The organism is Flavonifractor sp. An82 (assembly GCF_002159265.1).
GTDB lineage: Bacteria > Bacillota > Clostridia > Oscillospirales > Oscillospiraceae > Flavonifractor.
This window is the reverse complement of sequence record NZ_NFHG01000002.1, coordinates 1-111,110: the sequence shown is the minus strand read 5'-3', so window position 1 is coordinate 111,110 and position 111,110 is coordinate 1. Positions and strand designations below refer to the sequence as shown.

The following is a 111,110-nucleotide window of genomic DNA, read 5'->3' as shown; positions in this document are numbered from 1 at the left end:
ATGCCGCCTCAGTAAAATATTTCTTTTCAGAACTTTTATTTTTTACTTTTTTTCATCTGCTCCTTAAATGCCTTTTTCAGCATCTCTCGGCCTTCCTTTTTGGTCAAGGCATTTTGATCCAACTTTCCCATTTTTATTGCTTTGCAAACCTCAATATAGGCTTTGCCAAGGGCAAGCGTGATCACACCCGCTGTACCGGCAGACACAGCTCCGCCGGCTACTGAACCTGCGCCAGGAACCAGTTTCATCAGATTAGATGCTACAGTCTTACCAATCACAGTGGCTCCACTGACACCAAGAGCCGCAACCACCAGAGATTGGAGTGCATCGCGTTGGATATTAAATCCAAACACCTTATTAATGGCAATCATCATGGCTACTTGCTGGCCAACCAAAAGCGGAGCGTCGGCAAATGGAATCGGCACAGCGCCTGTAGCTGTAGTGCTTGCTACAAATCCCAGCACGATATTGTTTGCTTTCTCAAACATCTCCCTATATTTGTAGCCTTGAAGCTCTTCCAGCAGGTCATCCTCATAATCGCATTTATTGGTAGTTTCCATGGCGTTTTCCTCCTGATTTATGTTTAATTCAGAAAATACTGGTCAATATCCCGTTTGTTCCGCAGAACTTTTTTCGGAGTCACACCGACATAATCGGCCAATACGATAGAACCATCAAATGCAATGTTGACATCTGGGTCAAACGCAAGCTCCAACATAGATGAAAATCTTTCCATTTCTTTCTTTAACATTGCGAGGAGCTTGTAATACCGTTCATCCAGCGTTTGATTTAGTGCGGCAAAACTCTCCTGATAGGCTTGGATCAGTATTTGCTCTTTCTCGCTAAGATTGTCCTTGGCAATCTGATACATGAACATCCCGGCAACATTTCCAATCATGGCTCCCAGAACGGGAATTGGGATCGCCACCTGGCCCAGCATTGCAGAAACAGCACTAATTGACACATCCAGGCACAGGATTTCGGAATTTTCAACAAACTCCTCCGCCGAAATTTCGCCTCGGCGGAATTTGATTCCCTGACCCGTTACGCCGAAAGCTGCTGTGACAAATGCATTTGCAACCGCAGCCGGTGTAGCAGTGAAGTTTGTCATTGCGTAAACGGTTCCACCACGGATTGCACCTTGAACAGTTCCTTTTGTGGTGTCAATGCCGATCTCCTTCCAGTCCTCCGCAGTAAACTCCGAAAGGCGTTTGCCCTGTTTGTGTTTCTTCCATACGCCAAGGCAGAATGTCATACCGCCTTCCATCGCTGCAGAGATTCCAGCTGCCTTGACACCTTCCTGCAATGTGGGCTTGCTGGCCTCATATGCTTCATTACGACGACGCTGATCCTCCGCTTTAATGTTGTTTTCTTCTTGCTGAATGGTTTTGCCAATTTTTCCGGCCTGTACGGCTGAATAATCTAAAACCGCAGGTTCTAAATCACTTGGAGAAACTCCAGTTTCCTCAAAGAAGGTATGAATCCACTTCCACAATTGATATGTACTGGTAGATTCCTTCGCTGCTTCTTCCTGAGAAAGCGCCAAAATCCTTTGGAGGTCGTTATAGAAATCTTTCGGAATTTGATATTTTCCGCCATTTCGAATAAAATCAGGGTATTGCTCCAAATGGGCTTTGACAGCCTCAAGGCCGAAATGCCCCCCGGATCGCACAAACTTTTGCTGAATTTCTGTACCATTTCTGAGAATGTCTGCAGGGCCATTGTTATTGATCCACTCGCAGACCGCGTCTAATCCTTTTATCAGGTTACGTGCGTTTTCAATGCCAACCTCCGCAGTCTCTGCGATAAAGCCATGCATTCCTTTTGCGCCGCCCCGATTGTTTTCAATCAAGGCAGCAATATTGACCTTCATCTTCTGAAGTTCGGCCAACGCCTGCTCAAGATTCATATTTTGTGAGGTCAGCTTTGCCAGAAGTTCGTTCAACCGCAACTGATTTAGATAATCAACCCATGCAGCAACACCCTGTTCCTGCGTGCTTTTTACAATTTGCGCGACATCCATACTGAATCCTCCTAAATGGTCTTGTTCAGCATTTCAGCTAACGCCAGAGTACTGTTAACCATAGCACCAAGACGGTATTGCTCTTTCTCAGACAGTTCCAGATAATTTGCATCCCTTAAAAGTGTGTTTGCCCGAGACATATCTCGCAAATCATCCATCAACATAACCGTTTCATCTATAAGATGCTGAATTTTGGCGCTGGATTCGTTGACCTCTGCCCCAGCAATGGTAATTTTCTTCGCTTCAGCAATTGCCTCATCTGCAATCTTCTTGTTTTTATGCCCTAATGCAACTACAGATGCTGCCGTGGTTACCCCGGTTATTCCCCAGCCAATGGGCCCAGCTAAGGCTAAGAGAGCTTGGCCACCTGCAACTCCTGCTCCCCCGGCAGACAACGCCCCACCGCCCAACCATGCCAGCGCCGCTTTTGTTGCTGCTGCACCAGATAATGTGGAGATTGCAGTTCCAGTGGAGGCAGTTCCGAAGGTGGTGGCCACCCACATGGCGGCAGAAGGTGCCATACTCGCCACAGCGGCTCCGCCAGCCACTCCGGCGGCAACGCTAATACCAGATTTCACAGCGGCTTTCATTGCTTCTGCGGCATACTCTTCTGCATCTCGAAACTTCTTTTGTTCAGCCTGAATATCAGAAATTGTTTTTTCAAATTCCTTTGGCTTGTTTGCGATACTATTGAGTAAAAGCTCTATTTCTTGGATCAACTTTACACTATCTTGCCGTAAGGAATAGAGTCGGGACCCCGTTTCCTGCATAGTTTGGTATGTATTATTGTACTTTTCCACTGCGTGTTCATAAATTGAAAGAGCTTCCTTTTTGGCCTTCGTATAAAGCATACTATACCCACTCCTTAATAAATTAGATTGTTCTTCAAATAAGAATAATATAGTTTCCCTGGCTCCTCAGCCACATCTCAATGCCCTTGCCAAACACCTCAGCCTCCAAAGTCCAGCCCTCCTCGTCTTGCTCCACGATCTTCGACGTAGGCAGACGATCCAGCACGGCCTCAATGGATGGACCAGTATATTTAAACCGGATACGTTCCAGTTTGCCACCGTACATAAACTGCACCCGCTTACGGAACTCCCCCTCCTGAAAGCGATCCTTGTATGGAACTTGGAAGTGCTCATCCAGAACTATGAAAGACTTGATCCGGTCAATTCGATAAATGGTGGGAAACAAATCATCCGGGTTATCAAATGTGCTCTTATCTTCCAGAAATGCTGTCAGGTAGAAGTAGTATTCTGAGAACATGATACCCACCGGCAGCACTCGGCGGCGCACCAGCTTCGGCTCCTTCATGCGCTCGTACTCGATCTCCAGTACCCGGTGATCCTGTACCGCTTGGCCGATCTCCCACAGGCCAGGGAGAATGTGCTGACCATGATGCGGCTCAATATAATGGTGTTTCTCGTTGGCCAGCAGTTCTGCTACCGCACGCTTGCTCTGTTTCGGTACACAGCAGGAGATGAGCTTGTCCAGAATCGGCAGCATCTCATCCCGGCGCATGGAGCGGCTCTCAAGTAAGATCTTACATACCGCAAGGATCTCACTGTTATTGAGCAGCGGCAGAGCAGGCTGCTCCAGCCGGTAACCTCTTTCCTGCTTGTCGTAGACGATATCCTGCCGCAGCCCCTGTTCAGCAAAAAAACAGCGCAGCGATTCCATGTCACGCTGGATGCTTCTCTCCGTGACATGAAATTGCTGCGCTAATTCTTTTTTGGGGAGAACATCGCCGCTGACCAGCCTGGAATAAATCTGCAGCAGACGCTCCGACTTTACCAATGTGCCGTCCATACGATCCTCCATGAATAATCATGTGCTCACAAGCACATATTACTATCTAAAAAATATAATAATATATTTTATAGCTCATGTCAATTTCTGTCGTGATTCGCTACCATAGTTGCATATGGAGGAATCAACTATGAAATCCATCTACACTGAACAATACCGTCAGATCGGGTTAAAGATTGCCTACTACCGAAAGCTCCGGGGACTGACCCAGGAAGAACTGGCGGAGCAGGTCGGTCTTACCCCTGCTTATATCGGCCACCTGGAGGCACCTAACATCTCCAAAGCACTGTCTTTGGACACTTTGTTTGACATTGCTGCCGTACTGGATGTGGCACCGCAAAAATTTCTGACTTTTGAGGACTGATGTCAAGCTCATTATAGCATACGTCATGGACACTGGCTGTCACCCACTTCTCCTTTTTGAGTTTTTTATCAAAAAATGGTCATATTTTTTGGTACAGTACAATATCTGTTTTTAGCTGGATATTCTGCCGCTTTTGTGCTATGGTGTCTTGCTGACAGGAGGCAGGACATATGAACGACACCCTGAAACTATTGTATGATAGATTCTACACACCTTTGCCCATGGAGGAGGCCGAGCAGGAGATCGATGACTGCCACCGACAGCTCATCGAGCGGCTGGAAAAGCCAGAGAGAAAATTAGTATTGCGGATCATTGATACCCAAAATCTAATCGCGGAGGAACGATCCATAGACAGCTTTCTCTGCGGATTCAAATTGGCCTGGGAACTCTCAAATGAACTGAACCACTACAAAAGCAGACATCCGTCTCGGTGCGATAAGACCGAAATGGATGTCTGCTTTGATTGATTGTGCGAAAAACTCTATGTGAGAAGAAAAACCGGCAAAACACGCTACCTGACAGTATCCCTTTCTCTTACGCAATTTAGATCCGCTTTCAATTTCTCCAGGATCAGGTCTTTCTCCTCAAGTGTCCGTGATTTTTTATAGCTCTTCAGCGCCTGATCTTACAATCGCTCCGCGTTACGGATCCAGTTTTCGAACTCCGGCCTGCTCATGGTACCCTTGCGTGTGCGGGCAAAGTACATCTTTTCTACCAGTTCCGGTTGGTAACCTTCCGGCTCCAGTACGGCGTACTGAATGTTCGCCTGAGGAGCATCGATCTGGTTATCCTCCCCTAGGTCACATAGGTCTCGCAGGTTTTGGCATACGTGATGACGCCTGGTTTGAGGCGGATGGGTGGGTGTTCCGCTCGTCGGTATACTTGAGTGTGTGACCATTCTTTGTGTGGTGAGGTGACAAATCGTGCTCTGCCGCGCATGGCACCGCCGCCTCTGGCGGCGGTAAAACGCCTGCCCTGAAGGGCAGGCGTTTCACGCAAGCATAGCGCAAATGTACATTTTGCGCGCTTGCAGGGGAAACCCCTGTCCCCGATGCCGCCTTCGGGCGGAACTTTTCGGCAAGGTTGCCGGAAGGTCGTCTGAGCTTAGATCGGGTTTGGTGAAATCATCAAATCCGATCTCATTTGAATATTTGGCAATTCCGGCGGCAGTTCATTGCGCTGAAAATAGGGTCCGGCAACCTTGCCGGACCCTATTTTCACCTGCATCAGGATGTCGTTTTTTCACTAAACTGTCTACATGATTGGGTACATTATAATCCGTACAAGGGTGTCCATGTTAGCACCCTAGAGGTCAAGAAATCCAGGGCAGGGTGCATCATGAGACCCCCCATTTTTCTTTTTTAATGCGGACACAGACTGTCCGCATTATCTGTTAGGATGGGTGCGAGAACCGGGGATGGACCTGGAGCCGTCTCCCGAGAGGAGGAGCAACATGAACACACAAACACACCGCACCTGTATCCGGATGAGCCAGGAGGAATACGACCTGCTGAAAGAGAAAAGCAGGGCTGCCGGACTGTCCGCCAACGCCTGGCTGATGAGAGAGCTGGAGCGAAACCGCCCTATACTCTACCGGGAGAAAGAGACGAGAGCGGCCATCGCCTTTGCGGATGAGGCTGGCCGGGACATCAACGCCGTGGCCAGGGCATTCAACAGCGGCTGCGGCACCGCCCAGCAGCTGGGCTTTTCCGTCCGCCGCCTGGCCCAGGTGGTGGAGCAATTCCGGCAGGTGAGAAAGCTGGGGTACCCCTATGCGGTATAAACACAAGCCACGCCCACCTATGCGGGACAACAGCTGTTCTCTGTCCGTCCGCATGACGGAGGAGCAGTACCAGCGGCTGTGCCGCTATCTGGCCATCACCAGACTGCCGGTCACAACTTATTTCCGCAAGCTGATCAAGTAAACCACGATCCACGCCCGAATGCCTAGGCAGAAGATAGACCCGCATCCCGCCGTAAACCATATCTACTCCAACATCCGGCAGATCGCCCGCTGCCCAAAGGCCAGAGAACTCGCCCCGGAGCAGATTGCGCAGCTGGAGTTTCTGGCGGACAAGCTCTGTGAGGAGTACTTCCTTCTCTCCACCCAGCAATAGCCTCTGTAAGGCCACAGGAGGCCCCGTGTGGCCTCGCAGGCCCAGAGGGGGGATAGGTATGGCCCCAGAGAGAAACTGGGCGCTTTCAGCCGAATCGTCAGGAGCGTCACTTTTATGTCACAGGAGCAGAAAATTGCCTTTGACAATAGTGTCAAAGGCGATCCGCGGGAGGAGCGGAATATACCACAGAGCCGGGAGACCGCTTTTGATGAAATCACCAAAAGCGCTGCCCAGCAAGGTTTGGCAAAGTTGCCGAACCTTCCCGACCAGAGATGGAGGAAACGAAAATGTCAGAAGAAGCGAAAGATGATGTTCAACAGGTAAAAGCGGAACGCCTTCAGCGCTCCCATGGGCGGCTTATCCGTGTGGTGTCTGTGTTCCCGCAGCAAGGCAGCGCCACCCCGGAGGACAAGCTGAAAGCCCTCATCAACCTGGACGCGCAGCAGGGAAAGCTGTGTGCCTAAAGGGCTGGACATTGCCCAGGCTTTGGGGTATTGTGTAGGCGCGATGCGCTGAATCGGTTTGACGAGAAAAAAGGAGGGCTGTATGAAACAGTCAAACCAGAATGAGATCACCGCCCTGTATTGCCGTCTCAGCCAGGATGACGGGGCGGACGGAGAGTCCAACAGCATCCAGAACCAGCGAAATATCCTGGAGCGGTACGCACGGGAGCACCACTTCCCCAATCCCCGCTTTTATGTGGATGACGGCTATTCCGGGGGCAGCTTCAACCGCCCCGGCTTCCAGCAGATGATGACGGATATGGAAAGCGGGAAGATCCGCACCATCATCACCAAGGACCTGTCGCGGCTGGGACGCAACCAGCTCCACACGGGGCTTTACATCGAGGAGCGGTTCCCCATGTTCGGCGTGCGCTACATCGCCATCAACGACAATGTGGATACCGACCGGAGCGAGAGCACAGAGCTGATGCCCTTCAAGAACCTATTTAACGAGTGGTTCATCCGGGACACCAGCCGGAAGATCCGGGCGGTGCAGCGGGCCAAGGCGGAGCGCGGGGAGCGGCTGGGCACCAGAGCGCCCTACGGTTACCGCAAGGACGAGCAGGACCGCAAGAAGCTGGTGGTGGACGAGGAGGCCGCCGCCGTGGTGCGCCGTATTTTCGCCCTGTGCGCCGCTGGGCAAGGACCCAGCCAGATAGCCCGACTGCTGAAGCGGGAACAAGTGCTATGCCCTACGGCCTACGCTTACAAAACCTTTGGCGTTGCCCATAGCAGTCTGAATTTGAATGATCCCTATGGGTGGTCCGACAGTACGATTGCCAACATGCTGGAGAATGAGATTTACCTGGGCAACACCATCAATCTCCGGTACAGCACCCGTTCCTACAAGGACAAGCGGAAAGTGGAACATCCCAGGGAGGAATGCATGGTGCTGGAAAATACCCACCCCGCCCTGGTGAGCCGTGAGGTCTGGGATATCGTCCAGCGGGTACGCCAGCACAAACGGCGACCTACCAAGATGGACGAGCAGAACAAGTACTCCGGGCTGGTGGTGTGCGCCGACTGCGGAAGCACCATGGTGCTCCACCGCGCCCATACCATGAGCCGGTCCTACAACCACTTCACCTGCCGGACTTACAAGAAGGACGGCACCCTCTGCACCGCCCACTATATCCGGGAGTGTGTGCTGGATGACGTGGTTCTGGAGGATCTGCGGCGGGTGACAGCAATGGCCAGGGAGCACACCCAGGAGTTTGCCGCATACATCGGCAGCAGACAGTCTGCGGAGATCCGAAAAGAGATGCGTGGGCTGGAACGGGAATTGGCCGCTATGAAGAAGCGGAGTAAGGAGCTGAACAGCATCTTCAAGCGCCTTTATGAGGACAGCGTCCTGGGGCGGATCACAGCGGAGCAATTCCAGACGCTCTCCGGCAGCTACACCCAGGAGATGGAAGCGCTGAATAAGACCATCCCAGAAAAGGAAACTGCCATTCAGAGGCTGCGGGAGCAGGTGTCCGGCACAGACCACTTTATCTCCCTGGCAAAGCGATACACAGACATCCAGGAGCTGACACCGGAGCTGCTGCGGCTGTTCATCCGAAAGATCGTGATCCACGAAAAGGACGTGAAGTGGAGCAAGCACGCTCAGCAGACGGTGGAGATCCACTACAATGACATTGGCTGTGTGGAACTGCCACAGCCGAAAGGTCAGTCCACCGCCAAGGGTGCGTGAGACAAAAAGAAGTCCCCGGCAGATACTGCCGAAGCAATATCTGCCGGGGGTTCAGACACCTGCAAAGTTACCCCTGTCAGGGGGAACCAAAAGGGCGGCTCTTTTGTTGTTGTTCAGCGCTGATCCATAGGCACATAATCCGCATGGCTGCCCACATACTTATAGGCAGGACGGATAATTTTACCCATATTGATAAGCTCCTCGATGCGGTGGGCAGACCAGCCGGCGATACGGGCCATGGCAAAGATGGGGGTGTACAGCTCCAGAGGCAGGTCCAGCATGTGGTACACAAAGCCGGAATAGAAGTCCACGTTGGCGGACACGCCCTTGTACATCTTCCGCTCCCCGGCAATGACCTCGGGACCCAGCCGCTCCACCAGGGAGTAGAGCTCGTACTCCTCGTTGCGGCCCTTCTCCCGGGACAGCTTCTCCACAAAGGAGTGGAGCAGGTTGGCACGGGGGTCGGACAGGGAATAGACCGCGTGGCCCATGCCGTAGATCAGGCCCGCCTTGTCAAAGGCCTCCTTGTTGAGCAGGGCCTGGAGGTAGTGGCGCACCTCGTCCTCGTCCTTCCAGTCCCGGACGGTCTCCTTCATATCCTCAAACATCTGCACCACCTTGATATTGGCGCCGCCGTGCCGAGGACCCTTCAGGGAGGCCAGGGCGGCCGCCATGCAGGAGTAGGTATCGGTACCGGAGGAGGTGACCACATGGGTGGTGAAGGTGGAGTTGTTGCCGCCGCCGTGCTCGGCATGGAGGGTCAGACAGATATCCAGCACATGGGCCTCCCAGAAGGAATAGGAGGAGTCGGCCCGCAGCAGGGTGAGGATATTCTCCGCCGTGGACAGCTCAGGCCGGGGGGCGTGGATATACAGGCTGCTGCCGCTCTTGTAGTTCCAGGCCTGATAGCCGTAGACGCTGAGCATGGGGAACAGGGAGATGAGCTGGACGCACTGGCGCATCACATTGGGCAGGGAGATGTCGTCGGCCCGGTCGTCGTAGGAGGCCAGGTTTAGCACGCTGCGGGCCAGGGAGTTCATAATGTCGTGGCTGGGGGCCTTGAGGATGATATCCCGCACAAAGTTATTGGGCAGGGAGCGGTAGTAGGACAGCTGCTTGGTGAAGCCGTCCAGCTCCTCCTTGGTGGGCAGCTTGCCCAGCAACAGCAGGTAGGCGGTCTCCTCAAAGCCGAAGCGGCCCTCCTTCAGGGCGCCGGCCACCAGATCCTCCACATCTACGCCCCGGTAGTACAGCTTGCCCTCGCAGGGCAGCTCCTGGCCGTCCACTACCTTCTTGGCAACAATATCGGAGACCTCGGTGAGGCCGGCAAGCACGCCCTTGCCGTTCAGGTCACGCAGGCCCCGTTTCACATCATACTTTACGTAATCGCCCGGGTCGATCCGGCTGTTTTCCTTAGACATGCCCGCCAGGGCCTCGATCTCAGGCGTAATGTTGCAATAGTTGGGATTGCTTGCCATAAAAAACCTCCATTCTCTTCACTCACCGGGGAATCTGCCCCCTTGTCATTCGGTTCATTGCTAACCATTATGCCATGTAAATGTTACCACAATATGAATCCCCTCGGATTTTTCGTCTGAAAATTTTTGGAATGTAAAGTAATAAAGACCCGCTGCGGCAGTGCCGGGCAGCGGGTCTTTCGGTCAGAACAGATCTTTTTTCTTTAGGATGATGCCGGTCACCACGATCACACCCAGGGAGAGTACCAGCGGGAACCACCAAAACTGGTCCAGGGGCAGGTTGGCCACGTTCATACCGTAGAAGCTGAAGAAAATATTGGGGATGGTGAGCAGGATGGTGATGGAGGTCAGCACCTTCATGATCACGTTCAGGTTGTTGGAAATGACGGAAGCAAAGGCGTCCATCATGCCCGAAATAATGGAGGAGTAGATGTTGGCCATCTCGATGGCCTGGCGCACCTCGATAAGCACGTCCTCCAGCAGGTCATGGTCCTCCTCATAAAGGGTAATGATGCGGCCCCGAAGGATCTTCTCCAGGGTAACCTCATTGGCCTTCAGGGAGGTATTGAAGTAGACCAGCGACTTCTCCAGGTCCAGCAGCTGGATGAGCTCCTTATTCCGCTGGGACTTGTAGAGCTGGCGCTCCATATAGTTGTAGATCTTGTCGATCTGCTTCAGGTATTGCAGGAAGCGCTTGGCCACCTGGAGCAGCATATAGAGGATAAACTGGGTCCGCTTCTGGGTGTCGGCGTTGCGCACCAGACCGTCCTGGAAGTCCTTCAGGATGGAGGTCTCCTTCAGGCAGACGGTGATGATGTGCTTCTCCGTCACGATGATGCCCAGAGGCAGGGTAGAGTACACCACCGCGTCGTCCTTCTCCACCGAGGGGGCGTCGATGATGATGAGGGTCTGGCCCTCCTCGGTGTCGATACGGGAGGTCTCCTCCTCGTCCAGGGCGGCCCGCAGGAAGGTGGGCTCCACACCCAAGGTCACCGCCACGGTATTCAGTTCATCCTCGCTGGGATAGGTCAGGTTGACCCAGCAGCCGTCCTGGACGGAATCCAGCCGGGTCATCTTCCCATTGATGGTCTTATGGATCGAAAGCAATCATATCACGCCTTTCCGGGCGCAGGGGCCAAAAAGGCATAATAATCCCCGCACACCTATTGTCTCGTGGGTCCGCCCTTCCTATACAGGGGACCCAAAAAGGGCACAGGCGTGCGGGTGCTTACCGGCAGGGCCGGTCACACACGGAGCAGATACGCCGTGCCAGTTTCGCTGCATTCTCGACTCAGAGGGTCACCGCTCACGGCGCATATCACTCCCTTAAAATGTGGTTTATTTTGCCAAAATACCGGTTTTGCTCGCTTTCCGCTTATTTTGGCCGACCTTTATTATATGCCTTTTCCCGGCGGATTGCAAGCCCGGAGAGCAGCAAAAAAGGAGCCGCCGTAAAACGGCGGCTCCTGAGAACTTTCAAAAAAGTGGCAAAGCCACTTTTTTGAGACGGCTGCAGGCTGTCGCGCGCAGGCTCTGCCCGTCAAAGGCGGGCAAAACCCACACTAACAGCCTGAGAAGTATTTTCGGCCACGCACATGTCGCGGCCGAAAACAGATTTGGACTTGTTTCGCGCCTGCGGGCGCGAACTCTGCGAGGCTTTTCCACAAATAAAAGGAGCCGCCGTAAAACGGCGGCTCCTGAGGTATACTCAGCGATTGCGGTTAAAGATCTTGAAGATATCCTCAAAGGGATCGTCCTCAGCGGGAGCGGCAGGCTGAGCCTGGCCGTTGGCGGCAGGAGCCTGGGGCTGCTGAACGCCCGTCTTCTTCTCGGCGGCGGCAGTAAAGGGCTTGTTGGGCATGGCGCCCTCCAGCTCTTCAAAGCCAGTGGCAATGACGGTGACCCGGATCTCGTCCTCCAGGGTGTCGTCGAAGGCGGCACCGAAGATGATGAGGGCGTCGGGATGGGCGGCCTGCTGCACCAGGTTGGCAGCGGTCTCCACTTCCTCCAGGCCGATGTCCACGGAGCCGGTGACGTTGACCAGAACACCCTTGGCGCCGTTGATGGAGGTCTCCAGCAGGGGGCTGGAGATGGCCATCTTGGCGGCCTCCTCGGCCTTGTTCTTACCGGCGGCCCGGCCCACGCCCATGTGGGCCATGCCGGCATTCTGCATGACGGCGGTGACGTCGGCGAAGTCCAGGTTGATGAAGCCGGTATTCTTGATCAGGTCAGAGATGGACTGCACCGCCTGGCGCAGCACATCGTCGGCGATCTCGAATGCATTCTGGAAGGTGATCTTCTGATCGGTGGCAAACTTCAGACGTTCGTTGGGAATGATCACCAGGCTGTCCACCCGGGTACGCAGCTCCTCGATACCCTTCTCCGCCTGCATCATGCGCCGACGGCCCTCAAAGTTGAAGGGCTTGGTGACCACGCCCACGGTGAGGATGCCCATCTCCTTGGCGATATCGGCCACGATGGGGGCCGCGCCGGTGCCGGTGCCGCCGCCCATACCGGCGGTGATGAACACCATGTCGGCGTCCTCCAGGGCCTTGGAAACCGCGTTGCGGCTCTCCTCAGCGGACTTGCGGCCCACCTCGGGATCGCTGCCCGCGCCCTGGCCGCCGGTGAGCTTCTCACCGATCTGAATCTTAAAGGTCGCGCTGGAAACGGCAAGCGCCTGCTTGTCCGTATTCACAGCGATAAAATCAACACCCTTTGTACCGGTCTTCACCATCCGGTTGACAACATTGTTACCGCCGCCGCCAACGCCGATCACCTTAATGGTAACCACATTATCCGGCCCGGTGTCCAGTCCAAACGCCATAACTGCTCCTCCTATGTAGAACGTATTCGTAAAATAGCATGTAGAAAAGGAAGGCCCTCTTATCTTTGGTCCTCCTGCTGGGAAGATACTATATCTAGTTGATTTATTGTATCTCTCTTTTGCTTCGAGGTCAATAGTTCCCGCCGGATTTTAGCAAAGTTTTGGAACATGCGGGTGCCGAAAACCACCACTGCCGCAAGGTACAGGGGAATGCCCAATTTCTGGCCCAGCCAGGTGAGAAAAACGGCGATGGCTGCATTCCCGATGGTGCCCGACAGGAACACGGAGAAGTGAAACTCCCCCTTGATGCGGGCGCAGTAACCGCCCAGGGCGGAGTCCAGCGCCGCCAGCAATCCGGCGGCCACATAGAGAGAATACTGGCTGGGGATGGTCCAGGGCACCAGGATGCCCATCACCACACCCACCAGCAGGCCGATCAACTCCAGCATTTATTCTCCCCCCTCTTCCCGCTCCGCACTATCCGACGTCGCCGTATGGGCGTACTGATAGGTGATGGTGCCGTTATACTTGGGGATGAGCAGCAGATCGCTGGCCGTCACCTGCACGGAAATCCCCCACTGGCTCAGCACATCCACCACGCCGTTGCGCATGGTAAGGGCGCTGTACAGGGTGTCGGGGTCGCCGATGGCGAAGATCACATAGGGAGCGGCATACCGCCGGCCGTTCACCGTCACCACCGCGCCGGTACAGCGGATCTCGCTGTTTGCCAGCAGCCGCTCTCCATTGAGGGAGATGGCCTCCGCCCCGGCGGAGCGCAGTTCGTTGACTACCGACAGCAGGTCATTGTCGTGGATCAGGTAATCGGCCTCATCGCCGGTCACGTTGGTCTGGGAGGAATCCTGCAGGATCACCGTCACGCCGGGGCCCTCCACATCGGTGCGGCCGGCGGCGATCTCCAGCTGCTCCAGTTCCTGGCGCAGGGCCTCGCTGCCCTCCGTCCCCGAGGCGGCCTGGTCCCGGTAGATGCTCAGTTCATCCTGAAGCTGAGCCACCTGGTCCTCCAGGGCATCGTTCTGCTTGGACTGCTCATTATAGAGTTCCTGTAAAGTCTCAAGGCGGCTGGCGTTGGTGGCGTCCGCCGCGCCGGTAAGCTGCACACTGCGCAGCTGGGCCGCCAGCAGATAGCCCACGATGATGCATACCACCACCACCGCAAACTCGCCTCTTTTGCGTCGTTTCTTTTCTGCCATGAAATTCTCCTTGTTCTTACTCCGCCTGCTCCGGGGCCTGCTCGGGCACCGTGGGCGTATGGGAGGGGTCTGGCGAAGCCGGGCTCTGAGAGGTCTCCGGTGCCTCCCCGCCCTCATTGGGCTCCGTACCCTCCGCGCTCTCCGTCTCCCCGCCGGATGCCTCCGGCTGCTGGGTGGGCTCGGTGGGCTCAACGGGAGCCTCCACAGGGCTCCATCCCTCGGGCAGCCAGCGGTCGGGCAGCAGATGGACCTCCCGGCTCTCATAGTTCAGATCCAGCGTGCCGGTACGGGTGATCCCCCGCTCATCCATGGTCTCCAGGGTGCGCTTGAGCTCGTAGGTGGCGTCGTCAAAATCCCCGTTCATGGGAAACACCACCGTCAGGTTGGCGCCGTAGCCAAAGCGGAGCTCGTTGTCGGCGGTGAGGTCGATAAAGGCGCTGAGGCTGCCTGTCATGACCCGAGCCTGGATGGCCTTCAGGAAGGCCTGAAGCCGCTCCAGCTTGTTCTGCTGCTCGGGAGCCACGGTCAGGGTGTTGCCCACCGTGGGATTCTCCGGCGTGATGCCCAGCAGCTGGGGCTTGCCCTGGACCAGGGAAGCATCTCCCATCTCCAGCACCTTGCAGTTGCTGTTGATCAGCCAATAGGAGCCGCCGCTCTCCACCCAGGCCACACCGCTGCTCTCGGCCACCTCAAAGATCAGGGTGTCGGGCAGCTTGCGGCTGATGGTCACGTCGTCCACATAGGGCAGCTGGGTGAGAATACGGTCGGCGATCTGGTACTTGTTCAGGGTAAACAGGTTGTCCCCCTGCTCCACGCCGGCGGCGGCGATGATCTCCTCCTGGCTGTAGCGGGAGTTGCCCGTCACCACCATAGTATTTACCCGGAAGAAAATGATGCAGCCCATCAAAATGGCGGCAAAGATGAGCAGAATGGACAGCAGCTTATAGAGGCCGCCGAAGCGCCCTCTGTTTCGCCGCCGTCCTCTTCTGTTTCGTCTTGCCGCCATTGCGTCGATCTCCTGTCCTTTTTTCTCTATCCTCGCACGGAATGGTTGATTGTTTGCTAAGAAATTCTTACGATTTTCTCAAACTTGCCCTACACCCGCCGGATGCTGGCCCCCAGACATTGCAAATCATACTCCAGGGACTGGTAGCCCCGGTCGATGTGGTGCAGGCCGGTGACAGTGCTGCTTCCCTCGGCCCCCAAGGCGGCCACCACCAGGGCGGCTCCCCCCCGCAGGTCGGTGGCCATCACCGGAGCGCCGTGGAGCCGGGAGACGCCGTACACCACGGCCACCCGGCCTTCCACTCGGATATCCGCCCCCATGCGGATCAGCTCATCCACATGGCGGTAGCGGCTCTCAAACATATTTTCCACAAAGACGGTGCAGCCGGTGCCCCCCGCCAGGGCCGCCATCAGCGGGGCCTGGGCATCGGTAGGAAAACCGGGGTAGGGTGCGGTACGCACCGGGCGTACCCCCTTCAGGGGCCCCTCTGTCCTGAGAAAGATCCGGTCTGCGCCGCTGGTGACCTGACAACCGGCCTCCTTCAGTACCGCCGTCACCGTGGACAGGGTGCGCCAGTCCACACCGGTGACCTCCACACTGCCCCCAGCCGCCGCAACGGCAGTCAGGTAAGTAGCGGCCACGATCCGGTCCCCCATCACCCGGTAGGACCCGCCGTGGAGCGGGGTTCCCCCCTCCACGGTGATGACCGAGCTGCCCGCCCCCCGGACATTGGCTCCCAGGGCCTGCAAAAAGCCCTGGAGGTCCACGATCTCCGGCTCCCGGGCTGCGTTGGTGATGGTGGTGGTACCCTGGGCGCACACCGCCGCCAGCATGGCGTTCTCGGTGGCCCCCACGCTGGGCAGAGAGAGCACGATATCCGCACCCTGGAGCTGCCCCTGGCAGAACAGGCTCCCGCCCTGCTCCTCCACCGTGCCCCCCAGGGCACGAATGGCGGCCAGATGGAGGTCGATGGGCCGGGGCCCCAGCTCGCAGCCCCCGGGGGCGCACAGCCGTGCCTGTCCCATCCGCCCCAAAATGGCCCCCAGAAAGATGACGGAGGAGCGCATCTCCCGCATCAGCCGGTCGGGCACGTCAAAGCGAGTGGGCGCGGAGGCATCCACCACCACCGCCTCCCCCTGCCGCTCCGCGCGGCAGCCCAGGTGGCGCAAAATGGCCAAAGACGCCTCCACATCGGACAGGCGGGGACAATTTTGGATCACACAGGCCCCCGGGGCCAGCAGGCAGGCCGCCAGAATGGGCAGGACGCTGTTTTTGGCCCCATGGATCTGCACAGAGCCGTCCAGCGCCCGCCCACCCGCAATTACATATGCACTCATAGCTTCCATCCTCCGCATTCAGGATTTATGTACGCCATCCTATGCGTTTGATGGAAGGCCGGTTCATTTTGCCCGCTTTTCCAGCAATTCCTTCAGAGTCTGGTAAATTTTCTCCGCCGCGTCGGGAGACCCCATCTCCCGCAGGGCGCGGCCCATGCGCTCCCGGCGGTCAGGATCGTCCAGCAGCTGGCCCACCAGCGCATGGAGCTTCTCGCCGCTGGACTCGCTCTCGGGCAGCAGCACCGCGCCGCCGGCGTTGGCCAGCACCCGGGCGTTCTTGGTCTGGTGGTCAGCCACCACATTGGGGGAGGGCACCAGCACCGCCGGACGGGCAATGGCGGTGAGCTCCGCGATGGTGGAGGCTCCCGCCCGGCAGAGCACCAGGTCGGCTGCCGCCATCACCAGGGGCATATCATAGATATACTGCCGCACCTCCACGCCGGGATACTGGGCCAGGTCCACGCCCCCCTCCTTCAGGGAGGAGAGCACCTGCTCATAGTTGCGGCCCGCGCCGTGGATGTGCCGCCAGGGAGCGCCCGCCCGGCACTCCCGGATGATACAGTCGGTAATCTGCTCGTTCATCACCTTGGCGCCCAGGCTGCCCCACACCGACACCACCAGGGGCCGGTCATCGGTAAAGCCCAGCTTCTCCCGGGCCTCCTTCCGGTTGTAGCGGAAGAAGTCCTCCCGCACCGGAGTACCGGTGACCACCACCTTGGAGGGATCGTCGTAGTGGTTCCGGCTCTCCTCAAAGCCCACCATCACCACGTCCACCACCTTGGACAGGGTCTTGGTGGTGAGACCGGGGACGGCGTTGGACTCGTGGACGGCAGTGGGGATGCCCCGGGCGGCCGCCGCGTTGACCACGGGGTAGGAGGCATAGCCGCCGGTACCCACCACCAGGTCGGGCCGGAACCGGTCCAGAATGGCGTTGGCCTGCTTCTTGGATTTGTTCATGTTCAGCAGGGTTTTCACATTGTGGACGATGGCCGCCGGGGTGAGGGACCGCTGGAAGTTGGTGATGGTCACCGTCTGGATCTCATAGCCCTCCTTGGGCACCAGGCGGGTCTCCATGCCGCCGTCAGCGCCCACAAAGAGCACCTGGCAGCCCGGATTACGGGCCTGGAACATCTGGGCCAGAGCCACCGCCGGATTCACATGTCCCGCGGTACCGCCACAGGTAAAGAGTATCTTCATTTGCCCATTTCCCTCCTGCAATCGCACTATTCTTGTTTGGGCGCTGGGATCTGTCTTGAGACTGATAGTACCATTCCCATCTCGCCCAGCTGGATCATCAATGCCGTACCGCCGTAGCTGAAGAAGGGCAGAGAGATACCGGTGGAGGGGATCAGGTTGGTGACCACGGCGATGTTCAGGAAGACCTGCACCGCCGTCAGGGTGGTGATACCCACCACCAGCAGAGCGCCGAACCGGTCCCGGGCATGGACAGCAATCCAATAGCCCCGGATGATCAGCAGCACAAAGAGCAGGATGATGATGGCCGCCCCGATGAAGCCCAGCTCCTCGCAGACGATGGAAAAGATGTAGTCGTTCTCCGACTCGGGCAGGTAGAGGAATTTCTGGCGGCTCTTTCCCAGGCCCACGCCCAGCAGGCCGCCGGAGCCGATGGCGTACAGGGACTGAATGGTCTGGAAGCCGCTGCCCCGACCGTTCATACCGTCGTTCCAGGGATCCTTCCAGATGGCCAGACGGGTGGCCATGTAGCTGGTCTGGGTCATAATAAAAAACAGTCCGGCTGCGGCAGCGGTACCGCCGCCGATGAACCAGTACAATCGGATGCCGGCGGCAAAGAGCACCGACGCGCCCCCCATCAGCACCAGAATGGTACCCGACATATGGGGCTCCATCAGCATGAGAATAGCCACCAGACCCAGAACCACAAAGTAAGGGATGGGCTCCAGCACTCCCTTCTCATCCAGCCAGGCATAGAGGCCGCTGAGGGGATGGCGGGGGGGCAGGCGCTTGTGCTTTTCGGTGTTGCGCTTGGACAGGCGGGCGGCAAAATACATAATGACGCCCACCTTGGCAATCTCCGAGGGCTGGAAGCCGCCGATGATGGGCAGGCTGATCCACCGCTGGGCGCCCACGGTGCTCCGGCCGTAGCCGAAGGGGATAACCAGCACCAGCAGGATAATGGAGATGGCCAGCACAAAGACGGACAGGCCCCGGAAGGTCTGGTAGTTGATCTTGGAGATCAGATACATGGCCACCAGACCCACGCCGCCGAAGGTGGCCTGCTTGAAAAAGTAGTTGGTGGGGCTGAGCCCCTCGTTCATGGCAGTGGGATAGGAGGCAGAAAACACCATGATGACGCCGATGACGGTGAGAATCACCACCAGCATCAGAAAGGGAATATCAATGGGGCCCCGGGCCAGCTGCTGCATGACCGTCAGGTCCCGTCTGCGTTTTTTCATGGCAGCGTCACCTCCTTACCGGGTGGTACTTCGTCCTCAGCGGTACATGACCCCCCAGAACGCCAGCGCGCACATCACCAGGGTGATCCCGGTGAAGACGCAGAACAGCTTCACTTCGCTCCAGCCGCCCATCTCCAGGTGGTGATGCAGGGGGGCCATGCGGAAGATCCGCTTGCCGTGGGTGAGTTTGAAGTATCCAACCTGTATAATATCAGACAGAGTCTCCGCAATGTAGATGATTCCCACCAGGATGAGCACCAGGGGAATATCCAGGGCAAAGGCCAGGCCGCACACCGCGCCCCCCAGGAAGAGGGAGCCGGTATCACCCATAAACACCTTGGCCGGATGGAAGTTGTAGATCAAAAATCCGGCCAGGCCGCCCAGCAGGGCGGCGGAGAAGATGCCCAGCTCATAGTGTCCCCACCAGCAGGCCACAGCGGTAAAGAAGAGCATCACCGGCATGGTAACGCCGCTGGCCAGGCCGTCGATGCCGTCGGTGATGTTGACGGCATTGACGCAGCCCACCATAACGAAAGCGGCAAAGACCATGTACAGGGGCCAGGGCACCGACAGGGTCACATTGAAGAAGGGGATATACAGATCCGGGGTCAGGTAGCCGAAATTGCGCATAAGCACGGTGAACAGAATGGCCGCCGCCAGCTGAAGAATAAACTTCTGGGGGGCGGTCAGACCGGTATTCTCGTGCTTTTTCACCTTAAAATAGTCGTCAATGTAGCCGATAACACCGAACACCAGGGCAAACACCAGTACAAAGCCGCCGCCGAAGGTTCCGGCGGCAAAATCCTGCCAGCCCAGGGCGGCTACCGCCACGATGGCGGCAATGATGAACATGAGCCCGCCCATGGTGGGGGTGCCCTGTTTGGACATGTGCCAGGTGGGGCCGATCTCCTTGATGGACTGGCCGGCCTTCATGCTCCGCAGCACGGGGATCAGGATCCGCCCCGCCAGGGCGGCCACCACGAACCCGATCAGGCAGCTGATGACGATCCTCAACATCTCTTTTGAACCTCCAAAGCCTCTTACAGCTCGATTTTTGTCCGCATCAATGGACCAACGTGGTATTTTATCACAGACCGCCACGGGTTTCCACTCTAAAATGCAACAAACTTGCTCCCTGCTTTTGCAAAAAAGGCCGCCACTTCCTCCCGTTCGTCCAGATGGTGCTCCACACCGTTGATCTCCTGGTAGGTCTCGTGGCCCTTTCCTGCCAGCACCACCGTATCTCCCGTCCGGGCAAGGGAGAGGGCCAGGGAGATGGCCTTTCTGCGGTCAGGCTCCACATGTCGCTGGGCCTGAGTGCCCGCCATGCCGGCCAAGACATCCCGGATGATGGCCTCCGGCTCCTCTGTACGGGGGTTGTCAGAGGTCACCACCGCCACGTCGGCCAGCTGTCCGGCAATGGCTCCCATTTGGGGCCGCTTGGACCGGTCCCGGTCCCCGCCGCAGCCAAAGAGGCAGATCACCCGCCCCTTTGTAAAATCCCGGACCGTTGTGAGGATATTCTCCAGGGCATCCGGGGTGTGGGCGTAGTCGATGAGCACCGTGTAGTCTGCCGGGACAGGGACCACCTCAATGCGGCCCTTCACCCCCCTGGCGCGGGCCAAAGCAGCTGCGATCTGCCCCAGGGGCAGACCCAGAGTCAGGCCGCAGGAGATGACGCCCAGAGCGTTGTAGATGGTAAATCCGCCGGGAATGGGCAATTTGATCCGGGCAATGGCGTCCATGGTCACCGCCTCAAACTCCACCCGGTCGGGAAAGAGCCGCAGGTTCTTGGCGGTGAGGTCCGCCTCGTCCCGGCACTCGGAATAGGTAAAGGCTGGGCAGGGAACGGTATCGGCATAGTACCGACCCGCCTCATCGTCCAGGTTGAGCACCGCCCGGTCACACTGGCGGAACAGCAGTCCCTTGGCCTGACGGTAGGCCTCCATAGTGCGGTGGAAATCCAGATGATCCTGAGTCAGGTTGGTGAAGATGCCCGCCGCAAAACGGATGCCATCCAGGCGATGGAGAACCAGGGCGTGGGAGGATGCCTCCATCACCACATGGCTGCACCCGGCGTCCGCCATCTGCCGCAGCAGATGCTGTACCTCCCAGGACTCCGGGGTGGTACGGTGGGCGGGCAAAACCTGGTCGCCGATCATATTCTGATTGGTACCGATGAGCCCCACCTTGGCTCCCAGCACCCCCTCCAGCATGGCTTTAAGGAGGTAGGTGGTGGTGGTCTTGCCGTTGGTGCCGGTGACTGCCAGCACCGTCAGCTCCCTGGCCGGATGGTCAAACCAGTTGGCAGAAGCCATGGCCAGAGCCGCCCGGGGATCGGGAGTGGTCAGCCAGGGCCCCTCCCTCTCCGGGGGGCGGCGGCAGAGCACTGCCGCCGCCCCCCGTTCCAGAGCAGTTTGAATAAATTTATGTCCGTCGGTCTTGTAGCCCGGCAGCGCCACAAAGAGACAGCCGGGGCTCATGGTTCGGGTGTCGTAGCATACGCCGGTAATTTCCACATCCTGGATGTTCCCAGACGTGAGGGGCACGCCCGCCAGCACGTCATTCAGCTTCATGCACACACCCCGCTTTCTGCGTGTTACAGGCCTGCGCCGCTGGCCGTGGAGTCGGTGAAGCGCACCTCAATGGTGGTACCCCGGTCCACGCTGGTGCCGGCTGCGATGGATTGATCGTAGGCCACCAGGTTGGCGCCATACTCGGTGGCGCCGGTGGCTTTCAGGTAGAGGCCCAGGGCCGACAGCTTCTCCTTGGCCTGATCCATACTCAGGCCGTCCAGGTTGGGCACTGTGACCTGGTCGGTGGGCACTTCAGCCCCCATGTAGACCACCACTTCGCTGCCGCCGGGGATGGAGGCCCCGTTGGCGGGGATCTGGCCGGTGACGGTATCGCCGTCGCCCACCACCCGGATGGAGAGATTGTTCTTCTTCAGCGCGGAGGTGGCGTCCGCCAGATTGAGGCCGGTCAGGTTGGGCACCAGCACGTCTGCGGTGGCGGAGTAGCTCTTCTCCACGCCCAGATAGTCCAGGATCTTCTCCAACAGCTCGCCGGCCTTGATGGCCGCCATGTTGCCGCCGCTGATGTACCAGCCACCTGCGGTGGTATTGCCGCCGGGATAGGCGGGCTTGGGATTATCGTAGGCCAGCAGGATGACCACTTGGGGATCGTCCGCCGGGGCAAAGCCCAGGAAGGAGACGATGGTGCGGTCGTCCTCGGTGGTCTCGGAGGAGCCGGTCTTGCCGCCGATGCGGTAGCCCTCCACGGCGGCGTTCTTACCGGTGCCGCCGTCCACCACCTTCTCCAGAATGGCCCGACACCGCTCGCTGGTCTGCTCGCTGATGACCTGGCGCACCTCGGTGGGCTCGGTGTGCTGGAGCACATTGCCGTCGGCATCGGTGATCTGGCTCACTACGTAGGGCTGCATCAGGTGACCGCCGTTGACCACGGAGGAGGCGGCGGTGATGAGCTGCAGGGGGGTGACCTGGAAGCGCTGACCGAAGGAAGCAGTTGCCAGGTTCACGTTGGTGAAGGACTCCCGACTCCAGATGATCTGGCCGCCGCCGGTAGGCTCGCCCTGCATGTCGATGTTGGTGGGCTCCAGGAAGCCGAAGTCCTCCAGATAGTCATAGAATTTCTCCGCTCCCAGCTTCTGGCCGATGGCGATGAAGGCCGGGTTACAGGAGTTGGCCACAGCCTTGGCCAGATCCTGATCTCCGTGACCGTCCCGGTCGGAGCAGCGGATGGGAGGGCCGTTCCAGCCCTCCACCGCCACGCTGCCGGAGCAGTAGAAATGGTCGCTCTCGCTGACCACGCCCTCTTCCAGGGCGGCAGCCAGCACCATACACTTGAAGGTGGAGCCTGGCTCATAGGACAGGCGCACAGCACGGTTGGTCCACTGGGTGGTGAGAACCTCGGTCTCCGCCGCGCTCACCGCATCCTCGTAGGCCTCCTCGGTGGAGGCACCCTCCGCCAGAGCCTTCTGGTAGGCCTCCTCCTTGGTATATTCCCCGCTCTTGATGTCCTCCAGATACTGGAGGAGCACCGGGTCGCTGACGTCCCAGGGATCGTTGGGGTCAAAGCTGGGGGAGTTGGCCCAGCCTAGGATGGCACCGGTGTTGGGGTCCATGGCGATACAGAAGCCGCCATTCTGGACCTCAAACTGCTCCACGCCCTCCTGGAGGATGCTCTCACAGTAGGACTGGATGGTGGAATCAATGGTGAGGGTCAGGTTGCTGCCATCGGTGGCGTCGTAGTAGTCCTCAAACCGGTAGAGCAGCTCGGTACCCACGCCGTCCTTGGCGGTGACCACCCGGCCGGTCTGGCCGGAGAGGATACTCTCGAACTGGGCCTCCAGGCCGTAGGCGCCCTGATTATCCAGGTTGGGGTTGACCCAGCCCACCACCTGGGCGGCCAGACTGCCCTTGGGGTAGTACCGCTTGCTGGTGGGCATCAGATAGATGCCGTGGGACAGGTGGTTCTCGGTGATAAACTCCTGGACCGCCTCCGACTCCTCCGGCTCGATCTTCTTTTTGATGATCTCGTACTGGGAGTTTTTATTCTGCAGGTGGTCCAGCACGTCGTCCACCTCCAGGTCCAGAATAGCAGCCAGGTTCTCGGCAATAAACTGGTCGGTGGGCTCCGGGTAGTCTGGCAGCTTTCCGCCATCCTCCTGGGCCTTCTCCACTTTCTCCTGGTAGGTCTCCAGGGTCTCCTGCAGGTCCCGGGGGGAGAGCTGCACGTCATACACCGTGGCGCTCATGGCCAGCACTTCACCCTTGCTGTCGTAGATGGTGCCCCGGTTGGCGGTGACGGTGCTGTCCCGAGTCTGCTGCTTGACCGCCAGGTCCTGATAGTAGTCGTGCTGGCTGATCTGGATCTGCCAGAGCTTGACAAACAGCGGAATAAAGGCCAGCAGTCCAAAGATGGCCATCAAAAACAGGCTGCGGATCAAAATGGTACGGTTGGCGCGCCGGTCCGGCCGCTGCCGAACAATGCGGTTGCCTCTTTTTCTTTGTGCCATACGCGGCTCACCTCGCTTGGGAATCATAAAACGGTTCGGACCCGGAGATACCGGGCAATATCGCAGGAGGGCGTAAGAAAATCTCTTTTCTTACGCCCTCTCTTTACACTACTTGTTCCGGGGCAGCCGTATGGGGCAGCCCGTTTCTCTCTATTGTCTGCCGATGCAGTATATGGCGCGGCTCATCTGAAATATTCCACGATCTCCGTGATGATGGACCGGACGCCCTCCACAGCCCCCTCCAGGCCGGCGGCTGTGTTCTCCTCCTCAAAATAGGTCACGGTGTCCGGTTCGGACAGATCCACATAGATGACCTGACCGTTCTGGGGCTTGACCATACTGTTGTCGGCGGTCAGGGTGCTCTCGATGGTGTCCAGGTCGTAGGCCAGCTCGTACTGGGCCCGCAGCTTGGCCTCCTCGGTCTTGAGAGAGGTCAGATCGGACCGCAGGCTCACCACCTGCTCGGAGATCTCAGCCAGCTGCACATAGCTGAACAGCAGCAGGACCGCAAAGGCGGCCACCGCCAGGAAACCGACCACCGCAAAGGGGGAAACCGCTCCTGCCTCCCGCACCCGGACCTTGGGCCGGACCACCGCGCGCTCTCTGGGCCGGACCAGCGGTCGGGGCTGAAGGACCTCCTCCTGCTGGAGCTGCCGTGCCGCAGAGCCGTCATATACGTTGAAGGGGATGGTGTCGTACTTGGAATATCTTCTGCGCTTCACGGCAGTTGCCATGGCTGCTCCACTCCATTCTCATTCGTAAATCTGCCGTTATCTCTCTCTCAGCTTTTCCGCTACCCGCAGCTTGGCGCTGCGGGCCCGGGGATTCTCTTCCAGCTCTTGGGGACCGGAAACGATGGGTTTCCGGTTCACCAGCTTGATCTGGGGCTTTTTCCCGCACACACATACCGGGAAGTCCGGCGGGCAGGTACAGCCCTTGGCGTATTCCGCCAGTCCGTTTTTGACGATGCGGTCCTCCAGCGAGTGGAAGGAGATGATCGCCAGGCGTCCGCCGGGATTGAGACGGGGCACCGCGGAGCGCACCATTTTGTCCACCGAGCCCAGCTCATCATTCACCGCGATGCGGATAGCCTGGAAGGACCGCTTGGCCGGGTGCTGCTTCTCCCGCAGGGCAGCGGCCGGCATGGCGCTTTTGATGATGTCCACCAGCTCCAAGGTGGTCTCCACCGGCTTGTTCTCCCGCGCGCGGACAATGGCTCCAGCAATGGCGGAGGAGTACCGCTCCTCGCCGTACTGCCACAGAATGCGCCGCAGCTCCTCCTGGGGCCATTCGTTCACCACCGTCCGGGCGGTGAGGGCATCGGACTTGTCCATCCGCATGTCCAGCGGGGCGTCCGCCATGTAGGAAAAGCCTCTGGCGGCGTCGTCCAGCTGGGGGGAGGACACCCCCAGATCAAAGAGCATACCGTCCACACCGGACAGGCCCAGTCCGTCCAGAATGGCATCCAGCTCACAGAAATTGCTGTGGACCAGCGTGACCTTATCCATCCAGGGGGCCAGCCGCTCCTGGGCGGCATCCAGAGCCGCCTGGTCACGGTCCACGCAGATGAGCCGGCCGGTGGTCAGCTTCTTTGCGATCTCCCGGCTGTGGCCCGCCCGGCCCAGGGTACCATCCAGATAGACGCCGTCCGGCCGGATGTTCAGGGCCTCGATACATTCTGCCAGCAAAACCGGCTTGTGGGAAAAACCTGCTTCACTCATCTCAGAACCCCAACATCTCCATACAGGCGGACATTTTCTCCGGCGTCATCTCTTCCTCCTCCTGGGCCTGCCAGGCATCGGCACTCCAGATCTCAGCCCGGTCGTTGACGCCGATGATGACCACGTCCTTGTCCAGACCGGCGTACTTGCGCAGCTTCTGGGGCACCACGATGCGGCCCTGGCTGTCCAGCTCGCACTTGGCTGCGTTGGCGAAGAGGGGGCGCATGGCCTTGGACTGACTCATGGGGAGGGAGGCAAACTTTTCTGTAAACCGGTCCCAGGTGGATTGGGGATAGATGGCCAGGCATGCGTCCACACCCATGGCCAGATAGAAGGTAACCCCCAACTCCTCCCGGAGTTTTGCAGGAATGAACAGGCGTCCCTTGCCGTCGATGCTGTGCTCGTAGGTGCCGGTCACGCCCTTCACTCCCCTCCACTTTGGTGGATTTGAGCGGGGTTTTCCCCCATTTCGCTCCACCGTCTCCTTCAGTATAAATGTTCTGTAACGGAATTGCAATAGTTTTTTACTCTTTTTTAACCACAAAACTCCCGCATTTTCCTGCGAAACCCGTGCTTTTTTGCATCAAAAACAAATGTTCGAGTTCTTTTGGTTGTCGTTCCAAAGAAAAAAGCACCATACCTGGTGGTATGGTGCTGAAAAAGTCACAATTTTATTGTGTTATGTAAATATGTACCCCACTGGCCGAACGGAAAAAATCTCCCCACCGCAGCGCGGTGGGGAGACCTGATTTTCTATTCATCCGCCTCGGCGTCATAGGGCTGGCGGCTGTTCTGGGGCACACCGCCACCGCCGGCCACCGCACGGAACCGGGCCCGGGATTTCTTGATCTCGTCGTAAGCCTCGGCCACTGCCTCCTCGGTGCGGCGCAGGGCGTCTTCACAGTAGTCGTTGGCCGCCTTGCGCAGGTCGCGGCTGCGCTCCTCGGCGGTGCGCATCATCTCGTTGGCCTTCTGCTTGGTCTGGGCCAGCAGCTCGTTCTCCGACACCATCTGCCGGGCCTGCTCCTCCGCCTGCTTGCGGATGAGCTCGGCCTCCCGCTTGGCGGAATTGATATAGTCGGTACGGGCGGCAATCAGCTTCTTGGCCTCGTTGAGTTCCATGGGGAACTGGCCCCGCACCTCATCCAGCAGGTCCAGAGCCTTGTCCCGTTCCAGAATACATTTATCGCTGCTCAGCGGCATATTCTTTGCTTCTTCGATCATCTCATAGAGCATATCCAGCAGTTCTTCCACACCGGTAGCCATCAGCGATCCCTCCCGCTTTCGATTTTTTGCCGGACGTCCTCGATGATCTCGCGGGGCACAAAGTCCGACAGATCCGCCCCGTAACGGGCCATTTCCTTGACCACGCTGGAGCTGACATAGGTGTATTTGGCGCTGGAGGGCAAAAACATGGTCTCCAGCCTGGGATTGAGTTTCCGGTTGATGAGGGCCATCTGCAGCTCGTTCTCATAGTCGGACACGGCACGCAGGCCCTTCACCAGGGTACACGCCTTCTTCTGCCGGGCGTACTCCGCCAGCAGGGTGGAGGAACAGTCCACCTCCACATTGGGCAGCTTGGCCACTACCTTACGGATGAGCTCGGTGCGCTCCTCCGGCGTGAACAGGCCCCGGTTCACCTTCTCCGAGTTCACCAGCACGCAGACGATAAGCCGGTCAAAGCAGACCGCCGCCCGCTTGATGATATTCAGGTGCCCCAGCGTGATGGGGTCAAAACTGCCTGGGTAGATCGCAGTTTTCATAAAGGTCTCACATCCTGTTGCCGTTGGCGCGGTGGTAGAGGGTCAGCTTGATCTTGCCGTAGCGGTATTCCCGGCCCTTCTCATAGGGGGCCTCCAGCTCCGGCAGCACCGCTTCGGCAGCGCTTTCGCAGACTATTATACCATTCTCCGTCATAATGTCAATCTTGGCAATGGTCTCAAGGGCCTTTTCCAGCATGCCGGTGTTGTAGGGCGGGTCCAGGAAAACCAGATCAAATTTTTCCCGGCTGCCGGTGAGAAAGGCCATGTAATCCCCCTGGATTACACGGGCGTGCTCGGCCAGCTTGGTGTGGGCCAGATTCTCCCGCACCACCGCTGCGGCCTCCTTTCGCAGGTCCACGAAGGTGCAGAAGGCCGCCCCCCGGGACAGGGCCTCGATGCCCATCTGGCCGGTACCGGCAAACAGGTCCAGCACCTGCCGGCCCTCGATATCAAACTGAACGATGTTGAATACCGACTCCTTCACCTTGTCGGTGGTAGGCCGGGTCTCCAGACCGGGCAGCTCCTTCAGCTTCCGGCCCCGGGCGATTCCGGTGATCACTCTCATGTGGGCTGTTCCCCTTTCGGATGAAAATAGTCGTAGACCGCCTGGGCGGTATGTTTCGGGACCACCTCTGCCAGCTGGGCCTGGGTAGCCTCCCGGATCTTCTTGACGCTCTTGAAGTGTTTGAGCAGGTCGCTCCGCCGCTTCTCCCCCACACCGGGGATCTGGTCCAGCACGGAACCCTTCACCCGCTGGTTCTGCTGCTGGCGGTGGAATTCAATGGCAAAGCGGTGGGTCTCCTCCTGGATCTGGCCGATGAGGGAGAAAATGGCCTGGTTGCCCTGGATGCCGATCTCCTTCCCTTCGGGGGTGACCAGAGCACGGGTGCGGTGGCGGTCGTCCTTCACCATGCCGAAGACCGGGATGGCAAGATTCAGCTCCTCCAGCACCTTCACCGCCACATTGGCGTGGTTCACGCCGCCGTCGATGAGAAGCAGGTCGGGCTTGTCGGCAAACTTCTCGTCGCCATCCAGATAGCGCTTGAACCGCCGCGTCAGCACCTGCTCCATGGAGGCATAGTCGTCGGGGCCGTCCATGTCCTTCAGCTTGAAGTGGCGGTAATCCCGCTTCAGAGGCCGGGCGTTCACATACACCACCATGGAGGCCACGATGTCGTCCGCCCCCTGGTTGGAGATGTCGTAGGACTCGATACGCCGGGGCGGCTCCTCCAGGTCCAGCATACGGCCCAGCAGCTCCATCAGCTTGCTCTGCCGCTCTTCCCGGGTGGTCCAGCGCTCCACTTCCTCCACGGCGTTCTTGTTGGCCAGACGGATCAGGTCCATCTTGGCCCCCCGCTGGGGGGTCACCAGCTCCACCTTGCGGCCTGCCTCCTCAGAGAACATCCGCATCAGGGGCACCTCATCCTCCAGCTCGCAGGGCAGCAGGATCTGCCGGGGCAGGCTGCCCCGGCCGCCGTAATACTGGCGCACCAGGGCGGACAGGATATCCGCAGTTTCCTCCTCCATGGGGGTATCGATCAGGTCCCAGTCCTTGGCGGCCAGCTCCCCCTCCACAAAGTGAAGCACCACAAAGCAGCTCTTGGTGGCCTCCCCCTTGTGGAAGCCCACCACGTTGGTGTCGGCCAGGGAGCCCGCCACCACCTTCTGCCGCTTGCCCAGCAGCTCAATGGCCCGGTAGCGGTCCCGCAGCTCGGCAGCCTTCTCAAAGCGCAGCTCCTCGGCGGCCAGTTCCATCTCCGCCTTCAGTTCGTCCCCCACCTCCTGGAATTTGCCCTCCAGCAGGCGGACGGCCTGGTCGATGGCTTCCCGGTAGCGGCTCTGGTCCATCTCCTTCCGGCAGTATCCGTCGCACTGGCCCATGTGGTAGTTGAGGCAGGGCCGCTCCCTGCCGATGTCCCGGGGGAACTTTTTGCTGCAGGAGGGCAGCTTCAGGGCCAGGCGCAGCGCGTCGATGATATTCTGGGTATTGCCCCGGCTGCCATAGGGGCCGAAGTACCGGGCCCCGTCCTCCGCCGCCCTGTTGGCCAGGGAAAACCTGGGGTACTCCTCCTTCACCGTCAGACGAATGTAGGGGTAGCCCTTGTCATCCTTGAGCAGGATGTTGTACCGGGGCTGGTGGCGCTTGATGAGGGAGTTTTCCAGCACCAGGGCCTCAAACTCGGAATCGGCCACGATGACGTCAAAGTGGTCGATCTGGCTCACCATGGCCCGGGTCTTTTCGGTATGGGAGGCCAGGTTGGCAAAGTACTGGCTCACCCGGTTTTTCAGGGCCTTGGCCTTACCCACGTAGATGACCACGTTCTTGGCGTCCTGCATGATATACACGCCCGGCTTCAGCGGCAGGGCATGAGCTTTTTCTTTCAGTTCGTCGAAGGTCATAGAAGCGGAACACGCCCTCCTTTCTGCCGGGTTTCTTATGCCCTGCCGCCGGGAGCGCCAGCGACCCGGCGCTTTGCGCCGTCCGAGCGTTTGGCCAACGGTCAAACCTCGCCGCAGGGGCAATTCATTTGCCCCGAGGATGTCAAATCATCCCCTGGGGGTCCCCAAAAGCGCCCTGCGCTTTTGGGGGGATGGGGCATGGGCTTTTTCTTTCAGTTCGTCGAAGGTCATAGAGGTACGTCATGCCCTCCTTTCTGCCGGGAATCCAGCCTCCCTACTTGGAAACCGTGGTCTCCGGGGTATTGCCGGGCAGCATGGGGTCATACATCATCATGGCGTGATTTTCCACCACATATTCGTCTGCCAGCAGTTCCCCCTCCAGCGTAAAGCACCGGCGATACAGAGTGTTGTGCCGGGTAAAACCGCCCCAGTACTCCCCCTGGATATAGTGCTCCTTTTCGTACACCTCATACCTTCTGTCGCAGGGAACGCCGGCCCGCCACTCTCCCTCCAGATGTGTTTCGGTAAGGCGGAGGGTAAGACGCCAGGTATGCTCCGTGTCGTTGCGCACCATCAGGTCCATGTAGTTATAAAAGCAGGTGGCCCCGCTGCCGAAGGGCTGGGTACGACTGCAATCGGGAAAGACGTCATAGCCATGCCGCCACCGCTCGGTCACCGTCAGCGGGGTATGGAGGGTCATCCAGTAGAGCAGATTGGTCATCTGGCACATGCCGCCCCCCACGCCGGCGGTCACCTGGCCGTTGCGCAGAATCATCCCCTCCACATAGCCCTTCCGCCGGGTGGGTTTGCCCACCGCCCGCCAGAAGGACAGGGTCTCTCCCGGCAAAAGGGTGAGCCCGTCCAGCCGGGCCAGAGCCAGCCGGAGGTTGGTGAGTTTGTTGCGCTGCAGGGTCATCTCCTCCCCTCGCAGCGGACGGAACAGCGGGGTACGGTGCTCCGCCCACAGGTGGGGCAGTTCCAGTTCCGGCCTGGGCCGTGCGAAGCGGAGACCTCCGGTATACCAGAAGGCCCGCCGCCGCAGGCAGAACAGGATCGTGCCCAGGCGCATACGCAGTTCGCTTCGTCTCTGTGGCTTTGGCGTCACGGATGGTCTCACGATCCATACCCCCATTATCAAAAAAAGCGCCGCTGATGCGGCGCTTTTTTCTCTCGCGTTGGTCGCTTACTCGGAGAAGTTGGAAGAGATCAGCTCGATCAGAGCCTCAACGGCTTCCTTCTCATCGGGGCCGTCTGCAATGAGGTTGATGGAAGTCCCCTTGACGATCCCCAGAGAAAGCACACCCAGCAGGCTCTTGGCGTTGACTCTCCGCTCGTCCTTCTCCACCCAAATAGAGCTCTTGAACTCATTGGCTTTCTGAATAAAGAACGTAGCCGGTCTAGCGTGCAGGCCGACCTGGTTGTTCACAACTGCCTCTTTCATATACATAGCGTTTCCCCCCAAGATGCATTCGCATACTTCGTATTATAGGATAGCAAATTTATCCCAAACCGTCAATGACAAAATGCACAAAATCCGCGCAAGAATCTGTTTTGAATGACCAACAGCCTGTCTTTGCTTCCCTTCCCGAAGAAAAGGTCTATCAACGCAGCTCAGCAATGGTTACGCCGTCTTCTCCCTCGCCGTAACGGCCGGGGCGGAAGGACTTGACATAGCGGCTGCGCTTGAGGTGCTCCCGCACCGCCTTGCGCACCGCACCGGTGCCCTTGCCGTGGATAATGCGCACCTCGTTGAGCTTGCCCAGTACCGCGTTGTCCAGGAACAAATCCAGGGCCCCGATGGCCTCATCGGTCATCATACCCCGCAGGTCCACCTCGGGAGAGGCTCCCAGAGAGCGCAGCTTGTGCTCGGCCCGGGCCACCACCTTCTTGGCAGCCTTGATGCTCTCACCCTCCACCACCCGGACCTCATCCTGCTTGGCGGTGATCTTCAGGATACCGGCCTGAAGCTGGAGAGAGCCGTCCTTGTTGACGGAGAGCACCGTGGCCTGGGTGCCCATCTTCACCAGCTCCACCGTGTCCCCCTTCTGGGCGGGACGGGTGGGCGGGGGCACCGGGGCCTCGGGCCGCTGGCCCAGCTTGCCCTCCGCCTCGTTGAGGCGGTGACGCAGACCCGCCCGCTCGTCGTTGATGGTCTGCCAGTCCTCTTCCTTCCGCTGGCGGCGGCGCATCTCGTTGAGTTCTTTAAACACCTGGTCGGCGGTGTCTCTGGCCTCGTCCAGGATGGCCCGGGCCTCCGCCTGGGCCTTCTCCACCGCCTTCTGGCGCTGCTGGTCCATCTGGGCCTTGTACTCCCGGGAGGCTTTGGCGGTCTCCTCCATCTCCCGGCGCAGCCTGGCGGCAGCCTCCTTCTCCCGCTCCATCTCCTGGCGCTGCTCATCCAGCTGGGTGAGCACGTCCTCAAAGCGGACATTCTCCGCGTCGATGCGGGCGGCGGCCTTCTGGATAATAGCCTTGGGCAGGCCCAGCCGCTCGGAGATGGCGAAGGCGTTGGACTTGCCGGGGATGCCGATGAGCAGCCGGTAGGTGGGCGCCAGAGAGTCCACATTGAACTCACAGGATGCGTTCTCCACTCCCGGGGTGGTCATGGCGTACACCTTCAACTCGGCATAGTGGGTGGTGGCGGCCACCAGGGCCCCCATCTCCCGTGCGCTTTCAATAATGGCGGCGGCCAGGGCGGCGCCCTCGATGGGGTCGGTGCCCGCCCCCAGCTCGTCGAAGAGGATGAGGGTATGTTCGTCCGCCTCCTTCAAAATTCCCACAATATTCACCATGTGGGAAGAAAATGTGGACAAACTCTGGGCAATAGACTGCTCGTCGCCGATATCGGACAGCACCCGGTCAAAGACTTTCACACAGCTGTCGTCCCCCACGGGGATGTGGAGGCCGCACTGGGCCATCAGGGTCAAAAGGCCGATGGTCTTGAGGGTAACCGTCTTACCGCCGGTATTGGGGCCGGTGATCACCAGGGTATCGAAGTCCTCCCCCAGCATCAGGTCGTTGGCCACCGCCTTGTCCGGGTCCAGCAGAGGGTGGCGGGCTTTCCGCAGGTAGAGGCCCCGGTCGGACAGACGGGGGGCGGCAGCCCGCATACGGTAGGCCAGCCGGGCCCTTGCAAAAATCACGTCCAGGATGACCAGCAGGTCGTAGTCCTGGGCAATGTCCTCCCTGTACTGGGCGCACTGGGCGGACAGCTCCGCCAGGATGCGCTCGATCTCCTTTTCCTCCTTGGCCTGGAGCTCCCGCAGCTCATTGTTGGCCTTGACCACCCCCATGGGCTCGATGAAGAAGGTGGAGCCAGAGGAGGACACGTCATGGACCAGGCCGGGCACGTCGTTCTTGTGCTCCGACTTCACCGGCACCACATAGCGGTCATTGCGCTGGGTGATGATGGACTCCTGGAGGTACTTGGACTGGTTGGAGGAGATCAGCCGGTTCAGGATATCCCGCACCTTGGAGGCGGTGGCCCGGATATGCCGCCGGATGGAGGCCAGCTCGGGACTGGCGGCGTCAGCGATCTCATCCTCCCCTACAATGGCGCCGGTGATGCGCTCCTCCAGGAACCGGTTGGAGGTGAGGGCGCGGAACAAGTGGTCGATGCAGCTCTTGGACCGGTCTCCCTCTCCCTCGCCGTACTCCTTGGCGGAGCGGGCCGCCCGCAGGACGGCGGCGATGTCCAGCAGCTCCCGGGTGTTGAGGGCGCCCCCCATGTTGGCCCGCTGGAGGGAGGCCCCCACCGGCCGCACGCCGGAGAAGGAGGGAGAGCCCCGCAGGGTAGTCATATTTACCGCGGCGGTGGTCTCGTCCAGAGCCCGCTGCACGTCGTCCCGGTCCGTCATGGGCCGCAGGGCCAGGCAGCGCTCCTTGCCCTCCTCGGTCACCGCCTGGTCCGCCAGGCGCTCCAGTACCCGGGGCAGTTCCAGGGTCTGAATGGATTTTTCAAATAAATCGGTCATTTAGGTTCTCCAAATCGTATCATATGGACGGGGCCGGACATTTGGCCGGCCCCGTCCGTTTTATCCCATCAGTTCACATTTCAGGGTGATGAGGGCCCGGCCTCCCACCCGTACCTTCACACCACCGTTGTCCTCGGTGATGCGGCTCAAAATCTCGGAGGGCTTGCCCATCTTCTCTCCCTGGACGAAGCGGTTGTCCGCCCCGGCCCGGATCAGGCCCCGGCGGAAGAGGTAGTAGGTCAGGGCACCGTTGGAGGTACCGGTGGCCGCCTCCTCCGGGATGGCGTACAGAGGGGCGAAGTTGCGGCAGTGGGCGGCGGCGTCCGGGGTATGAGGGCAGAACATATGCACGCCCACCACGTTGTAGTGCTCCGACAAACGAGTGACCTCGGCCTCGTTCTGCACCGCCCGGTCCAGGGTCGCCTGATCCTTGACCGGCAGCAGGATGTCCATCAGGCCGGTACTCACCGCCTGGGGCTCCAGCCCCTCCGGCCGGTCGGCCAGAGACAGGCCATAGGCGGCATACAGGGCCTGCTGCTCCTCCTCCGAGAAGGTGGGGCCATCGGTGGGAGGCGCCATATCCATCCAGACGGCGTCGGCGCCCACCCCGATCTCCAGGTCCCCGGAGCGGGTGTGGAGGGCGTAGTCCCCGGGGGCAATGGCCCCGGTGTCCCGCAGGACGGTGAAGGCGGCGATGGTGGCGTGGCCGCACAGGTCCACCTCCTCCGCCGGGGTAAAATAGCGGATATGGAAGGATTTTTCCCCGGTCTTCCGGACAAAAGCAGTCTCAGAGTGCTTCAGCTCTCCGGCCAGAGCCCGCATCAGAGATTCTTCCGGGAAATCTCCCTCACCCAGAAGGGCCACACCGGCCTGGTTGCCGGAAAAGCGCACGGTGGTGAAGGCGTCTGCCACATACAGTTCCATGTTACATCCCCGCTTTCAGTTCATGATAAAAATCCAGGGTGCGGAACCCCCGGTCCAGCTGGGTGCGCAAAAATCCCTCGCACACCTTGGCCAGGCAGTCCAGCCCCGTCTGATCCAGTTGGAAGGAAAAGAGGCGCTTGGGGTCGCCGTAGAGGATATGGCGCAGAGCGGCCAGGGCCCCCTCGGTCAGGGGCAGGGAGGTTCCCTCCCCCACCTCGCTCTTACAGGCGGCGCAGTGAAGCACCCCCTCCGACAGGTGGAGCATGGGCTTTTCCGGGTCCGGTCTGCCGCAGACGGCACAGGCATCAGCCAGAGGCTCATAGCCCTCCAGGGCCATAAGCTTCATCTCATAGGCCCCTTTCACCAGCGCCTGGGGTTTGTTCAGCTTGTCCAAGGCATGGAGAGAGTTCAAAATCAGGGACATGGCGGCCGGATCGGGCCGTCCCTCCACCGACACCACCTCCATCACTTCCGCAAAGTAGGAGGCCAGGGCCAGCAGTTCCACGTCGGATTTGACGTGCCAGAACTGCCGGATGGACTCGGCCTCGTTGAGGGTAATCCGGTCCTGGTAGAAAAAGAGGGTCATGTCGGAGTAGACCAGCAGCTGGGCGGAGGCCGCCAGGGGGCTGTTCTTTCTGCGGCAGCCTCTGGCCTTGACGGTGCGCTTGCCTCCCTCGGCGGTGAGGACGGTGAGGATCTTGTCCGACTCCTTATAGTTGACCTCCCGCAGCACCAGGCCCTGTGTGGCTATGTGCATCTTACTCGTCCCGATAACCGAAGTTGTGGATAAGATTCAGGTTGTCTCTCCAGCCCTCTTTGACCTTCACCCAGGTCTGAAGGAACACCTTGGTGCCCATAAAGGCCTCGATGTCGGTGCGGGCCAGGGTGGAGATCTTCTTCAGCATGGCGCCTCCCTTGCCGATGATGATGCCCTTGTGGCTGGCCTTTTCACAGTAAATGGTGGCATCCAGGTCGATGATCTCGTTGTCCCGCTCGGAGAAGCGGGTGATCTCCACGGCGGTACCGTGGGGGATCTCCTTGTCCAGGCAGAGCAGCAGCTTCTCTCGGATGATCTCGGCGCACACCTGCCGCTCGGGCTGGTCGGTGACCATGTCGTCGGGGAAGAGCTGGGGGCCCTCGGGCAGGAACTCGGCCAGCAGGTCCAGCAGCTCGTTCACGCCCTCGTTCTGCTTGGCGGAGATGGGCAGGATGGCGTTGAAATCATGGGCCTGACCGTAGGTCTGCATCACCGCCAGCAGGGCTTCCTTCTCCACCGTATCCATCTTGTTGATGACCAGGATGGAGGGGACGCCCAGCTGCTTGATGCGGGCGATGAGCTCGGCCTCGGGGCCGCCGATGTGGGGGATGGGCTCCACCAGCAGCAGGATGGCGTCCACGTCGGCCACGCTCTCCTTGACCACCTTCACCATGTAATCGCCCAGCCGGGTGCGGGCCTTGTGCAGGCCGGGGGTATCCAGAAACACATACTGGCACTCCCCCCGGTTGACCACGGCACTAATGCGGTTGCGGGTGGTCTGGGGCTTGTTGGAGACGATGGCAATCTTTTCGCCCACCAGGGCGTTGGTCAGGGTGGACTTGCCCACGTTGGGGCGGCCCACAATGCTGATCATTCCGGATTTCTTGATTTCCATAGGTGATCCTCAACTTTCTTGAGCTTTTTATTCTTTAGTCACGGCCAATGCCCAGTTTTCCCAGGATGGCCTCCTCCCGTTCTCTCATCTGGGCCTTCATGGGGCCCTCGTCCATGTGGTCGTATCCCAGCAGGTGGAGCACCGAGTGGACCGCCAGATAGGCCACCTCCCGGCGGGTACCGTGGCCGTACTCCTCCCCCTGGGCCTTTGCCCGTTCCAGGGAGATCACCATATCCCCCAGGGGCACCAGATCGTCGCCGGGGTCGGCGTCCTCCTCTGTGGGCAGCTCCCCGGGCTGAAGGTCAAACATGGGGAAGGAGAGCACGTCGGTAGGCCGGTCCACCTCCCGCTGCTCCAGATTGATCTGGTGGATGCCCTCGTCGTCGGTGAACAGCACGTCCACCTCGCAGGGCACGTCCACCCCCTGGGCATCCAGAGCGGCGGGGATCACCTGCCGCAGCAGGTCGGCGTATTCCTCCGCCCCGTCCACCTCGGTCTCAATGATGATCTCGTGGTTCATGCTTTCTTCTCCTTTTTGGCCCGGCGGTTCTCGTCGGCCTCATAGGCCTTGATGATCCGCTGGACGATGACGTGGCGCACCACGTCGGACTCGTTGAGCCGGCAGATGGCGATGTCCTCCACCCCGTCCAGCACCCGCATGGCCTCCTTCAGGCCGGACACCGTGTCCCGGGGCAGGTCGATCTGGGTGATATCGCCGGTGATGACGATCTTGGAGCCGAAGCCCAGGCGGGTCAGGAACATTTTCATCTGCTCCCGGCTGGTGTTCTGGGCCTCGTCCAGGATGATGAAGGAGTCGTCCAGCGTGCGGCCGCGCATGTAGGCCAGAGGGGCCACCTCGATATTGCCCCGCTCCAGGTACTTCTGGTAGGTCTCGGGCCCCAGCATCTCAAAGAGAGCATCATACAGGGGCCGCAGGTAGGGGTCTACCTTGCTCTGCAGATCGCCGGGTAAAAAGCCCAGCCGCTCACCGGCCTCCACGGCAGGCCGGGTAAGAATGATGCGGTTGACCTGCTTGTCCCGGAAGGCGGCCACGGCGGCGGCCACCGCCAGATAGGTCTTGCCGGTGCCCGCCGGGCCGATGCCCAGGGTGATGGTATTCTTCTTGATGGCGTCCACATACCGCTTCTGGCCCAGGGTCTTGGCCTTGATGGGTTTGCCCTTGGCGGTGACGCACAATACGTCCCGGGCGATGTCGTTGATGTGGGACTCGTTGCCCGCCTTCACCAGGTTGATGATGTAGCGGACGTTCTGCTCGGTGATGGTCTCCTTCCGTCCCGCCAGGCCCAGCAGGCCCTCGATGGCTTTGACGGCATGCATCACATTTTCCGCCTCGCCGGAGACCTTCAGCTGGTCGTCCCGGCTCACCACCGTCACATCCAGCTCATGCTCCACCAGCTTGATATTTTCGTCAAAAGAACCGAAGACGTCTACCACGTCCTCCATCCGCTCGATATTGATGGTCTGTTCTATCATGGATCGGCCTCGTTTTCTTGTGTAGTGGGATCGGGCACGAATTTCCCGATCTCTTCCCGGCACTCCGCCTGGAGGGTGACGGTCAGCATGCCGCTGTTTTGTTCCACCGTATAATCGGTGCTGACGATCTCGCCCTCCCCCACCGCTTCCTCCAGCGCCTCCAGCAGGCGCTCCTCCAGCATGGCCTGAGCCGCGTCCGGCTCCACCGCCAGTGTCTCGGTGTCATAGGCCCGGCAGGTCTCCCGCTGCACGGCCAGGGGCATCTCCTCGCCGCCGGGCAGGGTCAGGGTCCAGGTACGGCTTATTTTATCATACCTGTCAAAAGAAATTCCACCCCTTCCGAAAAATTCGATCCGCCGCCCCAGCACCGTTACCGACCAGATGCTGTCCTCCTCCCCGGTGTACCGCTTGACTTGGGCCTCCAGAGGCAGCTGGGCGGAAAAGGTACGCCAGGTGCGGGCATAAACCCTGCCCTCCGCCCGCACCTGGATGGTGCCCAGGTCGGGCAGTTCACTGTACTTTGGGGCGTCCAGATGGACGGTGCCCGAAATCAGGGTCTCCCCCTCCAGCACCGTGTCCCCCACCTCTACCACCGCCTCTCCGGTGAGGGCCTCCACCTTTGTGATAATGCCGGAGGCACGGGCCACCACACTGCCGTGCTCACTGGCATCCACCACTTCGGGGGCCTGTACCGCCTCCCGCACCAACACCTCCGCCCGGGTTCCGTAGAGGTTGATGGAAAGCCAGGACAGTTCCGGAATCTGGAGCAGCACCTTGTTACCCACCGTCCGCTCGTCCAGACCGGGGCCGAAGGTGCCGATGCTCAGCCCCTGCCGCCGCAGCTCGGTGCGGATGAGGGCGGTGGACACAGTGGTATTTCCCTTCACCTCGATGGTGAGGATAAAGGAGGAGAGGATGCACACCGCCGTCAGGGACAGGGCCAGACCCACCCAGAAGGCGTGCCGGGTTTTGAACCGGGCCAGGAAGAAGGGCATGCCCCACCGGGCCGCCGGGGTAACGGTACACAGCGTCCGCTCCCCCAGCTCCATGGCCTGCCGGCTGCCCAGGCGGGTGACGGTAAGCCGCAGGCGGGTGGTCTCCAGCCACTCCACGTTCCAGAATAAAATGCCCCGCTGGGCACACAGATTGAGAAACCGCTCGGGAAAGGCCCCCTCCACCTCCAGGCGCACATTGCCCCGCAGGGCATTGACCAGCCGCCGCAGCATCCTTTCACTTCCTCTCTCAGTTCAGTTCGATGGCGGCGATATCGCCGGTGATGAGCAGCTGGCTGGCGTTCATGGCCTTGAGTTCCAGATCCTCGCCCCGCACTTTGAATACCACCTTGCCGCCGGAGATGTGGATCTCCTGGCTGCCGTAGGCCAGGATGCCCTTGTGGTTCTCCATCCGCAGCTCCCGGCTGCCGGTGAGCTCCAGCCGGGGCAGACCGGCTACCACGTCGCCGGGCAGGTCCAGCACCTGGGCTGTCTTTTCCAGCAGTCCTTCCCGTTTTCGGTTGCGCTCCATGGCCTCGACCTCCCTTGTGTGTATGCTTATGCGGGGAGGTTGTCCCATTTGACAGGAAAAGGGGCGGGCCAACGGCCCGCCCCTTTTGGACGTATGCTTATTAAACTCCGGTGAGATCGAAAGGGGGAATATACTCCGCCTGGGCGGCCTCCGCTCCCTGGGCGAAGCCCTCCAGCCCCAGGTCCGCCATGTAGGTCTCCGCCGCCCGCACCTCCGAGGGGCGCATCCGGCGGTTGATCTCGGGATAGTCCGCCGCCCGCCCCCAGGGGATGTACTGGCTCATGAGGGAGAAAAGCACCTGTCCAGGCGCAAAATGCTCCGCCACCCAGTCCATCACCCGCTTGGCCTCGGCCAGTCTGCCGGGCAGCAGCAGGTGGCGGATGACAACACCCTGTTTCAGCAGCCCGTCCTCATAACGGACAGGACCGGTCTGGCGGAACATTTCCAAAATAGCCTGTTCCGCCGCCTGGGGGTAGTCGGGGGCATCCGAGTAGCGCCCGGCGTATTCTGCGGTACGATATTTGTAGTCGGGCAGGTAGATCTGGATCTTGCCCTCCAGGGCCCGCAGTGTCTCCACCCGGTCATAGCCCCCCGAGTTCCACACCACCGGCACCGGCAGGGGCTCGGCCAGCGCTTGACGCACCACATGGGCGTAGTGGGTGGGATTCACCAGATTGATGTTGTGGGCTCCCTGATGGATCAGCTCGTAGAAGATGGCCCGCAGCCGGTCCACCGTAATGGGCTTACCGAAGTCCCGGTGGCTGATCTGCTCGTTCTGGCAGAAGACGCACCCCAGGGAGCAGCCGGAGAAAAACACAGTGCCCGAGCCCTTTGTGCCTGAGATGGGGGGCTCCTCCCACATGTGGAGGGCCGCCCGGGCCACCACTGGGGCCTCGGGCATCCGGCAGCGGCCCTCACCTATGCTGTCGGTACGCAGAGCCCCGCACTGCCTGGGGCAGAGATTGCAGATCATATCAGTCGTTCCTTTCCTTTGACCCTTACCCCTGTTTGGGACCCAGGTTGCCTTCTTTCCAATGCTTGCGGCACAGGCCGATATACCGGTCGTTGGCTCCCAGCACCACCTGCTCGCCCTCTTTCAGCACATGACCACTCTCATCGAACCGGGCATTGCACAGGGCCTTCTTGCCGCACCAGCAGATGGTCTTGACCTCCTCGATCACGTCGGCGCTGGCCAGCAGCTCCGCCGAGCCGGGGAACAGATCCCCCTTGAAATCGGCCCGCAGGCCGTAGCAGATCACCGGGATGTTCCAGTCGTCCACCAGGTCGGTGAGGTAGCGTACCTCCTCCCGGCTCAGGAACTGGGCCTCATCCACAATAATACAGGCGTAGGGCTTGAGCTGACGGGGGGTCATCTCCATCAGGTCGGAAAAATAGATGCAATCGTGGCTCAGCCCCGCCCGGGAGGCCACAAACCGTGCCCCATCCCGCTGGTCGATGGCGGGCTTCACCAGCAGGGCGTCCTGGCCCCGCTCCTCGTAGTTGTAACGCACCATCAGGGCGTTGGCCGTCTTACTGGAGCCCATCACTCCATACCGGAAATACAGCTTTGCCATGGTTCCTCTCCTTCTCCTTTGAGCCGCCCCTCCACCGCGGGCCGGAAGGCCTGAAAGGCGTTGGGCACGGCGTAATCCCGGTCCAGTTCCTCCAGGGTGGCCCACACCCAGCCCTCAGGCAGGGTGTCGTCGGCCGCCTGGACCAGCACGGCCTTCATGTGCCACTCGATGTGGGTAAAGATATGCTTGCCGGCAGGCCCCTGCTCCAGAGAGAGGGCCTCCACCGGGCAGGGGGCAGGGGAGAGCTCGTTGGGATACTCCCACAGCCCCGCCAGCAGGCCCCGGCTCTTCCGCCGCCGCAGGGCCACCGCCCTGTCCCGGAAAATAAGGAACACCGTCCGTTCCTCCACACGCCGGGCCTTTTTGGCCGTCTTCACCGGCAGCTCCCCGGTGCGTTCCGTCAGGCGGGCCACGCAGAACTCCTTGGCCGGGCACTTTTCACACAGGGGCGCCCCATTGGGCAGACACACCACAGCGCCCAGCTCCATCAGGGCCTGATTGAAGTCACCGGGCGCCTCCAGCGGCATCACTTTCTTCAGGGCCGCCCCCATCCGGGCCTTGGTGTCCCCCTTCATGATGTCGCTGTCGTCCCCGGTGATGCGGGCCACCACCCGCAGCACGTTGCCGTCCACCGCCGGCTGAGGCAGGCCGAAGGCGATGGATGAGATGGCCCCGGCGGTATAGTCGCCGATGCCTGCCAGGGCACGGATGGCCTCATAATGATCAGGAAACACCCCGCCGTGATCCTCCATGATCTGGCGGGCAGCCTTTTGCAGGTTGCGGGCACGGTTGTAGTAGCCCAGCCCCTGCCACAGCTTCATGAGCTTGTCCTCCTCCACCGCCGCCAGATCGGCCACGGTGGGCAATTCCGTCAGAAAGCGGCGGTAGTACTCCAGCACCGCCGCCACCCGGGTCTGTTGGAGCATGATCTCGCTGATCCACACGTGGTAGGGGGTGGGATCGCTGCGCCAGGGCAGGACCCGGGCGTTTTCCCGGTACCATTGCAGCAGCGGGATGGGAAGCCGTTCCAGGGCGTTCAAACTGATTCCTCCGTTTCATTTGTCCCGCCTATTATATAATGGGCGCTTTTCTTTTGCAATTCCCCACCATCCCCCAAAATTTTTTGTTGCCCCTTGCGCTTACCGCCAGGTTACCCCTATAATGTTAGATAGGTAATCATTTGACAGGGGGGCGTTGTCTGTGTCCGCGGCTTCCGGCATCAAGGGCTTCCCGGCGCTGTTCTGGCGCCGGTGGAAGGGGGCCTTTTCCACCATCTTGTTTTACGTGGTCCAGTTCCTGCTGGTGACCTGGATCTTCGGCAGCACCTACGCCATGGTGGTCTCCTGTTCCACCACCCTGTTCCAGATCCGCCGGAAGGAGGCCAACCGGCTGGAAGATTATGCGGCCATGTGCCTTATGTCCCTGCTGCTGTGCCTGCTGGCCTTTGCCGCCGGACTCAACGTATGGCTGTGCGCCCTGCTGAACTTTGTGGTCCCCTTCTTCCTGGTGTTCTGGAAGTGCAGCCAGTTTACCCCGAAGGGCCACATGGGCTACGCCATGACCTTCGTCTTTCTGGAGCTGCGCCCCCCCACGCTGGAGCAGCTGCCCACCCAGCTGGTGGCGGTGGGGTTCTGCTGTGTACTGCTGGTGATCGCCCTGCTCATCAACGCCAGAGTGACCCACATCGTCTCCGATCCGGCCGGACAGATCTCCTCCAGCCTGCTGCGGCTGGCCGATCTGCTGGACGGTCTGGCCGAAGGCGGAGACGACAAGGCCGCCGGAAAGGACCTCTACGACCTGGCCCGCAGCTTCCACCGGAAGGGCTACGGCCGGCGGCACCTGCTCCAGCTGCCCGACCGGCAGAAGCGGTGCTACCACCTGCTGGCGCTGCTCTTCCAGCGGGCCTCCTACCTGGTGGCCGACGGCCCCTCCTGGCAGGACGCCCGGGCCACCCCCGCCTTTGCCCACACCATGCACACCCTGGCCGACGTGGTGCGGCAGCTGCAAAGCGCCTGGGAGCCCGCCGGACGGCAGCGGCTGGCAACCCGCATCCAGGCTTTGCTGGACCACACTGACCTGCCTCAGGGTCGACTGCGCATCTTCTACCGCAGTGTGCTCCACACCCTGCTGCTCCTGTGCCGGGAGTCCTTCCACGCCCAGCATGACCCTCTCTTCCGCAAGGTGCCCTGGCGGGCAGCCTGGAGCAGCCTGTGCCAGCGGTTCTCCCCTGCCCGGTTCGAGTTCCGCTTTGCCCTGCGTCTGGCAGTGGTCATGGCCTTCAGTACTACCGTCAGCTTCCTGTGGGAATTTGAGCACACCTACTGGTTCCCCCTTCACGCCTTCCTGCTCCTCCAGCCCAGCTATGAGGAGAGCGCCCACCGAATGGTCACCCGCCCCGTGGGCACCGCCATTGGCTGCGTGGTGGTCCACCTGGTCTACCCCTGGCTGCCCGGTCTGCCGGGGATCTTTGTCTTCTCCCTCATCATGATCTCCCTGATGTACTGCTGCACCCCCGGCACCTGGGTTCAGCCCATTTTCTCCACCTCCTTCGCTCTCACCATGGCCACTCTGACGGTGCAGGAGACCGAGGCCATCGGCCTGCGGCTCATGTATCTGGCCATGGCAATAGCCCTGGTGATGGTGGTCAACACCTTCCTGCTGCCCAACCGGAGGGAGCCCCAGTTCCGCCGGAATTTCCAGGAGCTCTACCGGCTCCAGGCCTACTACTGGGAGGTCATCCGCCGCAGTCTCCATCAGCCGGTGGACCCGGCCCTGTTCAGCGAGCTGCTCTCCCAGTTCCACATGGTGTACCACGAGGCCGCCCAGTTCACCCAGCACCAATCTCAGGAGGAGGCGGACTACCACCGGAAACGGTTGGTGATCCTGTGGAACATGTTCTCCGAGCTGGAGCAGACGGAAAGCCTCATCCAGTCCGGAGGGGTGGACCGGGAGGAGGCCGACGCCCTGGACCCCCTGGCCCGGGAGCTGGGCCGGCGGATCTGCCCCCTCACCGACTTTGGCAACCTGTCGCCGGAAGGTCTGCCCAAAGGGGAGCTCTACTATGTGATCCACCGCTATCTGGAAAACGCCAACGCTCTGGTCAACGCATGAAATCAGCCGCGCCGCAACATGTTTCTGCAGCGCGGCTGATTTTTTTCGCGGCACGCAATGAAAAGGGCCCGCCAAATACTCTAACAGACAGAAAGGGGGGCGCCACCCTTGACGGAACAGGAATTTGCCATCCGGGCCGAAGCCCTGAAATCCAGGCTGTACCGCACCGCCCGGCTCTATCTGGGCAGCGAGGCCTACGCCCTGGATGCGGTGGACGAGGCCATCTATCTGGGCCTGCTGCATTATAAGCGGCTGCGCCAGCCGGAACACTTCAACACCTGGCTCACCCGCATCCTCATCAACGCCTGCAATGCGGAGCTTCGCCGCCGCAAGCGGGAGCTGGCGGTGGAGGAGCTGCCCGAGACCGCGGCGGAGGCCTACGACGCCCTGCCCCTGAAGGAGGCGGTGAGCCGGCTGCCCGCCGACCTGCGGGCGGTCATCATCCTGCGCTATTTCCAGAGCCTCACCCTGGCGGAGACGGCGGAGGCTCTGGATATTCCCCCGGGCACCGTCTCCACCCGGCAGCGCAAAGCCCTGTCCCTGCTGAAACTGGAACTGAGCGAGGAGGCTTGAACCATGGACCGTATGGAAGAATACCGTCTGCTCCTGGACGAGCTGGAGCAGACGCCCCCCAAGCTGGAATCCGCCCTCCCCCGGGCTAGAGCCAGACGCCGGCGCCGCCGGCTGAGCCGATGGGTGGCCGCCCCGGCGGGCAGCGTGGCCGCCATGTTTGCCGTCTTTGTGCTGCTGGTCAATGTGGCCACCCCCTTTGCCATGGCCTGCTCCAACATCCCTATTCTGAAGGGCCTTACCGCTGCCGTGGCCTTCTCCCCCAGCCTGAAGGCGGCCATTGAGCACGAATACGTCCAGCGGGTGGTACAGAGCCAGACCGACGGCGACGTGACTATGACAGTGGAGTATCTCATCGTGGACCAGAAGCAGGTCAACGTCTTTTTCTCCCTGCGCAGCGACCGCTATTCCCAGCTGGACGGTTCCGGGAACGTCTATACGGCCGACGGCCAGCAGGCCCACGCCAGCCTCTCCTTCCCCCAGGCCCCCAGCGACCCGAAGGAGCTGCGGCATATCTGCATCGACTTCCAGGAGGAGGACGTGCCCGATACCCTGATCCTGGACTACAAGGTGTGGGCGGATGACAACACCGCCCCCGCTGCTCCGTCGGCGGACTCCGGCCTGTGGGCCGATCCCCCTGCCGAACCGGATGCGGTGGCCAGCTTCTCCTTCACCCTGCAATTCGACCCCAACTTTACCAGCCAGGGCACGACCCTGGCTCTGGATCAGCCCTTTACCCTGGACGGCCAGCAGCTGAAGGTGGTGGGGCTGGAGATCTACCCCACCCACGTCCGGGTGGACATCCAGGAGGATGAGGCCAACACCGTCCAACTCCACAGCCTGAGCTGCTGGCTGGAGGACGACAGGGGAGTACGCTACGACCGGCCCCAGGGGCTCATCGCCCACGGCGACGGCGGCACCCCTCGGGTCACCTCCTACCGCTTTGAAAGCAGCTATTTTGAGGACGCCCGGCACCTGACTCTCCACATCGAAGGGGCCATCTGGCAGGACAAAGAGGAGCACTGGGTCACGGTGGATCTCACCACCGGCCGGACCGATCCCATGCCTGACGGCGTTACTCTGGCGCGGATGGATGAGATCGACGGCATCCCCACCCTCACCTTCCTGGCTCCCACCCTGGCGAACGGCAATGTCTTCCGCCAGGTGGTGGGTTCCACCTACCGCTCCCCCGACGGAAGCGAGTACAGCTTTAACATGGCCTCCCACAGTATTGCCAAGGGTGAAAACGGGAAGGAGATCGAAGGCTTTTTTGAAGAGTCCATTCCTCTGATTGACTACCCCTTCGACCAGGTGGAACTGGAAATCCTGAGCTACCATACCGCCACTCTGGATGCCCCTGTTGTACTCCCGCTGAACTGAAACGCAAAAAGGGGCCCGACCTGTTTTGACAGGCCGGGCCCCTTTTTCACATTTACTTTTTCTCCAGCTGCTCCTCCAGCAGCTCCACCGCCTCGTATACCATCCGGTCGCAGTGGCATTTGCGCTCCTCACCGCGCTCCGCCGCCATGCGCAGCAGGGTGGCGCAGTCCAGGGCCCGATTATGCTCCCGGAACCGGCGCATCAGTTCCAGGGCGGCATTGTTATCCGCCCCCGCCATGCCCAGAGCCATCAGGGCTCCGGTCACCGCGCCGCAGGTGGAGCCGTGCTTCATGCCGGCTCCGAAGTGGGCCCCCAGCTGATAGGCCGCCTCCTTGCTCAGCCCGCAGGCATCCGCAAAGGGCACCAGCACCGACTGGCAGCAGTTAAAATGAATGTCGGTCCGCCCACGCAGACCCTTGGTTTCTTCCATACGATTCATGCTGTTGTTTCTTCCTTCTGTCTCATATGATTTTGAGGGATGTCCCTCTCAGTTGAACACGTCGCCCTGCTCAGAGAAGAGCTTCTTTACCCGCTCCAGCAGCCTGGCGTGCTCCGGCTCCGTCAGGCCGGGATCGGCACGGAGCAGCTCCTCGGCAGCTCTCTGGGCCTCCTTAAGCACCCGCATATCCCCCGCCAGATCGGCAATACCCAGCTGGGGCAGGCCGTGCTGCCGGGAGCCGAAAAAGTCGCCGGGTCCCCGCAGCCGCAGGTCCTCCTCCGCGATTTTAAACCCATCGTTGGTTTTTGACAAGACCCGCAGCCGCTCCCGGCTGTCCTGGCTGCGGGTGGAGGTGACCAGCACGCAGTAGGACTGGTGCTTGCCCCGGCCCACCCGGCCCCGCAACTGGTGGAGCTGTGACAGGCCAAACCGGTCGGCGTTCTCCACGATCATCAGGGCGGCGTTGGGCACATCCACCCCCACCTCGATGACGGTGGTAGATACCAGCACGTCCAGTTCCCCGGCGGCAAAGGCGGTCATGACCGCGTCCTTCTCCTTGCTCTTCATCTTGCCATGGACCAGGCCCACCCGCAGATCGGGAAAAACCTGGGTCCGGAGAGCTTCCGCGTAGGTAACAGCTGCCTTCAGGTCGGCTGCCGGGCTTCCGCCCGGGTCCTCCCCGTCGGTCTCCCCCTCCTCCACGGCGGGGCAGACGACATAGGCCTGCCGGCCCTCTCCCACCAGCTTGCGCACAAAGTTGTACATCCGCTGTCGCTTGTCCTCCCCCACCACATAGGTCTCCACCGGCGAGCGGCCGGGAGGCAGCTCGTCCACCACCGACACGTCCAGATCGCCGTAGATGATGAGGGCCAGGGTGCGGGGAATGGGGGTGGCCGACATGACCAGCACATGGGGGGTGCCCCCGGCCTTGGCCGCCAGGGCGGCCCGCTGGCCCACACCAAAGCGGTGCTGCTCATCGGTGACCACCAGCCCCAGCCGGGCAAAGGTCACGCCCTCGCTCAGAAGAGCGTGGGTACCGATGACCAGGTCCAGCTCTCCGCTCTCCAGGGCGGCATATACCGTTTTGCGGGCCTTACCCTTTACCGCCCCGGTGAGCAGTCCCACCCGCAGCCCCGCCTGCTCCAGCAGAGGGGCCAGAGAGCGGCAGTGCTGCTCGGCCAGCAGCTCGGTGGGGGCCATCAGAGCACATTGGTACCCGTTTTTTGCCGCCAGCCATGCCCCGTAGGCCGCCAGCATGGTCTTGCCCGAGCCCACGTCGCCCTGGACCAGCCGGTTCATGGGGCCGCCGGAGGTGAGGTCGGCGGTCATCTCCCCCATCACCCGCCGCTGGGCTCCGGTGAGGGCAAAGGGCAGCAGATTGAGAAAATCCTCCTCCGGGAATCGTGTAAAAGGCAGCCCTGCCGCCTTGTCCCGCCGGGTGCGCAGCAGAGCCATGCCGCAGGTGAGATAGAACAGTTCTTCAAAAATGAGCCGTCGCCGGGCCACCGCCAGGGCGTCCTCGTCGGCGGGAAAGTGGACGTTGCGCAGGGCAAACTCCGCTTCCGCCAGCTGGTGGGCCTGCCGCAGGTCCTGAGGCAGGCACTCCTCCGCCTGGCCGGCGCACTCCTCCACACACCGGAGAATCAATCCCACCAGCAGGTTGTTGGACACCCCGTGTGTCAGGGGATACACCGGCAGGATGCGGCCGGTGAAGCGCACCCGGTCGGCCCGCTCGCACACCGGGTTGGTCATCTGCCGCCGTCCGGGAGGACCCTCCACCTTGCCGAAGCAGACGTAAGTTTCCCCCGTCCGCAGGGCATCCTTCAAATAGGACTGGTTGAAAAAGGTGGCGGTCAGGCTGCCGGTGTCGTCCACCAAGCGCACCTTCACCAGCTCCAGTCCCTTTCGGATGCGGGACAGGCGGGGGGGCTCGGCCACCATCAGGGTCAGGCACACGGGAACATCCTCCGGGGCGGCAGCGATGGAGGCGCACCTCCGCCGGTCCTCATAATCCCGGGGGTAATAGTGCAGCAAATTCCCCACGGTGGTCAGGCCCAGCCGGGCCAGAGCCTTGGCCCGGGCCGGCCCCACCCCCGGCAGCGCCTCCACGCCGGTCTTCCACGTCAGCGACATGATCTCACCTCTTTTGCATCTTTCTGCACCATTTTTTGCATAAAAAGTTTCCAGACTACCATTTTCGGAAGGAAAGATAGTGTGAAAGGAAACCATCAGGGTTTCCTTTCGCGTCCAGTCAAATCTTTTTAAAACTTCTGAGAAGTTTTAAAAAGGCACTCAGTTTGTCGAAACAGCTTTTCGACAAACTGAGTGTAGCATATTTCCTATTTCCCGGCAAGCGGCCGGTATAATTCCTGTGGTTCCCGCCAAGATTTGCAATTTCAAAGAAAAATGATTGCAAATACTTTAGCGTATAAGATATAATATCATCAATGCTTTTTAAATTATATGGAATGTGCCCGGCAGCACGCCGGGCCGAACTGCCCCGGCACGAAGGAGTGACCGGGGATTGCTTGCAGAATAAGGCACATTGCACAAGAAAGGAAGGACAGCATGGCGGAATGTAAGTTTAACAAGGTCCTGGTGGCAAACCGGGGCGAGATCGCCATCCGGGTATTCCGGGCCTGCTACGATCTAGGCCTGCATACGGTGGCGATGTATTCCAACGAAGATACCTTCGCACTCTTCCGCACCAAGGCGGACGAGGCCTACCTCATCGGCGAAAACAAGTCCCCCCTGGGGGCCTATCTGGACATCCCCTCCATCATCGATCTGGCCAAGCGCCGCAACGTGGACGCCATCCACCCCGGCTACGGCTTCCTCAGTGAGAACGCCGACTTTGCCAAGGCCTGTGAGGACGCGGGCATCACCTTCATCGGCCCCTCCTCCACCATTCTGGCCCAGATGGGCGACAAGCTGACGGCCAAGGCCATTGCCAAGGCCTGCAACGTGCCCACCATTCCAGGCTCCGCTGAGCCCCTGAAGGACGGTGAGGAGGCTCTGGAGAAGGCCATCTCCTACGGCTTCCCCATTATCCTCAAGGCCGCCGGCGGCGGCGGCGGCCGCGGTATGCGCCGCTGTGACACTGCCGAGGAGGTCATTCCTGCTTTCAATCTGGTGAAGAGCGAGGCCAAGAAGGCCTTCGGCAACGAGGACATCTTCATTGAGAAGTATCTGGTGGAGCCCAAGCACATTGAGGTCCAGATCCTGGGCGACAAACACGGCAATGTGGTCCACCTAGGCGAGCGTGACTGCTCCCTCCAGCGCCGCTACCAGAAGGTGGTGGAGTTCGCCCCCGCCTTCAGCGTGCCTGAGGCTACCCGTCAGAAGCTGTACGAGGATGCTGTCAAGGTTGCCAAGCACGTGGGCTATGTGTCCGCCGGTACTGTGGAGTTCCTGGTGGACAAGGACGGCAACCACTACTTCATTGAGATGAACCCCCGGATCCAGGTGGAGCACACCGTCACCGAGATGGTCACCGGCATCGACCTGGTGCGGGCCCAGATCCTCATCGCCGAGGGTCACCCCCTGTCCATCCCGGAGATCGGCATCCCCAGCCAGGATGCCGTCCGCATGAACGGCTACGCCCTCCAGTGCCGGGTGACCACCGAGGACCCGGCCAACAACTTCGCCCCCGACACCGGCAAGATCACCGCCTACCGCTCCGGCGGCGGCTTCGGCGTCCGTCTGGACGGCGGCAACGCCTACACCGGCGCTGAGATTTCCCCCTACTACGACTCCCTGCTGGTCAAGGTCACCTCCTGGGACAACACCTTTGAGGGCGTGTGCCGCAAGGCCATGCGTGCCATCAGCGAGGAGCACGTCCGGGGCGTCAAGACCAACATTCCCTTCGTCACCAACATCCTTGCCCACCCCACCTTCCGGGCGGGCAAGTGCCACACCAAGTTCATCGACGAGACTCCCGAGCTCTTTGACATCGACACCGGGCGGGACCGCGCCACCAAGGTGCTCAAGTATATCGCCCAGATCCAGGTGGACTCCCCCTCCGCCGAACGGCAGCAGCTGGATATCCCCCGCTTCCCGCCCTACGAGAACACCCCGCCCAAATGTACCGGCCTGAAGCAGCTGCTGGACAGCAAGGGCCCCGAAGCGGTGCGGGACTGGGTGCTGGATCAGAAGAAGCTGCTCATCACCGACACCACCATGCGGGACGCCCACCAGTCCCTGCTGTCCACCCGGGTGCGTACCCGCGATATGCTGAAGGCCTCCGAGGGCACCGCCGAGATCCTCAACGACTGCTTCTCCCTGGAGATGTGGGGCGGCGCCACCTTCGACGTGGCCTACCGCTTCCTCCATGAGTCCCCCTGGGAGCGTCTGCGGCTGCTGCGGGAGAAGATCCCCAACATTCCCTTCCAGATGCTGCTCCGTGGCGCCAACGCCGTGGGCTACACCAACTACCCCGATAACCTGATCCGCGCTTTCATCAAGGAGGCCGCCATCGGCGGCATCGACGTGTTCCGCGTCTTCGACTCCCTGAACTGGATCCCCGGTATGGAAGTGGCCATGGACGAGGTACTCAATCAGGGCAAGCTGTGCGAGGCCAGCATCTGCTATACCGGCGATATTCTGGATCCCAAGCGGGATAAATACACCCTCAAGTACTATGTGGATATGGCCAAGGAGCTGGAGAAGCGGGGCGCGCATCTGCTGTGCATCAAGGACATGTCCGGCCTGCTGAAGCCCTACGCCGCCAAGAAGCTGGTGTCCACCCTGAAGCAGGAGATCGGCATCCCCATCCACCTGCACACCCACGACACCTCCGGCAACCAGGTGGCTTCCTATCTGATGGCTGCCGAGGCCGGCGTGGACATCGTGGACTGCGCCATCGACTCCATGTCCTCCATGACCAGTCAGCCCTCCCTGAACGCGGTGGTGTCCGCCCTGAAGGGCCAGGAGCGGGATACCGGTCTGGACACCGACAAGCTGCAGAAGCTGTCCGACTACTGGGCCGACGTGCGTCTGCGCTACAGCAAGTTTGAGGCAGGCATCAAGAACCCCTCAACCGACATCTACCGCTATGAGATGCCTGGCGGCCAGTACACCAACCTGAAGAGCCAGGTGGAGAGCATCGGCCTGGGCCACCAGTTCGAGGCGGTCAAGGAGATGTATCAGACCGTCAACCACATGCTGGGCGACATCGTAAAGGTGACCCCCTCCTCCAAGATGGTGGGCGATCTGGCCATCTTCATGGTGCAGAACGAGCTGACCCCCGAGAACATCGTGGAGCGGGGCGAGGCCCTTACCTTCCCCGACAGCGTGGTCAGCTACTTCAAGGGCATGATGGGCCAGCCCGCCTGGGGCTTCCCCGAGGATCTGCAGAAGGTGGTCCTCAAGGGCGAGGAGCCCATCACCTGCCGCCCCGGCGAGCTGCTGGAGCCCATCGACTTTGAGAAGGCCCGGGAGGAGGTCCGCAAGTTCTATCCCGACGCCTCCGACCACAATGTCATCTCCTGGTGCCTCTATCCCAAGGTGGTGGAGGACTTCTACCGTCATCGTCAGGAGTACGGCTATATCATGCGCATGGGCAGCCATGTGTTCTTCAACGGCATGGCGGTCAGCGAGACCAACAAGATTAACATCGAGGACGGCAAGACCCTGGTTATCAAGTACGTGGGTCTGGGCGACCTGAACGAGGACGGCACCCGCAACGTGCAGTTCGAGCTCAATGGTATGCGCCGTGAGGTGGCGGTGCCCGATAAGAGCGCCACCGCTCAGGCCCGCAAGGTCAACCTGGCCGATCCCTCTGACAAGAGCCAGGTGGGCGCCTCCATCCCCGGCATGGTGTCCAAGGTCAACGTCAAGCCCGGCGACAAGGTGGAGGAGAATCAGGTCCTGGCCGTCATCGAGGCCATGAAGATGGAGACCTCCGTGGTGGCCCGCATGGCGGGCACCGTGGATCAGGTGCTCATCAAGGAAGGCGGCTCCGTCAAGGCCGGCGAGCTGCTCATCACCATCAAATAATGCAACGGGGGCCGGTCACTGGACCGGCCCCTTTTTTACATCATCCACATCTGGAGGCTTATCCTATGGAAACCATTCTCCACCTGCTTCCCCTCACCCCGGACGAACAGGACCGCTTCCGCGCCGCCGCTCCCCATGAGGAGCACCTCTTCCTCCCCACCAGCGACCGCCGGGGGGCGGCAGCCATCCCCCAGGACTGGCGGGAATGCACCACCATTCTCATGGGCTTTGTGCCCCCGGAGGATTTAAAGACCTTCCCCAAATTGAAGTGGATCCAGAGCTGGAACGCCGGCGTGGACCCCTACCTGGCTCCCGGCGTGCTGCCGGCGGGAGTGGTCCTCACCTGCGCCGCCGGGGCCTACGGCCCAGCTGTGTCCGAGCACATGCTGGCCATGCTGCTGGCCATCTATAAGCGGCTGCCCGCTTACCGCGACCAGCAAAATACCCGCACCTGGACCGACCTGGGCCACGTCCGCTCCCTGCGTGGAGAGACCGTTCTCGTGGGAGGCACCGGCGACATCAGCCGCCACTTTGCCCGGCTGTGCCGGGCGTTGGGAGCCAAAACTGTTATGGGTCTCCACCGCTCAGATGCTCCCGTGGAGGACTTTGACCAAACCTTCCCCCTGTCCGCCATTGACAGCCTGCTCCCCCAGGCCGACGTGGTGGCTCTGGCCCTCCCCCACAACGCCGACACCGCCGGCTTACTGGACCGCCGCCGCCTGCTGCTGATGAAGCCCGGTGCCGTCCTCCTCAACGCCGGCCGGGGCTCCGCCATCGACTGCGCCGCCCTGGCGGAGGTGCTGACCCAGGGCCATCTGCTGGGGGCAGGACTGGATGTCACCAATCCCGAGCCCCTTCCCCCGGATCACCCCCTCTGGAATGCCCCCGGCGCTCTCATCACCCCCCACACCGCCGGCGGCTACAACCATATGCAGGTCACCCTGGACCAGCTCCAGGCCCTGTTTCTGGACAATCTGGACCGCTGGCTGTCCGGTAAACCGCTCCGCAGCCGCATGAAGTAAACGCTCTGTTGACATGCCTCGAGTTTCTAGGTATAATATACCTAGAAACTCGAGGCATTGTTTTTTGATGAAAGGAGGTTTCCCCATGAAGGCGGATAAATCCCTGCTGTCCGGCAGCACCACCCTGCTGGTGCTCTCCCTCCTGTCCGGGGAGGACAAGTACGGCTATCAGATGATCGCCGAACTGGAGGCCAAAAGCGACCACACCTTTTCCATGAAGGAGGGCACCCTCTACCCCATTCTCCACACCCTGGAGAAGGAGGGTGCGGTGAAGTCCTACGAGAAGGAGGCCCCCACCGGCCGCACCCGGAAATACTATCATATCACCAAGAAGGGCCTGCGGCTGCTGGATGAAAAGAAGAAGGAGTGGACCACCTTCTCCCAGGCAGTCAACGCGGTGCTGGCCGGGTCTGCCCCGGCCATGGCCTGATGAGCGCCCTAGACACCCCCCGGCCCGCTATCGAAGCCTTCTGCAAAGTGGTGTGCGGCTTCATCCGTTTCTGGCCGGACCACGCAGCCATCACCGCCGAGCTGACCGCCCACCTGGAGGATCATCGGGACGCCCTGCTGGAACTTCGCCCCGGTCTGACCCAGGAGGAAGCCGAAGAGGCAGCTATCCAGGCCATGGGCGACCCGGAGACGCTGGGTAGGGCCCTGGATGAGAGCCACAGCCCTCGGTTCGGCTGGTTTCAGATCCTGTTTCGGGTATCGGTGCGGACCAGTCTGGTCCTTTTGCTGCTTTTCTTCTTTCTTCCCATGAACTTTGACAACCTCGCCAACGCCCTGAACCCGCCCCTCTACAACGACGGCACCAATGCCATTATAGAGGCATACGACCAGACGGAAATACTGGCGGACTATCACCCGGAGGATGCCGTCTGCTATCTGGATCACTATACCTTCACAGTGGAGCGTGTGCTGGTCACCCCCCGTCCCCACACCTTCACCGGAGAGCCTACCCTTCGGGTGAGCATCCTGCTGAAGGCTGTCAACCTGGATCCCCGGCTGTGCATGCCCCGGGTCTACAACTGGCTGTGGACGGAAGATGACCTTGGCAACCGTTATCCCGCCATGGATCAGTATGAAGCCGCAGACGTGCTTTACGCCCTGTACCCAGAACAGACCTCCACTCCTCAACTCTATAACACCATGGGCGGGCCCTCTCTCACCACCCCATTCGTCACCTATTATGATTTATACGTCATTGATGTGGACCCGGACGCCACACAGCTCACCCTCCGTTTCGACCGGTATGGGAATGCCCAGCTCTCCTTCCACCTGTCCCTGAAAGGAGGCGTGGAAAATGGCTAAAGGTCCTGCTACTCTCACCACTCGCCGTCGGCGGCTGGCGGTGGATCTGCTGCTCTTTCTGGTGCTGCTGGCCCTGCTCGCCTTTCTCTTCCTGTCCAGTGAGAATCCCTATCTGACCGAAAAGCAGGCTCTGAAAGGCACCCAGGCCGTCAGTCTATACGGTCCCGGCAAAACCCTGGCCCGGGCCGAATACGACTCCCATATCGTCTATCTGCTCCAGGACGGCAACAGCTACGCCTTGTGCCGTCTGTCCCGCCCCGACCCGCTCTTCTGGTCCAATGGTTACCTAGACGCCGTAACCAATGACCCGGACTACCCCATGATGCCCCTCATCAACATCGACAGTCTGCTGGTCATCTGCAATGACCCGGAGATCGCCCAGGTCGAGCTGGTCTACTACATCTATGGCGGCGGCAAAGATGGCGGTTTTCATGTTCTGCGCCAGACCGAGCCTCTGGTGGAAAACTGCTGGCTCTTTCCCTGCCATGGGAGTTTGGCCACCGGTACCATTGACGACGACGGTTTCCTGCTCCGTGGCTACGATGCCAATGGGGCCCTGATTCATGAGACCGCTGTCCCGGAGGTGTGGACCGATTTTTGGGACTTGACCATTCCGGAAGCGAGGTGACCCTATGCCTTCCAACTCGTTTGAATCCTTCTGCGGCCGGGTATGTTCCTTCGTCCGCTTTTCCCCCGACCACGATGCCATCACCGCCGAGCTCACCGCCCACCTGGAGGACCACCGGGACGCCCTGCTGGAACTTCGTTCCGGCCTGACCCAGGAGGAGGCCGAGGAAGCGGCAGTGAAGGCCATGGGCGACCCGGAGGAGCTGGGCAGGGCCCTGAATGAGAGCCACAGCCCCCTGCTGGGGTGGTTTCAGATCTGGTTCCAGGCGGTGGTGTGGTTCCTGTCGGCCATCATCGTCATATTCTGCTTGTTTCACCTGCCCGACACGTTGGAAAACCTGACCAGCAAGCCCGATTCTGTCAGCAGCGATCCTGCCCTCTATTTTGAGCGGCAGGTCTACCCGGACGATCTGGTGACTCAGTATGAAGCAAATGCGGTCTATCAGGACCCGCCCTATATCTACACCATAGAACAGGTTGCCATTGAGAACTACTCCGGCGCCCGCTATGTGGAGTGCATCCTCCAGATAACGCAACCCAACCCCTGGCTGCGCTGTCCCGCCTTTGGCTATGACTTGTGGGCGGAAGATGATGTGGGCAACCGCTATCCTTCCACCCGGGAATGGCGCGCACTGGACGAAACCATCTATTCCAAAGTGAAAGTCAGCACCCCCATGGGCGATTTCCCCTTTACCACCCACTACTGTCTCACCGTCACCAACGTGGACCCGGCAGCTACCCAGCTGACCTTCCGCTTTGACCGCTATGGAGAGATCCGTCTCTCCCTGACCGTTCCCCTGAAGGGAGGCCAAGCAGATGGCTGAACGCCCCATCTCTCAGCGGGGCCGCAAATGGCGCATCCTGCGGGACGCTGTGATCCTGCTTCTGGCCCTGGTATTTCTGACCGTCACGCTTGATTTCCCCATATTTACCGCCGGGCAGGCCCTGAGGGCCACTCAGATCCGGTACTATTGGGAGGACGGGGAAATGGTGGCTCAGCTTCCTCCCGGTAACATCTATAAGTACCAGTATCTGCTGCGCAACGGAAACTGGTATGCCTGGTGCGGCCTGTCCCGGGAGGGTCTGCTCTGGAACTATGGCTCTCTCGTGTCCGTGTACCGGGACCCGGAGCAGCCCCTCACCGCCATCACACCCGTCTCGATCCAGACCATTCTGGTGGTGGCAGGCGACCCGGATATTGCCCAGGTGGAGGTGGAATATCCCATCACGGTTTCCCTGTCAGAATCCAGCCGCACCTGCCAGCTCAAAAGGCTGCGTCAGGACCCGGTGACGGAGCATTGCTTCTGGTTCCAGCCTCCGGAGGAATCCTCCCCCATCTGCCAGCTGGAGGACATCCGTCTTCGGGGCTACGCTGCCGACGGAACACTGATCTACCAATCTCCCATACCGGAAAGCTGGGCCAAAATCGGCATCCATGTCACAGAATGAGGTGATCCCATGCCATCCCACCCTTTCGTTGTTTTCTGCGATCAGGTGTGCAAATCCATCCGCTGGCCGCCCGCCCAGCGCCTGGCCTGGGAGGAGCTGACCGCCCACCTGGAGGACCATGCCGCCGCGCTGGAGGAACAGGGCGTCCCGCCTGAGGAGGCCGCCACCCGGGCGGTGGAGGCCATGGGCGACCCCAAAGGAGATCGGCCAACAGCTGGATCGCTGCCACGGCCCGCTTATCCCCAGACTGTCCCAATTCTTTGCCTATTGTGCCTGTGTCATGTTCCTTTTCGGCTTTTGTATCGGTGTGCTGAATCGGTCCGGCCCCTTCCGCAATGACGCATTTCTGCTTTCCTCCCCCACTTACCCCGATTGGGGCGGTACCATGCTCTGCCAGGGAGATGCACAAGGCAGCGGTTCCCTGGGAGGCTATGCCATTTCAGCAAAGGATGCCGCTCTGATCAGACTGCCCGCCACAAAATACAGCCCTTCTGAGCAAGAGATTCAAGCCACCGTTACGGTGTCACACTGGCAGCTCTGGACGGATCACCTGGAACTGTCAGCGGTGCCATGCACCTGGACCGATCCGGGCGGCGCCTCCGGCACAGTGTCCTGTCATCCCACCCGTTCCGGCCTGTTGTCTAAAAACTGGATTCTGCGCCTGGAAGCGCCCACCCCCGGCTACCGTTGGTTTACCGTCACCCTGGGCAGGCCCGGCGATCAGTGTACGTTAGAGATCACCCTGGATGAGGAGGTGCCCCCGGCATGAAACACTTCCGCTATTACATCCTGCCCCGTCTCCTGCTGGTCCTCAGTATGATAGGCAAGCCCGGCGACCAGATCATGCTCCGCATCGAACTGGAGGAGGAGGTGCCTGCGGCATGACCCATTTCCGTTATTACACCCTGCCCCGCATCCGCCGGGCCCTCAGTATCCTGCTGCTGTGCCTGGGGCTGTTTTCCGCATGGCTGGCCCTGGATACCCCCTTTCCCTCTTCCTCCGCCGTCCTCGCCCGACTGAACCGGGAAAACTATGTATCGGGCAGTACCCTTCTGGCCTCCGGTTCCATCCAATACCAGGAAATCAAGGGCGACTATGTGCCGAAAAATACCTGGTGGTTTGTGGGCCGCCAGGGGGACACCGTGCAATTCTATACCCTCCAAAGACTGGCCGGATTCCTGTGGCGGCCGGCGTCCAGCATGCCTTGGCAGCTGGATCTCTCCCAGCAGGAAGGACCCATCTACTGCAACCTGTTTGGCTCCCGTCCCGGCCTTGGTCTTGGCTACGAGGCCACCCCGGTGGTGATCTGTACCGACCCCAATGTGGTGCGGGTAAAAGCGCAGTTGATCTCTCTGGGCACCAGTGAACGGTCCGATCCCCAGGCCGCCATCAACAGCCATGGCGTCTCTCCCGCCTTCACCCAGGTGGCCGACGGCGTATGGGTAGCCCCCTCCACCTGGGTTCCCGGCCCACCCGAGGACAGCGGCTCAACATGGCTTGCCTGGTCCCAGGGCTACGATGCCGACGGTAACCTGGTCTGCCAGGATCAACCAATCTATTAAATTCGCCAAAAGGCGGCCCGAGACGGGCCGCCTTTTACTTCACCATCTTCTCCAACTCTTCCCAGGTCACAGGACTGATGGCCTCGATATCCCCCCAGGTTTCAAACCGTTCCTCCATCAAGGCCCAGGTGATATACCAGAAATCGTATTCGATCCCAACGTGGGCGGGGAGGATGCTCTCAATGATCTCCCGCATCTCCTCAAACCCGTCGGGAATGCCGGGCACATCAGGGAAACGCACCACCACGTGGCCCGGCTCTCCCGTTTCGCTGGCCACCGCGTTAAGGCCGCAGCCCTTCAGGTTGTCGTTGATGGCCGCCAGGGTGAAGCTGTCACCGCCGATGCGGAGCAGGGCGGCCAGGGCCGCCCGCCGCATCTCCAGATCGTCCGTCACCGGCCGCCGGGCCAGCAGGCACTCGATGGCCTCCAGTCCCCGGTCCTCCGCCGTGGAGATCAGCATCTCCCGCTGGATCTCCTCCAGCACCCCCTCCACGCCGTCCAGAGCCTGGCCCTGGGCCTCCAGCTCGGCGCCGTTGGCCGTGCCCTCCAGCTCATAGACCCGCAGGGGCCGCAGCAGTTCCTTCAGATATCCGGCATAACCGCTCATGCGTCCCCTCCCATCCGGGTCACCGACAGGGTCTTCAGCATGGGCAGCACATCGCTCTCCACCATGACGTCGGCGGCAGGCGCTGAAAGAACATAGTTCTCCACCCCGTCCACCTCAAAGATCAGCTGCCCCAGCCTGGCCCGCAGGATACTCTGCCCCAGCCGCCGCCCGTCAAACCAGCTTCGGATGGCCTGCTCCACCGCCTGACGCACCGTCTCACCGTCCCGGTTGGCCGCCGTCTGGATCTGGACGGTCACGTCCACATCCTGCACCTCCGGGGCCCGCACCAGCACGTCCACGGCGATCTCCCGCCGTTCCTCAAAGTAGGCCTGCAATTCCTCCAGCAGCCCGCTGTCCGGCACGCCGGTGGCGGTGGACACCACCACGTCCACCGACCCCACCCCTCTGGGCCGGGATACTACCGCGGCGGCAGCAACCTGGGGGAAAGACATGGCACTCTGCTCATAAAAGGCGGCGTTGGCCCCGTTGGGCATCCGCTGGAAGGTTTCCAGCACCCGCTCCCGCAGCTCCTCGTCGCTCTCCTGGTCCAGTCCGCCGGAAAAGCCGTCCGGGTTGGTGCATCGGCTGACCCCCACCGGAGCCACCGCCATGGCCCGGATGGTGCCCGCTGCCACATTGCCCGCCGCGCCGGGCTCCACTGCCGCCGCCGGTACCTCCACCGCAGTCTCACCCGCCTGCAATACCGCATCCTGACTGGTCTCAAACCGCACCAGTCCCGCCGTCATGCACACCGTTCCCGCCGGGATGGTCAGGTCGGTGCTGGGGGTCTGGTCGGTCTCAAAGCGCAGGACGCCCTCCGCCGCCACTGCCGCCCGCCGCTCCAGCCCCCGCAGCTGGGCGTGCTTGTCCAGATAATCCCCTTGCGCCGTCTGTGGAAAACACTGCCGGTTCACCCAGTCGGCCTGAACATAGAGGGCATAGATCTGGGCCGCCACAGCATAGAGCCGCACCGCCATATCTCCGTCCCCGGCCAGGGTGATGCCGGTCTCCTGCTGAAAGGCCTCCACCATCTGTCCATAGATTTCATCTACCGTCATACCATCAGCTCCCTCCCGTCTCCACGGTCACCGCCAGGGCCTCGCCCTGCCAGTCCAGCGCCACCTCCATGGTGCCGTCCTGTTCCAGCGTCACCCCGGTGACCGTCAGGTTGGGCTCGTCGGCCAGGGCCTCCACAACATACTGCTGGGCCAAGCCTCTCCGCTGGGCGGGCTTGGCCCGGCCCAGCCGATATAATTCACTGCCCAGATCAGGCAGCAGCGGAAAGCTGCCTCTGGGAATGGACAGCTTCCACAGCACCCGCTGCAGCAGCTCCTGGCTTCCCTCCGCCCGCCGGTAGCCCCCCGCTTCGTCGGGGAGGTAATCCCCGTCCCGCACCATCAGTTCCATCTGCTCATCCCTCCGTCATCACCGGCTTGCCGTTGACCAGCACCGTCCCGCTGAGGGAGATCAGTCCGCCCTGTCGCAGGGAAATGGTGGCGCCGCCGCCGTAGATGATGACCTCTCCTTCGGACAGGTTCCAGGCCGACTCTCCCCGCTTACCTGCCACGCAGGGTGCCTCGCCGTTCTCGCCGGTCTTGATGACCAAAACCTCATCTCCCCGGGCAGGACGCCATATGTAGCCCCCCGGACCAAATACGGGCAGATCCCGGCGCTCCCCGTCCAGGCAGACCCCTGCGGGGTCTCCGCCCAGGGTGACCTCTCCCACCTGGGACCCGCCTTCCCCCACGGTCCGCCGTCTGTCCCGTTCCGCCATCCACATCTCTGATGCCTCCCTTATCTGCCCAGCACATCGGTGCCCCCCAGCACCAGTCTGGTGTAGGTTCCCTTTTCATCCATGCCGCTCACCGCCTCGGCCACCCGCCACAGGCCCCGGCCCACAGGCTGGGACAGCCTTACCTCCACCAGATCTCCCGGCCAGGCCAGGAATGCGCCGGGCAGCTCCAATTCCAACTGACGAAGCTCCTGGGCCGACTGGGCCAGCTGATACTCCCCGGAGTAGCGCATGGTCTGATAGCTGCTCTTCCCCGGCATGGTAAGCACCCGGCGGCTCATACCCCCCCGGCTGCAAAAATCCTCGTTTTGTACCGACTGTACCCGTCCGTCGGTTCTGTCTCGGACCAGGATCTCGGAGAGCACCCCATACCGCTGGTCCCGGAGGGTGAGGGCGATCACCGCCGCATCCTCCCCCAGTACCAGCCGTTTCCCCGCCTCCCAGGGGGTGGCCACCAGCCGCCCCAGCCGGTCAAATCGGGGGGTGATGCCGCCGTAGTACCGGCAGAACTCATAGACCACCTGCCACTCGCTGCTTCCCAGGGCCACAGAGAACCCCGGCACAGCGGACAGCTCCGCCCCCGGGGCCGCCTGCACCCCATAGGGGGTCACATGGTCCCGCAGGATGTCCTCCCAGGTGGCTACCTGGTAATCCATACCCAGGGCCTCATTGTCCAGCAGCCGTGCCGCCATGCTGCGGCCGGAGACGGTGAGAAAGCCCCCCTTCTCATCCCATCCCCGCTCGCACTCGTCCACCACGCCGGTGAATACGGTCTGGCCCCCCTCTGTGGCGGTGAAGGTCACCGCCTGGGCCAGCATATCGTCCTCCGGCTCCCACAGGCAGGTGAGGGTAAAGCTGTCGCAGGGGATGCCCTGTCCGTATTGGAAGGTCCACCCCCGCACCTGGGGCAGGGTGATCCTCCGCCCATCCCAGCATGTCAGTGTCCCCTCCATCACGCCACCCGCACTTTCTGTCCCGCATAGATCAGGTTTGGATTTTTGATCTGGGGGTTGAGGGCAATGAGGCGGGTCAAATCCAGTCCACACCGCTGGGCGATCCCCCACAGGGTATCCCCCCGCACCACGGTGTACCACTGTCCCTGGGCACTCTCCCCCTGGGCCGTATCTCCACCGCTGCCGGTACTGCTGCCGCCGGTGATCACTGTGGTGCCGGTGCTGTGCCCGCCGTACTCCTCCCAGAAGGTAAAGGCGTACTTCACATAGTCCGGCCTGGGCTCCTGGGCCAGGGACAGCTCCACAAAATAGGCGTTGGAGGTCTGCCACACCGGATGGACCAGCAGGCCAGGTCCCACATCGTAAAAGACAGTGGCCAGCTTTTTAAACTCGTCGTAGGCGTCCTCCCCCACGAACTCCCCCTCCCCCCGCATGATGCGGTAGGAGGGACCCAGGTCCTGCAGATGATACTGACCGAAGGGCACCTCTCTGGCCCCAATTTTCCGTTTGAAGGCTATGGTGTACACTCTGGGGTTGTGGGGCCACACATAATTTTTATAGCGCATTGCCGCCAATCTCACAGCAGTTGAAACCCCCCGTCAAATCTCCGTGCATCCCGCCGCACCAGCCGATCCAGCTGCCGCAGCTCCAGCCGCCCGGCGCCGCCGTTCCATTCCGCCGGCTCCAGGGTAACCACGCGGCTCTCCCGGTCCGGGGCGGGCAGTCCCTCCAGACTGATCCGCACGGCCCGGTCCAGCCACCCGGCGCCGTTGGCCGCCGTCCCGGGAGCACTCTCCCACTCCGCTCCAATGGCCCCGGCAGCACCCGCCGACAGCACAGGTTCTTCCGCCTGCCGGGCAAGTGGGAGCGACTCCGCCTGTTCCGTAATCCGCAGCTCCGCCTGGACGGTCTCGGTCTCCCCCGCCACCCAGCGACGGGCCGACCAGTCCGGGCCGTCGGACCGTTCCATCCCGGATGCCGCTGCTTCTGTCTCAGCCGCCGCACGAACCAACTGCCGGGCCGTCTCAGAAAGCAGCGCTTTCCCAGACAACTCCCACTTCTCTTCTTGTTCCTCTTCCCGGCGGAGGCGGGGGACCCGTACCGCCCCGGTCTCCCAGGTCCCCGTCTCTGCCCGTTCCCGCTCTTCCTCCCGCTGCTCCTCCAGCAGCAGGGCCAGATAATCGGTCATACCCGCTCCCCCCTCATCAGCCGTTCAAACCGCTCCTGATCGAAGGAGGCGTTCTGACTGCCTGTGGTCTCTCCCGCCGGCGCGCCGCATACCGGGCAGCAGGCCTCCTCCGCCTTCTGTCGGCACCCGGGGCACAGCTGCTCCAGCAGCTCCTCCCGGTCCAGCATCAGGTTGAGGGCGCACCACAGGTAGTCTCTGGCCTTCATGTCCTTCGTCCGCTGTTCCGTGGGGAGCGCCCCAAACGCCTTGAGCACACGCCAGCGAAGGCGCTCATAAGGCGTGTGCTCAAGGCTTTTTTTATGGCCTGAACCTCCTCCTCCCCATCCTCGGGGGAGGGGTTCTCCGCCCGGTCCAGCCCGTCCCACTGTCGGGCCAGCCGGGCCACTTCCCGGGCGCTGAGGTGTTCCAGCACCTCACGCCCGGAAGCAAAGACCGGCTCACCCTCTTCCTCCAGTGCCCGGGCCAGCAGACAGGCGTTGGCGCACAGGGCCCGCTCCCCATCTCCCTGGGTCAGCTCTTCCGCCTCCCGCCGGGCCTCCAGCACCTCCTGGGCGGAAAGGAGCCGCAGCTGGGTGCCGTCCTCCAGTGTCAGCCGGTCTCTCCGGCTCAACAGCGATTCCATGTCCCTCTCTCCTTATACCGCGGTTTCGATGCGCTTGGTGGCCACCACCGTGATCTTCTCCACCACCATGGCGCCCAGGGCGCCGGTCTCGCCGATGGAACTCCACTGGCAGCCGGAGTAGATGATCTTCCGGTCCGGCTTGCAGATGACCAGGCTGAAATCGGTCAGGTCGTGGAAGTTGATGCCGTCCCGAATGGCCTCGTCGGTGGCGTACAGCCGGGTCAGTTCAATGACATGGCTGCGGGGCCCGGGAATGGTGGCTACCGGCTCCTCCTCACCGAAGGCCTCCACGTTCTGGCTTGACCGGGTGGTCTTGGCGGCGTAGCTCTGCACCACCGCCACCTTCTTGCCCTCGATCTCCAGATAGATGTCGCTGCTGGTGGGAAATCCCGAAACAAGCATATGTTCCCCTCCTTATACCGTGATGTGGGCGGTGAGCCAGATCTGGTTGAGCCCATGGGCGACCGTAAAGGTAAAATCCACCAGACAGACCGTGGGATTCTCCTCGTCGGCCTGCACCGTCACCTGGTCATAGCCGGTGATGATCTCCCGGGTCAGCTTGTTCTCCAGCTCCAGCACCACCTGGGAGCGGATGGCCCCCCTGGTCTGCTCGGTGTTCTTGGCTCTGCGGAACCGGGCCCGCAGGGAGTTGCGGATGGTGGGGATCACATCGTCCACAATGCGGATGGTGGTCAGCTCCCGCCAGGTGGCGTCCGCCGCCTCGCCGGTCTTGGTCCGGGTGGTTACCCCCCGCACCACGCTGACGATGCCGCCCACATTTTCCAGGGGGCTCACGCCGCCCCGCACCAGGACGTCGATCTCGGTATCCGCATACCGGGCCTCCATGCCCTCCAGGCCTTTCAGCTCCGCGCCCCCCAGGGGCACGGCGGGGTCGCTCTCCGCCGCAATGGCGCCGGCCACGGCGGCAGCGGCCAGGCCGGTGCCGTCGCCGGGGGCCACCAGCACCATCCGCTCGCTGTTGAGCTCCTCCGCCCGCTGGACCAGGGCCTCCACAGCCTCATCCGCGCCACCGCCCACTACAGCGATGCGCTCCCGGCGGGCCGCCGAGGCGTCACTGACGCTCTGCCGCAAGGCCTGCTGCACCGTCAGCTCGGTGCTGTCGCATACCACCACAGCGATGTCCTCCTCTGCCGCCAGCAGATCAAAGGCCCCCTGATAGTCCTCCTGGCTGCTGACCGGCACCGCCAGCACCTTGGCCGCGCCGTTGCGGAACAGGACCTGAACCAGCTTGGTCAGATTTTCCTCCGCGCCAAACTGGGTGGCCCCATCCTCGTAGCGGTTGAGGGTGACCAGCTTTCCGGTCTCTCCCTGGGTCCATACACCCACCAGTCCCACCGTCCGGCCGCTGCCGCTGCTGCTGATCACCGTGGATGCGTCATAGCTGGAGTACACCCCAGGCCGCTCATGGATCGTCATACTCAAATCCGGCTCTCTCCTCTCACAATAAAGTCCAGGAAGGTGCCGCCCTCGTCGGCCACCGCATACAGGTAGCCCTGGCATACCGCCTCCACCTTCCGGTGGTAGAGGCCGGCCTCCCGGTCAAATTCCGTCTCTCCGCAGGAGAGCTCCTGCAGGCTGAGCCCGGGCGGTCCCTCCCGCCGCAGGGCTTCCGCCATGCGGTCAAAGGCCTCCTGAATGCCCGCCGCGCCGCAGCCCTGGGGCGCGTACAGGTCCAACCCGAAGGTCAGGGTGATCTTCCGCCCATATAGCTCCTGCCATTGGCCGCTCTCCTGGTCATACCGCTCGCCCAGGTAGTCCCGGAACCCCTCCGGGCCTCCCTGGCAGGCCCGGAGGGACACGGCGGCCACCGCCCCGCCCCGCCGGACCCGCCCAGTCTCCGGGTAGGCGCACTGGGCGTCGATGCCCTGCCCCTGCAGATAGTCCGCCATCCGCTCCCGTATGGTTGCAAAGTCCATTGCTCTCCCCCGCTTCTCAGGTCTGTTCTTACGCCTGCTCTCTCACCGCCAGCAGCCCCCACCAGTACACCAGCTCATCGCCCAGATACACCGGCTGTGCGCTGCGGACGGCAAATGTCTCCCCGTTCCATTCCAGATACCCGTCCCCCAGCTGGTCCAGGGCCATATCCGGCCCGCCCAGGCAGATCCACTGATCCCGGCGCACCAGCCCCAGAGGGGTGGGCAGCTGCTGGTAGAAGTCCTGGCTCTGCTCCATCATCGGCTGGAGGAAGGCCCGGCACACGGTGCCCTCCTCCTGTCCCTGCCGGTAGAGGGTAACGGTTTGACCATATCTGGACAAAATCTGCCGCCACTGGCCGGTCATCCCTCCACCCCCTGGAAGAGGAACCCCCGGTCCTTCAGATAGGGACCCAGTACCGTCTCGGCCTGGAGGCGGAGGGCGGCGGCCCGCTCCCGGCCCTCACCGCTCTCCTCCCGGATGGTGACGCTTCCGGCGGTGAACGCGGATACACCGCCGTACTGTCCTGCCGCCAGACCGGACAGGGCCAGCCAGGCGCAGCCCAGCACAAAGGCGGGTCCGCAGTCCTCCGGACTCACCCCATCCCGCAGCCTTCCGGTCATCTCTGTCTCGGCTGCCCGGCACAGGGCCTCCAGCACTTCCTGCTGGCTTTCACTCACCGCGCCCATACTCCGGGCCATGGCCATGATCTCCTCCATCATTTCAGCTTCAGCACCTTGGCCGCGTCGGTAAACAGCTTGGCAAAGCCGGAGATGGAGGTGATGGCCGCCCGCTCCAGCTGGCGGTCAATGAGCTTGTCATACTCCACCATCACGTCAGAGCCCTGCACCATCTCCAGGGCGTAGTTCTTGTCCAGGCCGATGAGCTTGCCACTCTCCAGGGCGGAGGTGCGCAGCAGGGTGGCGCCCAGGGGGGTGGCCAGCTTGCCGGTGCCCTGGAAGTTCAGGCCGGTAAGGGGATTCTGGAACTCGTCCATCTTGAGCATCTGGCGCATCATATCACCGGACACCAGCAGGGTATTCATCTCATAGGGCTCAAACTGGGCCCAGAAGTCCACCAGATCGTCATAGGTCAGGGTGCCGGAGGTGCCGCCGATGGGTTCGGTGCCCACGGTAAATGCCTGGGCGGGGTTTTCGTTGCCGTCGCCGTTGAGAAGCACGTCAATGGCGTCCTCCAGGTGCATCCGGTTGATGTGGGCGCCGATCTGCCGCAGGGTGACGGAGAACAGGTCCAGCTTCTGATAGCGGATGGCCTCGTAGGAAGCCACCAGCATCCGGCCCCGCTTGTGGAGCTTCACCAGATTCTCCTGGGTTTTCACCTGGGTCTGGGGGATCTCGGCCCCCTCCTCCACCCGGCGCAGGGCCTTCTGGTCATCCTCGGGCACGGAGGCAATGGAGCGGTAATCCATGCCGTCAAACCGGGTTACGGCAGCGGTAATGTGAGGCAGCAGGTCAGACTCCTCCATGCCCTGGCGCACAGACCGGGCGATGTACTCAGGGAAGAGCACGGCGGACTGGCTGGTAGAGAAGAACTTTTCCACCACGTCGCTGCCTGCGCCCTTTACCTTGATGTCAAAGCGCTTGAGCTGGCGCTGGTAGGCGTCCAGGCCCTCCAGGCTGGTACCCTTGTACTGCTCCGAGGGGTCCTCCCGCTCCAGCACCTGGGTAAAACTGCGGCCAGCCTCGTTATACATACCCTTTTCCAGTCTCAGATTGTCAAAGCGATAGCTCATATTCCCATCCTCCCTTTCTTACAGGCGCACCACGGCGCCGTCGGTCTCCACACGCACCACCAGGTGCTCCACACCGGCGGAGTCATCCTTCTTCACGCCGCCGCTGCCGTCGGCGGACAGCTTGATCCAGCCGGCCTGGACCTCCCCGCCGGAGACGGGCACCTTCACCAGACCGCCCAACTGAATGGCACCGTAGCCGTCCTCCGCGGACAGGGCCACACCGCAGAACTTCTCCCCGGCGGAACAGGGACCCACCGTGCCGTCGGCAGTCACCTTCACCACCTGACCGGCGGTCACACCCTCGCCGCAGGCAAAGGTGGCCACCACTTCGCCGATGCCCTCAAAAGAAATCTTGCTGCTCATCTCATCTTCTCCCTTCTTCATTCCGCATTTTTCTCGCGGGGCGCGCCGCCCCTGAATAAGATCAGATCAAAAACGCTCCGTCTCTGCTCTCCGCCGGGATGGGCTGCTCCCAGGCGGGCAGCTGGGTCTCCACGCCCCAGGCCTTGTCCACCTGCACCTCAAAGGCCTTCTTCAGGGCGTCCAGCTCGGGCTCCTCCAGCCGCTGAACGATACTCTTCAGGGTAGCCTGCTCCAGGGCCAGACCGGCCACGCCGCCCAGGCGTACCACCTCGTCCTTGAGCTGCTGCAGGTACTTGCGGCCCAGGGCAGCCTCCCGCTCCAGCTGTGCCATGTCCATTCTCATGCTCTTCATCACCCCCGCGTTTTTCTGGGCCGGTACCGCCACAAAGGACCACTCGTAGGCGTCGGTGGCGTGGACCAGGTCGGCCCAGCACAGCTTTCCGCCGTACTCCCGGCCCCTCTCATGGGCGCACCGGCTCCGGTCATGGATGTTCTCCCCGCAGATGGAGCACCGGGCCTCCTCCACCGCGCAGCCCACGCTCACCTCCTTTTTGATACCGCCCTCGATCTCCGCAATGAGGTCCCTGTTGCCCTCGGTGCGCAGCATGTAGGCATAGCCCTTCAGGTAACACAGGGGATCTCCCGCCGCTGTGAGGACATGCTCCTCCCGCACCAGCTCGGTGCGGTAAATGCGGGCGGTCTGGCCCGCGGCGCTCCACTGGTGGTCAAAGATGCCGCTTTTGCCCACAAAGAGGGGGGCCAGCTCCTCCAGGGTCTCCACCGGGAACCGCTCCCCATCCCGGTCCACCTCGTTGTCGCACAGCCGCACGGCGAAGGTGTATACCTCCTCCCCGGTGAGCTTCTTGCGGCTCATGGCGTTGATAAGTCCCAGCTCGTTCTGGTCCAGGGCGGTACCCTGGTCCACATCCGCTTGCTTGTTGATATTCATACCCTCTCTCCCTTCTCTCTGTCCTGGTTGTCCATCTCCACCGTCCTGGCCTGCTGCCGGTAGAGCTCCGCCCTGGCCTCCTCCACCAGGTCCTGGAGATTCACGTCCTGCCAATCTACCGTTACCTTGGGACCATATCCGTGGAGCCGCAGCCACAGCTCGCAGATCCGCTCTACTACCGGCTCCAGGCTTCGGCGAATGGCGGTGATCTCACTGGTCATCATGTCGGCCTGCTGGGTGCTCATCCGCTCGGTGGAGGACCAGGACAGGCCCAGCAGGAAGGGTGGGATACCGGTGCGGGCCACCAGCTGCTCCAGGATCTGCCGTACCGGCACCTCGCTGTCCAGCACCTGGTTGTCCGCCCCAATGACCTTGATGTCCACATCGCCCACCGCCACAAAGTCCCGGACAGAACCGTTCTTGCCCGCCTGCATGGCGGCGGACCACTCCCGGGCAATCTGGCGGCTGCGCTCCTGGACCATGCTCTGGTCCAGGGGATTGTCCCCCGGCTTGTACACCACCGCAAAACGCACGTTGCCCATCCGCTCCCAGTTCATGCCCATGGCCTGGTAGATTTTCAGCAAAATCTCGGTCAGAAAGGGCATGGACCGCAGCATGCTCACCCCGTAGGGGCTGTCGGTCTCGGGCTGGAAGGGGGTGAACAGAAGCAGTTCCTGCCGGGGCAGCTGCCGCATGGCTCCGTCCTCTCCCCGCCCCCAGATGGCAAACTCCATGGGAGTGGCCCCCTCTTTGATTTCGATGTCAGCCACATTGCCGCACAGCAGGGCGGCAATGTCCTGCCGCCGCCGGTCGGGTACGATCTCCCCCACCGCCCTGCCGCAGGTGAGCATGGAGTCCAGGTAGCAGTCCAGAAAAGACTGGATACCCCGCTGGCCCCGGCCGGTGTCCACGTGCTGGAGGAACCAGTCCAGCTCCTCCTGGGCCCGCTGGTCCCCGCACTGGACCACCACCCCGCCCGCCAGGCGGATCAGCTTCCAGATGGCGGCGTCCACAATGGGCACTGCCTCCCGGATGCTCCGGTAAAGGTCGATCTCTCCGTGCCGCAGGGGCACATAGCCGTCCAGCACGCCGAAGGGGTGCCTGCCCCCCTCCCGGATCTGGACCGCCAGTCCGCCCCCCGCCTCCTTTTTCTTATGGAACAGTCCCATAACCACACTCCTTTTCCGTTAGGCCTTGTTTGAATATTGGCGATATGCCCAGCGGCGAGGAATTTTGGCCGCTGGCAAGCAATTTTTTTGCAGGAATCCTGACGGATTTCAAGGAAAAATTGTGCCGTCCAGGGGGCAAAAGGCCCGGCGATTGGGCTTGTTGACAATATGCAAACAAGGCCTAAAACCGCCCCCGCTCCACCCACAGCCCGCCGAAATAATCCGTTTCTCCTCCCGCCGCCACCGTGGCGGCAAAATACCGGATGTCGTCCATGGCGTGGTCGTGGACCTTCTGTACCCTGTCCCCCACCGCCTTCTCGTCCCAGCGATAGAGAGAAAATTCCCGGATGGCGTCGGCGCAGGGCTGGCAGATCACCAGCTTCCCCTGCCGCAGCAGCTCGGCGGTGGTGCGGATACCGGCCAGCACGTCGTTGTCCGCCTTCTCCACCCGCCACCCCTTCCGGCGCAGCAGCTCGATGAAGCTGGCGGCGGAGGGGTCCACCACCACCCGCCGGATGGGCCGGCCCGCCGCCAGCCGCTCCAGGTCCTGGGCGTATTCCCCATCGGTTTTCTGCCGCCCCTCCAGCCGGGAGTCATAGTAGTACTCCCCCACCCGGTACCACACCCCGTCCCGCAGGCCCCACAGCCCGAAGGAGGCGGGATTCACCGTGCCGTAGTCGCAGGAGATGCACCACTGCTCCATCTCCCCCTCCGGTACCGGCCGTACCCAGCTCTCGTCGAAGAAGTCGTACACCCGCCCCTCCGCCGCTACCCACTCTCCCAGCACAAACCGCCGGTAAAAGGTGCCGCTGAAATTGCGGGCATACCGGCGGATCACCTTGGGGGAGAGGGCGGGGTTGTCTCCCATGGTGAAGTGGAGGTAGAGGGCGTTGCGTTCCTCTTTCTTCTGGATCCACTCCTTGTAGAACCAGTGCTCCGGCCCCTCCGGGTTGCAGGAAAACCACATCCGGCTCCCCTCCACCGAGCACCGGGCGCAGGCCTGTTCCACAAAGGAGCGGGGCATGAGGGCCACCTCGTCCAGCAGCACCCCCGCCAGGGTGATGCCCTGAATGAGGGCGGCGCTTCCCTCGTCCTTGCCGCCGAAGAGGTAAAAGGTGTTCTCCCGTCCGCCGAAGCGGACCGTGAGCAGATTTTTGGACACCTTCTCCTCCCATTGGAATCCCAGCTCCCCCAGCACCGGCAGCAGAGCGCCCAGCAGGTTGCGCCGCAGGCCGGTGACCGTCTTGCCGCACAGTCCGAAGGTCTGCCCGTGGAAGGTCCGCATGGCCCAGCAGAAGAAGGACAACCCCATGCACATGGTCTTGCCGCTGCGCACCGCCCCGTCGCAGATGAGGGCGTCCCTGCCGCGCACCGCCGGGTCGCACCACCAGGTGAGCACCTGCTTCTGCTTGGGGGAAAAGCTGCGAAACCTCATGTCTCCTCCTGCTTTTCCGCCTGCTTCTCCCAGGCCTGGAAAAACTCCGCCGCCCGCTGGTCCTCTCCTCCGGCGGACAGCTTCACCAGCGTCTCAAGGATGGCCGCCCGATCCGCCAGCTGAACCTCCACGCCTCCCTTGTCACTCCGTTTGAAGCCTGTGAGAGGGGTCAGGTCCAGCCGGTCGATCTCCTCCATCTCGCCCTCCCCAAGAAAGGCCAGCTTCACTGCGTCGTTCACATTGCACCGGGCCAGCTTCTCCAACTGCTTTAACAGCCTTGTCCGTTCCTTGTCCACCAAACTCCCTCCTCACCCTTGGTGTTCCAGGGGTAAAAGTTGGATGTTTTCGTACACCGAAGGAGAAAAAAAGTCAAAAAAAATTTGGGACTGCCCCGGTTGCCCGGTGGCAGTCCCAAATATCGGACTATTCTTCTGTCAATTTCTGTCTGATCAGTCGTCCCAATCGGCATCCCAGTCAATGATCACGCCGGTAACCGCGTTGATGTCGCACTCATACTCCATGTAGCCGCTGCGCATCTCGATTTCGTACACATACCGGCCGTCGTCCCGGTCCAGCTTGCACTTGACCACCGTGGCGCCGGCGGGGGCCTTGGCCAGGGCGATCTCCTTGGCCTTCTCCTCGGTGATCAGATTGCTCTGGCTGGTGCTGCCGGTCCCGGTGCTGCTGTCGGTATTCTGGTAGCCCTTCAGAGAAAAATCATCCCACTCCCGGTCGTAGGAGAGCACCGCGCCGCTCACCGCGTCGATGTCGTAATCGTACTCGGTATTCCCGGCATAGAATTCCACCTCGTATTGTACCTTGCCGTCGTCCCAGTCCAGCCCGGCCTTGACAAAGATGGCGTCGTTGGCGCTGACGCCGGCATGGCTGAGGGCGGCGCTCTTGGCCTGCTCCGCGGTGATATAGTTGGAAGCGTCGGGGGTAGAGGCGATATACTGGTCCTGGGTGGTGAGCACAGCGGTGTAGGTGGCGGAATCATAGTCCACCTTCAGTCCCGCCGCCTCGCAGATGGCCCGAACAGGGGCATAGGTGGTGCCGTTATAGGAAAAGAGGGGAACTTCCTTTCCGTTGGCGTCCTTGGGGGTAAAGTTTGCGCCGTTCAGCGTCACCTTGATGTCGTCGTTGACCTGGATGGTGCGGGTGGCCGCCAGTGCGGTCACACTCAGTCCTACTACCAGTACCGCAGCCAGAATGCCTGCGCCAAACCCTTTTCCAAACCCTCTTTTCATGATGAAAACTCCTTTACCATAAAATTTGATGTTTTGTGTTCCGGGGCCTCACCGCCCCGTCTGCCTATACAATGGTGCAGCCCGCCCAAATATTGCACGGAATCTGAATGTTTTTTATTTTTTATTTTCCCGCGAAAAAATCTTGACTTTTTCCAAATATCTTATATAATAATAGGGCTTGTTTGTGACAAGCCATCCTTGCTCCCGCAGAAGAGCGGGGGCCATATGTCCATAAGGAGGTGCAAAGAAAATGGCAAAACTCAGCGGTAACTACGAGGTGGTTTACATCCTCAATCCCAACCTGGGTGAGGAGGCCACTGCTGCCATGGTGGAGAAGTTCAAGACTCTGGTGGAGCAGAACGGCACCCTGGCTGAGGTCGACGAGTGGGGCAAGCGCCACCTGGCCTATCCCATCAATGACCTGACCGAGGGCTACTACGTGCTGATGACTTTTGAGTCCAAGCCCGAGTTCCCCCGCGAGCTGGATCGTATCCTGCGGATCACTGACGGCGTGATGCGTTCCCTCATCGTCTGCAAGGACGAGTAAGAGAGGAGAAGCTTCATGCTGAACCGTATTATTCTCATGGGTCGTCTGACCCGTGACCCCGAGCTCCGGCACACCCAGACCGGGACGGCTGTTGCCTCCTTCTCTCTGGCTGTGGACCGGGATTTCAAGGACAGAACCACCGGCGAAAAGTCCACTGATTTCATTGATATCGTGGCTTGGCGTCAAACGGCGGAATTTGTCTCCCGCTTCTTCACCAAGGGCCGCATGGCTGTAGTGGAGGGCCGACTCCAGCTGCGTGACTGGACCGACCGGGACGGCAACAAGCGCCGTACTGCCGAGGTGGTGGCCGACAATGTGTATTTTGGCGACTCCAAGCGGGACGCTGAGGGCGGCGGTTATGCTGCTCCCTCCGGCGGCTACGGCGCGCCCGGCGGCTATGCGCCCCCCGCGGCCCCTGCCAGCGGCGGCTATTCCGCCCCTGCCGGCGGCGACCAGTTTGCCGAACTCACCGAGGACGACGGCGAGCTGCCCTTCTAAACTGAACACAGCGGCGGATGCCGCATCATAAAACAAGCCGGACTATAGGCCCGGAACAAGGGAGGTTTTCCAGTTATGGCTATGGATAGAGAGCGCCCCCGCGGCCGCAAGCGCCGCAAGGTCTGCACCTTCTGTGTGGACAAGGTGGAGCACATCGACTATAAGGACGCCGTGAAGCTGCGTCGGTTCCTGTCCGAGCGGAGCAAGATCCTGCCCCGCCGCACCACCGGCACCTGCGCCATGCATCAGCGTCAGCTCACCGAGGCCATCAAGCGTGCCCGTCAGATCGCGCTGCTGCCCTTCGTGACCGACTAATTGCGTCTTTTGAAAAGCCGGGCCTTTGGCCCGGCTTTTTCTTTTTGCGCCCGCCCCCTGGCGGGCCTCTTCCCTCCCGAAACACCTTGACAGCCCGTCCCGGTTGTCATAGAATAATCCCGATGCAAACATCCCGGTGTTTTGTCAAAACCGGAGGTATTACATACAAATGAGACGAAGGAGAACAGACCTGTGATTGAACTGAAACACATCTCCAAGGTCTTTCCCACGGCGGACGGGGACTTTGAGGCCCTGTCGGATATCAACCTGACCATCCGGGACGGGGATATCTTTGGCATCGTCGGCATGAGCGGCGCAGGCAAATCCACTCTGGTGCGCTGCATCAACCTGCTGGAGCGGCCCACCCAGGGAGAGGTCCTGATCGACGGGGAGAACCTGATGGAGCTCTCTCCCGCCCGGCTGCGCCAGACCCGCCGTTCCATCAGCATGATTTTCCAGCAGTTCAACCTGCTCATGCAGCGGACCTGCCTGAAGAATATCTGCTTCCCCATGGAGATCGCCGGTGTCCCGGCATCTGAGGCCAAAAAGCGGGCCCTGGAGTACCTGGATATTGTTGGCTTGCCCGATAAGGCCAACGCCTATCCCGCCCAGCTCTCCGGCGGCCAGAAACAGCGCATCGCCATTGCCCGTGCTCTGGCCTCCAACCCCAAGGTGCTGCTGTGTGACGAGGCCACCTCCGCTCTGGACCCCACCACCACCCGCTCCATCCTGAAGCTGATCCAGGATATCAATAAGCGGCTGGGCATTACCGTGGTGGTCATCACCCACGAGATGGCGGTGGTGGAGGAGATCTGTACCCACGTGGCCATTCTGGACCACGGCCATATGGTGGAGACCGGCACCGTAGAGGAGGTCTTCTCCAACCCCAAGACCGAGGCCGGCCGTAAGCTGGTGTTCCCCGAGGGTGCCCATATCGACCAGTTCCCCGTGGCCAACGTGGTACGGGTGGTGTTCAACGGCGGCTCCTCCTACGAGCCCCTCATCGCCTCCCTGGCCATCGACTGCGGCGTCAAGGTCAATATCCTTGGTGCCGATACCCGCAATGTGAACGGCAAGGCCTTCGGCTCCATGCTGCTGGGCCTGCCCGAGGACAAAAATGAGGCCGCCAAGGCCATGAGCTATCTGCGCGCCCAGAAGGACGTGTCCGTGGAGGAGGTGCCCGATTACCATGGCTGATCTGCTGCAAAATGAAGAGGTCCTCCGCCTGCTGGAGCTGAGCAAGGATGGCCTGCTCTTCGCCATCTGGGAGACTTTGTATCTGACGGTGATCTCCACCTTCTTCTCCTATGTCATCGGCCTGCCCCTGGGTGTTATCACCGTGGTGGGCGAGCGAGGCGGCGTGCTGCCCCTGCCCCGTCCCGTCATGACGGTGCTCAACTTCGTCATTAACATCCTGCGCTCGGTACCCTTCCTGATTCTGATGGTAGTGGTCATCCCCCTGTCCCGGCTGATCCTGGGCACCTCCATCGGTACGGTAGCCACCATCGTGCCCCTTATCGTGGCTGCCTTCCCCTTCGTGGCCCGTCTGGTGGAATCCTCCCTCCGGGAGGTGGACAGCGGTGTGGTGGAGGCTGCCCAGTCCATGGGCTGCTCCCCCTTCCAGATCATCACCAAGGTGATGATCCCCGAGAGCCGTCCCTCCCTCATCTCCGGCTTTACCACCGCCTTCATCACCATCCTCAGCTACGGCGCCATGGCAGGCGCCATCGGCGGCGGCGGTCTGGGCTCCATGGCCCTCAACCTGGGCTACCAGCGCCGCATGACCATCATCCTGTGGGTGTCGGTGATCACCCTGGTCATTCTGGTCCAGATCTTCCAGTCCATCGGCACCCGTGCCTCCGTCCGGCTGGACAAGCGGATCCGGAGCACCGACCGGAAGAAGAAGCTCAAAAGCAACCGTGCCGAGAAGGCCGGTTTCCAATAAGGACCTGTCTTGGACGGGGTGTGCAAACCAAAGGGTCTGCACACCCCGTTCTTTTGTCAAATCTGCCCACTTGACGAATGGGTGAGGGTGGCATATACTAAATGCAACCCAAAGGGAACTGAATAACGCCCCTCAAACGCAATGAAGAGAAGAGTAACCGGAAAGATACGGCACAGAGAGCCCGGTATGGTGGGAACGGGTACGGAAGGTTCTGGCGAAGATGGTCTCGGAGCGGCGCACCGACTACCAATTGGTATAGGCTGCGACGGGTGCGCCCGTCAGCGCGCAGGAGTATGGCTGTACTCCATAAGGCCCCTGTCGTGAGGCAGTGGTGAAACAAGGTGGTACCACGAAGCGGAAAGCTCTCGTCCTTGAAATTGTTTCAAGGGCGTTTTTTTGTACTCCGATTTGGGGAACACCTTCAGAAATGAAAAGGAGAAATGTATCATGAAGAAGCTCGTCTCTCTGCTCCTGACCGGCGCTCTGTCCTTCGGCCTGCTGGCCGGCTGCGGCGGCGGCACCGGTTCTGCCAACACCCCCGCCGGCAACTCCGAGACCCCCGGCACCGAGAACACCGCCTCTCTGGAGGGCACCACCATCAAGGTGGGCGCCTCCCCCGCTCCCCACGCTGAGATCCTGGAGGTGGCCAAGGGCCTCCTGGCCGAGCAGGGCATCACTCTGGACATCGTGGAGTTCAACGACTACATCCAGCCCAACACCGCCGTGGAGAATGAGGAACTGGATGCCAACTACTTCCAGCACATCACCTACATGAACGAGTTTAACGAGAGCGACGGCACCCACCTGGTCAGCGCCGCTGAGATCCACTACGAGCCCTTCGGCCTGTATGCCGGCAAGACCGCCAGCCTGGATGAGCTGGCCGACGGCGCTCAGATCGCTGTGCCCAACGACGCCACCAACGAGGGCCGCGCTCTGCTGCTGCTCCAGCAGGAGGGTCTGATCACCCTGAAGGAGGGCGCCGGGCTCACCGCCACCAAGGCCGACATCGCTGAGAACCCCAAGAACCTGGAGATCGTTGAGCTGGAGGCCAGCCAGCTGCCCGTCCGTCTGGGCGACGTGGATATGGCCGTCATCAACGGCAACTACGCCATCGACGCCGGCCTGAAGGTGGCTGACGCTCTGGCCGTGGAGGCTTCTGACGGCGAGGCTGCCCAGGCCTACGTCAACGTCCTGGCCGTCAAGGAGGGCCATGAGAACGATCCCGCCATCCAGGCTCTGGTTGCCGCTCTGAAGAGCGACGAGGTCAAGGCCTTCATGGAGGAGACCTACGAGGGCGCCGTCGTCCCCATGTTCTAAGAGAAACTCCCAGCATACCAAAAGGCCCGCCATCCGGCGGGCCTTTTTCACTGCTAAAAAAATGATTTGCCCCAATCAAAACCGTCCGGCACACCGTCTAATAGGCAGAAAGGAGGGGATGGATCTTGACCGAGCTGGAATATCTGTAGCGGGCAGAGGAAGCCCGCGGTAAGCTCTACCGGGCCGCCCTGCTCACCCTGGGCAGCGAGTCGGCGGCAGTGGACGCGGTGGATGAAGCGGTGTACAAGGGCTATTTGAGCTATCAAAAGCTGCGTCAGCCCCAGTATCTGGAGACCTGGCTGGTGCGCATCCTCATCAACGTCTGCCGGGACGAGCTTCGCCGCCGCAAGCGGGAACTGGCGGTAGAGGAGCTGCCTGAGACCGCCCAGGAGGCCTATGATTCCCTCCCCCTGAAGGAGGCCGTCCGCCGCCTGCCCGCCCAGCTGCGGGACGTGATCGTCCTGCGCTACTTCACCGGCCTGACCCTGGAGGAGACCGCCGCCGCCCTGGAGCTGCCCCGGGGTACCGTGTCCACCCGGCAGCGCAGGGCCCTCGCCCTTTTGAAACTGGACCTGACCACGGAGGAGGGAGCGTCATGAACCGACAGCAGGAATATTGGGACCTGATGGGGCAGCTTTCCCATCCTCCCGCCGCCCTGGACGGCACCGCCCTGCGGGCCAGGGACCGGGCCAAACGTCATCGCCGGGGCAAGCGCTGGGGAATCTCCCTGGGGAGTGTGGCCGGGGTGTGCGCCGCCTTCGTGGTGGCAGTGAATACCCTTCCCACCTTTGCCCTGGCCTGCGCCAAGGTCCCCGTGCTGCGGGAGCTGGCGGCGGCGGTGGCCTTTTCCCCCAGCCTGTCCGCCGCGGTGGAGCACGACTATGTGCAGTATGTGGGCCAAAGCCAGACCTTTGACGGCACCACCCTCACCCTGGACTATGTGATTGCCGACCAGCAGCAGATGGTGGTCTTTTACCGCACCGACGGCGATTTCCTCTCCTACAGCGCCTCCTGCGACCTGAAGGACGCAAACGGCGCTCCCCTGTTCGGGTACTCGGTCAACAGCACCACCAGCTCGGAGGAGCTGAAGCAGTTTGAGATCCACTTCAAGGAGCTGGAGGAGATCCCTCAGGCCCTCACCCTGGACGTTACGCTGTGGGGCGGCGATGTGAAGGGGCAGGAGCAGAAGCTGGAACACACCTTCACCTTCCAGCTCACCCTGGACCCGTCCAAGACCGCCCCGGCGGTGAAGATCCCGGTGAACCGGTGGGTGGAGGCGGACGGCCAGCGGCTGCTGGTGGACCACCTGGAGCTTACCCCCACCAAAACCACCCTCTGCCTGGAGGAAGACCCGGCCAACACCGCCTGGCTCCAGCGCCTGGAGTTCCATTTCACCGACCCCGACGGCCGGCGCTATGACACCATCGACAGTTCCCTCTCCGCCACCGGTTCAGCGGATCATCCCGGCTTTTACACCTACTACTTCCAAAGCCTGTACTTTGTGGAGGATGTCTCCCATCTCACCCTCCACCTGGACGGGGCCGTGTGGCTGGACAAGGAGGCCCAACCGGTGACGGTGGACCTGACCAACAATACCTGGACCGGCAGCCTGCCGGAGGGGGTGACCGGCCTTCGGGCGGAACCTCTCAGCAGCCAGGGCACGGATGCAGGGTGGACCCTGACGGTGCGCTGCACCGCCGACCGGGCTCCCTTTGAGCTGGACTACCGGGACCCGGAGGGCGGTGTCCACCATACAGGGGGCTACAGCCGCCGGGGCGACCAGGAGAATCCCGGCAATTATGTGTATGTATATCCTCTGGAACACTACCCCTGGAGCCAGGCAGAGTTTACCCTCACCTATACCAGCGCCGCCCCCCTGTCGGAAGCCGTGCCGCTGTCCCCGTCATAAATCATCTCTCAAATTCCTATTGCTTTTGTGGGGATTGTGTGGTATCCTTGACAAAAACAACGGGAGGTCCTGTCCTATGAACATCGCCCATTCCATCCCCGAACTGATCGGCAACACTCCCCTGCTCCGCCTGGAGCGCTTTGCCCCCGGCGGCGGCATTCTGGGCAAGCTGGAGAGCTTCAATCCCCTCTCCTCCGCCAAGGACCGGGCCGGCCTGTACATGATCCGGGCCGCTGAGGAAGCCGGCCTGCTGAAGCCGGGCGCTACCATTGTGGAACCCACCAGCGGCAATACCGGCGTGGCTCTGGCCTACATCGGCCGCCAGCGTGGCTACAAGGTGGTACTCACCATGCCCGAGACTATGAGCCAGGAGCGCCGCTCCCTGCTGTCCGCCCTGGGAGCCGAGCTGGTGCTCACCGAGGGTGCCAAGGGCATGAGCGGCGCCATCGCCAAGGCCCGCGAACTGCTGGACGCCGACCCTGCCGCCTGGATGCCCGACCAGTTCAATAACCCCGCCAACGCCCAGGCCCACTATGAGACCACCGGTCCGGAGATCTGGCGGGATACCGACGGCGGAGTGGATGTGCTGGTGGCCGGTGTGGGCTCCGGCGGTACCATCACCGGCGCGGGCCGCTACCTGAAGGAGCAGAACCCCAACATCAAAGTGATCGCGGTGGAGCCCGCTGAGTCCGCCGTCCTCTCCGGCGGCAAGCCCGGCCCCCACAAGATCCAGGGCATCGGCGCCGGCTTTGTCCCCGGCACCCTGGATATGGGCGTGGTGGATCAGGTGCTGCCTGTTCCCGGCGAGGCCGCCATGGCCTCCGCCAAGGAGCTGGCCCGTGCCGAAGGCATTCTGGTGGGTATCTCCTCCGGCGCTGCCGCCTGGGCCGCCCGGGAGCTGTCCAAGCATCCCGATTTCCAGGGCAAGACCATCGTGGCCGTGCTGCCCGATACCGGCGAGCGCTATCTCTCCACCGGCATCTACGCATAAGAAAAAAGGACGCTGCTCACGCAGCGTCCTTTTTTATCTCAGCGTTTCGGAAAGCGGAACAGCCACAGTGCCGCACCTGGGATGGCATATACCTGGGTATGAATCAAACCGAACAACAGCAGCCGGTTCAGCAACCAAGTATACACCGGAATCTCAGGAATTTCTACCAGCGCTTCATAGGGCAAACCCAAGACAGTCTGAATCACCTGGATCAGTCCCACCACCAGCGATGGAAGGAACAGCACCACATATACCGCCAGCAGGAGCAGCAGCCCCCGCCGTACCAAGCGCACCCACATCCGTTCCTTCAGGGGACGTACCGCCCGGAACAGCAGGCTCAGGCCCTGAAGGGCACACCAGCCCAGTACCAACCATAAGGCAGGCCTCAGCAGGTAAGTCAGAGTCATAACCAGAAGTGCCCCCACATAGCGGCGCATCAGCATCTCATTCAGCAGCGGCGCGGGAAGGGTCAGCACCAGAAAGATAGCCGCCACAATCAGGCAGCCCACAGCCAGATACCTGACCTCCCTCTGCCGGTCCTGCTCCGGGGGCAGCCCGTACAGAACCTGATTCACGTCGGTCTCCAACACCTGTCCGATGCTGACCAGCATGTCGATATCTGGTCGGCTTTTCCCCGTCTCGTAGTTGGACACCGTCTGACGGGTGACGAACAGGGCCTGGGCCAGTTCCTCCTGGGTCATTCCTCTTCTCTCCCGCAGCGTGCGGATGTTCTTTCCAATATCACGCATACCTCTCACCTCGCCTATACCATAGGCCATGGTGATGAAATTGTCACGCAAAGATCCTTTTACACCGGGATTCAGCCGGCGTTTTCCCCGTCCTCCGGGCACTTCTCATGATGCCGGCGCACCAGATCCGCCAGGGTCACATGGTCCACCACGCCGGACACCGCGGCCTGGATCTCCCGCCAGATCTCCACGGTGACGCACTGGTCCGCCCGGCCGCAGCGGCACACGTCGTCGGCATCGGCGCAGCTCACCGGCGCCAGGTTGCCCTCCAGCACCCGCAGGATCTCCCCCACGGTGTACTCCTCCGGCTCCCGGGTCAGCAGATAGCCGCCCCCCGCGCCCCGCACCGAGCGCACCAAGCCCGCCCGGGACAGCTGGGTAACGATCTGCTCCAAATATTTGTCAGAAATATCCTGCCGCTGGGCCACATCCCGCAGAGGCACCGCAGTGCCATGGCTGTGGAGGGCCACATCCAGCATCAGCCGCAGGGCATACCGGCCTTTGGTAGAAATTTTCATACGATCCCTCCTGACTTCGAAGATATAATACCATAATACTGGTAGGATTTCAAGTGAAATTTCCTCTTGACTTTCGCACCAAAAAGTGCTAAAGTCCTTGATAAGAAAGGAGCGTGCCCGTCATGCTGAAGCGTACCGGTTATGGATACGGCTATTACCGCTGCTATTATTTCAGCGGTGTTTTTGCCTGCCCATAACCGGCTGATCCGGGTATCGTTCCACATAGAATCGTGGGGGATCCGCAGCCGCCTTTGGGCGGGTGCGGATCTTTTGTATTTGAAAGGAGTTTCTGTTATGGTCGTCATTATGAAGCGGGGCTTTACCCCTGAGGAGCTGGAGAAAGCCATCCACACCATGGAGGAAGGCGGCGTCAAGGTCATGGTCTCCAAGGGCTCCGAGACCACCATCCTGGGCGCGGAGGGCAATGCCGACAGCATCGACCAGGAGAAGCTGTCTCTGCTGCCCGGCGTGGACCGGGTCATGCGGGTCACCGAGCCCTACAAAAAGGCCAACCGGAAGTACCACCCCGAGGACACCCAGGTAGCTCTGGGCGGCGGTGCGCTGGTGGGTGGCGACCGGCTGGCGGTCATCGCCGGTCCCTGCTCGGTGGAGAGCGAGGCCCAGATCGTGGAGGTGGCCCAGGCGGTGAAGGCCTCCGGCGCGGCGGCCCTCCGGGGCGGCGCCTTCAAGCCCCGCACTTCCCCCTACGCCTTTCAGGGTATGGGCAACGACGGCATCCGCCTGCTCCAGGAGGCCAAGGCAGTCACCGGCTTGCCCATCGTCACCGAGATCATGTCCACCGATAATGTGGAGATGTTCGAGATGTGCGTGGACGTGATCCAGGTGGGGGCCCGCAACATGCAGAACTTCGACCTGCTCAAGCAGCTGGGCAAGACCACCAAGCCCATCCTGCTGAAGCGGGGCCTCAGCTCCACCATTGAGGAGTGGCTCATGTCCGCCGAGTACATCATGGCCGGCGGCAACGAGAAGGTCATCCTGTGTGAGCGGGGTATCCGCACCTTTGAGACCTTCACCCGCAACACCCTGGACCTGTCGGCGGTGCTGGCGGTGAAACAGCTCTCCCACCTGCCGGTGGTGGTGGACCCCTCCCACGCCTGCGGCAAGGCCTGGATGGTGGAGCGGATGAGCCTGGCGGCTCTGGCCGCCGGGGCCGACGGTCTGCTCATCGAGGTCCACAACGATCCTCCCCACGCTCTGTGTGACGGCGCCCAGTCCATCACCCCCGCCCAGTTCTCCGACTTGATGGACAAGTTGCGTACCCTGGCCCCCTGCGTGGGCCGCACCCTGTAAAAGGAGCACTACGACATGAAAAAAACACTTGTCATCGTCGGCCTCGGTTTGATCGGCGGTTCTCTGGCCCTGGCCCTGAAGGGCTTTGAGGACTACGAGATCGTGGGCGTGGACGTGTCCCAGCCCACCCTCCGCTTTGCCAGTGAGCACGGCGTGGGCGACCGGGTCACAGAGCATGCCGACCAGGTGATCCCCCAGGCAGACGTGGTGGCTCTGGCCCTTCACCCCCAGGGCATCCTGGATTTTCTCAAAGCCCACCGGGAGCAGTTCAAGCCCGGGGCCCTGGTGTGGGACGTGTGCGGCGTCAAGTCCGCCATCCTGGAGGGGGCCGACTGCCTGCCTGATACCGTGGACTTCATCGGCTGCCATCCCATGGCGGGTACCGAGTTCTCCGGCGTGGAGCACGCCTTTGCCGAGCTATTCCAGGGCTCCCACTTCCTTATTGTGCCCCGCCCCACCAGCCAGCCGGAGCACCTGGCCCTGCTGGAGCGCATGGCGTCCTACATCGGCTGCCGGGACGTCCACCGCACCACCGCTCAGGCCCATGACGCCCTCATCGCCTACACCAGCCAGGTGATGCATATCATTGCCGTCTCTGTGTGTGACGACCCCACCCTCTTTGACTGCAAGGGCTACGAGGGCTCCTCCTTCCGTGGCTGCACCCGGGTAGCCGCTCTGGATGTGGGCCTGTGGACCCAGCTGTTCTCCCTCAACCAGCCCGCCCTGCTGGAGGTGCTGGACCGGCTCATCGGCAACCTCCAGTCCTACCGTGAGGTGCTGGCCACCGGTGACCGCACCGCCCTGGCGGAAAAGCTGGCTTACTCCGCCGCCCGCAAACGGCAGATGGACCTGCCCGGCCCCGACCTGCTGGAATAAGCAAAAAGGACGTACCGCCGTGCGGTACGTCCTTTTTTATTAGTTATATTGGAAGATGTTCATGTCCTCCAGGGTCAGGTCCTCGGTGTAGGGGTTGATGAGCTGGTTCACCGTCTCCAGGGTCTCCTCCGGGTAGAGCTCGTAGCAGTACTTACCCCAGCCGGGGTAGTAGGTATTGCCGTCGCCGGTGAGGGTGGCGCTGGTCATGCCGTTTTCAAAGTCAAAGCCCAGGGCGGGCTCGGCAAACCACAGCATCTCACCAAACTCCAGGTCGGTGTTTACGTACTCCAGGAAGATCTCAATGTAGCTGTTGATCTTCTGGGGATTGGACAGAGCCTTTTTCAGAATGGCGGCAATGAGCTGCTGCTGGGTGCGGGTGCGGCCGATATCGTTGTCCGGATAGGCCGAATAGATGTTGTCGGGGTAAGTGCCGGGCCCGTCGGAATTTTTCCGGCAGCGGGCCACGTTGAGCACATCCTGCCCGTCCAGATGCTGGAGACCGGGCTCATAGTGGATGTGCAGGTCCTGGGTGGGGTCGTCATAGGCCATGTGGACCGGCACGTTGAACTCAATGCCACCCAACTCATCCACCAGCACCTTGAAGCCGTCCATGTTGACGCCCACATAGAAGTCGATGGGAATACCCAGCATGTCAGAGATGGTATCCCGCAGAGTCTCAATCCCATCCTGATAGACCGCGTTGAGCTTTCCGCTCTCCACCAGGGTATCCCGGGGGATGGAGACCATGCCCACCGTCTGGTTGACAGTGTCGTACATGCATACGATCATGGTGTCGGCATTGCTGCCCACCTGATCCTTTGCCACCAGCAAAAAGGTATAGGTGTAGGGTTTTCGTCCGTTGTCCTGCTGGGCGCTCTCTCCCGGCGGGGCCGGCGTGGCGGAGGGCTCCACCGCCATCTCGGGCTCCTTGCTCATCAGCTTGTAGGCGCAGAAGAGGATGACGATGATGGCCGAGACAGCCACCAGAACACCATACAATATTTTTGCAGCCCGCCGTCCCGGTGAGGAACGCCGGCGGCGCTTTTTCTTTTGTATCTGGGCCACTGAGGTGCGCCCCTTTCTCCATTTACGTTATGTCAACAAACAAGAACAGTATAGTGGAGATTTGTCCCTCTGGCAAGAGGTTGGCGCAAAAATTTATAGAGTTGTCATTTTTTCCGACCCCAGGGGAAACACGGTACCCGCCGTCAGCAGCTTGCCCGGCAGGTCAGCCCGGTAGTCGGGCTGGTCCGGGTCCAGACTGTTGATGACCACCCCGTCGCTGCCCGCCCGGGCGGTGGAGTGGATGTACCGCCCCTCTCCCAGGTAGAGGGCGATGTGTCCCGGAAAATAGAGCAGGTCCGCCGGCCGGCACTGCTCCAGGGGGATGGCCCGGGCCGGATAGCCGGACACCAGTTTGGCGTCCCGGTAGAGCAGCACTCCGCTGAAGAACCAGGACATAAAGGTCAGGCCGGAACAGTCAATACCCATGGGAGACTTTCCGCCCCAGCGGTACTGCACCCCCAGATAGCTTTTGGCCCGTTCCACCACCCTTGCCCGGAGGGTTTCTTCCGGCAAATCAAGGGCGGAATCGCAATATTCCTCCAGAAAACTACATTTTGTATACCCATTTTTCCCATCCGGCAGGGTGATCCGCCGCCAGCCCTCCGGGCAGGCCCCCTCTCCGGGCGTCACCAGCGCCCCCCGGGGCAGGGTGGTCAGAACGGGGAACTCCACCTCCGGCCCGCTGAGCACATCGGCAAACAGGGCGGTCACCACCAGCTTGGGGGCAGCCGTCCATCCCCGGTCGAGCGCCAGCTGTTCCGGCTGTACCCAGCCGGTATAGCCATAGTGGGTGCGGATCTTCCACCACCCCTCAGTCTCTTCCAGAGGTTTGGAGACCGGCCAGCCCATCAGGATCTCGTCCACCCGCTCTTCTCCCCTGCCTGGACCGGCCTTCAGGGGACAGAGGGGCTGCGCTGCAACATACATCATAGGCCCTCGCATTTCTGTTGGTTTTGTGATATGCTGATAGTACGGTTTATGGGACACCAAATATGCTACGCTTGCATGAAACACAGGAAAAGGAGGTGGCTTTCATGCCCAGAAGCCCCAACCAAAAACTGAAGCTGCTTTGCCTGTGCAAGCTCCTTTGGGAACACACCGACGAGGAGCACACGCTGACCGTTCCTCAGATCATCGCCCATCTGGAGGCCTGGGACATCAAGGCCGAGCGCAAGAGCATCTATACGGACATGGAGGCCCTGCGCCAGTTCGGCTTGGACGTCCAGTGCCGGAAGGGCCGTGCCCCCGGCTGGTTTCTGGGGGAGCGCCCCTTCCAGCTGCCCGAACTGAAGCTGCTGGTGGACGCCGTTCAGTCCTCCCGCTTTATTACCCAGCGGAAAAGCAGCGAGTTGATTCACAAATTGGAATCACAGGCCAGCGTCCATCAGGCCCGCCAGCTCCAGCGGCAGGTCTATGTGGACCGCCGGGTGAAGACCATGAACGAGAGCATCTATTACACCATCGACAAGCTCCACACCGCCATTGCAAACCGGAAAACCGTGACCTTTCTCTACTTTGAGTATAACGTCCGCAAGGAGAAGGTGTACCGCCACGACGGCCGCCGCTACACCGTCTCCCCCGCCGGTCTCATCTGGGACAATGAGAACTACTATCTGGCGGGCTACGACCACCGCTCCAAGGAGATGCGCCACTACCGGGTGGACAAGATGGCCGATCTGGCCGTTACCTTCCTGCCCCTCACCGGGGTACCCCAGCACTTTGACATGGCAGCATATGCGGGAAAGCATTTCGGTATGTTCTCCGGCCGGGAGGGACAGGTCACCCTCCGCTGCCGCTCCAGCCTGGTGGGTGTGGTGCTGGACCGCTTCGGCCTGGACGCCATTCTGATCCCCGACGGGGAGACTCACTTTACTGTCACCGTGTCCGCCGTGGTAAGCCCCCAGTTTCTGGGCTGGCTCTTCGGATTGGGAGACGGGGTGCAGCTGCTTCGGCCCCAGTGGGCGGTGGAGGAGCTGCGCCGCCAGCTGTCCGCCGTGGCAGGGCTATATCCGGAGGGATAGGCTTTAGTTCCAGCTCTCCCACACATCGGGGCAGTAGCCTACCGTGGCCTGCTTGCCGTTGCGCACAATGGGGGTGCGGAGCAGCTTGGGGTTGTCCAGCAGCTTCTCCACTTTGTCGGCGTCGTAGGCCAGGTAGTTGAGCAGGGCGGCGTCCGGGTGCTTCTGGTCGATGAGATTTTCCAGCCCCACGGCGTTCACCACGCTTTTCAGCTCCCCGGCGCTCATGCCGTATTTGCCCAGGTCCACGGCCTGGAACTTGATGCGCCGCTCCTTGAACCAGCGCTCCGCCTTTTTGGTGTCAAAACATTTGCTCTTTCCGAAAATCTGAATGTTCATCTTTTACTCTCCTATATAAGCAAACCGGGGACCCTGATAGCCGTCCCGCTCCACATGCTCGCTCCACATGGCCGCCGGCCGCACCCAGATCCCCCGCTCGCCGTAGAGGGCCTGATAGACCACCATAGGCTCCATGGTCTCCGAGTGCCGGGCTACATAGAGCAGCCTGTATTCGTTTCCTTTAAAGTGGCGGTAACGCCCGGGGCGCAGCTGTGTCTCCTCCATCCCCGCATCCTCCTTTGTATCCGTTTCCGGTATTGTACCATAGCCGCAAGTCCGCGGGGACTTGCGCGCCGCGGAGGCGGCGTAAAATCGGCCTCGCCGATTTTGGCTATGGTGCAACATCAACAGCAGGCGTTTTGTTCCCAAAACGCCTGGATACGCAGTATCCTGCCGCACATGTGCGGCAACTGCTGATATTGTACCATATCCGCCCCGGCGGAACAACCGGCGGGAAGCCTGTCGCAAAATAATGGTATACTTTTCCCCTGCTGCGTGGTATAATAAATACGCTAATATGGCTTTATGCGCGATTTCGCGCTTTGAATAAGGCAAGGACACAGAATGGATAGAGGCGCCAGGCGGTGCATGGCCGTCCCCTTTTTCCGGCGAGGCAGGGCCGGAAAGAGAGGGAGTCCACCGCTTTTCTTTTGTGCGCTCATATCCGTACCGTGGCCACTGATAAATACGGAAAACGGATTGATTGTAAAGGAGTGTAGTAAGACTTTTATGGCTGAAAAACTAAAAATCATTTCTCTGGGTGGTCTGAACGAGATCGGTAAGAACCTGACCGTCTATGAGTACGGCGGGGACATGATCATCGTGGACGTGGGCATGGGCTTCCCGGATGACGATATGTACGGCATCGACGTGGTCATCCCCGATTTCTCCTATCTCATCAAGAACAAGGACCGCATCCGGGGCATCTTCCTGACCCACGGTCATGAGGACCACATCGGTTCCCTCCCCTATCTGCTGCGGGATGTAAACGTGCCCATCTACGCCACCCGGATGACCGCCGGCCTGGTGAAGCTGAAGCTGGAGGAGCACCGCCTGGTCAGCAAGACCAAACTCATCACCTGTGAGGCTGGGGAGACCGTAAAGGCGGGTAAGTTCTCGGTGGAGTTCATCCATGTGAACCATTCCATCGCCGATGCCTGCGGCTTTGCCATTAAGTGCGCCGTAGGCACCGTCATCCACACCGGCGACTTCAAAATTGACCCCACCCCCATCCAGGGCGGCATGATCGACCTGGGCCGTCTGGGTCAGCTGGGCAAGGAGGGCGTACTGGCCCTGCTGGCCGACTCCACCAACGTGGAGCGTCCCGGCTTCACCAAGAGTGAGCGCAGCGTGGGTGATTCCTTTGACGCCCTGTTCCGAGGCTGTGAGCAGCGCATCATCGTCACCACCTTCGCCTCCAACGTGGACCGTATCCAGCAGATCATTGACGTGGCCGCCCGCTATGGCCGCAAGGTGGCAGTCACCGGCCGTTCCATGGAGAACGCCATGAAGGTGTCCACCGAGCTGGGCTATATGAAGATTCCCGACGGCGTGCTGGTGGATCTGGCTCATATTAAGAGCCTGCCCAAGAACAAGATCTGCATCATCACCACCGGCAGCCAGGGCGAGACCATGTCCGCCCTCACCCGCATGGCCTTTAATACCCACCGCCAGGTGGATATCCAGGCCGGCGACCGGGTGATCCTGTCCGCCTCCGCCATTCCCGGCAATGAGAACGCCATCGGCAGCGTCATCAACGAGCTCTACCGCAAGGACGCCGAGGTGGTCAATGAGCGTGACCGTGCCCTCCACGTGTCGGGCCACGCCTGCCAGGAGGAGCTGAAAATCATCCACGCCCTGGTGAAGCCCAAGTTCTTCATCCCCGTCCACGGCGAGCAGCGGATGCTCAAGACCCACGCCAAGCTGGCCCAGCAGATGGGCATGCCTCCCAAGAATATCATCATCAGCGACATCGGCAAGGTCATCGAGCTGACCGCCAACTCTGCCAAGATCAACGGCACCGTGCCCGCCGGCCGGGTGTTCGTGGATGGCTACGGCGTGGGCGACGTGGGCAGCGTGGTGCTCCGGGACCGCAAGCACCTGGCCGAGGACGGCATGATCGTGGTGGTGGTTTCCATGTCCGGGGAGGACGGCTCCGTGGTGTCCGGCCCCGATATCATCACGCGCGGCTTCGTCTATGTGAAGGAGTCCGAGGGGCTCATGGAGGAGCTGCGGAAGGTGGCTGTCAACGCCCTGGAGAACTGCCAGCGGGACAGCCTCACCGACTGGGCCGCCATCAAGTCGGAGATCAAGAACGCCATCTCCAGCTTCCTGTACAAGAAGACCAAGCGCAACCCCATGATCCTCCCGGTCATCATGGAAGTCTGATCTCAAATAGAACGCGGCTGCCGCATCTGCGGCAGCCGCGTTTTGTATCAATAAAACGGGGCCGCTGCCATTGGCAGCGGCCCCTTGTGGCTTCTTCGATTGTCACGCTTCGCACCCTCCGCGACGCCGTCTAAGCCCCTGCGACTGCGCAAGCCGACCTGCGGCCCCTACGGGGCCTCCGGTCCGTTTGCTCCGCTCCGGGTCTTAGCCAGCTGCTCCCGGGCGCTCAGCGCTTCCAATTACTTCAGGTTGAAGAAAGCGTCCATGCCCAGGTACTGAGCCACGTCGCCCAGCTCCTCCTCGATGCGGAGCAGCTGGTTGTACTTGGCCACGCGGTCGGTGCGGCTGGGAGCGCCGGTCTTGATCTGGCCGGCGTTCAGGGCCACAGCGATGTCGGCGATGGTGGCGTCCTCGGTCTCGCCGGAGCGGTGAGACACGATGGCGGTGTAGCCGGCGCGGTTGGCCATCTGGATGGCGTCCAGAGTCTCGGTCAGGGTACCGATCTGGTTGACCTTGATCAGGATGGCGTTGGCAACCTTCTTCTCAATGCCGGTGGCCAGGCGCTGGGTGTTGGTGACAAACAGGTCGTCGCCCACCAGCTGCACCTTGTCGCCGATGGCCTTGGTCAGCATAGCCCAGCCTTCCCAGTCGGTCTCGGCCATGCCGTCCTCCAGGGAGATGATGGGGTAGGTGTCGGCAAACTTCTTCCACATGTTGACCAGCTGCTGCTGAGTCATCTTCTTGCCGGACTTGGGCTGGATATAGCACTTCTCCTCCTCGTTCCACCACTCGGAGGAAGCGGCGTCGATGGCGATCTTGAAGTCCTCGCCGGGCTTGTAGCCGGCCTCCTCAATGGCCTTCACGATGACCTTCAGAGCGTCCTCGTCCTTCTTCAGGTTGGGAGCGTAGCCGCCCTCGTCGCCCACGCCGGCGGCGGGAGTACCGTTCTCCTTCAGGGTCTTCTTCAGGGTGTGGAAGACCTCGGCGCACATGCGCAGAGCCTCGCGGAAGCAGCAGGCGCCCACGGGCATGATCATGAACTCCTGGATCTCCACGTTGTTGGTGGCGTGAGCGCCGCCGTTGAGGATGTTCATCATGGGCACGGGCAGAACCTTGGCGTTGACGCCGCCAATGTAGTTGTACAGGCTGGTGCCCAGGCTCTCAGCAGCGGCCTTGGCGCAGGCCAGAGAAGCACCCAGGATAGCGTTGGCGCCCAGCTTGGTCTTGTTGGGGGTGCCGTCCAGAGCGATCAGAGCCTTGTCGATGGCGGTCTGATCCAGCACGTTCATGCCCACCAGGCACTCGGCGATCTCGGTGTTCACGTTCTTCACAGCGGTGAGGACGCCCTTGCCCATGTAACGGCTCTTGTCGCCGTCACGCAGCTCGCAGGCCTCATAGATGCCGGTGGAAGCGCCGGAGGGCACAGCAGCGCGGCCCACGGTGCCGTCTTCCAGATAGACCTCGACCTCAACGGTGGGGTTGCCGCGGCTGTCCAGGATCTCACGGCCCAGAACGTCAACGATCTCGATGATCTGCTTCATGGTAAAAAACTCCTTTCGTATTGGCGGCGGGGACCTCCCCGCCATACAGGGGTATCAGATTGTGGGGGGCGGGCATCCTGCCCGCCGGAACAATATTTGGTACGGCGGAACTTCCGCCGGATACCGCTTAGTTGAGGATCAGGGTCTCCCCGTCCATCTCAGCGGGCTTTTCCAGGCCCATCAGGTCCAGCATGGTGGGGGCGATGTCGGCCAGGCGGCCGTCCCGCAGCTTCACATCGGCACCCACGATGTAGAAGGGCACCAGATTGGTGGTGTGGGCGGTGTAGGGCGTGGCGCCGTCGTCGTCCAGCATCCGGTCGGCGTTGCCGTGGTCGGCGGTAATGAGGGTCACGCCGCCCATCTTGGTGGTAGCCTCCACCACCTTGCCCACGCCGGTGTCCACGGCCTCCACGGCCTTCACAGCGGCGTCAAACACGCCGGTGTGGCCCACCATGTCGCAGTTGGCAAAGTTGAGGATGATGACGTCGTACTTGCCGCTCTCGATGCGCTTGACGGCCTCCTCGGTGACCTCGGGGGCGCTCATCTCGGGCTGCAGGTCGTAGGTAGCCACCTTGGGAGAGGGGATCAGGCACCGGTCCTCGCCGGGGAAGACCTGCTCGGCGCCGCCGTTGAAGAAGAAGGTCACATGGGCGTACTTCTCAGTCTCAGCGATGCGCAGCTGGGTGTAGCCCTGCCGGGCGATATACTCGCCAAAGATGTTCTCCAGCTCATGGTGGGGGAAGGCAATGAGCACGTTGGGCATGGTGGCGTCATACTCAGTGGTGCACACATAGGTCACAGGGAAGTAGCCCTTCTTGCGCTCCACGTCGGTGAAGGCGGGGTCCACAAAGCAGCGGGTGATCTCCCGGGCCCGGTCGGGGCGGAAGTTCATGAAGATGATGGAGTCGCCCTCCTTCACCTTGCCCTCCTTGGTGCACACCACGGGCTCCACGAACTCGTCGGTGACACCGGCGTCATAGGACTTCTGAACGGCATCCACCGGGTCGGCGTTCTCGGTGCCCACGCCCAGCACAATGGCGTCATAGGCCCGCTGCAGCCGGTCCCAGCGCTTGTCACGGTCCATGGCGTAGAAACGGCCCATGACGGTGGCCACCTGGCCCACGCCCAGCTCCTTGCACTTGTTCACCATCTGCTCCACATAGTCCTTGCCGGAGGCGGGGGGCACGTCGCGGCCGTCCAGGAAGCAGTGGACGAACACCTTGTGCAGCCCCCGCTTCTTGGCCATCTCCAGCAGAGCGAAGATGTGGGTGATGTGGCTGTGGACGCCGCCGTCGCTCAGCAGACCGAACACATGCAGCGCGCCGTCCCGCTCCTTGCAGTCGTCCATAGCCTCGATATAGGCCTCATTCTCAAAAAAGGTACCCTCCTGAATGGCCTTGGTGATCCGGGGCAGGTCCTGGAACACCACCCGGCCGGCGCCGATGTTGGTGTGGCCCACCTCGGAGTTGCCCATCTGTCCCTCGGGCAGACCCACGTCCATGCCGGAAGCCGCCAGCTTGCAGCCGGGGTTCTCGGCAAAGATCTTGTCCAGGTTGGGGGTGTGGGCGGCGGCGATGGCGTTGCCGGTCTTGTCGTCCCGCAGGCCAAAGCCATCCATGATAATGAGGGTAGTCGGTGTTTTACTCATAGTTTACCTCTGTTCTCTGTCAAAACCGCTGTCTTATTCCTGATTGGCAGCGTTGATGATCTCCACAAAGTCGGGGGCCTTCAGGGAGGCGCCGCCGATCAGGCCGCCGTCCACGTCGGGCTGAGCCAGCAGCTCGTGGGCGTTCTTGGCGTTCATGGAGCCGCCGTACTGGATGGTGACGGAGCGGGCCACGCGGGCGCCGTACAGCTTGCGGATGACGGCACGGATGGCCTCGCACACCTCGTTGGCCTGCTCGGCGGTAGCGGTCTTACCGGTGCCAATAGCCCAGATGGGCTCATAGGCGATGACCACGTGGCGCATCTTGTCAGCGGGCACGCCGGACAGGGCGGCCTTCACCTGATAGGAGATCAGGTCCATGGTGACGCCCAGCTCACGCTGCTCCAGGCTCTCGCCCACACACACGATGGGGTACAGGCCGGCCTCCAGGGCGGCGTGGACCTTCTTGTTGACGGTGAAGTCGGTCTCATTGTAGTACTGACGGCGCTCGGAGTGGCCGATGATCACGTACTTCACACCCAGCTCCTTGAGCATCTCGGGAGAAACCTCGCCGGTGAAAGCGCCGTGGGACTCATAGTGGCAGGTCTCAGCGCCGATGGCCACACGGCTCTCCTTGAACAGGCGCACGGCGGCCTGGATGTTGACGGAGGGCACACACAGCACAACCTCGCACCACTTGGGCTTGCCGATGAGGGGCTTGAGCTCCTCGGCAAAGGCGCGGGTCTCGGACAGGGTCTTGTTCATCTTCCAGTTGCCGGCGATGATGGTCTTACGGTATCTTCTGTTCATGGGTAAAGGGGCCCCTTTCTTCCATTTTCTCTCTTGGGTTTCGATCCGGTTGGATCTGCGGCAGATCTTCCGCACGCTCAGGTCTCACGCTGCGGCGGCTCTCTGATTAAGCGTCCAGCAGGCAGGCCACGCCGGGCAGCTCCTTGCCCTCCATAAACTCCAGGCTGGCGCCGCCGCCGGTGGAGATGTGGGTCATCTTGTCGGCATAGCCCAGCTGCTGCACAGCGGCAGCGGAGTCGCCGCCGCCGATGATGGTGATGGCGCTGCTGTTGCTCAGAGCCTCGGCCACAGCCTGGGTGCCCTTGGCGAAGGCGGGGAACTCAAACACGCCCATGGGGCCGTTCCAGATCACAGTACCGGCATCCTTCACAGCGTCAGCATAAGCGGCAATGGCCTTGGGGCCGATGTCCATACCCATGCAGTCGTCGGGGATGTTCATGCTGTCCACCAGGATGGGCTCGGCGTCGGCAGAGAACTCCTTGGCGCAGATGGTATCCTCAGGCAGGAGCAGCTTCACGCCCTTCTCCTTGGCCTTCTTCATCATGTCGTTGCAGTAGTCCAGCCAGTCGGCCTCCAGCAGGGACTTGCCGATGGAGCCGCCCTGAGCCTTGAGGAAGGTGTAGGTCATGCCGCCGCCGATGATGATGGTGTCGGCGATCTCCAGCAGGTTGTTGATAACGCCGATCTTAGAGGACACCTTGGAGCCGCCCAGGATAGCCACCAGGGGACGCTTGGGATTGGCCAGAGCGCCGCCGATGATCTCCAGCTCCTTCTGGATCAGGAAGCCGGACACGGCAGGCAGGTAGGCAGCCACGCCGGCGGTGGAGGCGTGGGCGCGGTGAACGGCGCCGAAGGCGTCGGACACATACACCTCAGCCATATCGGCCATAGCCTTGGCCAGAGCGGGATCGTTCTTGGTCTCGCCCTTCTCAAAGCGGGTGTTCTCCAGCAGCAGGACCTGGCCGGGCTTGAGAGCGGCGGCCTTGGCCTGAGCGTCGGGGCCAACCACATCGGCGGCCATAATGACCTCGCGGCCCAGCAGCTCGCTCAGGCGCTTGGCGACAGGGGCCAGAGACAGCTTGGCCAGGGACTTCTTCCACTCCTCCTCGGTGATGGAGGCGGGGTCCTTGCCCTTCTCGGCCTGCTTCTTCACATAGGAGTCAAAGGTAGCCACGGGCTTGCCCAGGTGGGAGCAAGCGATCACGGCAGCATTCTGATCCAGCAGGTACTGGATGGTGGGCAGGGCGGCACGGATGCGCTTATCGTCGGTGATGGCGCCGGTAGCCTTGTCCTGAGGCACGTTAAAGTCGCAGCGCAGCAGCACCTTCTTGCCGGCCACGTCGATGTCTTTTACGGTCTTCTTGTTGTAGTTCATACTATACTAGCTCCTTTCATCTCGCCTTCCCCGGTCAGACCGGGAAAATCCAGTTGTCGCAGGGCTTCGTACGCTAGGATCGCCGCTGAGTTGGAAAGATTGAGGCACCGGGCCTCCGCCCGGATGGGAATACGGATGCACCGGTCGCTGAATTTTTGGCGGAACTCCTCCGGCAAACCGGCGGTCTCTTTTCCGAAGATCAGATAGCACTCATCCCGGAACTGAGCCTGGGTATAAGGTCTGGGGGCCTTGGTAGTCGCCAGCCAGATATCCTGGGCACCCGTCTTTCGGAAGAAGTCCTCCAGATTTTCATAGACCCGCAGATCCACCAGGTGCCAGTAGTCTAAGCCGGCCCTTTTGACCGCCTTGTCACTGATATCAAAGCCCAAAGGCTTGATCAGGTGGAGCCGTGTACCGGTAACTGCACAGGTACGGGCAATGTTACCGGTATTTTGCGGGATTTCCGGTTCGTAAAGTACGATATTCAGCATTTTAATTCCTCTTTACACCTCTATCACTGTTCAGCGCAGGCTATTGTACTCCAAAATCCCGTGGATTTCAACCGTAAAAGCATGAAAAAGCGGTAAAACGTACAGTTTTCTTTGTGCAAAACAGGTCTTCTTTCCTTTACTGTACTAGAAAACTGTGGTATGATGCTCACATACGTATCAACGATTAGGAGGATGAACGCTTTGCAGCGGGAACATAAGGTACATCGACTGGTGGTCAAGGTGGGTACTTCCACCCTGACCCGTGAGACAGGCAGTCTTAATCTCCAGAATATGGAACGTCTGGCCCGGGTGCTCTCCGACCTGGAGGGCATGGGCTATCAGGTGGTGCTGGTGTCCTCAGGCGCCATCGGCATCGGCACCAAGAAGCTGCGGCTGGACCAGCGTCCCACCGAGCTGCGGATGAAGCAGGCCACTGCTGCCGTGGGCCAGTGCATGATGATGCACATCTACGATAAACTCTTCGCCGAGTATAACCGTACTGTGGCCCAGATCCTGCTCACCGGTGAGGACGTGGATGCCCCCATCCGCTCGGAGCACCTGCACAACACCTTTGAGGCCCTGCTGGAACTGGGGGTCATTCCGGTGGTCAACGAAAACGACTCGGTCTCCTCGGCGGAGATCGAAACCGGCCAGTGCAAGGTGCTGGGTGACAACGACACCCTGTCCGCCATCGTGGCCCGGCTGTGCAGCGCCGATCTGCTGGTGCTGCTCAGCGATATTGACGGCCTCTATGACGCCGATCCCCGCACCCACCCGGAAGCCAAGCTGATTCGCCGGGTGGAGGCCATCACCCCGGAGCTGCGGGCCATGGCCGGCGGCGCCGGCACCTGGCGGGGCACCGGCGGCATGGCCACCAAGCTCAACGCCGCCCAGATTGCCCTGGACGCCGGTGTTGAAATGGTCATTGCCAACGGCAGCAACATTGAGGCACTCTATGACATTGTCAGCGGTGGGGATATCGGCACCCGCTTTGCAGCTCCCTGACGGGGCATCGGTTTCTACCATACATATAAAGGAGTGACAATCTATGACACAGCTGGAAATGCAGGGTCTGGCCGCCAAGAATGCCAGCCGGGTGCTCTCTATCGCGGGCACTGCCAAGAAAAACGCCGCTCTGGAGGCCATCGCTTCCGCCCTGGAAGCCCGTCAAAGTGAAATTCTGGCCGCCAACCAGGAGGATATGACCGCCGCCAAAGCCGCCGGCATGCGCCCCTCCCTTCAGGACCGGCTGGCATTGGATGCCGGCCGCATCGCCGGTATTGTGGACGGCGTACGTCAGGTGGCCGCCCTCCCCGATCCCATCGGTGAGATCACCAAGATGTCCACCCGGCCCAACGGCCTGGTCATCGGCAAGCGCCGGGTGCCCCTGGGCGTCATCGGCATCATCTATGAGGCCCGGCCCAACGTCACCGTGGATGCCGCCGCTCTCTGCCTGAAATCGGGCAACACCGTCATCCTCCGGGGCGGCAAAGAGGCCTTCCACTCCAACCAGGCCTTTGTCTCCATTATGCGGGACGCCCTGGAGTCCGCCGGTCTGCCCCGGGACTGCGTGGCCCTGGTCACCGACACCACCCGCCAGAGTGCCACAGAGCTGATGAACCTGACCGCCTACCTGGACGTGCTTATCCCCCGGGGCGGCGCCGGTCTCATCAAAAACGTGGTGGAAAACGCCAAGGTTCCGGTGGTCCAGACCGGCGTGGGCGTATGCCATGTGTACGCCCATGGGGAAGCCGACCTGGATATGGCTGCCCGCATCATCCACAACGCCAAGACCTCTCGTCCGTCCGTGTGCAACGCCGCCGAGTGTCTGCTGGTGGATCGGGCGGTGGCCCGGGACTTCCTGCCCATGGCCTGGCAGCTGCTCCAGACCAAGAATGTGGAGCTGCGGGGCTGCCCCGAGACCCGGGCCATCCTGGGAGATTTCGTGGTTCCCGCCACTGAGGAGGACTGGGACACCGAGTTCGGCGATTATATCCTGGCGGTCAAGGTGGTAGGGGGCTTTGATGAGGCGGTGGAGTTCATCCACGCCCACGGCACCGGCCACTCTGAGGCCATCGTCACCAACAACTACTTTGCCGCCCAACAGTTCCTGGACCAGGTGGATGCGGCGGCAGTATACGTCAACGCCTCCACCCGCTTCACCGACGGCAACGAGTTCGGCCTGGGTGCGGAAATCGGCATCTCTACCCAGAAGATGCACGCCCGGGGCCCCATGGGCCTGGAGGAGCTGACCTCCAGCAAATTTGTGATCTACGGCACCGGCCAGATCCGCTGAGCATAGGATGGAGCGGCCCCATACAACATTCTGCTTACATACGGCGGGCAGCTTGCCCGCCGTATGAATTTGTAGGGGGTGCTTTTCCATGCTGGAACGCCAGATCAAGCCGGAGGGCGGCGTGGTATACTGCGACCTGGGCAGGCTGTGCCCAGAGGCCGGACAGACCATTGACTGCTCCCTGGTGCTTGCCGGAGTGCTGCCTGAGCGGCGTGTGGCACTGTCAGCAGAACTGCTGGACGGGGATACCTGTCTGGGGGCCCGGCTGTTTGCCATCCCGCCCCACCATAAACCGACCGCAACCGACCTGCGCCTTACTGGTCTGCGCTTCTACCTGCCCGAGGGGACCTGCCGTACCCTCACCCTGCGAGCCGACGCCCACTATATGGACCGGAACGAGCGCTGTCTCCTTTAAAACATACAGGGGCCGCTGCCAATGGCAGCGGCCCCTGTGATTTTTTATTGTTCGTCCAGTACCTGGAAGATATAGAACTTCAGATAGAGGGACTGGTCCGCCCCCCACAGCACCGGATGATCGGCGGCCTGGGTGCGGTACTCCACCTGCCGCAGGCGGCGGCGGGCGTCTCGGGCAGCCTCCCCGATGGTCTTGGCCAGCAGCTCGGGGGTCATGAAGTGGGAACAGGAGCAGGTGGCCAGATAGCCGCCGTTTTTCACCAGTTTAATGCCCCGCAGGTTGATCTCCCGGTAGCCGGTCACCGCCTTCTTCACGGAGGCCCGGGATTTGGTAAAGGCGGGCGGGTCCAGAATCACCAGGTCAAACTTCTCCCCCTGCTTCTCCAGGGCGGGCAGCAGTTCAAAGACATCGTGGCACTCAAAGCGCACCCGGTCGCTCATGCCATTCAGCTCCGCGTTGCGGGTGGCCTGATCCACCCCCAGCTGGGAGGCATCCACACCCAGCACCTCCCGGGCGCCGCCCTTGGCGGCGTTGAGGGCGAAGGCGCCGGTGTGTGTGAAGCAGTCCAGCACCCGGCCGCCCTTGGCCAGGGGCTGAATGGCCAGCCGGTTGTACTTCTGGTCCAGGAAGAAGCCAGTCTTCTGGCCCTCGGCCACATCCACCAGATAGCGGACCCCGTTTTCCACAATTTCCACCACCGGGTCAAAGGGCTCAGACAGAAAGCCCTTCACCCGCTCCATACCCTCCTTCAGGCGCACCTTGGCGTCACTGCGCTCGTAGATGCCCCGGATGGCGATGCCGTCCTCGGCCAGCACCTTCACCAGGATGTCCAGAATGGTCTTCTTCATCCGGTCGATGCCCAGGGCCAGGGACTCCACCACCAGCACATCGGAGAACTTGTCCACCACCAAACCGGGCAGGAAATCGGCCTCGCCGAAGATGATGCGGCAGGAGGAGGTGTCCACCGTGTCCTTGCGGTACTGCCAGGCGGCCCGCACCCGCATCTCCAGAAACGCCTCGTCAATAACGGTGTCCGCCTTCCGGGAGAGCACCCGCACCGTAATGGTGGAGGCCCGGTTGAGAAAGCCCACCCCCAGCGGGTAGCCGTTGTAGTCCTCGATGCGGATCACATCGCCGTCGGCGGGCTGGCCCACGATCTCACCGATCTCATTGTCATAAATCCAGGGGCCGCCGGCCTTGAAGGCACGGCCCTCTCCCCGCTTCAGGCGGATGGCTGCGTCTGTCATTTCTGCTCTCTCCTTATACCCCGTGCTTCACCCGGTCGTGCTCCTCGGCCCGCTTGGCGTTGTTGAAGCGGTCCAGGGTACCCACCAGGTAGCCGGTGATGCGGCGGATGCGCTCGAAGGGCACCCCGTCGGCCTCTGTACGGCCGCAGCCGGGGCAGCGGTCTCCGATGATGCCGGAGAAGCCGCACACCGGGTCCCGATCCACCGGATGGTTCACCGAGCCGTAGCCAATGCCGCTCTCCTTCATGCAGCGGATGACCTTCTCAAAGGCCTCCAGATTGTCGGTGGGATCGCCGTCCATCTCGATGTAGCTGATGTGTCCGGCGTTGGTGAGGGCGTGGTAGGGGGCTTCAATCTTGATCTTGTCGTAGGCGGAAATAGGATAGTACACCGGCACATGGAAGGAGTTGGTGTAGTACTCCCGGTCGGTGATCCCCTCCATGACGCCGAAGCGGGCCTTGTCCATCCGGACAAAGCGGCCGGACAGTCCCTCGGCAGGAGTAGCCAGCAGGGAGAAGTTGAGCCCCCGCTTGTCACTCTCGGCGTCCATTCGGGCCCGCATGTGGGAGATGATCTCCAGGCCCAGCACCCGGGCCTTCTCGCTCTCGCCGTGGTGGACCCCGATGAGGGCCTTCAGGGTCTCGGCCAGGCCGATGAAGCCCACGGACAGGGTGCCGTGCTTGAGCACCTCCCGCACCTCGTCGTTCCAGTCCAGCTTCTCGCTGTCCAGCCACACCCCCTGTCCCATGAGGAAGGGGAAGTTGTACACGTGCTTGCGGCACTGGATCTCAAACCGCTCCAGCAGCTGGTCCACGCACAGATCCATCATCCGGTCCAGGGACTCAAAGAAGGTATCGATGTCCCCCCGGGCCTTGATGGCCAGCCGGGGCAGGTTGATGGTGGTAAAGGACAGGTTGCCACGGCCGTTGCAGATCTCCCGGCTGGGGTCGTACACGTTGCCGATGACCCGGGTGCGGCAGCCCATATAGGCGATCTCGGTCTCGGGATGGCCGGGCTTGTAGTACTGCAGGTTGAAGGGGGCGTCGATAAAGGAGAAGTTGGGGAACAGCCGCTTGGCGGAGCACCGCATAGCCAGCTGGAACAGATCGTAGTTGGGCTCGCCGGGGTTGTAGTTGACCCCCTCCTTCACCCGGAAGATCTGGATGGGGAAAATGGGGGTCTCCCCGCCGCCCAGGCCGGCCTCGGTAGCCAGCATCACGTTCTTCATCACCATGCGGCCCTCGGGGGAGGTGTCCATGCCGTAGTTGATGGAGGAGAAGGGGGTCTGGGCGCCCGCCCGGGAATGCATGGTGTTCAGGTTGTGGATCAGGGCCTCCATGGCCTGATAGGTGGCCCGGTCGGTCTCCTTCACCGCCCGCTGCTGGGCAAACTTCTGTGCCTTCTCCACGGTGGCCTCATCCCCGAATTTGGGCACCAGGGCCGCCCGCTCGGCGGCAAAGTATTCTTCGCTGCCCGCCAGCACAGGACACAGGCCAGTCTGCTTCTCCAGGTCGGCCATGATGGCCTTCAGCTCCTGCTCGGGGTCGCTCTCATCCTCCAGCAGCATGAGGGCCCGGGCCAGATTCTGCCGGTACACCCGCTTGAAGGTCTTGCGCACGCCGTCGGCCATGCCGTAGTCGAAGTTCACCACGCTCTGGCCGCCGTGCTGGTCGTTCTGGTTGGACTGGATGGCGATGCAGCACAGGGCGGCGTAGGAGGCGATGTCGTTGGGCTCCCGCAGAGTACCGTGGCCGGTGGAAAAGCCCCCCGCAAACAGCTGCTTGATGTCGATCTGGCAGCAGGTGGTGGTAAGGGTCAGAAAATCCAGATCGTGGATGTGGATATCCCCCTCCCGGTGGGCCCGGGCGTGGTCGGGGTTGAGGACGAACATGTCGTAAAACTGCTTGGCGCCCTCGGAGCCGAACTTGAGCATGGAGCCCATGGCGGTATCGCCGTCGATGTTGGCGTTCTCCCGCTTGATGTCGGAGTCCTTGGCGGCGGAGAAGGTAATGTCCTCGTAGGTCTTCATCAGACGGGTGTTCATCTCCCGGGCCCGGCTGCGCTCCTCCCGGTACAGGATGTAGGCCTTGGCGGTCTGGATGTAGCCGTTGTCCATGAGCACCCGCTCCACCAGGTCCTGGATGTGCTCCACGTCGGGCTGCTTCTCTCCCTCCACCTCCAAGATGGAGAGCACCTCGTCGGCCAGCCGCTTGGCCTCAGCCTCCTTGCCCGGCTTATAGGTAGCCCGGAAGGCCTTGTCAATGGCGCCGGCGATCTTTCCCTCGTTGAAATCCGCCAGCCGGCCATCCCGCTTTCTGATTTTTGTCAGTGTCATTGCGATCCGTTCCTTTCCCGCTCCGCTGTTGCAGGCGATTACCGCCCGTTATATTCTGACACAATATCTTGTGTTTTACTTCCTCGCGCAACATCCATGATACAGTATCTTGATATACTCCGTCAAGGCGCAAAACAAAAAGCCCGTCCCAAAAAGGGGACGTGCTTTTTGTCTGTTTCGCTGATTTTATTTTGTGCGGCCAAGGGCCCTTGACAAAAGCCCTTTACAGCAGCACCAGTCCGTACCGCTGGGCCATGCGCTGGAGAAACTCCTCCTCCAGATCGCCGGTGCCGTCCCAGAAGGCCCGGCCCTGATAGAGCCGCAGAGCCTTCTCCAACAGCTCGGGCACATCGGACCACAGGCACAGGGCGTCCTTCACCACATACTGGTTCTCGGCAAAGATATCCAGGTCATCCTCCTCCAGAATGGCGATTTTCAGTGCTCCCTGAGGGGATGTCTCCTCCGCCGCCAGGATATCCTCCATCAGGTCGGGGGTGCATTCAATGGTCTCCCCCACATCCACATCGGGGGTAATAAACCGGGCCTCCTTCTCGCTGGCGCAGGGGATCACGTCGGGGTCCCGCTCCACCGGGGGGAAGGCGGTAAAATCCACCTGGGCCGCCGCCCGTCCCAGAGCGGCAATATGCGCCTCCGTGGTGCCGCAGCAGCCGCCGAAGATCCGGGCGCCGGCGGCGGCATACCGGGGCGCCAGAGCCGCCAGCTCCTCCGGGGTACAGCAGGCCCCGGGCAGCCCGGCAGAGGGCTTGGCAATGAGGGGCACCGAGGCGTAGGGGGTCAGCCGCTCCAGCTGCTCCGCCGTGTCCTGGGGATTAGTGCAGTTGAGGCCAAAGGCGGCCACTCCCATGCCCTGCATAACGATGAGTCCGGCCAGCACGTCGGTGCCCGCCGGGGTGCGTCCCTCGTCGTCGCAGGTGAAGGTGACCCACACCGGCTTGTCCGACACGCTCCTGCAGGCCAGCACCGCCGCCCGGGCGTCCGCCATGCCGGTCATAGTCTCCAGCACGAACAGATCCACTCCGGCAGCTTCCAGGGCAGCGGCCTGCTCGGTATAGACCGCCACCAGTTCCTCAAAGCTGCTCTCTCCAAAGGGGACCAAAGCCAGTCCGGCGGGGGCCAGATCGCCCGCCACCAGCACGCCCTCACCCGCCGCCTGCCGGGTGAGCTCCACCAGCCGGCGGTTATACTCCCCCACCTGGCCGGTAATGCCCCGGCGCTCCAGACTGGCCCGGTTGGCTCCGAAGGTGGGGGCCAGCAGAATACGGCTTCCTGCCGCCACATAGCTCCGCTGCACCTCCAGCAGGACCTGGGGGTGCTCCAGCACCCACTGCTCGGTGCACGCTCCGGCGGGCATACCCCGCTTGAGCAGCTCGGTACCGGTGGCGCCGTCCATCAGAATGGGCGCGGACAAGGGAATGGTATCCATGATCGCTTTGTTCCTCCTGCATTGCACATTTGGAAAGTATTATATCACAGTGTCCCGGCCCATTGCAACCCCGCCGACACCGGCAAAAAAGGCCTGCCGCGGAAGCGGCAGGCCTTTGGATGCATGGTACTCTGTTCCGGATCAGCCCACACCCACCCGCTTGGTAGCGGAGTGATAGATGGGCTTCCACTCCACCTTCTTCATCAGAGCGGCGATGGAGATGGGGATATAAGTAAACATGAAGATGGGGAAGGTGATCACATATCCCAGCTTGCGCAGGGGGGACGCGCTGATGTGCTTCCACTCGGACAGCACGGTGAGCAGGCCGTAGACAAAGAGGCCCACATAGAAGTTCCACAGGGCGGAGCCCATGAAGCCGACGGTCTCGTCGATGATGCGGACCGCGATGTAGGCGGGCTGGGTCATGCAGCTGGCCAGGATAATGCCGTTGAACAGGATCATCACCAGGGTGAGCAGCATGCCGGGGGCCACGGTGACAAACATGTCGTAGCAGGAGGTGCCCAGCCGACCGGGCCGGAAGCAGCCCTTCAGCAGAGGCACGGTGTAGTCCCGGTCCACCTGATAGAAGCCCTTGGACCACCGCAGCCGCTGGTCCCAGGACTGGCGGAAGGTGGTGGGCTGTTCGTCGTACACCACGGCGGTGTCACAGTAGCCGATCTTGCGGCCCTGAATGGCGCAGTCCACGGAGAACTGGATGTCCTCGGTGAGCAGGTGGAAGGGCCAGCCCCCGTTGTCCCGGATCACCTGGGCGGACACCAGGAAGCCGGTGCCCGACACATGGCAGTTGGTGCCCAGCAGGGTGCGGGGGAAGTTGAGGAAGCGGGCCTCACGCAGGAACCAGATGGAGTAGCCCGCGGAGATCCAGTTGTCCCCGAAGTTTTTGGAATTGCGGTAGCAGGTGATGGCGTCGTAGCCCTTGTCAAAGGTACGGTTCATCTCAGAGACAAAGTTGGGGTCCACCAGGTTATCGGCGTCAAAAACGAAATAGCCGTCATACACATCCTTGCCCTCCTCCTCCAGACGGTGGAAGAGGTAGTCCATGGCGTAGCCCTTGCCCTTTTTCTGCTGGTCAAAGCGCTCGTACACAAAGGCGCCGGCCTTGCGGGCCAACCCGGCGGTATCGTCGGTGCAGTTGTCGGCCACCACATACAGGTCCAGCAGTTCCTTGGGGTAGTTCTGTTGATTCAGACTCTCCAGCAGTTCTCCGATGACGCCCTCCTCGTTGCGGGCGGAAACCACCACGGCGAACCGGTGGAGCTTGCTGGGCTGATGGCTCTCCTTCCAGCGGCGGCGTACCAGGCCCACCACCACATAAAAGCCCTGATAGAGATAGAGCAGGGTGAAGAGCACCACCACGGCAAAGTTCAAATCTTTTACTACTTGCAGTATCGTCATTCTATGATCCTCCGTTTGTCAGTCACTGAAGGAAGGCGCAGCACGACATTCGCCTGCGTGTATTGCATATCATACCACACCCCGAAAAGATTACAAGAGTGTTACATACCAATTAACAGAAGATTAAGGGAAAGTTTTTATTTCTTTTATACAAATGTAAGAAATTCGACTTCAGCTCTGTAAAAGGATTCCATATCGGCATAACTCATCCATTTTCGCAACAATCTCTTCACTTTTCGTGTCGACATAATATTTTTGGGAATTGGCCGCTGATGTATGGACGAAAAAACGCAGAAAAAGATCCCGTCTTTTTTGAAAAAGACGGGATCTTTTTGAAATCTTACATCTTCTCAGGGGCAGTAACGCCGATGAGGGCCAGGCAGTTGGCAATGACGGACCGGACGGTGTCGGCCAGCTTGAGCCGGGCGGAGAGGACAGCGGCCTCCTCCCCCTTGATGCGGCAGGCGTTATAGAAGCGGTGGAAATCGCCAGCCAGGGTGATGAGGTAGCGGTTGACGTGGGAGGGATCGTAGTCCCGGGCGGAAATGCGGATCACCTCGGGCAGCTGGGAGAGGGTCTTAATGAGAGTCTTCTCCTCGGCGGTGGTGAAGAGGGAGGCATCCACAGTCCCGGCATCGGGCACCTGAGCACCCTCCTCGGTGAGGCGGCTCACCAGAGAGCAGATCCGGGCGTGGGCGTACTGGACATAGTACACCGGGTTGTCGGAGTCCTGCCGCACCGCCAGATCCAGGTCAAAGTCCAGGGCGGAGGTGGAGGACCGGGAGTTGAAGAAGAAGCGGGCGGCGTCCACGCTGACCTCGTCCAGCAGGTCCCGCAGGGCGATGGCCTTGCCGGAGCGCTTGGACATGCGGACAGGCTGGCCGTCCTGCAGCAGGTTGACCAGCTGCATCAGCACCACGACGAGCCGGTGGGAGCCGTCCAGGCCCAGTCCGTCCAGAGCGGCCTGGAGCCGGGCCACATGGCCGTGGTGGTCGGCGCCCCAGATGTTGATGGCCTTGGAGAAGCCCCGCTTCTCCAGCTTGTTGCGGTGATAGGCGATGTCGGCGGCAAAGTAGGTGTAGAAGCCATTGGCCCGGCGGAGCACGTCGTCCTTCAGGTCCAGCTTGTCCACCTGCTCCTGGGTCTTGCCCTCAGCCATGAACTTCTGCTTGAGCAGCTCGGTGGTGTTGAGCCACAGAGCGCCGTCCTTCTCATAGGTCCAGCCCTTGTCGGCCAGCATGCCCACCGTCTCAGCCACATAGCCGGAGCTGTGGAGGCCGGACTCCAGGAACCACTCGTCGTACTCGATCTGATAGCGGCGCAGGTCCTCCTTCATCTTGGGGATGTTGACGGACAGGCCGTACTGGGCCATGGCCTCCTGCCGCTCCTCCACCGGCTTGTCCTTCCAGTCGGGACCGTGCTGATCGTAGAAAGCCTGAGCCAGCTCCTTGATGTCGTCGCCGTGGTAGCCGTCCTCGGGGAAGGGGTAGTTCTCCTCCCCCAGCACGATCTGCAGGTACCGGGCGTCGATGCTCATGGCAAACTTGTGGATCTGGTTGCCGGCGTCGTTGACGTAGAACTCCCGCCACACGTCATACCCGGCCCGGGTCAGGACGCTGGCCAGGGCGTCGCCCAGCACGCCGCCCCGGGCGTTGCCGATGTGCATGGGGCCGGTGGGGTTGGCAGAGACGAACTCCACCATCACCTTCTCGCCGTGCCCCTCATCCACCGTTCCGTAAGTGTTGCCCTCGGCCTGGATATCAGCCAGTACCTCGCCGTACCACTTGCTGCCCATGGTAAAGTTGAGGAAGCCGGGACCGGCGATCTCCACCTTATCAAAGAAGGTGCCCTCCAGCTCCAGATTGTCCACAATGGTCTGGGCGATCTGGCGGGGGGCCTTGTGGAGGGCCTTGGCGCCCGCCATGGCAAAGGAGGAGGCGTAGTCACCGTGGGTGGGGTCCTTTGGGATCTCGATGGTGGCCTTGACCTCCGCCCCGGCGGGCAGCAGGCCCTGGGCCGCGGCCTTCTCATAGGCCGCCTGGGTCAGCTGGGCGACCTGCTCCCGGGCCGCCTGAATCATGTTGGACATATCTATCACCTTTTCTTTATTTCTCAAAAATGCAAGCATTTTTGAGAGAATGCAGCCCGCCGCGCGCATCCTCCGTCCGCCAAAGCGGCCAGAGTCCACACTTGCGGGCTGAGAAGTGTTTTTTCCGAGGCACATGTCCCCGGAAAAAACAGATTTTTATTACTCTGCTTGCGGGTAAACGCTACCGGGGCTCTTACTGCCGGATATTGCTTCCCTTCTGACGCACCTGGATATGGAAGAGGTTCTCCCCCGCCACGGCATGATCGATTTCCAGGGCATAATTGATCTCAATGCTCCCTCCGGCAGGGCTGAGCTGGGTGCGCATCTTCTTGGTGCTGATCCCCACCGCCAGGGCCCCATAAGGGGTATTGTACATGGACAGGTGACGCCGGCCCTCTTCAAAGACCATCTGGGAGTTGACCTCCCCCATTCGCAGCAGGGTCACCCGCTCCGGCTCGATCTGGAAGGTGGTCAGGGTACCCTCCAGTCCGGTGAGCTCGCTCTCCTGATAGGTGAGGGTGTAACCGTCCTCTCCGTCCCGGGACAGTTGTCCCTCGGTCACCAGCTCAATGACCTCCGGCTCCTGGTCCTCAAAGGACTGCTTGCCCTGAATGGATATGATAACATTGTTCTCCATGGTTCTGTGTTCCCTCTTTATCGGCCCTTCCGGCCGCAAATTGCACCATATTATATCCAATTCCCGTCCCAATGTAAAGGGCCGGTTTTTAATAGCAGCTGATATCCACCTGGCCCACCGTGCCGGTGACATCCCAGCCCAGGAAGGTGGAGGCCAGGCGGGAGAAATCCTCCTGACGGTCGCTGACGAAGTACCGGCAGCTTCCTCTCTCCTGACGGTCCGACAGGGCGTCGTCCGCCGCCAGCCGGGCGGCAGCGGCCCGGGCGCCCTCCGCCCCTGCGTTGATGAGCCGGACATCCGGCCCCATCTGGGCGGAGATGACCCCCTCCAGCAGGGGATAGTGGGTGCAGCCCATCACCAGGGTATCCACCCCCGCCTCCTTCAGAGGAGCCAGATACTCCCCCGCCACCGTCTCAATGACGATGTCTCCTGGCTTGAACCGGCCGTTCTCCACCAGAGGGACAAAGAGGGGGCAGGCCTGGGCCGTCACCTGGGCCGCAGGGTCCGCCTTGCGGATGAGATTCTCATAGGCCCCGCTGCGGATGGAGGCCTGGGTACCGATGAGGCCGATCCTGCCGTTGCGGGTAGCCTGGGCGGCGGCAGCGGCAGCGGGGGCCACCACCCCCAGCACCGGGATGGGGTTCTCATTGGCCAGGATCTCCAGGGCCGTGGTGGACACGGTGCCGCAGGCAATGACGATAAGCTTCAGATCAAAGGTACGCAGGAAGGCCACATCCTGGCGGGCGTACCGGATGATGGTCTCCTTGGAGCGGCTGCCGTAGGGCACCCGGCCGGTGTCGCCGAAGTAGACGATGTCCTCCCCCGGCAGCAGGCGGCACAGCTCCCGCACCGTGGTCAGCCCTCCCAGGCCGGAATCAAAAACGCCGATGGGTCGTCTGTCCAAGACGCTCCCTCCTTGTATTACTGTGGTTCTTTTAATGATAGGGGAAACGGGGCAGGAAAACAAGGGGTTATTTTCACATTTTTCCCTCCCCGGTTTGACATTTCTTCGGGGGTGACTATAATATGAAAGTGGGGGATGGTCCTCCGTGCCCCAACGTCATGACAGCAAGGAGGTCTCATTGGTATGAAGCTGGAACTGACGACCAAGCAGTTTCGCCGTCTGCTGGATATGGCCTATATCGGCAACTGGATCCTGAATTCCACCCGTGGGGACGACCGTTTCCGGGATTACGACGAAGTGGAGAGCCTGCTCTTTGCCAAGGCCCGGGCCGAGGGCATGCCCACCCTGGCGGAGGACTGGCAGGGCGAAGTGGTTCCCTCCCGTGCCTTTGCCGAGGGCGGCATTCACGAGGCCATCATGGAATATGAAAATAACGTCTTCTTCGATATCCTGGCGGAGGACCTAGCCCGCCGGGATATGGACGACGCTCCCATTGACGAGAGCAATTACGATGAGCTGGCCAGCCGGATCGACGCCTATATCGCCGAGTTCGAGGAACACGGCACCGACAACATTCTGGTGGACAGCGACCACCTGTAATCAAGCGGAGAAAGCCCCTGCCTGCGGCAGGGGCTCTTTTCATGCCTGGCTCTCCTCCCGCAGGTCCTCCACGGTGAGGGCCATCAGCTCCTCCTTGCCGGGGGACGCCAGGGTAGCCACCCGGTCGGACTGGCGGGCCACCGCCCGCTCGAACAGATTGCGCACATCCCGGGCGTTGCCGAAGTTCTCGTCCCGGTTCTCATACAGCTCTTTTAAATACTGCTCGGCATATGCCCTGCTCTCATCACTGAGGGTATACCCATTTTTCTCACACATGGAGCAAAAGATCTCCAACAGCTGTTCCCCGTTGTAGTCCTCAAAATAGAAATACTTGTTGAAGCGGCTCTCCAGGCCGGGGTTGGCGTGGAGGAAGCGGCCCATGAGCTCGGTGTACCCTGCCACGATCACCACCAGGTCGGCCCGGTGGTCCTCCATCCCCTTCAGTAGGGTCTCAATGGCCTCCTTGCCGAAGTCGTTGGGGTTGTCCTGCCCCGCCAGGGCATAGGCCTCGTCGATAAAGAGCACGCCCCCCAGGGCCTTCTGGATGACCTCGCCGGTCTTGAGGGCGGTCTGTCCCACAAAGCCGGCCACCAGACCGGACCGGTCCACCTCCACCAGCTGCCCCTTGGACAGTACGCCGATGGCCTTGTACAGCTGGGCCAGCAGCCGGGCCACCGTGGTCTTGCCGGTGCCCGGATTGCCCATGAACACCAAGTGGAGGGACAGGGGCGGCACGGGCAGCTGGTGCTCCTGCCGCAGCTTGCGTACCTTCACCAGATTGACCAGGCTCTTCACGTCGGACTTGACCTTCTCCAGGCCGCACAGCCCATCCAGCTGGGCCATCAGCTCTTCCAGGGTAGGCTCCGGCTCCTCCGGCTTGTCCTCCTCCGGGGGCTCCACCGCCGGGGCGGGATCGGATTGCCGGGGCTCCGGACGGCGGGTCACAAAGTCCCCCACGTCCAAGGGAGCTTTCTCCCCCTTCAGTCCGTCCTGATCGCACAGGGCGGAGAGAGTATCGGCACACTGGTTGACAAACCTGGCCTCTTCCTCGCTGACCTGATCATCCACCGCCGCGAAGAGCAGCAGCATCAAGGTGGTCAGATCAATGAAGCGGCGGGCCAGATCGGTGCCCGCCACCTTGTCACAGGCCCGCATCCGGTTGAAAAACTCCGGCGGCCGGAAACCGGGGTACCGGGCCACCGCCGAGGACAGCTCCCAAAACAGCACCGAGGGCACCGGATTGCCCTTGGTGTAGATGGCGTTGTAGAACTCCACATACCTGGGGCTGAGGGAGGCCCCGTCCCGCTGCCACAGTCCCAGGGCACAGGCCCGGAAGAAGGTATCGGCCTCCCGGGCAAAGCGGTCCCGCAGGGCCTGGTCGGCGATCTGCCGCCGGAAGGCGGTCATTCCCTCACTGTATTGTCTGTGGGCCTCGGCGGCACTGATGGTTCCCTTCATAGGCGGGCGGCCTCCCCTGTGCTTTTTTCGTAAATTTTATTATAGCCAATTCCCGGTACCGGCGCAAGCCTCCCCTTTAGTTGACATAATTGTTAAAAAACTTTTACATTTCCCGAAGTACCGTTGACGGGCCGCCGTCTGCCGTTGTAAAATATGATTAAGAATGTCGATTGGAGGGATTTCCCATGGCATCCAGGCGAAACCGGGACGACCGTCCCACCATGATCCACTGCGAATACTGCGGCGAAGACTACGCCTCTACTTATAAGCACTGCCCCTTCTGCGATGAAATGCCGCTGGAGGATGAGGACTACGACGGGGATGAGGACTCCGTCCGCCGCCCCCGTGGGGGCAAGCGGCTGGTGACCAATACCCGGGGGGGCGGCTACGGCCGGGGCCCCTCGCCCCTGCGGCTCATCGGCATCATTATCTCCCTGGCCGTCATCATCGCGGCTATCATCATTGTGATCTCGGTCATTATCCCTCTGGTCACCAAGGGCAACTCGGCCAACGATCCAGGCACAGTGGAAAGCGTCATGCCCACCGACTCCGCCCAGCCCAGCGCCGATCCCGATCCCACTGAATCCGTGGAGCCGGTGGAGACTATCCCCGCCGATCAGACGGCCACCGATTTCAGCCTGAGTCTGACGGAGTTCTCCCTGAGCAACCGTTACCCCGATCCCGTCACCCTGAAGGTGACCTTCAGTCCCGAGGGTTCCACCGGCACCATCACCTGGAGCAGCAGCGACCCCGACATCGTGTCGGTGGATGAGACCGGCAAGGTGAGCCCCGGCTCCAAGACCGGCAACGCCACCATTACCGCCACCATGCCCGGCGGCGTGACCCACACCTGCCTGGTCCACAATTCCGTGACCACCGGGGGCTCCAACGGCAGCACCACTACCTCCGGCGGTTCCACCACCACGACCACCACTCTTTCTCTGAACCGGACGGATTTCACTCTGAGCAAGACCTACCCCTCCTTCCAGATGAAGGTGAGCGGCACTTCCTCCACCCCCGTGTGGAGCATCGGCAACACCGCTGTGGCCACTGTGTCCAGCAACGGCACCGTGACCTATGTGGGCAAGGGCCAGACCACCCTGACCTGCTCGGTGGACGGCCAGACCCTGACCTGCACTGTGCGCTGCACCTGAGCCATGAATGAACACATCCACCAGCGAAGCTGGTGGTTGTCACTATGCGGGCATAGCCCTTTGTTCCTCGCGGACGCGTACAACGCGTAATACGATCTGCCAACTGCGTAAGGAC

115 protein-coding genes, 1 pseudogene and 1 other annotated feature are annotated in these 111,110 nt (G+C 61.3%); of the genes and pseudogenes, 38 read left to right on the top strand and 78 right to left on the bottom strand.

Annotation, left to right across the window (positions count from 1 at the left end):
* Positions 1-35 precede the first annotated feature (35 nt).
* The 4 genes from B5G34_RS04190 to B5G34_RS04175 are packed head-to-tail and all read right to left on the bottom strand — an operon-like array spanning position 36 to position 3,835.
* Positions 36-560, bottom strand: coding sequence for a DUF697 domain-containing protein (locus B5G34_RS04190; protein WP_087334574.1), 525 nt, complete (start codon positions 558-560; stop codon positions 36-38).
* A gap of 23 nt (positions 561-583) precedes the next feature.
* Entirely contained in the window at positions 584-2,023 is a 1,440-nt protein-coding gene (locus tag B5G34_RS04185) for a hypothetical protein (protein WP_087334573.1), read from the bottom strand.
* Between the two features lie 11 nt (positions 2,024-2,034).
* Complete coding sequence (locus B5G34_RS04180) at positions 2,035-2,874, bottom strand: hypothetical protein (RefSeq protein ID WP_087334571.1); 840 nt, start codon at positions 2,872-2,874, stop codon at positions 2,035-2,037.
* Positions 2,875-2,908: 34 nt separating this feature from the next.
* The gene (locus tag B5G34_RS04175) at positions 2,909-3,835 is read right to left on the bottom strand and encodes a WYL domain-containing protein (protein ID WP_087334569.1); all 927 of its coding nucleotides are present in this window, start codon (positions 3,833-3,835) and stop codon (positions 2,909-2,911) included.
* A 130-nt stretch (positions 3,836-3,965) separates the two neighbouring features.
* Between B5G34_RS04175 and B5G34_RS04170 the strand changes: the two genes are divergently transcribed.
* The 7 genes from B5G34_RS04170 (at position 3,966) to B5G34_RS04150 (ending at position 8,512) form a co-directional block, all read left to right on the top strand.
* Entirely contained in the window at positions 3,966-4,199 is a 234-nt protein-coding gene (locus B5G34_RS04170; protein WP_087334567.1) for a helix-turn-helix transcriptional regulator, read from the top strand.
* A 170-nt stretch (positions 4,200-4,369) separates the two neighbouring features.
* Positions 4,370-4,666 carry a DUF6809 family protein gene (locus B5G34_RS04165; RefSeq protein WP_087334566.1) on the top strand — a complete coding sequence of 99 codons (297 nt, stop codon included), beginning with the start codon at positions 4,370-4,372 and terminating at the stop codon, positions 4,664-4,666.
* 986 nt (positions 4,667-5,652) lie between these two features.
* Complete coding sequence (locus B5G34_RS04160; RefSeq protein WP_087334564.1) at positions 5,653-5,982, top strand: hypothetical protein; 330 nt, start codon at positions 5,653-5,655, stop codon at positions 5,980-5,982.
* The gene (locus tag B5G34_RS18690) at positions 5,972-6,124 is read left to right on the top strand and encodes a hypothetical protein (RefSeq protein WP_162609416.1); all 153 of its coding nucleotides are present in this window, start codon (positions 5,972-5,974) and stop codon (positions 6,122-6,124) included. The genes B5G34_RS04160 and B5G34_RS18690 overlap by 11 nt, the downstream gene beginning before the upstream one ends.
* An 18-nt stretch (positions 6,125-6,142) precedes the next feature.
* Positions 6,143-6,316 (top strand): hypothetical protein, encoded by a 174-nt coding sequence (locus tag B5G34_RS18685; RefSeq protein ID WP_162609415.1) that lies wholly within the window; start codon positions 6,143-6,145, stop codon positions 6,314-6,316.
* A gap of 287 nt (positions 6,317-6,603) precedes the next feature.
* A complete protein-coding gene (locus tag B5G34_RS18680) occupies positions 6,604-6,780 on the top strand; it encodes a hypothetical protein (protein WP_162609414.1) in 177 nt (58 codons plus the stop codon).
* A gap of 82 nt (positions 6,781-6,862) precedes the next feature.
* Positions 6,863-8,512, top strand: coding sequence for a recombinase family protein (locus tag B5G34_RS04150; RefSeq protein WP_087334560.1), 1,650 nt, complete (start codon positions 6,863-6,865; stop codon positions 8,510-8,512).
* A gap of 113 nt (positions 8,513-8,625) precedes the next feature.
* Here the strand turns inward: B5G34_RS04150 and B5G34_RS04145 are convergent, their stop codons facing one another.
* The 32 genes from B5G34_RS04145 to mutY all read right to left on the bottom strand — a co-directional run bounded on the left by B5G34_RS04145 (position 8,626) and on the right by mutY (position 41,910).
* Positions 8,626-9,990: a citrate/2-methylcitrate synthase gene (locus B5G34_RS04145; protein ID WP_087334558.1), complete on the bottom strand. Its 1,365-nt coding sequence runs from the start codon at positions 9,988-9,990 to the stop codon at positions 8,626-8,628.
* 183 nt (positions 9,991-10,173) lie between these two features.
* Complete coding sequence (locus B5G34_RS04140) at positions 10,174-11,097, bottom strand: magnesium transporter CorA family protein (RefSeq protein WP_204245902.1); 924 nt, start codon at positions 11,095-11,097, stop codon at positions 10,174-10,176.
* A gap of 601 nt (positions 11,098-11,698) precedes the next feature.
* Positions 11,699-12,817, bottom strand: a complete 1,119-nt coding sequence (gene ftsZ, locus B5G34_RS04135; RefSeq protein ID WP_087334554.1) for a cell division protein FtsZ — start codon at positions 12,815-12,817, stop codon at positions 11,699-11,701.
* A gap of 59 nt (positions 12,818-12,876) precedes the next feature.
* Positions 12,877-13,266, bottom strand: a complete 390-nt coding sequence (locus tag B5G34_RS04130; RefSeq protein ID WP_087334552.1) for a small basic family protein — start codon at positions 13,264-13,266, stop codon at positions 12,877-12,879.
* Complete coding sequence (locus tag B5G34_RS04125) at positions 13,267-14,028, bottom strand: DUF881 domain-containing protein (RefSeq protein WP_087334550.1); 762 nt, start codon at positions 14,026-14,028, stop codon at positions 13,267-13,269.
* A gap of 16 nt (positions 14,029-14,044) precedes the next feature.
* Positions 14,045-15,034, bottom strand: coding sequence for an FtsQ-type POTRA domain-containing protein (locus B5G34_RS04120; RefSeq protein ID WP_087334548.1), 990 nt, complete (start codon positions 15,032-15,034; stop codon positions 14,045-14,047).
* Positions 15,035-15,123: 89 nt separating this feature from the next.
* Positions 15,124-16,371, bottom strand: coding sequence for a UDP-N-acetylglucosamine 1-carboxyvinyltransferase (gene murA / locus B5G34_RS04115; RefSeq protein ID WP_087334546.1), 1,248 nt, complete (start codon positions 16,369-16,371; stop codon positions 15,124-15,126).
* Between the two features lie 63 nt (positions 16,372-16,434).
* Positions 16,435-17,568 carry an undecaprenyldiphospho-muramoylpentapeptide beta-N-acetylglucosaminyltransferase gene (murG, locus tag B5G34_RS04110; RefSeq protein WP_087334544.1) on the bottom strand — a complete coding sequence of 378 codons (1,134 nt, stop codon included), beginning with the start codon at positions 17,566-17,568 and terminating at the stop codon, positions 16,435-16,437.
* 26 nt (positions 17,569-17,594) lie between these two features.
* Positions 17,595-18,806, bottom strand: coding sequence for a putative peptidoglycan glycosyltransferase FtsW (locus tag B5G34_RS04105; RefSeq protein WP_242956827.1), 1,212 nt, complete (start codon positions 18,804-18,806; stop codon positions 17,595-17,597).
* A 36-nt stretch (positions 18,807-18,842) separates the two neighbouring features.
* Positions 18,843-19,823, bottom strand: a complete 981-nt coding sequence (gene mraY, locus B5G34_RS04100; RefSeq protein ID WP_087334542.1) for a phospho-N-acetylmuramoyl-pentapeptide-transferase — start codon at positions 19,821-19,823, stop codon at positions 18,843-18,845.
* A gap of 95 nt (positions 19,824-19,918) precedes the next feature.
* Positions 19,919-21,382 carry a UDP-N-acetylmuramoyl-L-alanyl-D-glutamate--2,6-diaminopimelate ligase gene (locus B5G34_RS04095; RefSeq protein ID WP_087334540.1) on the bottom strand — a complete coding sequence of 488 codons (1,464 nt, stop codon included), beginning with the start codon at positions 21,380-21,382 and terminating at the stop codon, positions 19,919-19,921.
* Between the two features lie 23 nt (positions 21,383-21,405).
* Positions 21,406-23,844 (bottom strand): penicillin-binding transpeptidase domain-containing protein, encoded by a 2,439-nt coding sequence (locus B5G34_RS04090; protein WP_087334538.1) that lies wholly within the window; start codon positions 23,842-23,844, stop codon positions 21,406-21,408.
* Between the two features lie 182 nt (positions 23,845-24,026).
* Positions 24,027-24,578 (bottom strand): hypothetical protein, encoded by a 552-nt coding sequence (locus B5G34_RS04085; RefSeq protein ID WP_087334536.1) that lies wholly within the window; start codon positions 24,576-24,578, stop codon positions 24,027-24,029.
* A 36-nt stretch (positions 24,579-24,614) separates the two neighbouring features.
* Positions 24,615-25,565 carry a 16S rRNA (cytosine(1402)-N(4))-methyltransferase RsmH gene (rsmH, locus tag B5G34_RS04080; protein ID WP_087334534.1) on the bottom strand — a complete coding sequence of 317 codons (951 nt, stop codon included), beginning with the start codon at positions 25,563-25,565 and terminating at the stop codon, positions 24,615-24,617.
* A 1-nt stretch (position 25,566) separates the two neighbouring features.
* A complete protein-coding gene (gene mraZ, locus B5G34_RS04075) occupies positions 25,567-25,983 on the bottom strand; it encodes a division/cell wall cluster transcriptional repressor MraZ (protein WP_087334870.1) in 417 nt (138 codons plus the stop codon).
* Between the two features lie 335 nt (positions 25,984-26,318).
* Positions 26,319-26,831: a hypothetical protein gene (locus B5G34_RS04070; protein ID WP_087334532.1), complete on the bottom strand. Its 513-nt coding sequence runs from the start codon at positions 26,829-26,831 to the stop codon at positions 26,319-26,321.
* Positions 26,831-27,328 (bottom strand): pantetheine-phosphate adenylyltransferase, encoded by a 498-nt coding sequence (coaD, locus tag B5G34_RS04065; RefSeq protein WP_087334530.1) that lies wholly within the window; start codon positions 27,326-27,328, stop codon positions 26,831-26,833. Before coaD ends, B5G34_RS04070 begins: the two co-directional genes overlap by 1 nt.
* Positions 27,329-27,335: 7 nt before the next feature.
* Entirely contained in the window at positions 27,336-27,893 is a 558-nt protein-coding gene (rsmD, locus tag B5G34_RS04060; protein WP_087334528.1) for a 16S rRNA (guanine(966)-N(2))-methyltransferase RsmD, read from the bottom strand.
* Complete coding sequence (gene uvrC, locus B5G34_RS04055; protein ID WP_087334526.1) at positions 27,890-29,728, bottom strand: excinuclease ABC subunit UvrC; 1,839 nt, start codon at positions 29,726-29,728, stop codon at positions 27,890-27,892. The genes rsmD and uvrC overlap by 4 nt, the downstream gene beginning before the upstream one ends.
* 274 nt (positions 29,729-30,002) lie before the next feature.
* Positions 30,003-30,797 carry a VanW family protein gene (locus B5G34_RS04050; protein ID WP_242956826.1) on the bottom strand — a complete coding sequence of 265 codons (795 nt, stop codon included), beginning with the start codon at positions 30,795-30,797 and terminating at the stop codon, positions 30,003-30,005.
* A gap of 114 nt (positions 30,798-30,911) precedes the next feature.
* Complete coding sequence (locus tag B5G34_RS04045) at positions 30,912-31,175, bottom strand: HPr family phosphocarrier protein (RefSeq protein WP_007495691.1); 264 nt, start codon at positions 31,173-31,175, stop codon at positions 30,912-30,914.
* Between the two features lie 154 nt (positions 31,176-31,329).
* Positions 31,330-33,702 (bottom strand): endonuclease MutS2, encoded by a 2,373-nt coding sequence (locus B5G34_RS04040; RefSeq protein ID WP_087334522.1) that lies wholly within the window; start codon positions 33,700-33,702, stop codon positions 31,330-31,332.
* Between the two features lie 60 nt (positions 33,703-33,762).
* Positions 33,763-34,626 carry a PhzF family phenazine biosynthesis protein gene (locus tag B5G34_RS04035; protein ID WP_087334520.1) on the bottom strand — a complete coding sequence of 288 codons (864 nt, stop codon included), beginning with the start codon at positions 34,624-34,626 and terminating at the stop codon, positions 33,763-33,765.
* 1 nt (position 34,627) lies between these two features.
* Entirely contained in the window at positions 34,628-35,383 is a 756-nt protein-coding gene (recO, locus tag B5G34_RS04030) for a DNA repair protein RecO (RefSeq protein WP_087334518.1), read from the bottom strand.
* Position 35,384: 1 nt separating this feature from the next.
* Positions 35,385-36,278 carry a GTPase Era gene (gene era / locus B5G34_RS04025; RefSeq protein ID WP_087334516.1) on the bottom strand — a complete coding sequence of 298 codons (894 nt, stop codon included), beginning with the start codon at positions 36,276-36,278 and terminating at the stop codon, positions 35,385-35,387.
* Positions 36,279-36,312: 34 nt separating this feature from the next.
* Entirely contained in the window at positions 36,313-36,798 is a 486-nt protein-coding gene (ybeY, locus tag B5G34_RS04020; RefSeq protein WP_087334514.1) for an rRNA maturation RNase YbeY, read from the bottom strand.
* Positions 36,795-37,772, bottom strand: a complete 978-nt coding sequence (locus B5G34_RS04015) for a PhoH family protein (RefSeq protein ID WP_087334512.1) — start codon at positions 37,770-37,772, stop codon at positions 36,795-36,797. The genes ybeY and B5G34_RS04015 overlap by 4 nt, the downstream gene beginning before the upstream one ends.
* The gene (locus tag B5G34_RS04010; RefSeq protein ID WP_087334510.1) at positions 37,769-38,998 is read right to left on the bottom strand and encodes a sporulation protein YqfD; all 1,230 of its coding nucleotides are present in this window, start codon (positions 38,996-38,998) and stop codon (positions 37,769-37,771) included. Before B5G34_RS04010 ends, B5G34_RS04015 begins: the two co-directional genes overlap by 4 nt.
* 16 nt (positions 38,999-39,014) lie before the next feature.
* Positions 39,015-39,296, bottom strand: a complete 282-nt coding sequence (locus tag B5G34_RS04005) for a YabP/YqfC family sporulation protein (RefSeq protein WP_087334508.1) — start codon at positions 39,294-39,296, stop codon at positions 39,015-39,017.
* A gap of 100 nt (positions 39,297-39,396) precedes the next feature.
* Positions 39,397-40,269: a 4Fe-4S cluster-binding domain-containing protein gene (locus B5G34_RS04000; RefSeq protein ID WP_087334506.1), complete on the bottom strand. Its 873-nt coding sequence runs from the start codon at positions 40,267-40,269 to the stop codon at positions 39,397-39,399.
* 25 nt (positions 40,270-40,294) lie between these two features.
* Positions 40,295-40,870, bottom strand: a complete 576-nt coding sequence (locus tag B5G34_RS03995) for a thymidine kinase (protein WP_087334504.1) — start codon at positions 40,868-40,870, stop codon at positions 40,295-40,297.
* Positions 40,840-41,910, bottom strand: coding sequence for an A/G-specific adenine glycosylase (gene mutY, locus B5G34_RS03990; protein WP_087334501.1), 1,071 nt, complete (start codon positions 41,908-41,910; stop codon positions 40,840-40,842). Before mutY ends, B5G34_RS03995 begins: the two co-directional genes overlap by 31 nt.
* A gap of 160 nt (positions 41,911-42,070) precedes the next feature.
* Here mutY and B5G34_RS03985 point away from each other — a divergent pair, with 160 nt between their 5' ends.
* From B5G34_RS03985 to B5G34_RS03975, 3 genes are all read left to right on the top strand, one after another.
* Positions 42,071-43,981: an FUSC family protein gene (locus B5G34_RS03985; RefSeq protein WP_242956825.1), complete on the top strand. Its 1,911-nt coding sequence runs from the start codon at positions 42,071-42,073 to the stop codon at positions 43,979-43,981.
* A gap of 108 nt (positions 43,982-44,089) precedes the next feature.
* Entirely contained in the window at positions 44,090-44,554 is a 465-nt protein-coding gene (locus B5G34_RS03980; RefSeq protein WP_087334499.1) for a sigma-70 family RNA polymerase sigma factor, read from the top strand.
* Between the two features lie 3 nt (positions 44,555-44,557).
* The gene (locus B5G34_RS03975; protein ID WP_087334497.1) at positions 44,558-45,931 is read left to right on the top strand and encodes a DUF4179 domain-containing protein; all 1,374 of its coding nucleotides are present in this window, start codon (positions 44,558-44,560) and stop codon (positions 45,929-45,931) included.
* Between the two features lie 52 nt (positions 45,932-45,983).
* Here the strand turns inward: B5G34_RS03975 and B5G34_RS03970 are convergent, their stop codons facing one another.
* Together B5G34_RS03970 and recG are read right to left on the bottom strand one after the other, a co-directional pair.
* Positions 45,984-46,370, bottom strand: a complete 387-nt coding sequence (locus B5G34_RS03970; protein ID WP_087334494.1) for a C-GCAxxG-C-C family protein — start codon at positions 46,368-46,370, stop codon at positions 45,984-45,986.
* Between the two features lie 48 nt (positions 46,371-46,418).
* Positions 46,419-48,503: an ATP-dependent DNA helicase RecG gene (gene recG / locus B5G34_RS03965; protein ID WP_087334493.1), complete on the bottom strand. Its 2,085-nt coding sequence runs from the start codon at positions 48,501-48,503 to the stop codon at positions 46,419-46,421.
* Positions 48,504-48,938: 435 nt separating this feature from the next.
* Here recG and B5G34_RS03960 point away from each other — a divergent pair, with 435 nt between their 5' ends.
* The 10 genes from B5G34_RS03960 to B5G34_RS03920 all read left to right on the top strand — a co-directional run bounded on the left by B5G34_RS03960 (position 48,939) and on the right by B5G34_RS03920 (position 58,338).
* Positions 48,939-52,367 (top strand): pyruvate carboxylase, encoded by a 3,429-nt coding sequence (locus B5G34_RS03960; RefSeq protein ID WP_087334491.1) that lies wholly within the window; start codon positions 48,939-48,941, stop codon positions 52,365-52,367.
* A 65-nt stretch (positions 52,368-52,432) separates the two neighbouring features.
* Positions 52,433-53,389: a D-2-hydroxyacid dehydrogenase gene (locus B5G34_RS03955; RefSeq protein WP_087334490.1), complete on the top strand. Its 957-nt coding sequence runs from the start codon at positions 52,433-52,435 to the stop codon at positions 53,387-53,389.
* 85 nt (positions 53,390-53,474) lie between these two features.
* Positions 53,475-53,819: a PadR family transcriptional regulator gene (locus B5G34_RS03950; protein WP_087334488.1), complete on the top strand. Its 345-nt coding sequence runs from the start codon at positions 53,475-53,477 to the stop codon at positions 53,817-53,819.
* The gene (locus B5G34_RS03945; RefSeq protein ID WP_087334486.1) at positions 53,819-54,700 is read left to right on the top strand and encodes a permease prefix domain 1-containing protein; all 882 of its coding nucleotides are present in this window, start codon (positions 53,819-53,821) and stop codon (positions 54,698-54,700) included. Before B5G34_RS03950 ends, B5G34_RS03945 begins: the two co-directional genes overlap by 1 nt.
* Complete coding sequence (locus B5G34_RS03940; RefSeq protein WP_087334484.1) at positions 54,693-55,328, top strand: DUF5044 domain-containing protein; 636 nt, start codon at positions 54,693-54,695, stop codon at positions 55,326-55,328. The genes B5G34_RS03945 and B5G34_RS03940 overlap by 8 nt, the downstream gene beginning before the upstream one ends.
* Before the next feature lie 4 nt (positions 55,329-55,332).
* Positions 55,333-56,151: a permease prefix domain 1-containing protein gene (locus B5G34_RS03935; protein ID WP_087334483.1), complete on the top strand. Its 819-nt coding sequence runs from the start codon at positions 55,333-55,335 to the stop codon at positions 56,149-56,151.
* Complete coding sequence (locus B5G34_RS03930) at positions 56,144-56,776, top strand: DUF5044 domain-containing protein (RefSeq protein ID WP_087334481.1); 633 nt, start codon at positions 56,144-56,146, stop codon at positions 56,774-56,776. Before B5G34_RS03935 ends, B5G34_RS03930 begins: the two co-directional genes overlap by 8 nt.
* Positions 56,777-56,785: 9 nt before the next feature.
* Entirely contained in the window at positions 56,786-57,115 is a 330-nt protein-coding gene (locus B5G34_RS18375) for a permease prefix domain 1-containing protein (protein ID WP_140397189.1), read from the top strand.
* A gap of 46 nt (positions 57,116-57,161) precedes the next feature.
* On the top strand, positions 57,162-57,545 hold the full coding sequence (locus B5G34_RS03925) for a hypothetical protein (protein WP_162609413.1): 384 nt from the start codon (positions 57,162-57,164) through the stop codon (positions 57,543-57,545).
* Positions 57,546-57,657: 112 nt separating this feature from the next.
* A complete protein-coding gene (locus B5G34_RS03920; RefSeq protein WP_087334478.1) occupies positions 57,658-58,338 on the top strand; it encodes a hypothetical protein in 681 nt (226 codons plus the stop codon).
* A 34-nt stretch (positions 58,339-58,372) separates the two neighbouring features.
* On the opposite strand, the gene B5G34_RS03915 is transcribed toward B5G34_RS03920, so the two are convergent.
* From B5G34_RS03915 to B5G34_RS03815, 21 genes are all read right to left on the bottom strand, one after another.
* Positions 58,373-58,945 (bottom strand): DUF2313 domain-containing protein, encoded by a 573-nt coding sequence (locus B5G34_RS03915; protein WP_087334476.1) that lies wholly within the window; start codon positions 58,943-58,945, stop codon positions 58,373-58,375.
* On the bottom strand, positions 58,942-60,003 hold the full coding sequence (locus B5G34_RS03910; protein WP_087334475.1) for a baseplate J/gp47 family protein: 1,062 nt from the start codon (positions 60,001-60,003) through the stop codon (positions 58,942-58,944). The genes B5G34_RS03915 and B5G34_RS03910 overlap by 4 nt, the downstream gene beginning before the upstream one ends.
* A 4-nt stretch (positions 60,004-60,007) precedes the next feature.
* Positions 60,008-60,352: a hypothetical protein gene (locus B5G34_RS03905; RefSeq protein ID WP_087334473.1), complete on the bottom strand. Its 345-nt coding sequence runs from the start codon at positions 60,350-60,352 to the stop codon at positions 60,008-60,010.
* Positions 60,353-60,356: 4 nt separating this feature from the next.
* Positions 60,357-60,725: a hypothetical protein gene (locus tag B5G34_RS03900; protein ID WP_087334471.1), complete on the bottom strand. Its 369-nt coding sequence runs from the start codon at positions 60,723-60,725 to the stop codon at positions 60,357-60,359.
* A 14-nt stretch (positions 60,726-60,739) separates the two neighbouring features.
* Positions 60,740-61,690, bottom strand: coding sequence for a hypothetical protein (locus B5G34_RS03895; protein WP_087334469.1), 951 nt, complete (start codon positions 61,688-61,690; stop codon positions 60,740-60,742).
* The gene (locus tag B5G34_RS03890; RefSeq protein WP_087334467.1) at positions 61,690-62,256 is read right to left on the bottom strand and encodes a LysM peptidoglycan-binding domain-containing protein; all 567 of its coding nucleotides are present in this window, start codon (positions 62,254-62,256) and stop codon (positions 61,690-61,692) included. Before B5G34_RS03890 ends, B5G34_RS03895 begins: the two co-directional genes overlap by 1 nt.
* Before the next feature lie 11 nt (positions 62,257-62,267).
* Entirely contained in the window at positions 62,268-62,879 is a 612-nt protein-coding gene (locus tag B5G34_RS03885; RefSeq protein ID WP_087334465.1) for a hypothetical protein, read from the bottom strand.
* Positions 62,876-63,085 (bottom strand): molybdopterin oxidoreductase, encoded by a 210-nt coding sequence (locus tag B5G34_RS03880; protein WP_087334463.1) that lies wholly within the window; start codon positions 63,083-63,085, stop codon positions 62,876-62,878. The genes B5G34_RS03885 and B5G34_RS03880 overlap by 4 nt, the downstream gene beginning before the upstream one ends.
* Positions 63,082-63,501 (bottom strand): hypothetical protein, encoded by a 420-nt coding sequence (locus tag B5G34_RS03875; RefSeq protein ID WP_242956823.1) that lies wholly within the window; start codon positions 63,499-63,501, stop codon positions 63,082-63,084. The genes B5G34_RS03880 and B5G34_RS03875 overlap by 4 nt, the downstream gene beginning before the upstream one ends.
* A gap of 12 nt (positions 63,502-63,513) precedes the next feature.
* On the bottom strand, positions 63,514-63,903 hold the full coding sequence (locus B5G34_RS03870; protein WP_087334461.1) for a hypothetical protein: 390 nt from the start codon (positions 63,901-63,903) through the stop codon (positions 63,514-63,516).
* A gap of 12 nt (positions 63,904-63,915) precedes the next feature.
* Positions 63,916-64,938, bottom strand: a complete 1,023-nt coding sequence (locus B5G34_RS03865; RefSeq protein WP_242956845.1) for a phage tail sheath C-terminal domain-containing protein — start codon at positions 64,936-64,938, stop codon at positions 63,916-63,918.
* Between the two features lie 2 nt (positions 64,939-64,940).
* Positions 64,941-65,438, bottom strand: a complete 498-nt coding sequence (locus tag B5G34_RS03860) for a hypothetical protein (RefSeq protein WP_087334457.1) — start codon at positions 65,436-65,438, stop codon at positions 64,941-64,943.
* 28 nt (positions 65,439-65,466) lie between these two features.
* Entirely contained in the window at positions 65,467-65,802 is a 336-nt protein-coding gene (locus tag B5G34_RS03855) for a hypothetical protein (protein ID WP_087334455.1), read from the bottom strand.
* On the bottom strand, positions 65,799-66,158 hold the full coding sequence (locus B5G34_RS03850) for a hypothetical protein (RefSeq protein WP_087334453.1): 360 nt from the start codon (positions 66,156-66,158) through the stop codon (positions 65,799-65,801). The genes B5G34_RS03855 and B5G34_RS03850 overlap by 4 nt, the downstream gene beginning before the upstream one ends.
* Positions 66,155-67,189, bottom strand: a complete 1,035-nt coding sequence (locus B5G34_RS03845) for a hypothetical protein (protein WP_087334451.1) — start codon at positions 67,187-67,189, stop codon at positions 66,155-66,157. Before B5G34_RS03845 ends, B5G34_RS03850 begins: the two co-directional genes overlap by 4 nt.
* An 18-nt stretch (positions 67,190-67,207) precedes the next feature.
* The gene (locus B5G34_RS03840; RefSeq protein ID WP_087334864.1) at positions 67,208-67,552 is read right to left on the bottom strand and encodes a hypothetical protein; all 345 of its coding nucleotides are present in this window, start codon (positions 67,550-67,552) and stop codon (positions 67,208-67,210) included.
* A 61-nt stretch (positions 67,553-67,613) separates the two neighbouring features.
* Complete coding sequence (locus B5G34_RS03835) at positions 67,614-68,501, bottom strand: hypothetical protein (protein ID WP_087334449.1); 888 nt, start codon at positions 68,499-68,501, stop codon at positions 67,614-67,616.
* Positions 68,498-69,670 carry a phage portal protein gene (locus tag B5G34_RS03830; RefSeq protein WP_087334447.1) on the bottom strand — a complete coding sequence of 391 codons (1,173 nt, stop codon included), beginning with the start codon at positions 69,668-69,670 and terminating at the stop codon, positions 68,498-68,500. The genes B5G34_RS03835 and B5G34_RS03830 overlap by 4 nt, the downstream gene beginning before the upstream one ends.
* A 181-nt stretch (positions 69,671-69,851) precedes the next feature.
* Positions 69,852-71,105, bottom strand: coding sequence for a PBSX family phage terminase large subunit (locus B5G34_RS03825; protein ID WP_087334445.1), 1,254 nt, complete (start codon positions 71,103-71,105; stop codon positions 69,852-69,854).
* Complete coding sequence (locus tag B5G34_RS03820) at positions 71,102-71,401, bottom strand: hypothetical protein (protein ID WP_087334443.1); 300 nt, start codon at positions 71,399-71,401, stop codon at positions 71,102-71,104. The genes B5G34_RS03825 and B5G34_RS03820 overlap by 4 nt, the downstream gene beginning before the upstream one ends.
* Before the next feature lie 153 nt (positions 71,402-71,554).
* Positions 71,555-72,352, bottom strand: coding sequence for a PepSY domain-containing protein (locus tag B5G34_RS03815; RefSeq protein WP_242956822.1), 798 nt, complete (start codon positions 72,350-72,352; stop codon positions 71,555-71,557).
* Positions 72,353-72,602: 250 nt separating this feature from the next.
* Between B5G34_RS03815 and rpsF the strand changes: the two genes are divergently transcribed.
* From rpsF to cysK, 9 genes and pseudogenes are all read left to right on the top strand, one after another.
* The gene (gene rpsF, locus B5G34_RS03810; RefSeq protein WP_087189288.1) at positions 72,603-72,899 is read left to right on the top strand and encodes a 30S ribosomal protein S6; all 297 of its coding nucleotides are present in this window, start codon (positions 72,603-72,605) and stop codon (positions 72,897-72,899) included.
* Positions 72,900-72,914: 15 nt separating this feature from the next.
* Positions 72,915-73,397, top strand: a complete 483-nt coding sequence (locus B5G34_RS03805) for a single-stranded DNA-binding protein (protein ID WP_087334439.1) — start codon at positions 72,915-72,917, stop codon at positions 73,395-73,397.
* Positions 73,398-73,472: 75 nt separating this feature from the next.
* The gene (gene rpsR, locus B5G34_RS03800; RefSeq protein WP_007490771.1) at positions 73,473-73,712 is read left to right on the top strand and encodes a 30S ribosomal protein S18; all 240 of its coding nucleotides are present in this window, start codon (positions 73,473-73,475) and stop codon (positions 73,710-73,712) included.
* A 192-nt stretch (positions 73,713-73,904) separates the two neighbouring features.
* Positions 73,905-74,909, top strand: coding sequence for an ATP-binding cassette domain-containing protein (locus B5G34_RS03795; RefSeq protein ID WP_087334437.1), 1,005 nt, complete (start codon positions 73,905-73,907; stop codon positions 74,907-74,909).
* A complete protein-coding gene (locus tag B5G34_RS03790; protein ID WP_087334436.1) occupies positions 74,902-75,657 on the top strand; it encodes a methionine ABC transporter permease in 756 nt (251 codons plus the stop codon). Before B5G34_RS03795 ends, B5G34_RS03790 begins: the two co-directional genes overlap by 8 nt.
* Positions 75,658-75,789: 132 nt before the next feature.
* Positions 75,790-76,033 (top strand) — a binding site (T-box leader).
* A gap of 71 nt (positions 76,034-76,104) precedes the next feature.
* Positions 76,105-76,974 (top strand): MetQ/NlpA family ABC transporter substrate-binding protein, encoded by an 870-nt coding sequence (locus B5G34_RS03785; RefSeq protein ID WP_087334434.1) that lies wholly within the window; start codon positions 76,105-76,107, stop codon positions 76,972-76,974.
* A 176-nt stretch (positions 76,975-77,150) separates the two neighbouring features.
* Positions 77,151-77,573 (top strand): annotated as a pseudogene (locus tag B5G34_RS03780) (sigma-70 family RNA polymerase sigma factor); the annotation flags it as partial.
* Positions 77,570-78,883, top strand: coding sequence for a DUF4179 domain-containing protein (locus B5G34_RS03775; protein WP_087334432.1), 1,314 nt, complete (start codon positions 77,570-77,572; stop codon positions 78,881-78,883). The pseudogene B5G34_RS03780 and the gene B5G34_RS03775, both read left to right, overlap by 4 nt.
* A gap of 76 nt (positions 78,884-78,959) precedes the next feature.
* The gene (cysK, locus tag B5G34_RS03770; protein WP_087334429.1) at positions 78,960-79,874 is read left to right on the top strand and encodes a cysteine synthase A; all 915 of its coding nucleotides are present in this window, start codon (positions 78,960-78,962) and stop codon (positions 79,872-79,874) included.
* Positions 79,875-79,912: 38 nt separating this feature from the next.
* On the opposite strand, the gene B5G34_RS03765 is transcribed toward cysK, so the two are convergent.
* Together B5G34_RS03765 and B5G34_RS03760 are read right to left on the bottom strand one after the other, a co-directional pair.
* A complete protein-coding gene (locus B5G34_RS03765) occupies positions 79,913-80,623 on the bottom strand; it encodes a helix-turn-helix transcriptional regulator (RefSeq protein ID WP_087334427.1) in 711 nt (236 codons plus the stop codon).
* Between the two features lie 71 nt (positions 80,624-80,694).
* Entirely contained in the window at positions 80,695-81,141 is a 447-nt protein-coding gene (locus B5G34_RS03760) for an Rrf2 family transcriptional regulator (RefSeq protein WP_087334425.1), read from the bottom strand.
* Between the two features lie 294 nt (positions 81,142-81,435).
* Here B5G34_RS03760 and aroF point away from each other — a divergent pair, with 294 nt between their 5' ends.
* Together aroF and B5G34_RS03750 are read left to right on the top strand one after the other, a co-directional pair.
* Positions 81,436-82,452: a 3-deoxy-7-phosphoheptulonate synthase gene (gene aroF / locus B5G34_RS03755; protein WP_087334423.1), complete on the top strand. Its 1,017-nt coding sequence runs from the start codon at positions 81,436-81,438 to the stop codon at positions 82,450-82,452.
* Positions 82,453-82,467: 15 nt separating this feature from the next.
* Positions 82,468-83,328, top strand: a complete 861-nt coding sequence (locus tag B5G34_RS03750) for a prephenate dehydrogenase/arogenate dehydrogenase family protein (RefSeq protein WP_087334421.1) — start codon at positions 82,468-82,470, stop codon at positions 83,326-83,328.
* A gap of 39 nt (positions 83,329-83,367) precedes the next feature.
* Here B5G34_RS03750 and B5G34_RS03745 read toward each other — a convergent pair whose 3' ends face one another.
* A complete protein-coding gene (locus B5G34_RS03745) occupies positions 83,368-84,327 on the bottom strand; it encodes an LCP family protein (RefSeq protein WP_242956819.1) in 960 nt (319 codons plus the stop codon).
* Between the two features lie 159 nt (positions 84,328-84,486).
* Positions 84,487-85,320: an SH3 domain-containing C40 family peptidase gene (locus B5G34_RS03740; protein ID WP_242956817.1), complete on the bottom strand. Its 834-nt coding sequence runs from the start codon at positions 85,318-85,320 to the stop codon at positions 84,487-84,489.
* 107 nt (positions 85,321-85,427) lie between these two features.
* On the opposite strand from B5G34_RS03740, the gene B5G34_RS03735 reads away from it, so the two are divergent.
* Positions 85,428-86,414, top strand: a complete 987-nt coding sequence (locus tag B5G34_RS03735; RefSeq protein ID WP_087334417.1) for a WYL domain-containing protein — start codon at positions 85,428-85,430, stop codon at positions 86,412-86,414.
* Positions 86,415-86,417: 3 nt separating this feature from the next.
* On the opposite strand, the gene B5G34_RS03730 is transcribed toward B5G34_RS03735, so the two are convergent.
* Entirely contained in the window at positions 86,418-86,750 is a 333-nt protein-coding gene (locus B5G34_RS03730) for an arsenate reductase family protein (RefSeq protein ID WP_087334415.1), read from the bottom strand.
* 3 nt (positions 86,751-86,753) lie between these two features.
* A complete protein-coding gene (locus B5G34_RS03725) occupies positions 86,754-86,975 on the bottom strand; it encodes a DUF1653 domain-containing protein (protein ID WP_087334413.1) in 222 nt (73 codons plus the stop codon).
* 504 nt (positions 86,976-87,479) lie between these two features.
* On the opposite strand from B5G34_RS03725, the gene B5G34_RS03720 reads away from it, so the two are divergent.
* Complete coding sequence (locus B5G34_RS03720) at positions 87,480-89,138, top strand: ribonuclease J (RefSeq protein ID WP_087334412.1); 1,659 nt, start codon at positions 87,480-87,482, stop codon at positions 89,136-89,138.
* Positions 89,139-89,377: 239 nt separating this feature from the next.
* Here B5G34_RS03720 and eno read toward each other — a convergent pair whose 3' ends face one another.
* The 5 genes from eno to trmL form a co-directional block, all read right to left on the bottom strand.
* Entirely contained in the window at positions 89,378-90,679 is a 1,302-nt protein-coding gene (gene eno, locus B5G34_RS03715) for a phosphopyruvate hydratase (protein WP_087334410.1), read from the bottom strand.
* Positions 90,680-90,806: 127 nt separating this feature from the next.
* A complete protein-coding gene (gene gpmI, locus B5G34_RS03710) occupies positions 90,807-92,327 on the bottom strand; it encodes a 2,3-bisphosphoglycerate-independent phosphoglycerate mutase (RefSeq protein WP_087334408.1) in 1,521 nt (506 codons plus the stop codon).
* A 33-nt stretch (positions 92,328-92,360) separates the two neighbouring features.
* The gene (tpiA, locus tag B5G34_RS03705; protein ID WP_087334406.1) at positions 92,361-93,134 is read right to left on the bottom strand and encodes a triose-phosphate isomerase; all 774 of its coding nucleotides are present in this window, start codon (positions 93,132-93,134) and stop codon (positions 92,361-92,363) included.
* A gap of 106 nt (positions 93,135-93,240) precedes the next feature.
* Positions 93,241-94,509 carry a phosphoglycerate kinase gene (locus B5G34_RS03700; RefSeq protein WP_087334404.1) on the bottom strand — a complete coding sequence of 423 codons (1,269 nt, stop codon included), beginning with the start codon at positions 94,507-94,509 and terminating at the stop codon, positions 93,241-93,243.
* Positions 94,506-95,000, bottom strand: coding sequence for a tRNA (uridine(34)/cytosine(34)/5-carboxymethylaminomethyluridine(34)-2'-O)-methyltransferase TrmL (gene trmL, locus B5G34_RS03695; protein WP_087334402.1), 495 nt, complete (start codon positions 94,998-95,000; stop codon positions 94,506-94,508). Before trmL ends, B5G34_RS03700 begins: the two co-directional genes overlap by 4 nt.
* Before the next feature lie 201 nt (positions 95,001-95,201).
* Between trmL and proB the strand changes: the two genes are divergently transcribed.
* The 3 genes from proB to B5G34_RS03680 all read left to right on the top strand — a co-directional run bounded on the left by proB (position 95,202) and on the right by B5G34_RS03680 (position 97,711).
* Positions 95,202-96,005 carry a glutamate 5-kinase gene (gene proB, locus B5G34_RS03690; RefSeq protein WP_343286551.1) on the top strand — a complete coding sequence of 268 codons (804 nt, stop codon included), beginning with the start codon at positions 95,202-95,204 and terminating at the stop codon, positions 96,003-96,005.
* Positions 96,006-96,048: 43 nt separating this feature from the next.
* Positions 96,049-97,296 carry a glutamate-5-semialdehyde dehydrogenase gene (locus B5G34_RS03685; RefSeq protein WP_087334398.1) on the top strand — a complete coding sequence of 416 codons (1,248 nt, stop codon included), beginning with the start codon at positions 96,049-96,051 and terminating at the stop codon, positions 97,294-97,296.
* Between the two features lie 88 nt (positions 97,297-97,384).
* A complete protein-coding gene (locus B5G34_RS03680) occupies positions 97,385-97,711 on the top strand; it encodes a hypothetical protein (RefSeq protein WP_087334396.1) in 327 nt (108 codons plus the stop codon).
* A gap of 44 nt (positions 97,712-97,755) precedes the next feature.
* On the opposite strand, the gene B5G34_RS03675 is transcribed toward B5G34_RS03680, so the two are convergent.
* The 7 genes from B5G34_RS03675 to murI form a co-directional block, all read right to left on the bottom strand.
* Positions 97,756-98,958 carry a class I SAM-dependent rRNA methyltransferase gene (locus tag B5G34_RS03675; RefSeq protein WP_087334394.1) on the bottom strand — a complete coding sequence of 401 codons (1,203 nt, stop codon included), beginning with the start codon at positions 98,956-98,958 and terminating at the stop codon, positions 97,756-97,758.
* A 13-nt stretch (positions 98,959-98,971) separates the two neighbouring features.
* Positions 98,972-101,293, bottom strand: coding sequence for an anaerobic ribonucleoside triphosphate reductase (locus B5G34_RS03670; RefSeq protein ID WP_087334392.1), 2,322 nt, complete (start codon positions 101,291-101,293; stop codon positions 98,972-98,974).
* Positions 101,294-101,516: 223 nt separating this feature from the next.
* The gene (locus B5G34_RS03665; protein ID WP_087334390.1) at positions 101,517-102,737 is read right to left on the bottom strand and encodes a homocysteine S-methyltransferase family protein; all 1,221 of its coding nucleotides are present in this window, start codon (positions 102,735-102,737) and stop codon (positions 101,517-101,519) included.
* Positions 102,738-102,878: 141 nt separating this feature from the next.
* Positions 102,879-104,153, bottom strand: coding sequence for a glycosyltransferase family 2 protein (locus B5G34_RS03660; protein WP_087334388.1), 1,275 nt, complete (start codon positions 104,151-104,153; stop codon positions 102,879-102,881).
* 340 nt (positions 104,154-104,493) lie between these two features.
* Positions 104,494-106,242, bottom strand: coding sequence for an arginine--tRNA ligase (argS, locus tag B5G34_RS03655; protein ID WP_087334386.1), 1,749 nt, complete (start codon positions 106,240-106,242; stop codon positions 104,494-104,496).
* Positions 106,243-106,435: 193 nt separating this feature from the next.
* A complete protein-coding gene (locus tag B5G34_RS03650) occupies positions 106,436-106,879 on the bottom strand; it encodes a DUF1934 domain-containing protein (protein ID WP_087334385.1) in 444 nt (147 codons plus the stop codon).
* Positions 106,880-106,967: 88 nt separating this feature from the next.
* Positions 106,968-107,783: a glutamate racemase gene (gene murI / locus B5G34_RS03645; RefSeq protein ID WP_087334383.1), complete on the bottom strand. Its 816-nt coding sequence runs from the start codon at positions 107,781-107,783 to the stop codon at positions 106,968-106,970.
* A gap of 183 nt (positions 107,784-107,966) precedes the next feature.
* Between murI and B5G34_RS03640 the strand changes: the two genes are divergently transcribed.
* Entirely contained in the window at positions 107,967-108,383 is a 417-nt protein-coding gene (locus tag B5G34_RS03640) for a hypothetical protein (RefSeq protein ID WP_087187848.1), read from the top strand.
* A 39-nt stretch (positions 108,384-108,422) separates the two neighbouring features.
* Here B5G34_RS03640 and B5G34_RS03635 read toward each other — a convergent pair whose 3' ends face one another.
* Positions 108,423-109,841: an AAA family ATPase gene (locus B5G34_RS03635; protein ID WP_087334381.1), complete on the bottom strand. Its 1,419-nt coding sequence runs from the start codon at positions 109,839-109,841 to the stop codon at positions 108,423-108,425.
* Positions 109,842-110,026: 185 nt separating this feature from the next.
* Here B5G34_RS03635 and B5G34_RS03630 point away from each other — a divergent pair, with 185 nt between their 5' ends.
* Positions 110,027-110,995: an Ig-like domain-containing protein gene (locus tag B5G34_RS03630; protein WP_087334379.1), complete on the top strand. Its 969-nt coding sequence runs from the start codon at positions 110,027-110,029 to the stop codon at positions 110,993-110,995.
* Positions 110,996-111,110: the final 115 nt, after the last annotated feature.

Bases quoted from the DNA above. Each gene is read 5' to 3' on its own strand.
- B5G34_RS03700 (WP_087334404.1), bottom strand. From the start codon at position 94,509: ATGAACTACAACAAGAAGACCGTAAAAGACATCGACGTGGCCGGCAAG.
- B5G34_RS03970 (WP_087334494.1), bottom strand. From the start codon at position 46,370: ATGAATCGTATGGAAGAAACCAAGGGTCTGCGTGGGCGGACCGACATT.
- murG (WP_087334544.1), bottom strand. From the start codon at position 17,568: ATGAAGATACTCTTTACCTGTGGCGGTACCGCGGGACATGTGAATCCG.
- B5G34_RS03685 (WP_087334398.1), top strand. From the start codon at position 96,049: ATGACACAGCTGGAAATGCAGGGTCTGGCCGCCAAGAATGCCAGCCGG.
- B5G34_RS04035 (WP_087334520.1), bottom strand. From the start codon at position 34,626: ATGGAACTGTATGTGGCAGACGCCTTCACCACCGTGCGCTTTTCCGGC.
- B5G34_RS04015 (WP_087334512.1), bottom strand. From the start codon at position 37,772: ATGATAGAACAGACCATCAATATCGAGCGGATGGAGGACGTGGTAGAC.
- gpmI (WP_087334408.1), bottom strand. From the start codon at position 92,327: ATGAGTAAAACACCGACTACCCTCATTATCATGGATGGCTTTGGCCTG.
- B5G34_RS03975 (WP_087334497.1), top strand. From the start codon at position 44,558: ATGGACCGTATGGAAGAATACCGTCTGCTCCTGGACGAGCTGGAGCAG.
- B5G34_RS18685 (WP_162609415.1), top strand. From the start codon at position 6,143: ATGCCTAGGCAGAAGATAGACCCGCATCCCGCCGTAAACCATATCTAC.
- era (WP_087334516.1), bottom strand. From the start codon at position 36,278: ATGGAAATCAAGAAATCCGGAATGATCAGCATTGTGGGCCGCCCCAAC.
- rpsF (WP_087189288.1), top strand. From the start codon at position 72,603: ATGGCAAAACTCAGCGGTAACTACGAGGTGGTTTACATCCTCAATCCC.
- B5G34_RS03805 (WP_087334439.1), top strand. From the start codon at position 72,915: ATGCTGAACCGTATTATTCTCATGGGTCGTCTGACCCGTGACCCCGAG.
- B5G34_RS03855 (WP_087334455.1), bottom strand. From the start codon at position 65,802: ATGACCGGCCAGTGGCGGCAGATTTTGTCCAGATATGGTCAAACCGTT.
- B5G34_RS03720 (WP_087334412.1), top strand. From the start codon at position 87,480: ATGGCTGAAAAACTAAAAATCATTTCTCTGGGTGGTCTGAACGAGATC.
- B5G34_RS03835 (WP_087334449.1), bottom strand. From the start codon at position 68,501: ATGAATATCAACAAGCAAGCGGATGTGGACCAGGGTACCGCCCTGGAC.
- B5G34_RS03920 (WP_087334478.1), top strand. From the start codon at position 57,658: ATGACCCATTTCCGTTATTACACCCTGCCCCGCATCCGCCGGGCCCTC.
- B5G34_RS03915 (WP_087334476.1), bottom strand. From the start codon at position 58,945: ATGAGCGGTTATGCCGGATATCTGAAGGAACTGCTGCGGCCCCTGCGG.
- B5G34_RS03895 (WP_087334469.1), bottom strand. From the start codon at position 61,690: ATGGAGGGGACACTGACATGCTGGGATGGGCGGAGGATCACCCTGCCC.
- B5G34_RS03885 (WP_087334465.1), bottom strand. From the start codon at position 62,879: ATGACCGATTATCTGGCCCTGCTGCTGGAGGAGCAGCGGGAGGAAGAG.
- uvrC (WP_087334526.1), bottom strand. From the start codon at position 29,728: ATGACCTTCGACGAACTGAAAGAAAAAGCTCATGCCCTGCCGCTGAAG.
- trmL (WP_087334402.1), bottom strand. From the start codon at position 95,000: ATGCTGAATATCGTACTTTACGAACCGGAAATCCCGCAAAATACCGGT.
- B5G34_RS03765 (WP_087334427.1), bottom strand. From the start codon at position 80,623: ATGCGTGATATTGGAAAGAACATCCGCACGCTGCGGGAGAGAAGAGGA.
- B5G34_RS03930 (WP_087334481.1), top strand. From the start codon at position 56,144: ATGGCTGAACGCCCCATCTCTCAGCGGGGCCGCAAATGGCGCATCCTG.
- argS (WP_087334386.1), bottom strand. From the start codon at position 106,242: ATGTCCAACATGATTCAGGCGGCCCGGGAGCAGGTCGCCCAGCTGACC.
- B5G34_RS03830 (WP_087334447.1), bottom strand. From the start codon at position 69,670: ATGGGACTGTTCCATAAGAAAAAGGAGGCGGGGGGCGGACTGGCGGTC.
- B5G34_RS03845 (WP_087334451.1), bottom strand. From the start codon at position 67,189: ATGAGCTATCGCTTTGACAATCTGAGACTGGAAAAGGGTATGTATAAC.
- B5G34_RS03825 (WP_087334445.1), bottom strand. From the start codon at position 71,105: ATGAGGTTTCGCAGCTTTTCCCCCAAGCAGAAGCAGGTGCTCACCTGG.
- recG (WP_087334493.1), bottom strand. From the start codon at position 48,503: ATGTCGCTGACGTGGAAGACCGGCGTGGAGGCGCTGCCGGGGGTGGGG.
- B5G34_RS03900 (WP_087334471.1), bottom strand. From the start codon at position 60,725: ATGTGGATGGCGGAACGGGACAGACGGCGGACCGTGGGGGAAGGCGGG.
- ftsZ (WP_087334554.1), bottom strand. From the start codon at position 12,817: ATGGCGTTTGGACTGGACACCGGGCCGGATAATGTGGTTACCATTAAG.
- ybeY (WP_087334514.1), bottom strand. From the start codon at position 36,798: ATGAACCACGAGATCATCATTGAGACCGAGGTGGACGGGGCGGAGGAA.
- B5G34_RS04165 (WP_087334566.1), top strand. From the start codon at position 4,370: ATGAACGACACCCTGAAACTATTGTATGATAGATTCTACACACCTTTG.
- B5G34_RS04045 (WP_007495691.1), bottom strand. From the start codon at position 31,175: ATGTATATGAAAGAGGCAGTTGTGAACAACCAGGTCGGCCTGCACGCT.
- B5G34_RS03995 (WP_087334504.1), bottom strand. From the start codon at position 40,870: ATGGCAAAGCTGTATTTCCGGTATGGAGTGATGGGCTCCAGTAAGACG.
- eno (WP_087334410.1), bottom strand. From the start codon at position 90,679: ATGAAGCAGATCATCGAGATCGTTGACGTTCTGGGCCGTGAGATCCTG.
- B5G34_RS04145 (WP_087334558.1), bottom strand. From the start codon at position 9,990: ATGGCAAGCAATCCCAACTATTGCAACATTACGCCTGAGATCGAGGCC.
- B5G34_RS03775 (WP_087334432.1), top strand. From the start codon at position 77,570: ATGAACCGACAGCAGGAATATTGGGACCTGATGGGGCAGCTTTCCCAT.
- aroF (WP_087334423.1), top strand. From the start codon at position 81,436: ATGGTCGTCATTATGAAGCGGGGCTTTACCCCTGAGGAGCTGGAGAAA.
- B5G34_RS04095 (WP_087334540.1), bottom strand. From the start codon at position 21,382: ATGAAGCTGAATGACGTGCTGGCGGGCGTGCCCCTCACGTCTGGGAAC.
- B5G34_RS03960 (WP_087334491.1), top strand. From the start codon at position 48,939: ATGGCGGAATGTAAGTTTAACAAGGTCCTGGTGGCAAACCGGGGCGAG.
- B5G34_RS03740 (WP_242956817.1), bottom strand. From the start codon at position 85,320: ATGTATGTTGCAGCGCAGCCCCTCTGTCCCCTGAAGGCCGGTCCAGGC.
- B5G34_RS03850 (WP_087334453.1), bottom strand. From the start codon at position 66,158: ATGATGGAGGAGATCATGGCCATGGCCCGGAGTATGGGCGCGGTGAGT.
- mraY (WP_087334542.1), bottom strand. From the start codon at position 19,823: ATGTTGAGGATCGTCATCAGCTGCCTGATCGGGTTCGTGGTGGCCGCC.
- B5G34_RS03870 (WP_087334461.1), bottom strand. From the start codon at position 63,903: ATGCTTGTTTCGGGATTTCCCACCAGCAGCGACATCTATCTGGAGATC.
- B5G34_RS03890 (WP_087334467.1), bottom strand. From the start codon at position 62,256: ATGCGCTATAAAAATTATGTGTGGCCCCACAACCCCAGAGTGTACACC.
- rsmH (WP_087334534.1), bottom strand. From the start codon at position 25,565: ATGAGTGAAGCAGGTTTTTCCCACAAGCCGGTTTTGCTGGCAGAATGT.
- B5G34_RS04000 (WP_087334506.1), bottom strand. From the start codon at position 40,269: ATGATCTGCAATCTCTGCCCCAGGCAGTGCGGGGCTCTGCGTACCGAC.
- B5G34_RS18690 (WP_162609416.1), top strand. From the start codon at position 5,972: ATGCGGTATAAACACAAGCCACGCCCACCTATGCGGGACAACAGCTGT.
- B5G34_RS04120 (WP_087334548.1), bottom strand. From the start codon at position 15,034: ATGGCGGCAAGACGAAACAGAAGAGGACGGCGGCGAAACAGAGGGCGC.
- B5G34_RS03935 (WP_087334483.1), top strand. From the start codon at position 55,333: ATGCCTTCCAACTCGTTTGAATCCTTCTGCGGCCGGGTATGTTCCTTC.
- B5G34_RS03785 (WP_087334434.1), top strand. From the start codon at position 76,105: ATGAAGAAGCTCGTCTCTCTGCTCCTGACCGGCGCTCTGTCCTTCGGC.
- B5G34_RS03750 (WP_087334421.1), top strand. From the start codon at position 82,468: ATGAAAAAAACACTTGTCATCGTCGGCCTCGGTTTGATCGGCGGTTCT.
- murA (WP_087334546.1), bottom strand. From the start codon at position 16,371: ATGAGTGCATATGTAATTGCGGGTGGGCGGGCGCTGGACGGCTCTGTG.
- cysK (WP_087334429.1), top strand. From the start codon at position 78,960: ATGAACATCGCCCATTCCATCCCCGAACTGATCGGCAACACTCCCCTG.
- B5G34_RS04170 (WP_087334567.1), top strand. From the start codon at position 3,966: ATGAAATCCATCTACACTGAACAATACCGTCAGATCGGGTTAAAGATT.
- B5G34_RS03790 (WP_087334436.1), top strand. From the start codon at position 74,902: ATGGCTGATCTGCTGCAAAATGAAGAGGTCCTCCGCCTGCTGGAGCTG.
- B5G34_RS03630 (WP_087334379.1), top strand. From the start codon at position 110,027: ATGGCATCCAGGCGAAACCGGGACGACCGTCCCACCATGATCCACTGC.
- B5G34_RS18375 (WP_140397189.1), top strand. From the start codon at position 56,786: ATGCCATCCCACCCTTTCGTTGTTTTCTGCGATCAGGTGTGCAAATCC.
- B5G34_RS03730 (WP_087334415.1), bottom strand. From the start codon at position 86,750: ATGAACATTCAGATTTTCGGAAAGAGCAAATGTTTTGACACCAAAAAG.
- B5G34_RS03760 (WP_087334425.1), bottom strand. From the start codon at position 81,141: ATGAAAATTTCTACCAAAGGCCGGTATGCCCTGCGGCTGATGCTGGAT.
- B5G34_RS04070 (WP_087334532.1), bottom strand. From the start codon at position 26,831: ATGGCTACCGGTGTGGAAGAACTGCTGGATATGCTCTATGAGATGATC.
- B5G34_RS04160 (WP_087334564.1), top strand. From the start codon at position 5,653: ATGAACACACAAACACACCGCACCTGTATCCGGATGAGCCAGGAGGAA.
- B5G34_RS04180 (WP_087334571.1), bottom strand. From the start codon at position 2,874: ATGCTTTATACGAAGGCCAAAAAGGAAGCTCTTTCAATTTATGAACAC.
- B5G34_RS03925 (WP_162609413.1), top strand. From the start codon at position 57,162: ATGCTCTGCCAGGGAGATGCACAAGGCAGCGGTTCCCTGGGAGGCTAT.
- B5G34_RS04010 (WP_087334510.1), bottom strand. From the start codon at position 38,998: ATGCTGCGGCGGCTGGTCAATGCCCTGCGGGGCAATGTGCGCCTGGAG.
- B5G34_RS03640 (WP_087187848.1), top strand. From the start codon at position 107,967: ATGAAGCTGGAACTGACGACCAAGCAGTTTCGCCGTCTGCTGGATATG.
- B5G34_RS04175 (WP_087334569.1), bottom strand. From the start codon at position 3,835: ATGGACGGCACATTGGTAAAGTCGGAGCGTCTGCTGCAGATTTATTCC.
- B5G34_RS04040 (WP_087334522.1), bottom strand. From the start codon at position 33,702: ATGACCGATTTATTTGAAAAATCCATTCAGACCCTGGAACTGCCCCGG.
- B5G34_RS03860 (WP_087334457.1), bottom strand. From the start codon at position 65,438: ATGGACTTTGCAACCATACGGGAGCGGATGGCGGACTATCTGCAGGGG.
- B5G34_RS03650 (WP_087334385.1), bottom strand. From the start codon at position 106,879: ATGGAGAACAATGTTATCATATCCATTCAGGGCAAGCAGTCCTTTGAG.
- B5G34_RS03945 (WP_087334486.1), top strand. From the start codon at position 53,819: ATGAGCGCCCTAGACACCCCCCGGCCCGCTATCGAAGCCTTCTGCAAA.
- B5G34_RS04185 (WP_087334573.1), bottom strand. From the start codon at position 2,023: ATGGATGTCGCGCAAATTGTAAAAAGCACGCAGGAACAGGGTGTTGCT.
- rpsR (WP_007490771.1), top strand. From the start codon at position 73,473: ATGGCTATGGATAGAGAGCGCCCCCGCGGCCGCAAGCGCCGCAAGGTC.
- recO (WP_087334518.1), bottom strand. From the start codon at position 35,383: ATGCACATAGCCACACAGGGCCTGGTGCTGCGGGAGGTCAACTATAAG.
- B5G34_RS04130 (WP_087334552.1), bottom strand. From the start codon at position 13,266: ATGCTGGAGTTGATCGGCCTGCTGGTGGGTGTGGTGATGGGCATCCTG.
- B5G34_RS03910 (WP_087334475.1), bottom strand. From the start codon at position 60,003: ATGACGGTAGATGAAATCTATGGACAGATGGTGGAGGCCTTTCAGCAG.
- B5G34_RS03665 (WP_087334390.1), bottom strand. From the start codon at position 102,737: ATGGATACCATTCCCTTGTCCGCGCCCATTCTGATGGACGGCGCCACC.
- B5G34_RS03950 (WP_087334488.1), top strand. From the start codon at position 53,475: ATGAAGGCGGATAAATCCCTGCTGTCCGGCAGCACCACCCTGCTGGTG.
- B5G34_RS04085 (WP_087334536.1), bottom strand. From the start codon at position 24,578: ATGGCAACTGCCGTGAAGCGCAGAAGATATTCCAAGTACGACACCATC.
- B5G34_RS04105 (WP_242956827.1), bottom strand. From the start codon at position 18,806: ATGAAAAAACGCAGACGGGACCTGACGGTCATGCAGCAGCTGGCCCGG.
- B5G34_RS04150 (WP_087334560.1), top strand. From the start codon at position 6,863: ATGAAACAGTCAAACCAGAATGAGATCACCGCCCTGTATTGCCGTCTC.
- tpiA (WP_087334406.1), bottom strand. From the start codon at position 93,134: ATGAACAGAAGATACCGTAAGACCATCATCGCCGGCAACTGGAAGATG.
- coaD (WP_087334530.1), bottom strand. From the start codon at position 27,328: ATGAAAACTGCGATCTACCCAGGCAGTTTTGACCCCATCACGCTGGGG.
- B5G34_RS03725 (WP_087334413.1), bottom strand. From the start codon at position 86,975: ATGGAGGAGACACAGCTGCGCCCCGGGCGTTACCGCCACTTTAAAGGA.
- B5G34_RS04190 (WP_087334574.1), bottom strand. From the start codon at position 560: ATGGAAACTACCAATAAATGCGATTATGAGGATGACCTGCTGGAAGAG.
- B5G34_RS03940 (WP_087334484.1), top strand. From the start codon at position 54,693: ATGGCTAAAGGTCCTGCTACTCTCACCACTCGCCGTCGGCGGCTGGCG.
- B5G34_RS04050 (WP_242956826.1), bottom strand. From the start codon at position 30,797: ATGCGCCTGGGCACGATCCTGTTCTGCCTGCGGCGGCGGGCCTTCTGG.
- B5G34_RS04090 (WP_087334538.1), bottom strand. From the start codon at position 23,844: ATGGCACAAAGAAAAAGAGGCAACCGCATTGTTCGGCAGCGGCCGGAC.
- B5G34_RS03675 (WP_087334394.1), bottom strand. From the start codon at position 98,958: ATGACAGACGCAGCCATCCGCCTGAAGCGGGGAGAGGGCCGTGCCTTC.
- B5G34_RS03865 (WP_242956845.1), bottom strand. From the start codon at position 64,938: ATGACGATCCATGAGCGGCCTGGGGTGTACTCCAGCTATGACGCATCC.
- B5G34_RS04125 (WP_087334550.1), bottom strand. From the start codon at position 14,028: ATGGCAGAAAAGAAACGACGCAAAAGAGGCGAGTTTGCGGTGGTGGTG.
- B5G34_RS03670 (WP_087334392.1), bottom strand. From the start codon at position 101,293: ATGACACTGACAAAAATCAGAAAGCGGGATGGCCGGCTGGCGGATTTC.
- rsmD (WP_087334528.1), bottom strand. From the start codon at position 27,893: ATGAGAGTGATCACCGGAATCGCCCGGGGCCGGAAGCTGAAGGAGCTG.
- B5G34_RS03880 (WP_087334463.1), bottom strand. From the start codon at position 63,085: ATGAAGGCCAGAGACTACCTGTGGTGCGCCCTCAACCTGATGCTGGAC.
- B5G34_RS03905 (WP_087334473.1), bottom strand. From the start codon at position 60,352: ATGGAACTGATGGTGCGGGACGGGGATTACCTCCCCGACGAAGCGGGG.
- B5G34_RS03680 (WP_087334396.1), top strand. From the start codon at position 97,385: ATGCTGGAACGCCAGATCAAGCCGGAGGGCGGCGTGGTATACTGCGAC.
- B5G34_RS03815 (WP_242956822.1), bottom strand. From the start codon at position 72,352: ATGAAAAGAGGGTTTGGAAAAGGGTTTGGCGCAGGCATTCTGGCTGCG.
- B5G34_RS03735 (WP_087334417.1), top strand. From the start codon at position 85,428: ATGCCCAGAAGCCCCAACCAAAAACTGAAGCTGCTTTGCCTGTGCAAG.
- B5G34_RS03875 (WP_242956823.1), bottom strand. From the start codon at position 63,501: ATGGAATCGCTGTTGAGCCGGAGAGACCGGCTGACACTGGAGGACGGC.
- B5G34_RS03840 (WP_087334864.1), bottom strand. From the start codon at position 67,552: ATGAGCAGCAAGATTTCTTTTGAGGGCATCGGCGAAGTGGTGGCCACC.
- B5G34_RS03660 (WP_087334388.1), bottom strand. From the start codon at position 104,153: ATGACGATACTGCAAGTAGTAAAAGATTTGAACTTTGCCGTGGTGGTG.
- B5G34_RS03635 (WP_087334381.1), bottom strand. From the start codon at position 109,841: ATGAAGGGAACCATCAGTGCCGCCGAGGCCCACAGACAATACAGTGAG.
- B5G34_RS18680 (WP_162609414.1), top strand. From the start codon at position 6,604: ATGTCAGAAGAAGCGAAAGATGATGTTCAACAGGTAAAAGCGGAACGC.
- B5G34_RS04005 (WP_087334508.1), bottom strand. From the start codon at position 39,296: ATGGAGCGCAACCGAAAACGGGAAGGACTGCTGGAAAAGACAGCCCAG.
- B5G34_RS03955 (WP_087334490.1), top strand. From the start codon at position 52,433: ATGGAAACCATTCTCCACCTGCTTCCCCTCACCCCGGACGAACAGGAC.